Below are 115,343 nucleotides of genomic sequence, written 5' to 3'. Positions count from 1 at the left end.
GTGATCTATTGCCGTAACTACGAGACAGAAGAACCTTATTTTGGTACTGGCGGCAAAGCAACTTTCCTGACGGGGCATAGTTATGTATCTACCTTGCACATGGCGCGCAGTCGTGACGACTCGTTTTACCTGGCCGGGGAAGTAGACAACGATGGTTATATTCTGCGCATGACCCGTACAGGCGAACTCGATCAGGGCTTTGCCGAGGGTGGTGCGTACCGGGTCAGGATGGTGGATGCTCGTTACAACGCTTGCCGCAGAGTGATTGAGCTTCCTGATGGCAAAGTCCTTGCCTTGATCAACGGCTCCGGCTCCGATATTGGCACGGCCAGCCACATGATTCGCTTGACCGCCACCGGGCGAATCGACCCTACATTCAATCGCGGCGAACCCTTGCGCGTGCCTGGCGAAGTCGGCGAAGACATGACACTGCAAGCTGACGGCAGAATCCTGGTGGCTAATCGCGGCGTGATGACTGGCAACCAACTGACCCGCTACCTGCCTGATGGCTTGCTGGACACCGAGTTCGGCAACGAAGGGACGGGCACAATCACGTTTACCAACGACCAGATCGGTTTCGTCAAAGGCGTAATGGTTCAGCCTGACGGCAAGATCCTGATTGGCGGAACATCCGGGTCGACCACTACGCTGCTGAGGTTGCTGGCGTAAGACCTCACGGATAAATTTAATGGTTTGAAATGCATCTTCTGTAGGAGCTGCCGAAGGCTGCGAAGCATTTCTCCTGATACACCGCGATCGCAGCCTTCGGCAGCTCCTACAGGTCCAATGCTTGCTTCGCGACAGCGCTGTGTCAGGGCACAAAGCGATTTCCTACAGAATGCGAAAAACTCACAATAAACGATTCATAAAGTCCAGTACTGGACGAATCAGGTCTGCATATAGGTCAGCCCGGAGAGCAAAGTAATACCGGCGAGAGGATCCGTGATTGAGTATTGAAACTGCAATAACGACCCAGCGTTTGCATCAATTAGATTCTGCGGTACGGGTTCCGTCAGCGGAAAAACAGCATTCGTAATGGTTTTCGTAAACTCCGGACTCAGAAACCCTCGAATAAAGATTTTTACATCATCGCCCGAACGAGCGGAGTTAATAACCAGCGCTACGCCCCCAACAGTGGTCGGAAACTCCAGCCCCGGTGGATCAACGTCATAGATTCGCGCCTTTTTTATATCTCCAACACTTGTCATGATCAAACTCCTGTAAAGTTCACGCCGGACTATCCGAACGCATTCCGAGCATAACGTGGCGTGCATTAACGTGCAAAAAAAGCCACGCCCGACTTTCAGACATAAATCTCTTAAATAACAACCGGCTAGCCCTCACTTAGAAGAATTGGCTACTTTACCGATGCCAAACTAATCTATGATTCAGAAGCCCCCCGCTCACCTTTAATAAAAATGCTCTTTCTTATTTCAGGTTACTTGCGCCCTGTAGATGCTCTAAGGGTCGCGTTTCTTGCAGCTATCTCTATTTTTCTATACACCGGACGGGGAACTGGCTTTTAGGATGGAAGGCGGTTTCATGACAACCAGGCATCAGTGACTGCGCCGGACTCCCCCCGGCTGAAGCCGGCCCCACGACGACGCGGGGGTGGGATGCGGGAATATCCCACAGCAACCTGGTTACTTTCGCTAACGAAACGCCTTGGAAATTGGGCGTTTCCGACAGGCTTGTCCCTTTCTTCTGCGTGAAACTTCCTAGAGACTCCTGACCCCGTTGCGTGGGTGTTCTTGCCTCTCTAGGCTGCGTCGGTCACTGCTCATCAGTGATCGGGTTTAGCAGCCTGATGAACGCTTACCACGCAAGATACAACGCTATGGCGGCTTTGCGTGGGGCACTTTCGAGTGCGCCGGTTTTGGTAAGTGTTTCCCGGTCTGCTAACCCGCGACAAAGCCGCCACCCTCAATTGTTTAGCAGCGATTGCGAGTGGCTCAATCAAGGTACACTTACGATGACAAAAGTAACGCCAGACACATCGCAAACATCACTCGAAAAATCCTTGCTGCATATCTCCGAACTACTGCGTTGCGCAGCAGCGACCGCTTACGAATCCGGCGACAGCCTCAACGGCCCGAAACGCGACCTGGCCTTCTCCGTCGTTCACCTGATCGGCATGGCCCGGACAGAACTGGATCGCTCATTGGCGGGAGTCGAAGCTCGATAAATTCCAGCCAGACAGGCCATCTCGGCAACAAGTTGCCTCCTACCTGACACGGCGCTATCTCACAACAAACATTGGACCTGTAGGAGCTGCCGAAGGCTGCGATCGCGGTGTATCAGGAGAAATGCTTCGCAGCCTTCGGCAGCTCCTACAGAAAATGCATTTCAATCCATTAATTTGGTTTTTTTGATGAGAACGAACTTGTTCTCGATAAGTTTGCAGCACCGCCGATGAGCAGCGCACGCCCCAAACAGACTCGCGTGCTGCTTTCCCCCACCATCACCCAAATCAATCATCCTGTGCAGCCCAAAAACGCGCGCCTAGACTCAACCCATTCCAACAAAAAGGTACAGGGTCATGTCCGAGTCGCTGCTCAGTTCCCGCAATCTGGCGTTCGAACTTTACGAAGTACTCGACGCCGAAGCGCTGACCCAGCGTGAGCGGTTTGCTGAACACAACCGGGAGACGTTCGACGCAGCGATCGGCACTGCCCGTACCATCGCTGAAAAATACTTCGCGCCGCACAACCGCAAGGCTGATGAAAACGAGCCACGCTTTGAAAACGGCGAAGCGGTGCTGATTCCCGAGGTCAAGCCTGCCGTTGAGGCGTTTCTTAAGGCGGGGTTTCTGAACGCCGCACGCAGCTTTGAAGACGGCGGCATGCAGTTGCCGACGCTGTTATCTCAAGCCTGCTTTGCACATTTTCAGGCAGCGAATGCGGGCTCTACGGCTTACCCGTTCCTGACCATGGGTGCTGCCAACCTTATAGAAAGCTTTGGCAGTGACCAGCAGAAAAAGCGCTTTCTGCAACCGATGATCGAAGGTCGCTTCTTCGGCACTATGGCCTTGACCGAACCCCACGCGGGGTCATCCCTTTCAGATATTCGCACCCGCGCTGAACCCCACGAGGACGGCAGCTATCGTCTACGCGGCAACAAGATTTTTATCTCCGGCGGCGATCATCAGTTGTCAGAGAACATCGTTCACATGGTGCTGGCCAAACTGCCGGATGCACCTGTCGGGGTGAAAGGCATTTCACTGTTTATCGTGCCCAAGTTCCTCGTCAACGAAGACGGCAGCCTCGGCCCACGCAACGATGTAATTCTGGCCGGGCTGTTCCACAAGATGGGCTGGCGCGGTACGACCTCAACAGCCCTTAACTTTGGCGATAACGGGCAGTGCGTCGGCTATCTGGTGGGCAAACCTCACCAGGGTCTGAACTGCATGTTCCAGATGATGAACGAGGCGCGTATCGGTGTCGGCATGGGCGCCGTCATGCTCGGTTACGCGGGCTATCTTTATTCGCTGGACTACGCTCGCGAGCGGCCACAGGGTCGTCTGCCAGACAGCAAAAACCCGGACAGCGCGCCAGTGCCCATCATCCAGCACGCCGACGTGAAGCGCATGCTGCTGACCCAGAAAGCCTATGTAGAAGGCGCTTTCGATCTGGGGCTATACGCGGCAAGGTTATTTGACGACACCACCACCGGCGAAACCGAAGAGGCTCGCCAGCGGGCTCAACAATTGCTGGACTTGCTTACGCCCATCGTCAAAGCCTGGCCGTCGGAGTTCTGCCTGAAAGCCAACGAGCTGGCGATCCAGATTCTGGGAGGTCATGGCTACACCCGGGAGTATCCGGTGGAGCAGTATTACCGCGACAACCGCCTGAACCCGATCCACGAGGGCACCAACGGTATTCAGTCGCTGGATCTGCTGGGCCGCAAGCTTGCGCAAAATGGCGGCGCGGGCCTCAAGCAATTACTGCGGCTGATTGCCGATACCAGTCAACGCGCCCAGCCCCATGAAGCACTGACTGAACTGCGCCAGCCACTTGAGCAACTGGTGGCGCGCCTGCAAGCCGTGACCCTCGGTCTGCTGGGCGACCTGGCGCAGGGAAAAGTGAACACGACCCTGGCCAATTCGGCGCTGTACCTCAAGGTGTTTGGCCATACCGTGATCGGCTGGCGCTGGCTGGAGCAGGCGATACAGGCGCAACAGGGCCTGGCGACGGGCAACCCGGCAGACCAAGATTTCTATCAAGGCAAACTCCAGGCTGCCCGATACTTCCTGACCTGGGAAATCCCCGGTTGTCATCACGAACTGGCGATCCTCGAAGCTCGTGACGGGACTTGCCTGAGCATGCACGAAGACTGGTTTTAGGGGGACACCGCGTAAATCTGCGGGAGGCGGGTTCGCTCCCGGGGGCATACCGATGACGCCGTATGCCTCAAGTTAAATGCTTTTCTGTAGGAGCTGCCGAAGGCTGCGAAGCATTTATCCTGACGCACCGCAATCGCAGCCTTCGGCAGCTCCTACAGAAAATGCATTTCAATCCAGTAGGCGAAGCGGATTTCCTGACTGTGCAGGTCCGACGCCTCGCCAACAAGTTGGCTCCTACGCGTCACCGGTTGCTTCGCGACCGCACGGTATCAAGGCCACACGGCAGCCCTCCTACAGCTCAAGCCATCTATTGAACGCCCCGTTCAAGTAATCAACAGCAATGCTTTGACAGCCAACCAATTCAACAGGTTAGAATCCGTTGGCACGGTGACTGCATGGTCATTCGCCTGCCTCTTTCTTTTTTTGATCATTTTTCTGCCTGGAGTAATGCCCTTGGATGCCACGACCATCAACAGCCTGTTCTTGATCGGCGCGTTGCTGGTGGGTGCAAGCATTCTGGTCAGCTCGCTTTCTTCGCGTCTGGGCATCCCGATTCTGGTCATCATCCTTGCGGTCGGCATGGTCGCGGGCGTGGACGGCGGCGGGATTATTTTTGATAACTACGCCACCGCCTATCTGGTGGGCAACCTAGCCCTGGCAGTGATTCTGCTCGACGGCGGCCTGCGCACAAGGGTCTCCAGTTTCCGCGTCGCGTTGTGGCCAGCGCTGTCCCTGGCGACGGTCGGAGTCCTGATTACAACGGCTCTGACAGGCATGGTCGCGGCCTGGCTGTTTAATCTGAACATGATTCAAGGCTTGCTGATCGGCGCCATTGTCGGCTCCACGGACGCTGCCGCGGTGTTCTCGCTGCTGGGCGGCAAAGGCCTGAACGAGCGGGTCACCGCGAGCCTGGAAATCGAATCCGGCAGTAACGACCCGATGGCGGTGTTCCTCACGGTGACGCTGATCGGCATGCTTGCCAATGGCCAGACCAGCCTGGAATGGAGCCTGTTGACCCACCTGATTCGCGAATTCGGCATCGGCGGCGTGATCGGTCTGGGCGGCGGCTGGGTCATGTTGCAGCTGGTCAACCGCATAAATCTGGCTGCCGGCCTGTATCCAATTCTGGTGATCGCCGGTGGATTGGCGGTCTTTGCCCTGACCAACGCCGTCCACGGCAGCGGTTTTCTGGCGGTTTACCTGTGCGGACTGGTGATGGGCAACCGTCCGATCCGCAGCCGCCACGGTATTTTGCACATGCTTGATGGCATGGCATGGCTGGCGCAAATCGGCATGTTTCTGGTGTTGGGCCTGCTGGTCACGCCACACGACTTGCTGCCGATCGCGATCCCGGCATTGGGTCTGGCGCTGTGGATGATCCTCGTCGCACGACCTCTGTCGGTCCTGGTCGGCCTGTTGCCGTTCAAGGCATTCCACGGCCGAGAAAAAGCTTTTATTGCGTGGGTCGGTCTGCGTGGCGCTGTACCGATCATTCTCGCGGTGTTCCCGCTGATGGCTAACCTTCCAAATGCGCAGCTGTACTTCAACCTGGCGTTCTTTATCGTCCTGGTCTCGCTCCTCGTGCAGGGCACCAGCCTGCCGTGGATGGCCAAGCTGCTCAAAGTCACGGTTCCGCCAGAGCCGGCGCCGATTTCCCGGGCACCACTGGAAGTTCATGTCACCAGCGAATGGGAGCTGTTCGTCTACCGCCTCGGCGCTGAAAAGTGGTGTATAGGCGCCGCCTTGCGCGAGCTGAAAATGCCTGAAGGCACACGTATCGCAGCCTTGTTCCGTGGCCAGCAACTGCTCCACCCGTCGGGTAGTACAACGCTGGAAGTGGGCGATTTGCTGTGCGTCATCGGCCACGAACATGACCTTCCGGCCTTGGGCAAACTCTTCAGCCAGGCACCTCAGCGCGGCCTGGACCTACGTTTCTTCGGCGACTTTGTGCTGGAAGGCGACGCGCAGCTCAGCGCCGTTGCGGCTTTGTATGGTCTGAAGCTGGATGGGCAGGACGGGAACATGCCGCTGAGCCAGTTCATCGTGCAGAAGAATCGTGGCGAGCCGGTTGTCGGTGACCAGATCGAATGGAACGGAACTATTTGGACAGTTGCGGTGATGGAGGGGAACAAGATCCTCAAAGTCGGCGTCAGATTCCCGGAAGGAAGCAACCCGGGCCCTGGGTTGTTCCTCTAAACTGCCCTTCTATTCGATCAGCTCGACCGGTGTCTATGTTGCCCCTGCGTACTTTTTTTGCTGCCATTGTGCTCGGCCTTTGCCTGTCTTCTTCCCCGGTATTCGCCGCCGACCCGCCCACACGCGAGTCGGTTCAGCAGAGTCTGGACAAGATCGCCGACCGCAAACTGCCGGACGCCGACCAAAAAGCCCTGCAGCAAGTGCTGGAACAGACGCTGGGCTTTATCGACAGCAAGCGGGACTACGAACAGAGACTCACGGCGCTCAAGCAACAGTTGGCCAATGCGCCGAAGCAGATTACGGAAAATCAACGAGAACTGGCTCGGCTGAAGGGCAGCAGGATGATCCCTGTCGCCCAGCGTTACGGCAGCCTGGATGTTCCGCAACTGGAAAACATGCTCAGCGAGCGCAGCACTCAGCAAGGCGAGCTGCAAAAAGCCTTGAGCGATGCCAGCAGCATGGTGATCACCGCGCAGACCCGCCCCGAGCGGGCTCAGGCCGAGATCAGCAACAACCAGAACCGTATTCAGCAGATCAACTCCATCCTCAAGCTCGGCAAGGACAACGGCAAAACGATCAATGCCGACCAACGCATCCTGCTCAACGCTGAGCAGGCGTCGATCAACGCGTTGAACGTCTTGCGTCGTCAGGAACTGGCCGGCAACAGCCAGTTGCAGGATCTGGGTAACAGCCAGCATGACCTGCTGGTGGAAAAGGTCAGCCGCCAGGAGCAGGAAATCCAGGAGCTGCAAACCCTGATCAACGACAAGCGTCGCGCCCAGTCGCAACAGACGGTGACGCAGCTGTCTCTGGAAGCCCAAAAAGCCGGAAGCAGCAGCCTGCTTGCCACCGAAAGCGCTGCCAACCTGAAGCTGTCCGACTACCTGCTCCGTGGCACCGACCGTCTTAACGAGCTGACTCAGCAAAACCTCAAGACCAAACAACAGTTGGATAATCTGACCCAGACCGATCAGGCTCTGGACGAACAGATCAACGTGCTGAGCGGCAGCTTGTTGCTGTCCAAGATTCTCTATAAACAGAAGCAAGCGTTGCCGCACCTGCAACTGGACAAAGGCCTGGCCGACGAAATCGCCGACATTCGCCTGTATCAGTTCGAGGTCAATCAGCAACGTGAGCTGATGAGCAGCCCGGTCGCCTACGTTGAAAAACTGCTGGCCACCCAACCGCCGGAAGACATTACCCCGCAACTGCGTAAAACCCTGCTGGACCTGGCCGTCACGCGCAGCGACCTGCTGGAACGTCTGAACCGCGAGCTCAGCGCGCTGCTCAATGAATCCATTACATTGCAGCTCAACCAGAAGCAGTTGGTCAGTACGGCGATCAGCCTGCGCTCAACGCTGGATGAGCAGATGTTCTGGATCCCCAGCAACAAGCCGCTCGACATTGAGTGGTTTCAGGGCATCTGGCCGCGCCTGCAAAAACAGGTGGCTACCTTGCCGGTGGCCTCAAGTGTCAGCGAGTTGAGCGATGGCCTGACCCAGCGCCCGCTGCTGTTCCTGCCCTTGCTGCTGTTGATTGGCGTGCTGACCTGGAGACGCAAAGCGCTCTATAACAAGCTCAACAAACTGCATGCCGACATCGGCCATTTCAAGCGCGACAGCCAGTTGCAGACACCTCTGGCGATTCTGATCAACATCCTGTTGGCGATGCCAGTGGCATTGGCGCTGGCGCTGTGTGGTTACGCCTTGCAGATCGATGCGCGAGGGCAAAATGCCAACCTGGGCGAAGCCTTGCTGCAAATCGCACTGGCATGGCTGGTGTTCTATACCGCTTACCGGATTCTCGCGCCGGGTGGCGTAGCCCAACTGCATTTTCGCTGGGAAAAAGCTCAGGTGGAATTCCTGCAGCGCTGGATACGCAGACTTGGCCTGGTAGTGCTGGCACTGGTGGCGGTGGTCGCCGTGGCGGAGCATCAACCGGCAGCGCTGGCCGATGATGTATTAGGCATTGGCGTGGTGCTGACTTGCTACGCGTTGATGGCCTTGCTGCTCTGCCGCTTGCTGTTGATCAGCCCGAGCAATCACAACGCCTCGCTGTTCCGCAAAACCATGGGTCTGGCCTTCACCGCGCTGCCTATCGCGTTGTTTGTCGCGGTCTGCTTCGGCTACTACTACACCGCACTGAAGCTCAGTGACCGGCTGATCGACACCTTGTATCTCATGATGCTCTGGCTGGTGATCGAAGCGACTTTCGTACGCGGGCTAAGTGTTGCTGCACGCCGTCTGGCCTATCAGCGGGCGCTGGCTAAACGTCAGGCCGCCAAAGAAGCTGGCGATGGTGACGCCGTCGTGGAGGAACCCACACTCGACATCGAACAGGTCAACCAACAGTCGCTGCGTCTGATTCGTCTGGCGCTGCTGGCCGGCTTCGTTGCCGCGCTGTACTGGGTCTGGTCGGACCTGATCACCGTGTTCTCGTATCTGGACAACATCACCCTGTACGAATACACCAGCGGCACGGGTGCAACCATGAGCATGGTGCCGATCAGCCTCGGCGACATGATCGGCGCACTGGTGATCATCGGCATAACCTTCGTGCTGGCGGGTAACCTGCCCGGCTTGCTGGAAGTGCTGGTGCTGTCACGCTTGAGCCTTGCCCAAGGCAGTGCTTACGCGACCACCACGCTGCTGTCTTACGCCATTGCCGGTATCGGCTTCGTGTCTACACTGTCAGCGCTTGGCGTGAGCTGGGACAAGTTGCAATGGCTGGTGGCGGCACTGTCGGTGGGTCTGGGTTTCGGTATGCAGGAAATCTTCGCCAACTTCATCTCCGGCATCATGATCCTGTTTGAACGACCGGTGCGGATTGGCGACACGATCACCATCGGCAACCTGTCGGGTACAGTCAGCAAGATCCGTATCCGCGCCACGACCATTACCGACTTTGACCGCAAGGACATCATTGTCCCGAACAAGACGTTCATTACCGGGCAACTGATCAACTGGTCGCTGACCGATACCATTACTCGCGTCACGCTCAAGCTCGGCGTGGATTACGGCTCTGATCTGGACCTGGTTCGCACGCTGCTGATCAAGGCGGCACGTGATAACCCACGTGTTCTGAAAGATCCTGAGCCGATCGTGTACTTCCTGAACTTCGGCGAAAGTACGCTGGATCATGAGCTGCGCATGCACGTGCGTGATCTGGGCGACCGTAACCCGGTGCTCGACGAGATCAACCGCTTCATCAATAAAGAGTTCAAGAAGCAGCACATCAACATCTCGTTCCGGCAGATGGAGGTTTACCTCAAGAACCTGCACGGCCAGGAATACAAACTGGTGCCTACCGACGAAGAGCCAAAGCCGAGCGGGCCACTCAAGCTGGAATCTGCGGAGCCGGTCAAACCTGCACCGAAAGACCAGCCGGAGCCACCGGAGCTGCGGCTGGATTGATGACGTGAGCAGCTCGGCCATCTCCGTGGGAGCTGAGCTTGCTCGCGATGAACGATGACGCGGTATGGCTTCGATCCCGTGATGTCGTGGGACCGGCTTCTGCCGGGAAGAGGCCCTTACAGTCGCCAAAAATCGCGCGGCAGAAACACCGCTTTCCCGGCTAAAGCCGGTCCCACGTCATCAGCCCCCACAGGGATTGCGTACCTCCTGCCATAGTGTCTTTTGACCTACTGAAGGCAACCCAGCAGAATACTCGGACATTCTGCTGGAGAAGGCCTGTGAAAGCCCTCGACGAACTGACCTTCGACAATCGCTTTGCCCGCTTGGGCGATGCGTTCTCCACTTCGGTTCTGCCAGAGCCTATTGCCGAGCCGCGACTTGTAGTCGCCAGCGATGCAGCCCTGGCCCTGCTCGACCTCGATCCCGCGCAAGCCGAGCTGCCGCTGTTCGCCGAAATCTTCAGCGGCCACAAACTCTGGGCTGATGCCGAACCGCGGGCGATGGTTTATTCGGGTCACCAATTCGGCTCCTATAACCCACGTCTGGGCGACGGCCGCGGCCTGCTGCTCGGCGAGGTCTATAACAATGCGGGCGAGCACTGGGATCTGCATCTCAAAGGGGCCGGGCAGACGCCCTACTCGCGCATGGGCGATGGTCGCGCCGTGCTGCGCTCATCAATCCGTGAGTTTCTCGCCTCCGAAGCCCTGTTCGCACTGGGTATCCCGAGCAGCCGCGCAGGCTGCGTGATCGGCTCAAGCACACCGGTATGGCGCGAAAAGCAGGAACGCGCCGCAATGGTCTTGCGTCTGGCGCAGAGCCATGTGCGCTTTGGCAGCTTCGAGTACTTCTATTACACCAAACAGCCGGAGCAGTTGAAGGCGCTCGGCGAGCATGTTCTGACGATGCATTTCCCGCACTGCCTGGAACAGAACGAGCCCTACCTGGCAATGTTCAAGGAAATCGTCGAGCGCAATGCCGAACTGATCGCCAAGTGGCAGGCCTATGGCTTCTGCCACGGCGTGATGAACACCGACAATATGTCGATTCTGGGCATCACTTTCGATTTCGGGCCTTTCGCCTTTCTCGACGATTTCGACCAGAACTTCATCTGCAACCATTCTGATCACGAAGGCCGCTACGCCTTTAGTAATCAGGTGCCCATCGCCCAATGGAACCTGAGCGCATTGGCCCAGGCTCTGACCCCTTTCATCAGCGTCGAAGCCTTGCGTGAGACCATTGGCCTGTTTCTGCCGCTCTATGAGGTCCACTATCAAGATCTGATGCGCCGTCGCCTGGGCTTGATCAGCGCTGAAGACAACGATGGAGAACTGATCAGCGGATTGCTCAAACTGATGCAGAACGGCGGTGTGGATTACACCCTGTTCTTCCGTCGCCTTGGCGACGCCCCAGCCGCCGAAGCACTGCGTGTACTACGCGATGACTTCGTCGACATCAAAGGCTTCGACAACTGGGCCGAACACTATCTGGCGCGTATCAGCCGTGAAGACAGCGGCACCGATCAGCAACGCCAGACGCGCATGCACGCGGTCAACCCGCTTTACATCCTGCGCAATTACCTGGCGCAACAAGCCATCGACGCCGCCGAAAACGGCGATTACGAAGAAGTCCGCCGCCTGCATAAAGTCCTCAGCGATCCGTTCAACGAACAACCGGGCATGGCTAGCTACGCCCAGCGGCCGCCGGAGTGGGGGAAGCACCTGGAGATAAGCTGCTCGTCTTGAGGGTGGGGGCCGGTTTTGTGTTCCCGGCCATGGAGGCCTCGCCATTGAAGGCCTCGTCGAGAATGCCGGGCTTTTTCTTGTCCCCGGGAAATCCATAGCGGGCGAGAAACTCAAAAAGCGATAACAATTCAAAGTCGCTTTTTTTATCTGTGGAGTTTGGGTCGCTGGCTTCTTTGATTTGGCGCTCTAAACGGCTCTCGTAAATATCGGGGTACTGGGCTTCTTCTATAGGCTCAAGCGTCCGATAGTGCGCCAGCACCTCGGTATAGAACATTGGGGTTCTCCCGTTATTGGCCGCCGACTCCAGGCGCTCTGGGCCCCATAAAGCGTCATTCCATTTGCCTTCAATTTCACACACCGCACTACACGCTGCACTTCTCTCGTCCATCGTATACGGTCCCTCATCGTCATAAACAATCAGGTTCAACTGCGCTCTGGAAAGCCCGTCAAAAGGATTTTTAGCTCCCACGTGGTTGTGAGCATAACGAGCGACAAACTCAGCGGCTTGACGGGCCCTCTTCAACAATTCAGGGTCGTCAGTTTCGGGAAGTTCAATCTTGTAATCGGCTCTGTCCAATCGCCAGTCACTTTCAGCCATTTTGTTCAAGATACGACTGGCTTCAGCCCCTAACTGCCGGCGATCCATAGTTTTGTCTCTATGTTCAGCACGTATCGCACTGTCCGCAAGCTGCCGAGAAAGCGTCGACAATGTCGCATTGGCAGATGATGCATCACGGGTTATTGGTTCTTTTTTTTGAAGGGATGCTGATGCTATATCACTGGTCTGTCTAGCCGAGTTGATATGAGCGCTACTGGCACTGGAAACAGTATTAATCATGACCTAGCCTCTAAGCGATAAGATGTGACGATCAAGCCGTCTGGCCACCAGAACTAAATAACCGCCCTGCGACCAGACAGCACACTGACCTAGACTTTTATCTCATGGTGAATTCCACAGCCCAATTGTGATTGGATTGATTAACAGCGGTAATTCTCACTTCACAACGTGCACCCCCCATCTCCTCGACACTTTTATTCCACCTTGGCGTACCGTTACGGCCAGGGAGTTTTAAATAGCTGGTTTTAAACCTGCAGGACTTTCCCCCGATTTTGTATTGAAAAATGACTGGCGTCACATCAGGGGTAGGTCCTCTGACCTTAAAGACTTTTAAGGACCGCGGACCGACACGCGCCGGCGGCTTAGGGTCAGAATGTGCATAAGTATAGGCACTGATACTCACCGGATCATATATTGCAGTTTGGTCCGAATTATTCTTGAACGTCACGGTAGCCTCAGGCCCCGCAAGAGCAACACCTGAAACAGCGGCGATAGAAAGCGACGCGAACGCCAACGCATTAATTAATTTCATTAGTTATTTACCTTTATCTGTTATTAAAACCTGAGAAAAAGGTAATCATCAAACACAGAAAGTCACAACCATCCGAACGGATAGCCACGAGAGAAGGCCCGCTATTGCTGGGCATTAAAGGCAAGAAAATATCAATTTTCCGAATATTCTTTATTTACTGTAAGAGCTGTCCTACATAACGCAATGTATATCTACCGCATTTTTCATGCGACCTCTGTACCAGCGCAATAGCACTGCAAACTCCTACAAGAAATGCATTTGGCTGGATGTATTGCAATTTATCTGAAGAGACCAATCCTACAGCTCAAGCAACCACCGCAACCCCATCGCCACATGCTGCTCGGTACTGTCGATCAATGGCAACGGGCTTTTAACCCCGTCGAGCAGCAAGCCGATTTCGGTACAGCCCAGAATTGCCGCCTCCGCGCCCTGATCGCGCAACTGTTCAAGCACGCTCAGGTAGTAATCCCGAGCCGGTTGATTGAATTGCCCCAGGCATAACTCGGCAAAGATCACTCGATCAATCTCGGCCATAGCCTGAGCGTCAGGCAGCAGGCATTCAATGTCGAAGCGCTCGGCAAGGCGGTTGCGATAGAAGTCTTCCTGCATGGTGAAGCGCGTGCCCAGCAGTGCGGCGCGGGACACGCCGGAGGCTTGCAGGGTCTGGCCGACCGCATCGCCGATGTGTAGCAGAGGAATGTCCACCGCAGCCCCAATGGCTGGAGCGATTTTGTGCATGGTGTTCGTGGCCAGTAGCAGCGCGCCTGCGCCGGCACGCTGCAAGCCCTGCGCGACCTGAGCCAGTTGCTCACCTGCAACGTGCCAGTCACCCGATTTCTGCAAGGCAGCGATGCCCGCGAATTCGACTGAATGCAGAAGGATCGGCGCCGAATGGAGGCCGCCCAGCGCATCCCGAACGCCTTCATTGAGCCATTTGTAATAGGTGGCGGTGGATTCCCAGCTCATTCCGCCTATAACGCCAAGCGTTTTCATGTTTTGCTCCGTCACTGAATCATTAAAACCAGACTAGGGGCATTAATCCCCCCAAACCAGTTACAGCCAAGTGGGAACCGAGCAGTACAATCTGCGCATCACTAGATTTTGGAGGAATCATGTCCGACCCCATGCTGATCCCCTGCCCGCACTGCAACGGGCTTAATCGAATCCCGAACGAGCGCCTGGGCGACCATCCCAAATGTGGCCGCTGCAAACAGCAGGTCTTGCTGAGCACGCCGTTCAATCTGACCCAGGGCGATTACGCCAGCCAGATCAAAGGCGACTTGCCGCTGTTGGTGGATGTCTGGGCCGAATGGTGTGGCCCGTGCAAGTCCTTCGCGCCGGTTTTCGAGCAGGCGGCCAATGAACTGGCAGGGCGCTGCCGACTGGCCAAGCTGGACAGTGAAGCCAATCAGCAATTAGCCGGGCAATTGGGCATTCGCTCGATCCCAAGCCTGATTCTGTTCCGCAACGGTCAGGAAGTCGCTCGTCAGAGCGGCGCGTTCCCGTTGCAGCAACTGCTGGCGTGGCTGAAAAGCCAGGGTATCTGAGTCGATCTATGGCAAGGCAGCGACTACGCCTTGCTGATTTTTCCGTAGGGGATTTCCGAAACCGCGATTTGCCCCTCCCGGCTGCGTTATTCAGACCTAGGATTTGAGTCCGACTCGCTTAACGGAAGCAGATCCATGTCCTATGTAGTCAGGGAAGACGATCCAACCACCACCGGTGGTTTTGTATTGAGTGCATCGGCGACGCAACTCATGGACCAGCGCAGACTTGCGCGGATGGGCGACCCCGTCTGGTGCCCGGCCTGCGCAACGGTCGGCTATATCGCCCAGGGCAACCCGACTTTCATTGATGAATACATCGCCGTCGCAACCCATGGTCACCACGTCAAATGCGACTGCGCGCCCGGTAGCCATCAGTTGATCGCGACACAGCAAAGCCTGGCAGCAGACATGGATGCAGCAATTGATATCCCGAAGGGCCTGGCCAAACGGGCGAGGCTTGTGGCGGACAGGATGAATGCCGCCGTTAAAGAGGGAGTGAAACCTGGCGAGCTTCGCTCAAGAAGCAAAACCTGACGTATCAGGCGAAAACACTTTCTGTAGGAGCTGCCGAAGGCTGCGAAGCGTTCCATCCGGTATACCGCGATCGCAGCCTTCGGCAGCTCCTACAGGGCTTGATTACCTATGCATTGGTCTCCAGCAAATGATGAAGCTCCACGAACTGCTGGGTCAGTTTGTGGCGGGGTTCAAGGTAGATCAAAGGTTTGCTGGCTTGATGTGATTCACGCATCTTCACCGAAGCATTCAAATACACCGGCAATACCGGCAGCCCTTCTGCAATCAGTTCGTCGAGGATCTGCTGCGGCAGGCTGGCGCGAGGCTGGAACTGGTTAACGATGATGCCTTCAACTTGAAGGTCTTCGTTATGATCTTCACGAAGCTCCTCAACTTCTTTGATCAGGCCGTACAGCGCCTGACGAGAAAAGCTGTCGCAATCGAAAGGAATCAGTACTCGATCTGCGGCGATCAACGCTGAAACGGCGTAAAAATTAAGCGCAGGAGGCGTATCTAAATAAATCCGCTCGTAGTCCTCATCAAGTTCGTCCAGCAACTTCCGGAGCTTGTTGATCTTGTGCTTGGCCTCAAGCTTGGGCTGCAAGTCCGCCAATTCCGGGGTCGCCGTTACAACGTGGAGGTTATCGAACGGAGTTTCGTAGATATCCACCTGGTTTTTCTTGGCGAATGGACCTGACGAAAGGGTCTGCTTGAAAAAGTCCGCAATGCCCATGGGGATGTCATCACCCGTCAGACCGGTGAGGTACTGAGTCGAGTTTGCCTGAGCATCAAGATCGATCAAAAGCGTCCGATACCCTTCATTAGCACTGACGGCTGCCAGGTTACAGGCAATGCTGGACTTGCCAACGCCACCTTTCTGATTGAAAACCACCCGACGCATGAGTTGACCTCCTTGGTCCCTGAATTGACTACAGGGGAAATAGTGGATGGCTGGAGTCTATGCAATGCACGTGACAAGGGCGAGTGCTACAGCCAGCCGCTAGACAAAATCCGGCTGGAAAAGTGGCAAATTTCTGCATATTTGTTTTTTACAAATTGCTACTCCTCATCCTCATCGGGATAATGCCCGACGTTTGCCCGGAAATGCGCACGATCCCGGCAAATTGCCAGCAATATCGCAGTAAGCAGTAGCCCGCAGGGGCGGGAAGATAATCCATTGATCACCTTTAACATCGCACAATGGCGCGCCTGGGCACCGGGGTTGACTCAGGTCGACGATTGGCAGCAGTGGAGCCAGCATCCCATGCCGTTGCAGAGCAGCGATGAGGCTCCTGACGTGTCATTCCTGCCCGCCATGCAGCGGCGACGCCTCGGTCGCCTGGCACGCATGGCGTTTGCCGTAGGCTGGCCATTGGCTGAAGGCTACGAGCGGTTGCCCCTTGTGTTCGTCTCACGCCATGGTGAAACGCCGCGCACGTTCGAAATTCTGCGAGACGTGGCGGCCAGCCAACCGCTGTCCCCGACCCAGTTCAGCCTGTCCGTGCACAACGCGGTCATTGGCCTGTGGTCGATCATGCGGGGCGAAACCAGCGAAATGACTGCCCTGGCTGCGGCTGGCGACGGGCTTGAGCACGGCGCGTTCGAAGCGGCCGCACTGCTCGCCGAAGGTGCGCCTGCGGTATTGCTGATCGTGACTGAAGAACAACCGCCCCACGCCTATTCAGACTGGATAGATGACGTGCCCTTCCCTTATGCCGTTGGCTTGTTGCTGACATCGGGAACGGACTGGCAACTGACCTTGCAAGACAGCAGCGACAAAACGGTGCCCTGCAGCGAATGGCCCCATGCCTTGAATCTGCTGCGAGCGCTCAACACCCAACAGAACACCTGCCAACACCCTTGGAAAAACCGGTTATGGAACTGGCAACGCAACCACTGAAAAAGCGTCAGGACGCCTATTACTGGCGCCTGTTTGCTACTGCAATGTGTTTTGCCTTGTTCGGGCTGGGCGGCTTGTGCCTGCGTTTGCTGTATTTCCCCCTGCTGCGCTGTCTGCCAGGCGCTGCCGAGAAAAAACGCCAGCAGGCCAGAAGGACCATCAGCCGTTTGTTCTGGGTGTTTATTCAGCGAATGGCCCGCAGCGGCGTGCTGACTTATGAAGTAGAAGGCGCAGAACGGCTGGGACGCCCCGGGCAGATGATCATTGCCAACCACCCGTCACTGATTGATGTGGTGTTTCTGATCGGGCTGGTGCGCGATGCCAACTGCGTGGTCAAGCACAGCCTGTGGGAAAACCCCTTCACATGCGGCCCGGTGCGGTCTACCGGCTACATCAGCAACGACGGCAGCGCCGAGATGCTCGACACTGCGGCAGATGCCTTGCGCAGCGGTCAGACGCTGATTGTTTTTCCGGAAGGCACTCGCACTCAGCCAGGCTGTGCGCCGCAATTTCATCGCGGCGCAGCGGCAATTGCGCTACGAGGTGCCTCAGTGATCACTCCGGTCGTCATTCAGGTCAGCCCGACGACGCTGACCAAGGCCGAACCCTGGTATCGCATCCCTTTGCGTCGTGTGCACTTCAGTTTGCGCGTCGGTGCCGATATAGATCCACACGCCTTTGCTGCGCTTGGCCCGGCGCCGGTTGCGTCGCGCAAGCTCAACGATCACCTGCATCACTACTTCATCAGGGAGCTCGCCTCAGATGAGCGATCTACATCAAGACATTAAACAGCTGATCATCGACGCCCTGGGCCTCGAAGACATCAGCACTCATGACATCGGCAACGACCAGATCCTCTTCGGTGAAGGTCTGGGTCTTGATTCCGTAGACGCCCTGGAACTGGGTCTGGCCATCCAGAAGCGTTACGGCATCAAGATCGACGCGGACGCCAAAGACACCCGAGATCATTTCACTAGCGTGGACAGCCTTGCGGCGTTCGTCAGCGCACGACAAGCGGCTTGAGGATTTGACATGCAAACCCGTGAAGACATCTTCGAAATCCTGCGCGATGCGTTGGTAGAGCTGTTCGAACTTGAGCCTGAGCGAGTCACTCTGCAAGCCAATCTGTATCAGGATCTGGAAATTGACAGCATTGACGCCGTGGACCTGATCGACCACATCAAACGCAAGACCGGCACCAAAATCGCCGCTGAAGAGTTCAAGGCCGTACGCACCGTCAATGACGTCGTCGAGGCGGTTTACCGTCTGGCCAACACCGCCGAATGAAACGGCTGATCGGCCTGGGTCTGTTGCTGGCAGGCGTGCTGTACCCGTTCGCGGTTTACTACGGCACCGAACACTTCGCACCCTGGCAGTTTGCCCTGCTGCTGGGTGTCTTGTGGCTGGGACGTGCGCTTACCGCTGGCAAGCGCCCCGCCACATTGATCACAGCCCTGATCGCCATTGGCTTTTGTCTGTTGTTGGGGCTGCTGGGCAGCCCGCAGTTGCTGCGTTGGTACCCGGTGTTGATCAGTGCCTCGATGCTGAGTCTGTTTGGCATGAGCCTGATGTATGGCCCACCGATCGTTGAGCGTCTGGCGCGCCTGAGCGACCCGCATCTGCCCGAAAAGGCTATTCGCTACACACGTCAGGTAACGGTCGTGTGGTGCTGCTTTTTTCTGGCGAACGGGCTTATAGCCGCGGGGTTGACGTTGTGGGCTCCGTTGTCCTGGTGGGCGTTGTACACCGGGCTTGTTTCATATGGATTGATGGGTCTGCTGTTTGCAGGCGAATGGTTAGTCCGCCGCCGAGTAAGAGGCGCGGCATGAAATGGAATGCATGAACCGGATGGCTGTTGACTGGATAAAAACCGAACGCCTGTTGCTTGACCCGCAGTCAGCCCGCGAGCTGACGCAGGCCCCGACGCTGAACCATGCGCAATTCTGTGAGCAAGCGTTGAGCGTCGCTGCGGGCTTGCAAGCTAGAGGCATCAAGCGGCTGGCGGTGCATCTTGAAGATGCAGGCGAACTGGCGATTGCCTTGTTTGCGGCCTGGCGCGCCGGTGTCAGCGTACTGCTGCCCGCTGATTTGCAGGCTCAGACGCGTGAACGCTGGTCTGGGCATGTTGATGCCTGGCTGACCGATCACCCCGCTGACAGCAAACTGCATGAGCTGCATGCCGAGCCACTGCAGCCTGCGCTGCTGGACCTCGATGAGTGTCGCCTGAGTCTGTGCACATCCGGCTCAAGCGGTGAACCCAAGCTTATCGAAAAGCGCCTGCGCCAACTGGCCAACGAGATCGACGCACTGGAACAACTGTGGGGCGCCGACCTTGGCGCGGCATGCATCATCGGCAGCGTCGCGACTCAGCACATCTACGGTCTACTGTTCCGCGTGCTGTGGCCCTTGAGCGCGGGCCGTTGCTTCGTGCGCAAACAACTGCCTTTCCCCGAAGACCTGCAACGCGCCAGCCGCGAATTCCCGCATTTTGCCTGGGTTGCAAGCCCCGCGCTGCTCAAACGCATGGGCGACAACCTCGACTGGCCAAGTCTGGGCAAAGTACGCCGGGTGTTCTCCTCCGGTGGCGCACTGCCAACAGAGGCAGCCGTCAGCCTTCACCAGCGTCTGGGCCAGTGGCCAACTGAAATCCTCGGCAGCTCGGAAACAGGCGGGATTGCCTGGCGCCAGGGCGAGAGCCTGTGGCAAGCCTTCGCTGGTGTCGAGTTGGGACAGGACACAGAGGGAGCCCTGCGCATCAGTTCGACCTACATGCCTGCTGGTCACATCGAACAGACCGCAGACGCTGTTCGCATGACCGATGACGGCCGCTTTGAGTTGCTCGGACGCCTGGATCGTATCGTCAAACTCGAAGAAAAACGCATTTCCCTGCCGCTTCTGGAACAAGCGCTGATCAGTCATGAATGGGTCGCTGAGGCGCGCCTTGCCGTGGTGCAGGAAAATCGTGCCTCGCTTGGGGCTTTGTTGGTACTCAGCGCCAGCGGTTTGCACGCCTTCCGCAATCAAGGGCGACGCCATCTGACACAAACGCTGCGCCAGCATTTAAGCGGCCATTGCGAAGCCATCGCCCTGCCTCGCCGCTGGCGCATGCTGCGTCAGTTGCCCCTGAACGCGCAGGGCAAGCTACCTCAAGCCGACGTTCAGGCGCTGTTGATGGCGCCTCGCGGACAAGAACCGGAAGTGCTTGAGCAGCGCAACGTTGATGGCGAGTGGCATCTGCAATTGAGCGTACCGCCGGACCTGGCTTACTTCAGCGGGCACTTCCCGACGGTGCCGGTACTGCCAGGCGTGGTTCAAGTGAACTGGGCAATGGCGTTGGGTCAGCGCCTGCTGGATCTGCCGCCAAAATTTGCCGGCATGGAAGTACTCAAGTTCCAGCAACTGGTTCGCCCCGGCGACCAGGTCAGCCTGACCCTGCGCTTCGACGCCGAACGCGGCAAGCTCTACTTCGCCTTCCGCAACGGCGACGCAGCGTGCTCCAGCGGCCGGATATTGCTGGAGGCGGCGGATGTTTGATTTAAAAGCGACCACGGACGCTTTCCTGCCGCTGCACTGTCACGCGACAAACATCAACTCTGTAGGAGCTGAGGAGCACCGCGAGGCTGCGATAGCGGCTTGCCTGACACACCCTTATCGCAGCCTCGCGGTGCTCGTCAGCTCCTACAGGAAACTCATTCCCTGTCATAAGTTTGATTTAAACCCGAGCGCTCCCACAGAATCCCCAGCGCATTCGACAACCCGGGAACAGGTAACTACGCATGCATAACCCCTGCGCAATTATCCCGGTGTTCGACCATGAGCTGGCGGTGCCAGCAGTGGTTGATGCAGTGCTCGCCGCTGGTTTGCCGTGTGTTCTGGTGGACGACGCCAGCAGCCCGTCTTGTGCCGCGGTACTGCGCGAACTGGCGCAAACCGAAAATGTTTATCTCGTCACCCTGCCGGTCAATCAGGGCAAGGGCGGCGCGGTCATGGCGGGTTTCCGCGAAGCCCAGCGTCTGGGCTTCAGCCACGCGCTGCAAGTGGATGCTGATGGCCAACACGATCTGGCTGATCTGGCGCTTTTTCTTGAGGCATCCCGCCAGCAGCCCAACGCACTGATCTGCGGTTACCCGCAATACGATGCAAGCGTGCCTAAAGGCCGTTTGTATGCGCGCTACCTCACGCACTTCTGGGTGTGGGTCAACAGTCTGTCCCTGCAGATCAAGGATTCGATGTGTGGCTTCCGGGTCTACCCGCTGACGCCCGTCCTGCATCTGATCAATACCGTGCAGGTGGGCAAACGCATGGACTTCGATTCGGAAATCCTCGTCCGCTTGTCGTGGCTCAATCAGCCGATGGTGTGGCTGCCGACCAAGGTGCATTACCCGCAGGACGGCCTGTCGCACTTCCGGCTGTTCCACGACAACGCACTGATCTCGAAAATGCACACCAAGCTGTTCTTCGGCATGTTGGGGCGTTTTCCGTTGATCCTCTGGCGGCGGTGGTTGCCATGAGCGGTGTGTTTGCAAGAAATCCGGCAGGAGCTGCCCCGGCGTCCATGGCCCCGCTCTGTCTCGCGACAAACACTGGATCTGTAGGAGCTGCCGAAGGCTGCGATAGCGGTGTATCGGAATGAACGCTTCGCAGCCTTCTGCAGCTCCAACAGGGGGACGCAGCGATGAGCGATAAGCACTGGGCCAAACACGAAGAGCGCGGCAGTTTCCTGCTGATGAAACTCACCGCCTGGGGTGTACGTCATCTGGGGCGACGGGTGCTGAGCCCGGTGCTGCATGGCATCGTGCTGTATTTCTTCCTGTTCGGTCGCCAGGCGCGCAAAAGTGCATGGGAGTATCAGCAGCGGCTGGCCGAATGGAGCGCCAGACCAGAGCTGATGCCTACGCATAAAAGCGTGTTCGGCCAGTTCATGGCGTTTGCCGACTCGCTGCTGGACAAGCTCGACGTCTGGAATGGCAAGCTGCGCCTGGAGCAGATCGAAATCGTTGATCCCGCGCTGCTGCGCACTCAGCTACGTGGTGAGCGCGGTCAGATGCTGGTGGGTGCGCATCTGGGCAATCTGGAAGTGTGCCGTGCACTCGCCGAGCTGGGCGAAAAAGTCACCATGAACGTGCTCGTCCATACCAAGCACGCCGAGCGCTTTAACCGGCTGCTGGGCGAGGCAGGTGCGACCAATCTGCGCCTGATTCAAGTCAGCGAACTGGACCCTTCGGTGATGCTGCAACTGAGCCAGCGCCTGGATGACGGGGAATGGCTGGCCATCGCCGGTGACCGCGTGGCGCTGCACGGCGGACGCAATGCCCGAGTCGACTTTCTCGGTGCCAAGGCTGCTTTCCCACAGGGCCCGTGGCTGCTGGCCGGGCTGTTGAAATGCCCGATCAACCTGATTTTCTGTCTCAAGCGTCCCAGCGGTTATCAAGTGACGCTGGAGCCGTTTGCCGACGCCATCGAATGGCGGCGCAGTGACCGGCAGCAAGTGATTGCAGAACACGCGCAGCGTTATGCCGACCGCCTCGGCCATTACTGCCTGCAAGCTCCGCAACAGTGGTTCAATTTCTACCCTTTCTGGAAGTCCGATGACGAATCAAGTTCCTGAGCCGGTTACCTTCGGCGAGCGTGCATTGCAGATCGAAGACGTGCTGGCCCTGGCCAACCGCCAAGTGCCTACGGCCCTGCAAAACGACAGCGCCTACCGTCAACGCATCGCCAAAGGCGCGCAGTTCCTCGACTCGTTGCTGGACAAGGAAGGCGTGATCTACGGAGTGACCACCGGCTACGGTGATTCCTGCGTGGTGGCTGTGCCGTTGCAGCATGTGGAAGCCTTGCCACGTCACCTCTACACCTTCCACGGTTGCGGACTCGGCAAGCTGCTCGACGCCCAGGCCACGCGCGCCGTATTGGCTGCGCGCCTGCAGTCGCTATGCCACGGCGTTTCCGGGGTGCGTATTGAACTACTGGAGCGGCTGCAGGCGTTTCTTGATCAAGACGTATTGCCGCTGATTCCTGAAGAAGGCTCGGTGGGCGCCAGTGGCGATCTTACGCCGCTGTCCTACGTCGCAGCGACCTTGTCCGGCGAACGCGAAGTGATGTTCCGCGGCGAGCGACGCCTCGCCAGCGACGTGCATCGCGAACTGGGCTGGGAACCGCTGGTACTGCGTCCCAAGGAAGCCCTGGCGCTGATGAACGGCACCGCAGTGATGACCGGCCTGGCGTGCCTGGCCTTCGCTCGTGCAGATTACCTGCTGCAACTGGCAACCCGTATTACCGCGATGAACGTGGTCGCGCTGCAAGGCAACCCGGAGCATTTCGACGAACGTCTGTTCGCCGCCAAACCCCATCCGGGCCAGATGCAGGTTGCAGCGTGGTTGCGCAAAGACCTGGCCATCGACGCACCGACCGCTCCGCTGCACCGTCTGCAAGATCGCTACTCGCTGCGTTGCGCCCCTCACGTGCTGGGCGTGCTGGCTGACAGCCTGAACTGGCTGCGTTCGTTCATAGAAATCGAGCTGAACAGCGCCAACGACAACCCAATTATTGACGCCGAAGCCGAACGCGTACTGCACGGCGGCCACTTCTATGGCGGGCATATCGCCTTCGCCATGGACAGCCTGAAAAACCTCGTTGCCAACGTCGCCGACCTGCTGGATCGCCAGCTCGCGCTCCTCGTCGATGAACGTTACAACCACGGTTTGCCGAGCAATCTGTCTGGCGCGCCAGCGGACCGGGCGATGATCAACCATGGCTTCAAGGCTGTGCAGATCGGTACCAGTGCGTGGACCGCCGAAGCCCTGAAAAACACCATGCCGGCCAGCGTGTTTTCTCGCTCGACCGAGTGTCATAACCAGGACAAAGTCAGCATGGGCACCATCGCTGCCCGCGACGCCATTCGCGTCCTGGAGCTGACCGAGCAGGTTGCCGCTGCCACGCTGATCGCCGCCAATCAGGGTGTCTGGCTGCGCAGTAAAGCCGCCGATGCGCGCCCTCTGCCGCCGGCACTGGCCGCCATGCACGAGCAACTGGCTGTGGATTTCCCGCCCGTGATCGAAGACCGTGCGCTGGAAGGCGAACTGCGTCTGTGCCTGCAACGTATCGCGGATCGCCACTGGAGGTTGCATGCGCAGTAAAGGCGTAATCGACGTCGACACCGAAGTTCTGGTGCCCTTTTTCGACGTCGACTCGATGAACATCGTGTGGCACGGCCATTACATCAAGTACCTGGAAGTCGCCCGCTGCGCGTTGCTGGACCACATTGGCCATAACTACACGCAGATGCTCGAATCCGGTTACGGCTGGCCGGTAATCGACATCCAGTTGCGCTACGTGCGCGGCGCGGTATTCGGCCAACGGCTGATCGTGCGCGCCAGTCTTGTCGAGTGGGAAAACCGCCTGAAGATCAATTACCTGATCAGCGACGCCGAAACCGGCGAGCGCATGACCCGCGCCAGTTCGATCCAGGTAGCGGTAGACATCGAAACCCGCGAGATGCAGCTGGCGTCGCCGAAAGCTTTCACCGATGCGGTTGAGAGGGTGTTGCCATGAATCTCTGTTCCGAAGCAGGTCTCAACCCTGTGGGAGCGGTGCTTGCCCGCGATAAGGCTGGACGCGGTAGACCTGATATATGCGGCGCCCTTATCGCGGGCAAGCACCGCTCCCACATGAACCTCATTTCAACCATAGGTCGTGTGGTTTGCCTTCTGGCCCTGCTCTGCCTGTCGCCACTGGCCCAGGCCTTCGACCTGCAACAGCTCAGCGATCAACTGGCAAAACCGGTCGTGGTACGCGGCAACTTCATCCAGGAAAAACACCTGCGTGCCCTGCCCACACCGCTGATCAGCAAAGGCCGCTTCGTACTGGCCAAGGAATTCGGCCTGTTGTGGCTGCTGAATACGCCCCTCAAGCAGGACTACCGAATCAGCGCGGCAGGCATAGCCCGACGCGACGCCGCCAATGGCTGGCAATTACTGCCGAACAAAAGCGCGGGCGCTGAACAGAACCGATTGTTTCTGGCCGTCCTGCAGGGCGATAGCAGTGGCCTGCAGCGCGACTTCGAGTTGCAGCTCAAAGGCGACGCCAGCGCCTGGCAACTGACGTTGACCCCTCGTTCACTGTTGCTGCAGCAGGTGTTCAAGCAGATCAATATCGAAGGCGGCGAACTGGTGCAGCGCATCGAGCTGCTGGAAACCCAAGGTGACAGCACGCTACTGAAGATGGTCGATAGCCAGAGCGTGCCTGCTTTGAGTGATGCGGAGCGTGCTGATTTTGCGAATTGAACGCCTGTTGCCACGCCTGTTCCTGATCATCCTGCTGGCGGTGCTGGCCCTCGCTGGCTGGCAGTGGCGTGACGGAGCGCCGCTGTCCGCCAACCTCATGGAACTGGTCCCCGGCAGCAGCCCCGATGCGCTGGAGCAGCGCGCCGAACAGCGCATGCAAGAACCACTGAATCGCGAAATGCTGGTATTGGTCGGCCACACGGATCAACAACAAGCCATCAACCTGGCCAGGCAACTGGGCGAGCAATGGCAGGCCAGCGGCCTGTTCGACAAGGTCCAGTGGAGCCTGCAGGCCGACCTGCCCGCGCTGCGCACGCAACTGCTGCAAGGCCGGCTGGCGATGCTGCCGACAGCGGACCGTGCACAGTTGATCGAGCATCCTGAGACTTTTATTCAGCAACGTGTGCAAAGCCTGTTTGACCCGTTCAGCGGCTTCAGCCTGGTGCCCAGTCAGGACGATTGGCTTGGCTTGACCGGTCGCATACAGAACGGCATGCCACAGCATGGCTCGGTACACCCGGACATCGGCAGCGGGGCATTGATTGCTAGCGCTGACGGTAAGAGCTGGGTATTGCTGCGAGCACGCACTCAAGGCGATGCGTTCGATATGCAACTCCCGCTGCGGGTAGCAGACTTGCTCAGCGCCTCTCGCCAACAAGCGGCGCAGGCCAACGGGCAGCTATTGGCAGCCAGCGGCCTGCTGTATGCAGCCGACGGTCAACGTCAGGCCAGCCGGGAAATCACTTGGGTGGGTGGCGGTGCTACAGCGGGTATTTTGCTGTTGCTGCTGCTGGCTTTCCGACGCTGGCGCGTGCTGCTGGCGTTCGTGCCAGTGCTGGTCGGCATGCTATTCGGCGCCGTGGCCTGTGTCGCATTTTTTGGTCACATGCACGTGATGACTCTGGTGCTGGGGTCGAGCCTGATTGGCGTGGCGGTGGATTATCCGCTGCACTACCTGTCCAAAAGCTGGAGCCTGAAACCCTGGCGCAGCTGGCCCGCCTTGCGCCTTACCCTGCCAGGGCTGAGCCTGAGTCTTGCAACGAGTTGCATCGGCTATCTCGCGCTTGCCTGGACGCCCTTCCCGGCACTCACGCAAATCGCAGTGTTCTCTGCGGCAGGCCTGATTGGCGCGTATCTCACCGCCGTCTGCCTGTTGCCCGCGCTGCTCAACACTACCCAATTGCAGCCTGCTCAATGGCCACTGCATCTGGCCGAACGCCTGCTGAGCTGGCGCGAAGCTTTGCTGCGCCGCATCGGCACGCCCGCCCTGCTCGCGCTGTTGCTGATGTTCTGCGCGGCCGGGCTTTGGCAACTGAACACCAAAAATGACATCCGCCAATGGATATCGGCACCGCCACAGCTCACCGAGGAAGCACAGGCCATTGCGCGGATCACGGGTTATCAACCCACCAGCCAGTTCTTTCTGGTTGAAGGCAAGGATCAGCAAGAACTGCTGGAGCGCCAGAAAGCATTAACAAACCGCCTTGACCAACTGGTGAATCTGGACGAACTGAACGGTTACCTGGCGCTGAATCAATTGATCGCATCGCCTTCCGACCAAGACGCTGTGCGCAAAGCTTTGAACACCTTGCCCGAACACTGGCAAACGCTGATTGACCTCGGTGTTCCCGCCAGCGCTCTGCAATCTGAACTGGCTCAGTTGCAGGCATTACCGGTCACTGATATCGACGCAGCACTTGCTGGCCCGTTGGGTGAGCCATGGCGGGTGCTGTGGCTGGGCGCCAGCAAAAACGGTGTCGCAGGCATGGTCAGCCTGCAGGGTTTGAACAGCGCCGCCCTGCTACGTTTGCAGGCCCAGGACTTGCCGGGTGTGCGGCTGGTGGATCGTCTGGGGCAACTCAACGGTGTATTCGCGGCCACCCAGATCAGCGCCGCTGAATTGAAACTGGCGTCCTGCGTCCTGATCGTGTTGCTGCTGATCGCGCCATTCGGCTTTGGCGGCGCATTGCGTATCGTCGCTCTGCCGTTGCTCGCGGCGCTGTGCAGCTTGGCCAGCCTGGGTTGGCTCGGTCAGCCACTGACCCTGTTCAGCCTGTTCGGTCTGTTGCTGGTGACTGCGATCAGCGTCGATTACGCGATCCTGATGCGCGAGCAGATCGGCGGCGCAGCGGTCAGCCTGCTCGGCACTCTGCTGGCAGCCGTCACCACCTGGCTCTCGTTCGGTTTGCTGGCCGTGTCCAGTACGCCAGCGATCAGCAACTTTGGCCTGTCAGTGAGCCTCGGTCTGGCGTTCAGCTTCATGCTTGCACCGTGGGCCGCCAGTCGCCACAGCCAACCTGCCGCTGAAAGTGAGGCTCACTGATGATGACCGCGCTGTTCTGGCTGATGGCTCTATTGATGTTTGCCGTAGCGACTCGGCTTGGGCGCTATTTCGGCTTGATCCCGATCGTCAGTCAGTTGCTGTTGGCCACCTTCGCCCTGCCGCTGATCATGCTGTTCTGGATTGAACCCCACTGGCAATTGAGCGGCGCGCAACTGGTTGCGCCGGTGTCGCTGAAAACCCTGTACGGCCTGAGTTTCGCCATCGTTTTGGGGCATATCCTCAGCGACGTCATTGACGTGAAAATGGATCGCCAAAGCCTCAAGGTCGCCTTGCCGAGTTTTGCCGTGCCGTTCGTGGCCGGGCTGGTTTGCGCGATGTGGTTTTTGCCGGCTCAACCGTGGATCAGCTCGCTGGCTCTTGGCCTGGTGTTCGCGATTACCGCGATCCCGGTGTTGTACCTGTACCTGCGTCATATCGATTACCCGCCAGAAGCTACCCGACGTCTGGTGCAAACCGCGATCCTTATTGACCTGATGTGCTGGAGCCTGTTCGGCATCGCCCAAGGCAGCCTGAACATCAACAGCTTGCTGCTACCCCTGCTCGGCGCGTGCGTGCCTTTGCTGCTTCGCGCCCTGCGACTGCGCCAGCCGATGGTTTACAGCGTGACGTTTTTCGCCCTGCTGGTCGTGGCCGAGCATTACCGGCTCAATGCGCTGATTTTCGGTATTGGCTACCTGCTGTGCATGGCGCGACTCAAGCAACCGTGGGTATTGCCGATCAACCGCGCGTGGTTCATGCGCCTGCAAACCTGGCTGGCCATCCCGCTGATCCTGACCTTCGGCATCGTGCAGATCAATGTGCACAGCGCCATGGGCAGCCTCGGCTGGGTACAGCTCGGCGCACTGATTTTGCTGCCGATTGCCAGCAAGATGCTCGGCAACTGGCTGGGTTTGAGCTGGGCCACGCCCTCCTTCGCCGGTGCCAGCCGCTGGCGCGAAAGCGTGCTGTTGAATATTCGCGGCCTGAGCGAAATCGTCTTTCTCAATATGCTCCTGCAACAACAACTGATCAGCCCGACGCTGTACTTCGCGCTGATGCTCATGAGCCTGCTCGCGACGCTGATCCCTGCCCTGCTGGGCATGGGCCGCGCACCGGTTCTGCCACCCGTTAACGCTGTCGATCAAGTAAGGAAGTCGTATGCCAATAACTGATAGGGAAAGTCGTACAGTCATTGTGATTGGCGCAGGCCCTTCCGGTGCGATCGCCGCAGCGCTGCTCAAACGCAATGGCCATGACGTGCTGATCATTGAACGCCAGCAGTTCCCCCGTTTTTCCATCGGTGAAAGCCTGCTTTCGCACTGCCTGGACTTCGTCGAAGAAGCCGGCATGCTCGATGCGGTTAAAGCCGCGGGCTTCCAGAAGAAAAACGGCGCTGCATTTGCGTGGCGTGATCAGTACAGCGCATTCGACTTTGGCGACACCTTCAGCGAAGGCCAGCCATCGACCTTTCAGGTACAGCGTGGCGAGTTCGACAAGTTGCTGGCCGATCAGGCTGCCTTGCAGGGTGTGGAGATCCGCTATCAGGAAGAAATTATCGCGGGTGATTTCGACAGCCCTCGGCCGGTACTGAGTGTGCGCCGCGAAGACGGCAGCGAGTACCAGGTGCAGGCGCAATTCGTGCTGGATGCCAGCGGTTATGGTCGGGTGTTACCGCGTTTGCTGGACCTGGAAGCACCGTCGAATTTCCCGGTACGCCAAGCGGTCTTCACCCACGTCGAGGATCACTTCCCGGCGTCCTTTGATCGCGAGAAGATCCTCGTCAGCATCCATCCTGAAATGCGCGATGTATGGTTCTGGTCGATCCCGTTCAGCAATGGCCGGTGTTCCATGGGCGTCGTCGCGGCCTCGGAGCGCTTCAAGGACCGCCCTGCAGACCTGGATGCCTGCCTGCGCCAGTTCGTCGACGAAACTCCGCACCTGAAAACACTGCTCAAGGACGCCGTGTGGGATACCCCGGCACGGACCATCGGCGGTTACTCGGCCAACGTCAAAACCCTGCATGGCCCGGGCTTTGCCCTGCTGGGCAATGCCGCTGAGTTCCTTGACCCGGTGTTCTCCTCGGGAGTGACCATCGCCATGCGTTCGGCAAGCATGGCGGCAGGCGTTCTGCATCGCCAACTGCAAGGTGAAACGGTCGACTGGCAAACTGAATTCGCAACACCGCTCAAGCGTGGCGTAGATACCTTCCGCGCCTATGTGGAAGGCTGGTACGAGGGCACCTTCCAGGATGTCATTTTCTACCCGGAAAGCACGCGGGATATCCGCCGCATGATCTGTGCAATCCTCGCTGGCTACGCTTGGGACCAGCGCAATCCGTTTGTCGCGGAACCCAAGCGCCGCCTGCGCATGCTGTCTGAAATCTGCGCGAGCACACCTCAATGAGCGGGCCTTTCCTGAGCGACAAATACGTCGAAGAAACCCGTTTCGGCTTGTGGTTCCTGCGCAGCCACACCTGGCAACACCGCGTGCTGCGGGTGGCAATCGACGACCTGCGCAGCCTGTTCGACGGCGCACCGCCGAGCCAGCCGGTGCTGCTCGATGCGGGTTGTGGTCAGGGCAAGTCATTCAAGCGACTGTGCGACGTGTTTGCGCCATCACGCCTGCTGGGCGTAGACGCTGACCCGGAGAGCCTGACCATGAGCCGTGCAGAAGCCCGTGCTCACGGTATTGACGTCGAATTGATCGGCAGTGACTGCGCCGCGCTGAAACTGGCAGATGCCAGTGTCGATATCCTCTTCTGCCATCAGACCTTTCACCATCTGGTGGAGCAGGAGCAGGCCCTCGCCGAGTTCTACCGGGTACTCAAACCCGGTGGTTACCTGCTATTCGCCGAATCCACCGAAGCCTATATCGATACGTGGGTTATCCGCTGGCTGTTCCGCCATCCAATGCACGTGCAGAAGAGCGCCGAACAGTACCTGCAAATGCTCCGCGACCAAGGCTTTCAGTTTGGTGCACAAAATGTTTCTTACCCGTATCTTTGGTGGAGCCGCTCCAGCGATTTCGGTTTGCTGGAACGTCTGAAACTGCGTAAGCCAGCACCCGTCGGCCAGCGTGAAGAAACGCTGGTCAACGTGGTGGCGCGCAAGCCTCTGGAGGGTGATAACACATGATTCGCGCATTGCTGATCGCCTCAATCCTGCTGCTGACCGCCTGCGCCAGTAGAGCACCGCTGCCTGTGTCGGTCCCCGATCTGCAGTTGCCGATGCAACTGCACGTGCAGCGTCAGCAGGCCGATCAGCGTCAAGACTGGTTGCTGGTGATTCAGCAGGAAGCCAACGGCTTGCGCTGGTCACTCATGGACCCGCTGGGTATTCCGTTAGCGCGTCAGCAATTGATCGAGGGTCAATGGCAGGCCGACGGTCTGTTGCCGCCCAACGCCGAAGCCCGAGAGTTGTTTGCTGCATTGTTGTTTGCCCTGACACCGGACAGCGAGCTGAATCGCAACTACCCCACGGCGCAGCGCCGGGGGACGCAGCGCATTTTTCATGAGCGATGGGGCGTGGAATACAACAGCGCGGACACCTTCCGATTGATCGTTCTGACCGGCAAAAACGACAGAATCAACTATGGCATCAGCCCGTTGAACAGCGAGGCCGTGCAGTGAGCGCTTACCTGAACGCCCTGGGCCTGATCTGCTCGTTAGGCAGTGGTCGTGAAGAAGTCGCGCGACGGCTGTTCGCCGCGGACACGTCCGGCATGGTCGAAGAAGGTGGCTGGGTGCCGGAACGAGTCTTGCCGGTGGGCGCCGTCAAAACAGCGTTGCCGCCCATCCCTGAGTCCCTGGCAGCCCACAACAGCCGCAATAACCGGCTTCTACTGGCGGCGGCACTGCAAATCGAACCGGAAATCCGTCAAGCCATCCAGCGCTATGGCAGCCATCGCATCGGCGTGATTCTCGGCACCAGCACCTCGGGCATAGATGAAGCCGGGCGCGGTATTGCGGCCTGGTTGAGCGACCAGCAATTTCCCGTCGATTACCACTACCAGCAGCAAGAGCTCGGCGCGGCGGCAACGTTCCTCTCGGAGTGGTTGCAGCTAAGCGGCCCGTCCTACGTGATTTCCACGGCCTGCACTTCCAGCGCACGCGCGCTGCTCAGTGCCCGGCGTGCATTGGATATCGGCCTGTGCGACGCAGTGCTTTGCGGCGGGGTCGATACGCTGTGCAAGCTCACGCTTAACGGCTTTTCTTCGCTAGAAGCGGTTTCGCAGCAGCGCTGCAATCCGTTTTCGCGCAATCGTGACGGGATCAATATCGGTGAAGCCGCCGTCCTGTTTCTGATGACCCGCGAGGCCAGCGGCGAGCACTCGATTGCCTTGCTGGGTGCAGGCGCAACCTGCGACGCGCACCATATTTCGGCGCCGGAACCCAGCGGACGCGGTGCCCGTGAAGCCATGCAACAAGCATTGGACAATGCCGGACTGGCAGCCGCGCAGATCGGTTACCTGAACCTGCACGGCACGGCGACGCCACACAACGACGCGATGGAAAGCCTGGCGGTCAACGCCGTTTTCCCTGACGGTGTGCCCTGCTCCTCGACCAAACCCATGACCGGCCACACGCTGGGCGCAGCCGGCGCGCTGGAAGTCGCGTTCTGCTGGCTGAGCCTGGCCACGGAAAACATAGACCACGCGCTGCCCCCTCATGCCTGGGATGGCCAGCCCGACCCAACGCTACCGCCCTTGCAGTGGACGAATACACACACCCGTCTGGCGCAGACACCAAAGCGCTACATGATGAGCAACTCGTTTGCCTTCGGTGGCAACAACATCAGCCTGATTATCGGAGACGCCTCATGATTGCCTGGCCGCTCGCCGAACTGCTGCCGCATGCGGGTGACATGATCCTAATCGATGAGGTCCTGTCGTTCGACGAAGAACAGATTCACACTCGCCTGACCGTCACGCCCGGTGGCCTGCTCAATGACGCCAACGGTAATATGCCCGCCTGGGTCGGCATTGAATTGATGGCCCAGAGCGTCGCCGCTTACGCTGGTTGTCAGGCACGCCTTCAGGAGCAGCCGGTGGTACTCGGCTTCCTGCTCGGCAGCCGTAAGTTCGAATGCAACGTCGACCACTTTCCCGCTGGCAGCGAATTGACCATTCACGCGCTGCGTTCTCTGCAGGACGACAGCGGCATGGGGGTTTTTGAATGCCGTCTGACCGGCCCGGCCATTGAAGCTTTCGCCCGCCTCAGTGTGTATTGCCCGCCCAACCCCGATCAATACCTGAACGAAGGAGCCCGCACATGACTGACTCGATACTGGTCACCGGCTCCAGCCGTGGCATTGGCCGCGCTATTGCGCTGCGTCTGGCGAAGGCGGGTTTCGACCTGATTCTGCATTGCCGTAACGGGCGCAGCGAAGCCGAAGCGGTCCAGGCTGAAATCGTTGCGTTGGGCCGTCAGGCGCGCATCCTGCAATTCGATGTGGCCGACCGCGAAGCGTGCAAAGTCATTCTGGAAGCCGATGTGGAAACACACGGTGCGTATTACGGCGTCGTACTCAACGCAGGCCTGACTCGGGACGGCGCATTTCCGGCCCTCAGCGACGATGATTGGGACGTGGTGCTCAGAACCAACCTCAATGGCTTCTATAACGTGCTGCACCCGGTGATGATGCCGATGATACGTCGCCGTGCGGCAGGCCGAATTGTATGCATCACTTCGGTTTCCGGTTTGATCGGCAATCGCGGGCAGGTCAACTACAGCGCGTCGAAGGCCGGTGTGATCGGTGCCGCCAAGGCGCTGGCCATTGAGCTGGGCAAGCGCAAGATCACCGTTAACTGCGTCGCGCCCGGGCTGATCGATACCGCCATGCTCGACGAAAATGTTCCTGTGGATGAATTGATGAAGATGATCCCCGCGCAGCGCATGGGCACCCCTGAAGAGGTCGCGGGCGCGGTGAATTTCCTGATGTCCGCCGAAGCCGCGTATATCACTCGCCAGGTGCTGGCAGTCAACGGAGGCCTGTGCTGATGAAGCGCGTCGTCGTGACCGGCATGGCCGGGATTACTTCATTGGGCAGCGACTGGGCGAGCATCGAAGCCAACTTCAATGCCAACCGCAGCGGCATTCGGCGCATGGACGAGTGGGATCGCTTCACGGAGCTGAATACGCGACTGGCTGGCCCTATCGATGATTTCGCCGTGCCGTCCCACTGGACTCGCAAGCAACTGCGCAGCATGGGCCGCGTCTCCCGTTTCGCGGTGGGCGCATCCGAACAGGCGTTGATCGGTGCGGGCTTGCTCAACGACCCGATCATCCGTGACGGACGCATGGGCACTGCGTGCGGCTCATCCACGGGCAGCACCGAAGATGTAAAAGCCTTCGGCAACATGCTGCTCAACTCCGTGGCCGTGGGGCTTAACGCCAACTCGTACGTGCGGATGATGCCGCACACCACGGCAGCGAATATCAGTATCTTCTTTGGCCTGACCGGCCGGTTGATTCCGACTTCCAGCGCCTGCACCAGCGGCAGCCAGGGCATCGGTTATGCCTATGAAGCGATCAAGTTCGGGCGTTTGCCATTGATGCTGGCCGGCGGGGCCGAAGAGCTCTGCCCTACCGAAGCAATGGTCTTCGACGCGCTGTATGCCACCAGCCTGAAGAACGATGCACCCCACACCAGCCCGCGCCCTTACGACACCGGACGAGACGGTCTGGTGATTGGCGAGGGCGGCGGCATGCTGGTGCTTGAGGAGCTGGAACACGCTTTGGCCCGTGGCGCGCACATTCACGCGGAACTGGTAGGCTTCGGCAGCAACGCTGATGGGGCACACAGTACCCGGCCTGAGCAGGCAACCATGCGCCGAGCGATGGAGCTGGCGCTGGAAGATGCCAACTTGCCCCCCGAAGCCATTGGCTACGTCAACGGCCACGGCACTGCAACCGAGCAAGGCGACATCGCTGAAACCCTCGCCACCAGCAGCCTCTTCGGCTCGCGCATGCCGATCAGTTCGCAGAAAAGCTTTTTCGGCCACACCCTGGGAGCCTGCGGCGCACTGGAATCATGGTTCTGCATCGAAATGCTCAATCGCGATCGCTACATCCATACGTTGAACCTCGATGAGGTGGATCCGCAGTGCGGCGATCTGGATTACCTGCGTGGCGAACCCCGGCAAATGAGCCACGAATACGTCATGAACAACAACTTTGCTTTTGGCGGGGTCAACACGTCGTTGATTTTCCGTCGCTGGTCCTGATTCATTCATTCACTCTCAAGGAAAGACCGTTATGCAATTGAAAACCTGGATCGCCGCTGCTGCCATCGCCCTGTCCGTATTGCCAGGCGTCAGCCAGGCTCGCGACACGGCGCTGTTTCTGCCGTTTCAGAAAGTCATCAATGACATGACCGCCGCTGGCAAAATCGACGGCAGCGTTAAGTTCTATCTGGCGGGCGTGCCACCAAAAGGTAAGGTCACCGTCGTCAGCCCGGGCGCCGTGACCAACAAGAAAACCAACGCCTTCAACAAGAGCGACACAGAAGCCTGTGAGTGGGTACTGCAATCGGCCATCCTGCAAATGTACGGCGCCGCGAAAAACGCCAACGCCAACGCCGTGACCAACATCACCAGCTACTACAAAAGCATCGAACGCAAAGACCCGGTGAACTATGAGTGCCACGCGGGCGCGTTCATTGCTGGCGTTGCGTTGAAGGGTGATTTGAGCAAGGTGGATTAAACCCAAACTGCTGATATTTGTAGGAGCTGCCGAAGGCTGCGAAGCACGCACCCTGACACACCGCGATGGCAGCCTTCGGCAGCTCTCATCAAAAAAATACAACCATCTGATTTCAAATGCTTTTCTGTAGGAGCGAGCTTGCTCGCGATAGCGTCAGGTCAGACAGTAATTTCTCAACAGGTCTACCGTTATCGCGAGCAAGCTCACTCCTACAGGGTCCACGCTTGCCGCACGACAGCGCTGTGTCAGGGACGCTAGGCAGTCCTCTGCGGGAGAGTCTGGACTACAACTGAAAGCGCCCGACCATGGTTTTCAGGTCGTGGGACAGCCCCGACAGAGACTGGCTGGCCGAGTCGATCTGCCCGGCACCCTCCGAGGTCTGGATCGACAGGTCGCGGATGTTGACCAGATTGCGGTCGATCTCTCGCGCCACCTGAGCCTGCTCTTCTGAGGCACTGGCGATCACCAGATTCCTTTCGTGAATCAGCGAGATAGCCTGGGCAATCTCATCCAGCGCACCACCGGCGGTTCTGGCCATGTCCAAAGTCGTGAGCGCCTGCTCATTGGTGGCCTGCATGGTATCAACGACCTTCGCTGTACCGGCCCGAATCGCCGCGACCATTTGCTCGATTTCCTGAGTGGAGGTCTGAGTACGCCCCGCCAATGCGCGCACTTCATCGGCAACGACAGCGAAACCTCGTCCGGCTTCTCCCGCACGCGCAGCCTCGATTGCGGCGTTAAGCGCCAGCAGATTGGTCTGCTCGGCCACGCCCCGAATCACATCCAGAATTTTGCCGATGTCTTGGGAATGCTCGGCCAGCTCACGGACCTGCGAGGAAGCATCCTCGACACGCTGCCCCATACGTTCGATGGCCTGAATAGTCCCGTCGACGCGCTGGCGACCCATTTGCGCGGTCGTTGTCGAAGCACTGGAAGCATCCGCCGTGGAGACAGCGTTGCGGGCTACTTCCTCAACAGCCACGGTCATTTCGTTAACCGCTGTAGCAGCCTGCTGAATTTCGTCGTTCTGGTTATGCAGATCACCGGAAGTCTGAGTGGTGATCGCTGTCATTTCTTCGGCAGCAGTAGCAAGTTGGTCGGAAGAGTTACCGATAAGACGCAGGGTATCCATCAAGGCTTGCTGCATGTCACCCAAAGACTTTTGCAGATCGGCGGCCTCATCCTTGCCATCGACCTCGATAGTCCCGGTCAGGTCTCCGCGGGCAATACGCCGGGCGGCACCGATGGCCCCATTGAGTGGTTGCACAATGCTGCGCGTCAGCAACCAGGCCAGCCCGACGGTCAGCGCAAATACCAGCACCAGCACGCTCACGGTGGTCTGCATCGCGGTGTCATAGCGTTGCTCGGCCTGCTGGGTGTAGAGGCTGCCTTGCTCGAGGTTGATCTTGACCAGCTCGTTGAACAGATCACCGGTCTGGTTGGACAGATCCTGGATGGTGCCGTTGAGCAGCGCGGTCATCCCTGGAATATCGCCCTGCTCGGAAAGCTTCTGATAGCTATCCAGCGCCTGTTGATATTGGGCCACGACGCTTTGCATCTTCGAAAAGGAAGTACGAGCGACTTCGGGTACGATCGGGGTATATCCGTCCAGCGCCTTGCTCAATTCGCCGCGCAGAAAGACCAGGCGTTGGGTGGATGGACCCAGGACGGCGGGATCACGGTTGATCATCAACCGGAACGTGAGCACCCGAATGCCCAGCGAGTTGTCACGAATACTGCCCAGCCATCGGGTCCCCGCGTGCGACACCTGCTCGGTGTGCACAACGGCCTCGCGCATCTGCGTGATCTGGTGCATGGAGAAGATGCCGAAGCCAAGCATCAACACACTGATTACGCCAAAACTCAGAAAGGCACGTGTCGAAATACGTATCTGCCGAAGAGCCATAAATCACCGAAAACTGGAAAGGTCTTTAACCTGTCTCGACTACGGGCAGCAGAACTTGACCCTCCAGCTCACAATCGGTGGCTATTTGTCCTCCGCCCGGCGCGTCACCAACTCAACGAACGCCATGGCCATGGGTGATTGCTGATCCTTGCGCTGCACCAGCCAAACCGCACTGGTGGCGTCCGGGTCAAGCAAGGTTCGGTAGACCACGCCGTCGATGCGCATGCGTCGGTATGAGGCTGGCAACACGGTCACGCCAAGGCCCGCCGCGACCAGGCCGATGATGGTCATGACCTCGCCCGCCTCTTGGGTAATCAGTGGGCTGAAGCCCGCAGCTCTGGCCAGATCGACAAGCTGTGCATACAAACCGCTGCCATAGGTGCGTGGGAAGAACACAAAGGGCTCATTGGCCAGCTCTGATAAATGGATGCCTTGGTCACTGCCCTGCGCCAAGGGGTGGTCGGCGTTGATGATTGCCACAAGCGATTCGCGTAGCAGTTCATGTACGACCAGTGAATCCGGTAAAGCCAAGGGGCGCATGATGCCCACCTGAATCGACTCATCCTCCAGTCCGGCAGCCACTTCCTTGCTGTTCATTTCCTGCAACGACAGGTGCACGGCTGGAAAAGTCTGGCGAAACGCGAGGATCGCCTGCGGGATACTCGACGTGAACGGCGCCGAGGTCGTAAAGCCGATCTTCAGCTCACCCAACTCCCCCAATTGCGCTCGCCGGGCGACATCCGCAGCTTTATCGACCTGCGCCAGCACCAGCCGGGCTTCATCCAGAAACAACCGCCCCGCCTCACTCAACTCCACGCGCCGGTTGGTACGTTCAAAAAGACGCGCGCCCAGTTCCTGTTCCAGCGCCTGGATCTGCTGGCTCAACGGGGGTTGGGATATCCCCAGAACCAACGCGGCGCGACCGAAGTGCAACTCCTCGGCAACCGCAATGAAGTAGCGCAGATGACGTAATTCCATGGCCTTCCCAATGAGTCGTTTTACCTATCAAACAGGTCGAACAATATATTGGAAAGAATGATTAGCGAGCTATATTCTTTTTTCTCATTGCCCGCCAGACGCTCTTTGAGGCCCACCGTGAACACTGTCGTCAGCCCTTCTACTCCGCACACCCAATCGACAACGATTGAAGCGGCCATCCCCCTGGGTGACGTTTACATCGAGAAAGACACACCGTTGTTCATGCGCACGGTGCTCGCGCTGTTCGCCGGCGGTTTCGCGACGTTTGCACTGTTGTACTGCGTGCAGCCGATGATGCCGGTGCTGTCCCGGGAGTTTTCGATCAATGCGGCACAGAGCAGTCTGATTCTTTCGGTATCAACGGGCATGCTGGCAATCGGCTTGTTGATCACCGGGCCAATTTCCGACCGGCTCGGGCGTAAGCCTGTGATGGTGCTGGCGCTGTTCTGCGCCGCGATCTTCACCCTCGCCAGCGCGTTGATGCCCAGCTGGGAAGGCGTACTGATTACACGAGCCTTGGTCGGCCTTTCCCTCAGCGGGCTGGCGGCGGTGGCGATGACTTACCTCAGCGAAGAAATCCACCCTAACCACATTGGCCTGGCCATGGGGCTGTATATCGGTGGCAACGCGATTGGCGGTATGAGCGGCCGGGTTATCACTGGCGTATTGATCGACTATGTCAGCTGGCACGTGGCGTTGATGGTGGTAGGCGTTTTGGCACTGATCGCCGCGGCGGTGTTCTGGAAAATCCTTCCGGAATCGCGCAACTTCCGCGCACGCTCGTTGCAACCGCGTAGCCTGATTGACGGCTTCGTCATGCAGTTTCGTGATGCGGGCCTTCCGCTACTGTTCCTCGAAGCGTTCCTGCTGATGGGCAGCTTCGTGACCCTGTTCAATTACATTGGCTATCGCTTGCTGGCCGAGCCCTATCATTTGAGTCAGGCGGTAGTCGGGCTGTTTTCTGTGGTGTATCTGTCCGGTATCTACAGCTCGGCGAAGATCGGCTCGCTGGCTGACAAACTGGGCCGCCGCCAGGTGCTGTGGGCGGTGATCGTGTTGATGCTGGCTGGCATGGCGTTGACCATGTTCGAGCCATTGGCCCTGGTGATCATTGGCGTGTTGATGTTCACCTTCGGCTTCTTTGGTGCGCATTCGGTGGCCAGCAGCTGGATCGGCCGACGGGCAATCAAAGCCAAAGGGCAGGCCTCGTCGCTCTATCTGTTCAGCTATTACGCGGGTTCAAGCGTGGCCGGGACGGCTGGCGGGGTGTGCTGGCATTACGGCGGGTGGTACGGCATCGGGTTGTTTATTGGTGTGCTGCTGTTGATTGCGCTGGGTGTGGCACTGAAGTTGGCGAAGTTGCCGCCGTTGCAGGTAAAGACACAAATATAAGCGCTCTCTGTAGGAGCGGCCGAAGGCTGCGAACGCGGTGTGTCAGGCATCCACTTTCGCAGCCTTCGGCAGCTCGTACAGGGTCAGGGCATCAACCGTGATATTGCGCCGACAACTCGCGCACAGCGTCGATGAAAGCACCCGCATGAGCCGGATCGACTTCAGGGGTGATGCCGTGGCCGAGGTTGAAGACGTGGCCGTTGCCACTGCCGTAGCTGGCGAGGATTCGCGAGACTTCGGCGCGTATGGCTTGCGGGCTCGCGTACAGCACGGATGGGTCCATGTTGCCTTGCAAGGCGACTTTGTCACCGACACGACGGCGGGCGTCACCGATGTTGGTGGTCCAGTCCAGGCCCAGTGCGTCAGCGCCGGTTTCAGCCATGCTTTCCAGCCACAGACCGCCGCCTTTGGTGAACAGGATCACCGGAACCTTGCGACCGTCGTGCTCGCGGATCAGGCCGTTGACGATCTTGCGCATGTAGGCCAGCGAGAACTCCTGATACGCCGCATCGGAAAGGCTACCGCCCCAGCTGTCGAATACCTGCACCGCTTGTGCGCCCGCAAGAATCTGGCCGTTGAGATAAGCGATAACCGAGTCAGCCAGCTTGTCGAGCAGCAAGTGCATCGCCTGCGGGTTTTCGTAGAGCATCGCTTTGGACTTGCGATGGTCTTTGGACGAACCGCCTTCCACCATATAAGTGGCGAGGGTCCAAGGGCTACCGGAGAAACCGATCAGCGGCACACGACCGTTCAACTCGCGGCGGATGGTGCTGACAGCGTCCATCACATAACCGAGGTCCTTTTGCGGATCAGGGATCGGCAGGGCCTCGATGTCGGCCAGGGTGTTGACGGTTTTCTTGAAGCGCGGACCTTCGCCCGTTTCAAAGTACAAGCCCAGCCCCATGGCATCGGGAATGGTCAGGATGTCGGAGAACAGGATCGCCGCGTCCAGATGCGGATAACGATCAAGCGGCTGCAGGGTGACTTCGCAGGCGAACTCCGGGTTCATGCACAGGCTCATGAAGTCCCCGGCTTTGGCGCGACTGGCACGGTACTCCGGCAGGTAGCGACCGGCCTGACGCATCATCCAGACGGGGGTGACGTCCACGGGTTGCTTGAGCAGGGCACGAAGGAAACGGTCGTTCTTCAAGGCAGTCATGTCGGCATCCGCAAAAAAAGTGCGGGCATTTTCTCAGACGTGGACGCAAAAGGCACGGCCAGAGCCGTGCCTTTTATCTATCGGGTCGATTTGTCGCAGCAGTAATGCTTATCAAACATGCATAACGGTCTGACTCAAGCGCACTCTCTGCATAAGCGCGCGGAGATTACGATGAGCCGCCAGATATACCACTGTCGCTGCAGCGCACCGCTGGTGCGCTATTTAAGGGCTGCCGTTCTGCCGCGGGCCAGTCCTGCGTAACCTAACCAAATTTGAATTTGTGCCATTCCATGATTTCTTCAAGGACCAGCACACCCTTGTTATTGGCAGGATGCCTGACTTTCAAACGCCACGCGCCTGCCCCTTTACTCCCAGGTATCCCGGTAAGTCTGAACGTGAATAGCAACTCCTTTGCCGCATTCTTCCCTACCGTTTCAAACCCGTGACACTGATTGTTCGTCGCGAAATCTACCTTGATCTTTTCGATGCACTCCAGGACTGCGTCCCGAATGTGCGCATCTTTTTTCTTGAGAACCTTCAGCTTCGCAAGAACCTCACCAGTGGGTAAATCCAGCCTGAAGGCAACTTCACCTCCCGCGCCTCCTGGCGGATGGTAGCGCCACACATTTTTCTCATCAGGGAACATCGGCGTTTTGCCGGGAGCATCCGGGTTACGAAGATCAACCATCCTCCATACCATGTTCTTATGGTCGGCTACGACGGGATACGCTCTGCCGTCGCGCACCAGATAAAAACTGCTTGCGCCACCACTGACCTGCTCATGGACACCCTTGAAAAAACCATCGGTGCGCAACATCAATCTTTCCGGCAATTGCGGCAGAGCGGTCCTGGCATCGAAGTTCAAGACACCCGTTTGCCTGTCTATAAAAGGTTTGATTTTCCCGGGTTTTACCTTTGAAGCTGCCGAAAGCAAAAGCGTATCGATAAGCAACAATGCGGCTTCTATGAAATAACCTGCTGCTTCGCCGCTCTTTCCGCCGACGGCCTTGTGTATGCCTTGAGATATGACATACAGACTGCGCAGTGCGGCAATAGGCAGTGCAATTTTAACGGGTAGAAAATTCAGCGCTACTTCAGCAGCAATGCTGATGACATCCCAAGCGCTCTGCCAGTTCTTTTCGCTGGTAGTTGTGGTTTGTACATCGACGCTCTCAAGAACCCTTGCAACTTTCTCTTCATACGCGCCTTCAAGAAAATTACGGCTGTAGACCTCAGTCTCAATGTCGATAAAGCGCCAGCTACTGCCAAGCAGACTTTCGATCTGGGCACGAGACTGGGGCGCAATCAGACTCATCAGATAATCCTGGTAGTCAGGGCGATGCAGCAGTGCGCGCAACGCTGCGAAGTTGCTGAGTTTATGAAAGCACAGACCATCTGGTGCCGAGGGGGTGTAGACCACCAGCGGAGAGCTATTGAAGGTGAATGAAGGCCTGATAATCAACAGCCCGTCCAGAGGCACGCCGCTGAGAGTGATTTTTTCAACCTGAATCTGATGACCTTCCACCCATGCGCGCTTATCACCATCAACCGGGTTGTCCAGAATGGCCTCTACCCACTGGTAACCCAAGGCTGTCTGATCTACAGATGACTGACCGGCAGTGAGAAAATCCCCGGCTATCTTTGCTTCAAAGGCATCCATGCGCATCTGCGCCTGCATCACCTGCGCGAAGTGCTCTTTACGCCATGCCCCTTCGGCAGAGGTCAACAAACGCGCTTTCAAGACGGCTGTATAGTCTGCGCCTACATTGAGATCACGAATCAGATCATAGATGTACTCAGCAGTCAGGGCGCTGATAGGTTCACCTTCAACATTCTGAACAGTAGCTGTCGTCCGAAAGCTGAAATTCGTGGCCGAGATATTATTCAGGCTCAAGTCCGTGAGGCTATGCTTTTGAAACTTAGGCGTAACCTCAGCGCCCCCAAAATAGAACCCCGGTGTAACAACCGTTCCAATTATCTCGGTGTGCCGTGTAACCACAATCACCTCATCGGGCTCAAGCATCAGCCCATGATCGATGCGTAGCCGCTCACTCAGTTTCTCACGGGCATAGTCACGTATCTGCCTGGGTTCGCCATACCCCTTGACTTCGGATGAACCGGACGCTCGGGCTTCGAGTAGCGCCAACATGGCATCCCGCCAGGCAAGTTTGTCAGCGGCTGAAGCGCGCTTAAGCCAGTCAGGTAGAAAATCCCCTTTCACACCAACGGCAAACCAGCCGCCATTGTCATCAATGGCTAGCCTGGCTACGGCTCTGCGCAAACCGCTGACGTCATCGGCGGACTCCAGTCCCAGTAAGGTGCGCTCGTGGGCCTGTAACTGAGAAATGATTGCCAGGTAAAAACTATCGGTATCCGACCCGGCAGGTCTGACCTTCACAACGTCCTCGTCACCTCTCCCATAAAGACCTTTTTCGCCGTACACCAATACCACGGGGTCGCCTTGGCCTGGAGGTCGATATTTGTGTTCCGAGTAGTGAGTCACCACCAGACCTCGGCCCAGCCGGGCGGTCAACAGGCGCCCTGCATAGAAACGGGCCATCGTATCGCTCTCGTCACCGTAGACCCGTGTATGCAGCAGTCCGTCAATAGCTCGATAGTGACTCCACTCCAGAAATGACCCGCTCAGAGCCTCGGCAAAGACATCCGGCATTACTTGGTCACGCAGCAGTTCGTTTTCCTCGACCTGAGTCAGCGGCAGGGTATGCAGCAGCGTCACCAATCGCTCGACCGGCAACTGCGGATTGAGTACGTGCAGGATCGATAACGATAGCGACCACTCTTCTGGCGATGGCACCCAAAAAGGCAGGTAGTGGTTCAACTCAGCGCCTGGTGATTCAGATTTCGAGACATGTGCATCCGCCATCAATGCCTCGAACAGTAGCGCACGCTCCATTCGTGCCGCTCTTGAGATTTGCCCACGTAACGTCGCGATTCGGCTCTCGACACTAATATCATCGCCATAGCGACCGATCTCGGATGTTGAAGGAATCTGGCTGAATAACACCCAAAACAACGACTCAGTGAGGTAAGTGAAGCTACTGCCCGGTGCAGAGTAGGTGCCATCATCGCGCTGCACGAAGGTGATCGTTTGCTCAACAATCATCCAATCGTTGCCTTTGAGGTAGGAGGCCAACGTCTCACCTTCGTTATCGACAACAACGATGCCCATGTTCACCGGCCACTGAGGCAGCCAGGTCAGCATGGCGAACAGCAAACCGTCGCCACCTTCAGGGAAATAGTTATCTTCGGTAAATCGCTCGGCGAACTGGTCAAGGATTCGATCAGCACGCCGGCGTGCGATGTGTTCACGAATTGAGCTGATGCTCGGTTTGAATGTCCTCTGCGCTTCGGAACCTGAAGGCGTGGCAGAGGCAGGTTGGGCTGTATCTCGAAACATGGCTATTTCCTTATAGCGACATGTATGAAAAGGAAATCTGTACGACAGCGTTTCCCGTTAAGTCAGGCACAGATCCTAGCCCGCCCGTGGAGCAGAAATACCTCGGGGAAATAAACGGCAAAGCAGTCGGCGAGCCAGCCTCTGATGGCGCGGATCAACAAAAATTGGCGTGCAAAGCTGGAGAGCCTGGCCCGCCGTCGTCAGCGGACAAACAGGTAAGAATTTTCATGTCCCGCGACGAACAGGTCGACTTGTTGCAAAGATTGAAACCATAAGGGGAGCAAATTGCTTGCTCCCCTCATGCGGCGGCCGAACTTACGGGCCTGGCTTTGACGATCAGGCCTTGAGCGCTACACAGTTGTGATCAGCGAACCTGCATGGCCCTTCAGCAGGGATCGTTCACGGCGTGTTTCAACATTCCGCTCCAGGCCCGTAGTGTCTTAAAGCTGCAGATCAATGAGAACTCAAGACCCTATCAAACACGAGAACGCCTTTCTCCCTTTCCTTTAGTTGCAAGCGCCACGGCCCTCTGCCTTTGCTGCTTGGCATTCCCGTTAAATCAAGCGTGAAAATTTTCTCCTTCGTAACTGGATCCTTGTAACCGTGAAACTTGCCACCGCCTCTCTCCGCGTACTTTTCGGTGACCTTTCTTATGCTTTCCCGGAGCTTTTTCTGGATATGCTCATCAGCCTTTCTGAAGACCTTCGCGCCTTCAAAACCTGTCAGGTCAAGCGTGTAGCGCTCGGTACCTCCCAGCAACCCCAACCTGGCATGTACCCATTTTCCTTCCTTGAAAATGACCGGCATTTGGTAATAGGCGTCCGGTCGACGAGGGTCAACCAGCCTCCAGGTGGAAAAGTCCCGGTCATAACGAACGGGATAAGTCTTTGCGCCGTGTACCACGTAGTAGCTTGAGGCATGGCCTTCCCGGCTCAGCTCATGGATGCCGTTGTATCGACCGTCGGTGCGCGACGTCAAACCCTTCGGATTTTTCGACAAGGCCTTTTTCGGGTCGAATATGGATGGCGTGGAGGGTATTCCCGTCGATCCGGGCTTAAGCCCTCTGGATCCTCGTAAGCCATAGGCCAGAAATCCAATGGCCTCGATGAAACGCGTTCCGGCACCCGACAAATCACCTTTCAGGACATGCTGAATACTTTGCAAGGCGGCGTATATGCTGCGAAATGACGCAATAGGTAGCGCTACTTTGAACGGAAGAAACGTCAGCACAATTTCGGTCACGATTCCGGCAATCTGCCAGACACTCTCCCAATCCCCCTCGGACGTGCTGTTCGTTTGTTCATCGACCGCCGCAAGGACACGCTCCACTTGCGCGACATAGGCTGACTCAAGGAAATTTCCGGTACATGGCTTGATGCTTATTTTGGCCAGCTCACGTATACCGCTTGCTGGAGACACGCGTTCAACCAATGCATACCTGACACCCGCCTGGTCGTCAGGAGCAGCCATATTTATCACGTAACTCCGCCAATCGGTGGAGCCAAGCAAGAGCTCTCGCAATGCAATAAGACTGTTAAACACACGAAAGCATTTTCCATCCGGTGCCAGCGGGGTAAACACCACAAACTCAGAAGTGCGCCAGTCAGACGGTCCGATAATCAACAGGCCATCTAGCTTGTAACCATTGATGAACACCTGCTCAGCCTGTATCTGGCCACCCTCCACCTGTGCCCGACGATCATCATTGACAGGTTGATCCAGCACGGCCGCCACCCAGGTGTAGGCAAGATCATCCTGCCCCGGAGTTGCCCCTCCCTGCTGAAGATAATCCCCGGCTATTCGGGCCTCCAGGGCGTCCAGGCGCATTTGCGCCTGTAGAACCTGCACATAGTGCTCTTGGTGCCACTTGCCCTGAGATGACGACAGCAAATAGTTTTTCAGGAAACTCGAATAGTCGTTGCCCACATCCAGATCACGCACCAGACCATAGAGGTAATCAGCACTCAAGGCGTTGATCGGGTTCCTGTTTGCGTCAAATGCACGCCCCGTGAAGCGCAATTCCAAGTCCGTAAAAGACACATTCTGCAAGCTCAGATCAGTCAGGCTGCGAGTCCGCGTTTCGATGACTTCCTCTCTTCCCCGCAAGGGTGGTACGGGGAAGAGAGGCGGGACATAAGTCGATTTAGTACCGGTCGTCTCGATCCAGATATCATCCGGATTCAGATCCAGACCGATATCGACTTTCAAACGCTCCTCAAGCTTTTTACGGGCGTATTCACGCAACTGCCGAGGTTCTCCATACGTAGCGACATCAGGAAAACCAGGCGTTTGCGCCTCGGTCAATGCCTGCCAGTACACCTGCACCGCCGTTCGCCAACTGAGCTTGTCGGCCCGTGAAGCTTGCTTGAACCAGCGCGGCATAAACTCGCTGCTGACCCCGTCTGGATCTTGCGGGGCAAACCAGCCTCGGCTGTCTTCAACAGCAAGTGTCGCGATAGCCCTGCGAAAGCCCACTACATCGTCTTCAGAGTGTATGCCCAGCGTCGCGCGCTCAGTAGGTTGCAACAAGGAACTGATCGCCAGGTAGAAACTGTCAGTACCTTTCAAATACCTGCCCACCTTACCCGTGCTCACCTGCAGAGCGCGATAATCGCCGTTAGCGAAACACTGCAGCACCACAGGATTAACATCCGGCCCGGCAGCCTGATATTGCTCGTCATCCGGACCAATGATTATCAGCTCGCGACCAAGCCGGTTCATCAACAACTTCCTGGCCAGATCGCGAGCCAAAACGTCGGTATCCGGATTAAAGCTTCGAGCATGGAACAGTCCGTCAATGGCCTGGTCGCGGGTCCATTCTGCGATTGAGGTCGCTAACGCCGCCATGAAGTCTTCGGGTAATTCACCGCCCTCAAGAAAGTCAGCCTTCTGAGTTTCAGTCAACGGTGTGCCAAGCAGCAGATCGGTCAGGCGTGCTACAGGCACCTGCGGGTTTTGCATTAGCAGAGCGACCAGCACCGGAGACAGGTCGAGTGAGGCGACGGAGCGTATCGGCAGATAGGGATTAGGGCGGTTGAACGGCTGGTCGCTTTTAACGACATAGGCTCCGGCCAGCAACGCGTCAAAAAGCAACGCACGCTCTGACCGAGCCAATTTTGCAACTTGGTCGCGGATCAACACCACAGGATCGACGATCAGGTTGGTGATAAGGGATTCATCGTCGTCATAGCCAAGCTCCGAGGAGTCGGGCAACTGATCAAAGATCAAGCGCAGTAGCGGCTCTTCGGCAGGAACGGGCTCATTATCCACCCCGGCGTACGTGCCATCGTCGCGCTGCACCAGCATGACGCTGTGGTTGACGATACTTTCATCATCACCCTTCAGGTAGCAGGCAACCTCGTTTCCTTCGCCATCGAGAATCTTGATCTGCGTGTCTCCGGGCCATTTCGGCAAGCAGGTCAGCATGGCGAACAACAAACCATCGCCATCATCAGGGAGGAAGTTTTTTTCATTAAAGCGCTCGACGATTTGATCCATGATTTCATCCGCCTGTTGACGCGCGCGATGCTCGAGGATTGCGACAGTGCTCGGTGTGAAGCGCTTCGGTTCTTCGGTGTTTGAGGATGTTGATGGAGCTGCGGGCTTACCTTGGGGCATGGCTATTTCCTTATAGCGACATGTATGAAAAGGGAATCTGTACGCGAGCGTTTCCCGTTAGTCAGGCACAGATCCTAGCTCGCCCGCAGAGCAGAAATACCTCGGGGAAACAACCAGCAAAGCAGTAGGCGAGCCAGCATCTGATGGCGCGGATGAGGTAAAAGAGGCGGATGAAGCTGGAGGGGGTATTAGCGCCGGGGTCTGGTTGGAAGCGACTTCCGCCGGTGGGCACGGTGCCGATTTGTTGCGGGGTTTGAAGCGGGGGCGAGAATTATGTGAGAGCGGAGCTTGCCCGCGATCTGGACGCCGAAGCCCTTCAGACCCAAAGCGTTATCGTTCATCGCGAGCAAGCTCGGCTCCTACAGGTTCGTGGGAGCCGAGCTGCTACATCAAACGCCCAGGTAGTCCAGAATCCCTTCTGCCGCGTTGCGGCCTTCGAAGATTGCGGTCACTACCAGGTCAGAACCGCGCACCATGTCGCCACCGGCGAAGATTTTCGGGTTGCTGGTCTGGTGTTTGTACTGCGCCTGTTCCGGGGCGATAACACGGCCCTGGCTGTCGGTCTGAATAGTGAACTGCTCGAACCACGGTGCCGGGCTTGGACGGAAGCCGAACGCGATGACCACGGCATCAGCCGGGATGATCTCTTCCGAGCCGGGAATCGGCTCAGGGCTGCGACGGCCACGGGCATCCGGTTCGCCAAGACGAGTCTCGACCACCTTCACACCTTCAACCTTGTCTTCGCCAACAATGGCGATCGGCTGACGGTTGTAGAGGAACTTCACGCCTTCTTCCTTGGCGTTCTTCACTTCCTTGCGAGAACCCGGCATGTTTTCTTCGTCGCGACGATAAGCGCAGGTCACCGACTTGGCACCCTGACGGATCGAAGTACGGTTGCAGTCCATGGCCGTGTCACCACCGCCGAGGACGACAATCCTCTTGCCCTTCATGTCGACGAAATCTTCCGGCGACTTTTCAAAGCCCAGATTGCGATTAACGTTGGCGATCAGGAAATCCAGTGCATCGTGCACGCCAGGCAGGTCTTCACCGGCAAAGCCACCTTTCATGTAGGTGTAGGTGCCCATGCCCATGAACACGGCATCGTATTCTTCGAGCAACTGCTCCATGGTCACGTCCGTGCCGATTTCGGTATTGAGACGGAACTCGATACCCATGCCGGTGAAGACTTCGCGACGATGGCTCAGTACGGTTTTTTCCAGCTTGAACTCGGGGATGCCGAACGTCAGCAAGCCGCCGATTTCCGGGTTCTTGTCGAACACCACCGGAGTCACGCCGCCACGCACCAGCACGTCGGCACAGCCCAGCCCGGCAGGACCGGCACCGATGACCGCGACGCGTTTACCGGTCGGCACCACCTTTGACATATCTGGACGCCAGCCCATGGCAAACGCTGTGTCGGTGATGTATTTCTCCACCGAACCAATGGTCACCGCACCGAAGCCGTCGTTCAGGGTGCAGGCACCTTCACACAAGCGGTCTTGCGGACACACACGACCGCAGACTTCCGGCAGGGTGTTGGTCTGGTGCGACAGCTCGGCGGCGGCCAAAATGTTGCCTTCGGCGACCAGCTTCAGCCAGTTGGGGATGAAGTTGTGTACCGGGCATTTCCATTCGCAGTACGGGTTACCGCAACCCAGGCAACGGTGAGCCTGATCGGCTGACTGTTGTGGTTTGAAGGGTTCGTAGATTTCCACGAACTCTTTCTTGCGCTGACGCAGCAGCTTCTTCTTCGGATCTTTACGCCCGACATCGAGGAATTGAAAGTCGTTACTGAGACGTTCGGCCATTTGGTGCCTCTTCGGGCAGCTTCAAGCGACAAGCTTCAAGCTGCAAGAAATCAAATTCTGTTCAACCCACTTCAGCTGCAAGCTTGTAGCTTCAAGCTTGCAGCTTGTGGCTGCAGTTACTGCGGATTCGCGCGGGTGCTGGAGAGCAAGGACTTCAACGAAGCTGCCTTCGGCTTGACCATCCAGAAGCGGCGCAGGTAGTCGTCCAGGTTTTCCCAGACGTTACGGCCCCACTCGCTGTCGGTTTCCTCGACATACTCAGCCAGTACACGCTCCAGATGGCTGCGATAAGCTTCCATCGCTTCGCCGCTGATCCGCTGGATTTCAACCAGTTCGTGGTTAACCCGGTCAACGAAAGTGTTGTCCAGATCCAGCACGTAGGCGAAACCACCGGTCATCCCGGAGCCGAAGTTATAGCCGGTCTTGCCCAGTACGCAGACGAAACCACCGGTCATGTATTCGCAGCAATGGTCGCCCGTGCCTTCCACGATGGTGTGAGCACCGGAGTTACGCACCGCGAAACGCTCGCCTGCAGTACCGGCTGCGAACAGCTTGCCGCCGGTGGCGCCGTACAGGCAGGTGTTGCCGATGATGGCGCTTTCCTGGGTTTTGAACGGGCTACCTTTTGGCGGAACGATCACCAGCTTGCCAGCGGTCATGCCTTTGCCGACGTAGTCGTTGGCGTCGCCTTCCAGATACATGTTCAAACCACCGGCGTTCCACACACCGAAGCTTTGACCAGCCGTCCCTTTGAAGCGGAAGGTGATCGGTGCCTTGTTCATGCCCTGGTTGCCGTGCAGCTTGGCGATCTCGCCGGAAATCCGTGCGCCGATGGAGCGGTCGCAGTTGCAGATGTCCAGCTCGAACTCACCACCGCTCAGGCTTTCGATGGCCGGTTTGGCCATTTCAACCATGCGCTCGGCCAGCAAGCCTTTGTCGAACGGCGGGTTACGATCTACCAGGCTGAACTGAGGTTTGTCAGCAGGGATGTGGTCGCTGCCCAACAATGGCGTCAGGTCCAGATGCTGCTGCTTGGCGGTTTCGCCCGGCAGGATGTCGAGCAGATCAGTACGACCGATCAGCTCCTCCAGAGAACGAACGCCCAGTTTGGCCAGCCACTCGCGGGTTTCTTCAGCCACGTAGGTGAAGAAGTTGATCACCATGTCGACGGTGCCGATGTAGTGATCCTTGCGCAGCTTGTCATTCTGAGTCGCAACGCCGGTGGCGCAGTTGTTCAGGTGGCAGATACGCAGGTATTTGCAGCCCAGCGCGATCATCGGTGCGGTACCGAAACCGAAGCTTTCGGCGCCGAGAATTGCAGCCTTGATCACGTCCAGACCGGTTTTCAGACCACCATCGGTCTGCACCCGAACCTTGCCGCGCAGGTCGTTGCCGCGCAGGGTCTGGTGGGTCTCCGCCAGGCCGAGTTCCCATGGAGCGCCCGCGTATTTGATCGAAGACAGCGGCGATGCACCGGTGCCGCCGTCATAACCGGAAATGGTGATCAGGTCAGCGTAAGCCTTGGCCACACCGGCAGCAATCGTACCCACGCCCGCCTCGGCAACCAGTTTCACCGAAACCAGCGCCTCCGGATTGACCTGTTTAAGGTCGAAAATCAGCTGCGACAAGTCTTCGATGGAATAGATGTCGTGGTGCGGCGGCGGCGAAATCAGGGTCACGCCCGGCACTGCATAACGCAGCTTGGCGATCAGACCGTTCACTTTACCGCCCGGCAGTTGCCCGCCTTCACCCGGCTTGGCGCCTTGAGCGACCTTGATCTGCAACACGTCGGCATTGACCAGATACTCAGGGGTTACGCCGAAACGGCCAGTAGCGATCTGTTTGATTTTCGAGCTGCGGATAGTGCCGTAGCGCGCAGGGTCTTCACCACCCTCACCGGAGTTGGAGCGTGCGCCCAGACGGTTCATGGCCTCGGCCAGCGCTTCGTGAGCTTCCGGCGACAGTGCGCCCAACGAGATACCCGCCGAGTCAAAGCGCTTGAGGATTTCCGCCAGCGGCTCGACTTCGTCGATGGACATCGGGGTGTCGAGGGTCTTGACCTGGAACAGGTCGCGAATCATCGATACCGGACGCTTGTCCACGAGCGAGGTGTATTCCTTGAACTTGCTGTAGTCGCCCTGCTGTACAGCGGCTTGCAGCATGCTGACCACGTCCGGGTTGTAGGCGTGGTATTCGCCACCGAACACGAACTTGAGCAGGCCACCTTGCTGGATCGGCTTGCGCGGGCTCCAGGCTTCGTTGGAGAGCAACTTCTGCTCGGCTTCGATATCGACGAAGCGCGCACCTTTGATGCGGCTTGGGACACCACGGAAGCTCAGGTCGCAGACCGCTTCGGACAAACCGATGGCCTCGAACAACTGCGCGCCACGGTACGAAGCGATGGTCGAGATACCCATCTTCGAGAGGATCTTGAGCAAACCTTTGGTGATGCCTTTGCGGTAGTTCTTGAACACCTCGTAGAGGTCGCCCAGTACTTCACCGGTGCGGATCAGGTCGCCCAGCACTTCATAAGCGAGGAATGGATACACCGCCGACGCACCGAAGCCGATCAATACCGCGAAGTGATGCGGATCACGAGCGGTGGCGGTTTCAACCAGAATGTTACTGTCGCAACGCAGGCCTTTTTCGGTCAGGCGGTGGTGCACAGCGCCTACAGCCAAAGAGGCGTGAGCAGGCAGCTTGCCCGGAGCGATATGACGGTCAGTCAGCACGATCTGGGTACGACCGGCACGCACGGCTTCTTCAGCCTGATCAGCGATGTTACGCACAGCCGCTTCAAGGCCGATGCTTTCTTCGTAGTTCAGGTCGATGATCTGCCGCTCGAAGCCTGGACGTTCCAGGGTCATCAGCGAGCGCCACTTGGCCGGGGAAATGACCGGCGAGCTGAGGATCACGCGGGAAGCGTGCTCAGGCGACTCCTGGAAAATGTTGCGCTCGGCACCGAGGCAGATTTCCAGCGACATGACGATGGCTTCACGCAGCGGATCGATCGGCGGGTTGGTGACCTGCGCGAACTGCTGACGGAAATAGTCGTAAGGCGAACGCACGCGTTGCGACAGGATCGCCATCGGCGTGTCGTCACCCATGGAGCCAACCGCTTCCTGGCCTTGCTCACCGAGCGGACGCAATACCTGATCGCGCTCTTCGAAGGTGACCTGATACATCTTCATGTATTGCTTGAGCTGGTCGGCATTGTAGAAAGCCGAACCATGGTCGTTGTCTTCGATGGTCGCCTGGATACGCAGGGCGTTCTTGCGCAGCCATTGCTTATACGGGTGACGCGACTTCAGGCGGTTGTCGATGGCGTCGGTGTCGAGGATCTGGCCGGTTTCAGTGTCCACGGCAAAGATCTGGCCCGGGCCTACACGGCCCTTGGCGATCACGTCTTCTGGCTTGTAATCCCACACGCCGATTTCCGACGCCAGGGTGATGTAGCCATTCTTGGTGGTGACCCAGCGCGCCGGACGCAGACCGTTACGGTCAAGCAGGCAGACCGCGTGGCGACCTTCAGTCATCACGACACCAGCCGGACCATCCCACGGCTCCATGTGCATGGAGTTGTACTCATAGAACGCCCGCAGATCGGGATCCATGGTTTCAACGTTCTGCCACGCAGGCGGAATGATCATGCGCACGCCGCGGAACAGGTCGATGCCGCCGGTGACCATCAGTTCCAGCATGTTGTCCATGCTTGAGGAGTCGGAACCCACGCGGTTGACCAGCGGGCCCAGCTCGTCCAGATCCGGAATCAGTTCGTTGGCGAACTTGGTGCGACGGGCCTGCGCCCAGTTGCGGTTACCGGTAATGGTGTTGATCTCGCCGTTATGGGCGAGGAAGCGGAATGGCTGTGCAAGCGGCCATTTCGGCAAGGTATTGGTCGAGAAGCGCTGGTGGAACACGCAAATCGCGGTTTGCAGACGCTCGTCGCTCAGGTCCGGGAAAAATGCCGTCAGGTCGCGCGGCATCATCAGACCTTTGTAGATGATGGTCTTGTGAGAAAAGCTGCAGATGTAGTGATCAGTGTCTTCAGCGTTGGCGACCGACGAACGGCGGCGCGCGCTGAACAGCTTGATTGCGAATTCCTGATCACTCAGGCCTTCACCGCCAATGAACACCTGCTCGATTTTCGGCAGACGCTCCAGCGCCAGACGACCCAGCACGCTGGTGTCGATAGGCACCTGGCGCCAGCCGACGAGTGTCAGGCCAGCGGCAAGGATTTCGCGATTCATGTTCTCGCGGGCGACATCGGCTTTAGCGTCGTCCTGATTGAGGAACACCATGCCCACGGCGTATTGACGCGGCAGCTCGTTACCAAAGTGCTCTTTGGCAACCGCGCGCAGGAACGCGTCCGGTTTTTGAATCAACAGCCCGCAACCGTCACCGGTCTTGCCGTCGGCGTTGATCCCACCACGGTGGGTCATGCAGGTCAGGGCTTGGATAGCCGTCTGCAACAGGTGATGACTGGGCTCGCCCTGCATGTGGGCAATCAGGCCGAAACCACAGTTATCCTTGAATTCATCTGGATGGTACAGACCTGCTTTCATAGACACTTTCTCACCAGGCTGCCTCCATGAGAGGCAAATTTCTTTTCAATTCAACCAGTTACCTCTCGCGCTGAACGTACGCCAGCTTAGCGGGAGCAAAAGGGAGGTCATTGTACACAGCGACACAAAGCCTCACAAATTTAACGACGAACAGTCGTAAATTCGTGTCGCATTTATGAACGTTTATAGCTGGATGCTGTGCTAGCCGAAAGACTTTTTTATCATTCTGACCAGAAGCGTTCTGAATACCGAAGGTGCCTGTGATGCAGACACCACAAGACGCGCTGCCAGTGGCAGCACGCTCAGGAGGTCAATCAGGTTGCTGGGTGAGCGGCCGGGGTAAGGCCGCTGCGACTTCAGCGAGCTGCGCCGAGTTCCTGTTGGATACTGGCGACAGTACGAGGCCAAGGTTTACCAGCCTGAACCTTCGCTGGCAATCCCTTGATAGCTGCAAGGGCAGCTGCGCGATCAGAGAAGTTGCCGTAAGTGATCACATACAGCGGCTTGCCCTGAAGCGTTTTCTTGAAATAACGGTACTCGCCACCTTGCTCTGCGACGAACGCCTGGGCAGTGGTTTCGGAGCTGGTGCCCAGAATCTGCACGACATAACGACCCGGTTGCTGACTGCCGTACCAACTGCTACCGGCTGCAGGTTTGGCAGCGGCGGCGGGTGCTGGCTTGGCGGTTGCGACCTGCGCCGGAGCCTGAGCTGGCGCTGCTGGCTTCGGAGCGGTCGCAGCGGGTGCGGCTGGCTTCGGAGCAGTAGCGGCCGCTGGCGGCGCAATAGAAGAGCGAGGCGTGGAAGGTGCAGCACCGGCCGGCACACCGGCAGGCGGCGCGGTGGTGGTCACGGTTGGCGGCTGATCAACCGAACCAACCGGCACACCATCATCGTCGCCATCACTTGCGCCAGCCGCTTCAGCCAGCGGGCCACGCATAACAGGTTGAGAGTTGCCCACCAGTGGCAACGGCATCGGCTGCGAGTTACCCGCGAACTCGATAGCCGGGCCACCGTTGTTGGACTGCTGGGCGCTTGGCGTGCCCTGCCCCAGAGGCAATTGCGCCTGAGAGTTGGCAGGCTGCGTCGCTGGGGCACCGGAATTGCCGCCGCGGCCAGGAATCAGCACTGCTGCCAACACCCCGACTGCAACCACAGCACCCAGTGCCATTACATATTTCTTCGGCATTTTGAATCCCACACTTGGGCGTTTGACCGCCGAACGGCTGGCGATCATCGCCTCGATCATTGAGTCCCGGGCAACCTGATTGATAGCGCCAGGCCATCCACCGGAATGCTCGTGAATATCGGTTATCTGCTCGGCCGTGAACAATTCGATGCCTTGTCCGGCACCTTCCAGTCGTTGCTCCAGATATTCCCGTGTTTCGTCTTCCGTGTAAGGTGCCAGCTCGATGACGTGATAGCGCTCGCCCTCGGTTTCAGCCTCTGCACACAGCTGATCGAGTCGATCGATCAGCGAGGCTTCACCGAACAGAAACACATGCGGACGGCCTTCAGGACTTCCATCGGCCAGACCAAGCAGTGCTTCGAGTGCAGATTCGCCAAGTTGTTCGGCATCATCGACCAACAAATAGACTTCTTGCCCGGTCAGCGCCAACTGCACGATCTGAGCAAGAATGGCATGCATCTCTGGCTGGGCGACATTCAGCGCCTGGGCAACCTGACGCAGCAGGCCGGACGCATCGCTGGCGCCGCGCGCCGAAATCACTACGCTCTGAACCGATTGCTTGTTGGTGCTGGCAACCAGCGCCTGACGCAACAATGTCTTGCCGCTGCCGTTTGGCCCGGTCACAACCAGCAACAGCTGGCTGTAACGCGCCAGATGATGCAGTTGCCCCAGTACCGGCTTGCGCTGGGCAGGGAAAAATTTGAAGCCAGGTACCCGCGCCGCGAAGGGGTCATGACTCAACTGGTAATGGCCGAGGAAGGCCTCGTCGGCGTGCAAGCTACTCGTCATGGATTTTCATTAACCTCTGAGCTGATCCACGAGGGCGCGGTAATCCGCCGCCAGCGTGGCCTGTAATACTTCTTTTGGATATTCGTCGGTGATCACGGCTTCGCCCATACGGCTAAGCAGGACCAGACGCATACGACCATCCAGGACTTTTTTGTCGACCGCCATGTGCTCAAGGAAATGCTCCGGGGTCATTTCCTGCGGCGGCACCACCGGCAAACCGGCACGCTGCAGCAGGCGGATACCGCGATCGCGTTCCTGTTCGCTGATCCAGCCCAGACGGGAAGACATTTCCAGCGCCATGGCAGTGCCTGCACCCACCGCCTCACCATGCAGCCAGACGCCGTAACCCATATGAGTTTCGATGGCATGCCCGAAGGTGTGGCCGAGGTTCAGCGTGGCACGCACGCCGGTTTCTCGCTCATCAGCACCGACGATCAAGGCCTTGGCAGCACATGAGCGCTCAATGGCGACAGTCAATGCGGCCTGATCCAGCCCGCGCAACCGGTCAACGTTTTCTTCCAGCCAGGTCAGAAACGGTTCATCGCTGATCAGGCCGTACTTGATGACCTCGGCAAGACCTGCCGACAGCTCGCGCTCAGGCAAGGTGTTGAGGCTAGTGGTATCGATCAGCACGACACTCGGCTGATAGAAAGCGCCGACCATGTTCTTGCCCAGCGGATGGTTGATACCGGTCTTGCCGCCCACCGACGAATCGACCTGTGACAGCAAGGTCGTCGGGATCTGAATGAAATTCACCCCACGCTGATAGCACGCAGCAGCAAAGCCGGCCATGTCACCAATGACACCGCCACCGAGGGCAATCACCGTGGTACGACGATCATGACGGGCACCGAGCAGGCCATCAAAAATGGTTTGCAGGGTTTCCCAGTTCTTGAAGGCTTCACCGTCGGGAAGAATGACGGGCAAGACGTTATAGTCGGCCAGCGTGCGGGTCAGTCGCTCAAGGTAAAGCGGTGCGACGGTGGTATTGGAAACAATCGCCACTTGCCGCCCGACGATATGCGGAGCGAGTAAATCCAAACGATCCAGCAAGCCTTCGCCGATGTGAATCGGGTAGCTGCGCTCGCCAAGCTCGACCTTAAGTGTCTGCATGTGTCCCCACGTTGATTACCGTATACGTCGCCGTGAGCGCTTTTGGCACTCACGCAAAATGTGGCTCAAGGCAGTGCCTCGTCCTGTTTTTTTATTGGTCGCCGAGGATAGCGCATTTCTGCCTGGGCTTTAACGGGGAGGAAGCTCCGCCAAACGCGCAAGGATATCAAGAACCACCATTCGTGGCGGCCGCTCATCGGTTTCAACCACCAGATCGGCGATCTCCCGATAAAGCGGGTCGCGCATCTCCAGCAGATCACGCAAAACCCTGGCTGGATCAGCAGTGCGCAACAACGGTCGGTTACGATCACGGGCAGTACGCCCGACTTGCTGCTCTACCGAGGCATGTAGATACACGACACGCCCGCCCTGGTGCAGGGCCTGCCGGTTTTCGCTGCGCATGACCGCACCGCCGCCGGTCGCGAGGACAATGCCGTCCACGCTACACAGCTCAGCGATCATCGCCTGCTCACGGTCTCGGAAGCCCGGCTCGCCTTCCTTGTCGAAAATCCACGGGATATTGGCACCCGTGCGCAGTTCAATTTCCTTGTCGGAATCCTTGAACGGCAGGCGCAGCTCTTTGGCCAGCAAACGGCCGATGGTGCTTTTTCCAGCCCCCATCGGCCCTACAAGTATTAAATTTCGCACAGAATCAACGACTCACAGCAATCGCCTGGTTGTTCATGATACGCGGAGTGAGGAACACCAGCAGCTCGGATTTTGCCTCCGAGACCACATCGCGCCGGAAAAGGCGGCCAACATACGGCACATCGCCAAGAAATGGCACCTTATCGACAACTTTACTTTGCGTATTGGAGAACACACCACCAATTACGATGGTTTCGCCGTCGGCAACCAGCACCTTGGCGTTGACTTCGTTTTTGCGAATAGGCGGCACACCCAGCACGGTATTGAGGTAATCCGGCTCATCCTTGGTGACTTTGACTTCCATGATGATGCGGTTGTCCGGGGTGATCTGCGGAGTCACTTCCAGCGACAGCGAGGCCTCTTTGAAAGACACGGTGGTAGCGCCACTGGAGCTGGATTCCTGATAAGGAATCTCGGTGCCTTTCAGAATCTTCGCGGTTTCCTTGTCCGAGGTCACGACCTTGGGCTGCGAGACGATTTCGCCGTTACCGGTCCTCTCCATGGCGCTGAGTTCAAGGTCAAGCAAAACGTTATCGGTCATGAACGCGATACCGATGCCGGAGGTTGCGTTGGCTGCGCCCAGATCGACGAATGGCACATTGGAAGTCAGCGCATCTCCCGTGTTACCGGCTTCGTCACCATTGTCATCCAGGCCATAACCACTCCACTTGTGGTTGTTGTTGCGGTTGGTGTCGCCCGCCCAGCGCACCCCGAGCGCCTTGTCGTAACCGACGTTGGCCTCAACAATTCGCGCTTCGATCATCACCTGACGCACCGGAATGTCCAGCTGGGAGACGATACGGCGCAGTTCGTCCAGACGGTCCTGAGTCTGGTAGGCAATGATGTTGTTGGTGCGGTCATCCACGGTAATCGAGCCGCGCTCATCGATTTTCGACTCGGCACTGGTCACCGACTGGAACAGCTTGGCGATATCCGCAGCCTTGGCGTAGTTGACCTGTAACAGTTCACGGCGCAGCGGTGCCAACTCGGCAATCTGCTTGAGCGACTCAAGTTCCTGACGCTCGCGAGCCGCGATTTCGTCGGCCGGTGCCACCAGCAGCACGTTACCGATCTTGCGTTTGTCCAGGCCTTTGGTTTTCAGCACCAGGTCCAGCGCCTGATCCCAGGGCACGTTCTGCAGACGCAGCGTGATGCCGCCTTGCACCGTGTCACTGGCCACCAGGTTGAGGCTGGTGAAGTCGGCGATCAGCTGCAGCACCGAACGCACGTCGATGTCCTGAAAGTTCAGCGAGAGCTTTTCACCGGTGTAGACCAGTTTTTCAGCATTGCGACGGTCCAGATCCTCGTTGGTCAACGGACGCACACTGATGGTCAGTTTGCCCTCGGTCTGGTAGGCCGAATAATCATACGGCCCTGAAGGCTCAATGGTGATACTGGCCTTATCGCCGGTAGCACTGGCATTGACGAACTGCACCGGGGTGGCGAAGTCCTTGACGTCCAGGCGCACGCGCAGCTTTTCAGGCAATTGGGTTTTGGCGAAATCAACACGAATTCTGCCGCCCTGCTCCTGAATATCAGGGGCGACGCTGGAGTCGGTCAGATCAATGATCACATTACCTTCACCCAACTCGCCACGCTGGAAATCGACATTCCTGATTGCCTTGCCGACGGGCGCATAGGCCTTGGGCTTCGCCGGGGTTGGTGGTGGCACGGCAACCCGTGCGGCGCCCTGTGCAGTGGTCGGCTGCGAGGCCTGTGCCGCTGCGGCACCCTGGCCAATCACGACAAACAGATTATTACCGTCAACCCGCGAGCTGTAGGGCGCGAGCGCCGTCATGTTGATGATGACCCGCGTGCGATCCTGAGCCTGAACCACCACCACGCTACGGGCGTTACCACTGCCCAACTCACGGCTCTTGGTCGCCAACTGACTGGTAACTCCCGGCAGATCCAGTGCGATCCGGGCTGGCTGCTCGGTGGTGTAGCCTTTGGGCGCTGGCACTGGGGAGTCGAAACTCAGCTTGAGTTCGATCCTGTCTCCGGGCAATGCAGCCACATCCAGCGTTTTAAGAGTGGCGGCCTGGAGCACCGGCGAAATCATCGCAATCCATAGCGATACACCGATAGCCGAAAGAATCCTGGTCATGATCATTTTCCGTCCTGCAAACCCGAGGGTGTTTTGCGTGCTTGGCTGTGCTCGTTTCATGAGCGTTCTTTCAGGGAAATACTGCGCGGCCTTTCCAACCATGCCCCCTCTCCGTCAGGAACAATTTCGACGACATCAACCCGAGACTCATCGACTGAGACAATCCGGCCATTGTTACGCCCCAGATAGTCGCCCACCTTCACCCGATATACGCCTCCAGCGCCTTTAAGCAAGGCAAAGGTCCCGGTGTCATTAGCCATCGTACCGACCATCTCAAAGGTTTCGATATTGAAACCTTCCAGAAACTGCCTCGGCCGGGTCTCATCAGGTGCAACCAATCGCGAGCCTTTCAAGCGATTGACCAGATCAGCCTTTATCGGTGGCTGAAACGGGCTGCGCATATTAGCCGCGTTATAGGTGAACGCTTCATACGGACGAAACTTGGGCAGCGGCTCGATAGTGCCCGTAGGGCGGGCACGCGCCTCATCCATGAAGCTTGTCAGGTCGGCGAACGACGAGTCACCGTTGCAACCGGCCAGGCTGATCAACGCCACACTGGCGCACAACAATCGCGCCCGCTTCATTTCTTGAGCCCCTCATCGTTGTAGCGATAGGTCTTGGCAAGAATGTTCATGCGCAACCTGGAGGGATTGGAAGCGTCCACAGGTTTGATCTCAAAGTCGTGCAGGGTCACGATCCGCGGCAAGCTCGCGACACCACTGACAAAAGTTGCCAGGTCGTGATAAGCGCCTACCACGGTGATCTGAATCGGCAACTCGATGTAAAACTGCTGAGCAGCCTCGGGCAGCAATTTGATTTCTTCGAACTCCAGTCCGCTGCCCAACCCCGTCCGGGTGATGTCCTCAAGCAGGCCAGGCACCTCGGTGTCGCTGGGCAATTGCCTCAGCAAAGCGCCGAAAGTGTTTTCCATCTCCGTCATCTGCACTTTGTAAGGTTGCAGGTTCGCGGCCTGGAAGGCCTTGTTGGTGAACTGCTCCTTGAGCGTGCCCTCATTGGCGCGTGCAGCATCGAGCTGACTCTCAAGATCCTGAATGTAGAAGAAGTAGCCCAGAGCGAGCACCAGCACCATCAACAACATGCCAGCCACGACCTTGACCGCAGCAGGCCATGAGCCAAGGTTGTTGACGTCAAGGTCGCCAAGGTCGATCCGGCGCAGCCCTTCCAGCGACTCAGAAAGATTCATGGCTTGGCTCCATCAATGCCCGGCTGGGTCTGGCGCACTGTCAACTGGAACACGTTGGCCTGGTCCAGCGCGCCAGCGGTGGTTGCCTTGACTTCAGTCAGGCTCGGCGCTTCAAGCCAGTCGGAGGCGTCCAGATTACGCATCAGGTCCGAGACGCGATTATTCGATTCGGCCGCGCCAGTGATACTGATGAGGTTGTCAGCCATCTTCACGTTCGAGAAGTACACCCCGTCCGGCAGAGTACGCGCCATCTGGTCAAACACCCGACCGATGATCGGACGGTTGCCCTGCAGGTCCTGGATAATTTTCATACGCTCCAGCAACTGTTTGCGCCTAGCTCGCAAATCACTGATCTCTCTGATGCGCTCATCGAGCTGGACGACTTCGTTCTGAATGAATGCATTACGCGCCGCCTGATGGGTAATCGCGCTACTCAAATACTGATCGACCATGAACAACGCACCGACCGAAGCGACAAATACGCCAGCCAGAGCAATGAGGAAACGCTTCTTGCGTTCCTCGCGGAGCTGTTCACGCCAGGGGAGAAGGTTAATCCGGGCCATCAGTCGAAGCTCCTCAGGGCCAGACCGCATGCGATCATCAAAGCAGGTGCGTCACTGGCAAGGGCGCCAGCATTGACCTTGGCCCCCAACGCCATGTCCGCAAACGGGTTGGCAACCAGGGTCGGCGTGCCGATGCGCTGCTGAACCAAGTGATCCAGGCCGGAAACCGAGGCGGTGCCACCGGCCAACATGATGTAGTCGACCGAGTTGTATTGCCCTGCGGCGAAGAAAAACTGCAGCGACCGGGCCACTTGTTGCACCACGGCGTCCTTGAACGGCTGCAAGACTTCGGAGATGTAATCATCCGGCAGACCGCCCTGCTTCTTCGCCAGCCCGGCCTCTTCCACTGACAGGCCATAACGGCGCTGAATCTCTTCAGTGAGCTGACGCCCACCGAACAACTGCTCGCGGGTATAAATGATGCGGCCTTTGTGCAACACGCTCAGCGTGGTCATGGTTGCGCCGATGTCGACGATCGCCACGGTCAGTTGATCATGACCATTGCCCAACTGCGCCGCCAACAAACCAAAAGCGCGCTCCAGCGCGTAAGCCTCAACATCGACGACTCGCGCGGTGAGGCCCGCGAGTGCCAGGGCAGCTTCGCGCACCTCGACATTTTCTTTGCGGCAGGCAGCCAGCAGGACTTCGACCCGTTCAGGATTGCGTACCGAATAGCCTTGAACCTCGAAATCGATTGCGACTTCTTCCAGCGGATAAGGAATGTACTGATCGGCCTCGATTTTCAGCTGGTTTTCCATGTCGTCGTCGGACAGGCCAGCATCCATTTCAATCGTCTTGGTGATCACTGCCGAACCCGCCACGGCAACCGCCACAGATTTGACGCCTGTGCGGGCCTTGATCAGTACGCGCGACAGCGCATTGCCGACACCTTCAAGCTCGGCAATATTCTTTTCGACCACGGCATTCGCCGGAAGCGGTTCGACCGCGTAAGACTCGACCTTGTAGCGTGTGCCGGAACGACTCAATTCAAGGAGCTTCACCGATGTAGAGCTAATATCGATCCCTAGAAGGGTGTTGGCCTTCTTACCGAAGAGTTCGAACACAACCTGTTTCCTATGAGTTTCCGTCACTTACGGATTATTTGTTGTCCAACGCCACCGTCGGCATTCTTGACAGTAGCGCAAATAACGCTCGGGGACGAAAAATGCTTATAATGCCCAGCGTTTTTTTCGTTTAACCAAGCTTCAAGGCGTGTCTGTTTGTGTGTGTCCGCGCTTAACTCATTCTTTTTTCTGTTCTTTATTCTGGAAACCTAAAAGCCTTGATACGCCTGCTGAAGTTTTTGTGGTGGTCTCTCGTTGCCGTGTTCTGTGCGCTGTTACTCGGCCTCAGCGGTGCCTTCCTTTACCTGAGTCCGAACCTTCCGTCTGTTGAAGCGTTGCGCAGCATCCAGCTGCAAATTCCTCTGCGCGTTTACAGCAGCGATGGCAAGTTGATCGCGGAGTTTGGCGAAATGCGCCGTACCCCGATCCGCTTTGCCGAGATCCCGCCGAACTTCATCAACGCCTTGCTCTCGGCCGAAGACGACAACTTCGCCAATCACTACGGCGTCGACCCCGGCAGTTTGATGCGTGCAGCTTCGCAACTCGTGAAAAGTGGCCATATCCAGTCGGGTGGCAGCACCATCACCATGCAGGTCGCAAAGAACTATTTTCTGACGAGTGAGCGCAGTTTTTCGCGCAAAACCACCGAGATTCTTCTTGCTCTGCAAATTGAGCGCCAACTGACCAAAGACGAAATTCTTGAGCTGTACGTCAACAAGATCTACCTGGGCAATCGGGCTTACGGGATCGAAGCGGCGGCGCAAGTGTATTACGGCAAATCGATCCGCGACGTAAGTCTTGCGCAAATGGCGATGATTGCCGGCCTGCCCAAAGCACCTTCGCGCTTCAATCCGCTGGCCAATCCAACTCGCGCCAAAGAGCGTCGGGACTGGATTCTGGGCCGCATGTACAAGCTGGGCAAGATTGACCAGAACGCTTATCAGACCGCCCTCACTGAACCGCTTAATGCCAGTTATCACGTACCAACGCCGGAAGTTAACGCGCCTTACATTGCCGAAATGGCCCGCGCGGAAATGGTCGGTCGCTATGGCAGCGACGCCTATACAGAAGGCTTCCGCGTCACTACAACCGTACCGAGCGACCTGCAGGAACACGCCAACACTGCTGTCCAGGAAGGCTTGATCGAATATGACCAGCGCCACGGCTATCGCGGCCCTGAAAGCCGCTTCCCGGGCATGACCCGCGAAGGCTGGGTGCAAGAGCTGACTAAACAACGTCCTATCAGTGGCCTGGAGCCAGCCATCGTCACCCAGGTCGACAAGACCGGTCTGCGCGTCCTCACGCGTACGGGTGAAAAAGAAGAGACTGTTGATTGGGCAAGCATGAAATGGGCACGTCCGTATCTGAATACCAACAGTCTGGGCGCTAACCCAAAACAGCCTGCTGACGTAGCGCATGTCGGCGATCTGGTTCGCCTGCAACGTCAGGAAAATGGCTCTCTCAAGTTCAGTCAGATTCCTGCCGCACAAAGCGCACTGGTTTCCCTTGATCCGCAGAATGGTGCGATTCGCGCGCTGGTCGGTGGCTTCGCCTTCGAGCAGAGCAACTACAACCGCGCCCTGCAAGCCAAGCGTCAGCCAGGTTCGAGCTTCAAGCCGTTCCTGTACAGCGCCGCACTGGACAACGGCTACACCGCGTCGAGCCTGGTGAACGACGCGCCAATCGTGTTCGTTGACGAATACCTCGATAAGGTGTGGCGTCCGAAGAACGACACAAACACCTTCCTCGGCCCGATCCGCCTGCGTGAAGCGCTGTACAAGTCGCGTAACCTGGTGTCTATCCGCCTGCTGCAACAACTGGGCATCGATACGTCAATCGACTACATCACGCGCTTTGGCTTCAACAAGAGCGATCTGCCGCGCAACCTGTCGCTTGCACTGGGCACAGCAACCCTGACGCCGATGGAAATCGTCACAGGCTGGTCGGCGTTCGCCAACGGCGGCTACAAGGTTAATTCTTACCTGATCCAGAACATTGAAAGCCGCGATGGTGTGACCTTGTTCGAGGCCAACCCGCCAAGCGTGCCAGCGGTCGACAACCAGCCTGCTCCACACGCCAACACGGTAGCGGTACCCAATGGCCCGGCGTTGATTACTTCGTCTACAGAGGGCCCGGCGCAACCCGCCGCACCCGTTGACCCTCAAGCGCCAGCCATTGCACCGCGCATTGTGGATGGGCGCACCACGTTCATCCTCAACAGCATGCTGCAGGACGTCATCAAGCGCGGCACCGGTCGCCGCGCCCTGGCAATGAACCGTCCGGACATCGCAGGCAAGACCGGCACAACCAACGAATCCAAAGATGCCTGGTTCACCGGTTACAACGCCGATTACGTGACCACCGTCTGGACAGGCTTCGACCAACCCGAAAGCCTGGGCCGTCATGAATTTGGCGGTACCGTTGCCTTGCCGATCTGGATGAACTACATGAGCGCCGCGCTCAAGGACAAGCCACCGCATCAGCAGGCTGAGCCGGATGGCATCCTGAGCTTGCGTGTTGACCCGATCAGCGGCCGCGCAGCAACGCCGAGTACGCCTAACGCGTTCTTCGAGCTGTTCAAAAGCGAAGACACGCCACCGAGCGTCAACGAACTGGGCGGCCAGGCACCGGGCAGCCCGCTGCCAGCGGATGAGTCAGCGCCGATCGATTTGTTCTAGCCCTGGTGGGAGCGAATTCATTCATAGGCGTCGGCTGTACCGCCGCCTTCGCGGATGAATCCGCTCCCACAAGTCATGTGTCTGGCTAAACTGAGGGTACGACACCTTCCCCCGGTGGGAGCGAATTCATTCGCGAAGAGGCCTTACATTCAATGCATATGCGTTGCCTGTACCGCCGCTTTCGCGGATGAATCCGCTCCCACAGGGAATAGATCGCCAATCCCGACCACAAAAAAACCCTGCATCGCTGCAGGGTTTTTTTGTGTTTCTGAATCAGCGATTAGCCGTTAAAAACGTCATCAACGCTGGTCAGCGGGTAGTGCTTTGGATACGGCAGGGTTGCAACACCGCTCTCGATGGCTGCCTTGGCAACAGCATCAGCGATCAAGCCCAGCAGACGGGAGTCCATTGGTTTCGGGATGATGTACTCACGACCGAATTCCAGCTTGATACCGCCGTAGGCGTCGCACACTTCCTGAGGCACTGGCAGTTTGGCCAGTTCACGCAGGGCATTGGCCGCGGCGATCTTCATTTCTTCGTTGATGCGCTTGGCGCGAACGTCCAGAGCACCACGGAAGATGAACGGGAAGCCCAACACGTTGTTGACCTGGTTCGGGTAGTCGGAACGACCTGTCGCCATGATCACATCGCTACGGGTAGCGTGAGCCAGCTCTGGAGCGATTTCTGGATCAGGGTTCGAGCAAGCGAACACGATCGGATCCTTGGCCATCGACTTCAGACCTTCAGCGCTCAGCAGGTTCGGGCCGGACAAGCCAACGAACACGTCTGCGCCGTCAAGGGCGTCAGCCAGGGTGCGCTTTTCAGTCGCGTGAGCGAACACAGCCTTGTACTGGTTCAGATCGGTACGGCCGGAGTGAATCACGCCGGAACGGTCGATCATGAAGATGTTTTCGATGCGAGCGCCCATGCTCACCAGCAACTTCATGCAGGAGATGGCCGCAGCGCCAGCGCCCAGGCAGACGATCTTGGCGTCAGCGAGGTTTTTGCCGACGATTTCCAAGGCGTTGATCATGCCGGCAGCGGTAACAATCGCAGTGCCGTGCTGGTCATCGTGGAAAACCGGGATGTCGCATTGTTCGATCAGCGCTTTCTCGATCTCAAAGCACTCAGGCGCCTTGATATCTTCGAGGTTGATACCGCCGAAAGTGATAGAGATGCGTTTTACGGTGTCGATGAAAGCCTGTGGGCTTTCCGAATCAACTTCGATATCGAATACGTCGATACCGGCGAAACGCTTGAACAGAACGCCCTTGCCTTCCATCACTGGCTTGGAAGCCAATGGACCCAGATCACCCAGGCCAAGGATTGCGGTGCCATCGGAAATAACTGCTACCAGGTTACCTTTGCCGGTGTACTTGTAGGCCAGCTCAGGGTCACGGGCGATTTCACGCACAGGCTCCGCGACACCAGGGCTGTAAGCCAGGGCCAGGTCGCGAGCGGTTGCGGTGGGCTTGGTGAGTTCTACGCTCAGTTTCCCTGGACGAGGATTGGCGTGATATTCAAGCGCGGCAGTTTTCAAATCAGACATGTGGGCATTCCGCTTTTTTTACTGTGGGACAGACGGACCGCCGAGGATACGCAAGATGCAAAGTCCTAACAAGACTGGCCAGTCACAACTGTCAATAGGCGAGGACTAAGACTTTACGCTTAGAGGCGAGGAGCTTGAAGCGCTAGCACACCGCCTTGCCAACAATCTGGCGGGCATCCAACAACATGTAACTGACTGATCGGGAATGTTTTTTCTGTAGGAGCGCGCTTGCCCGCGATAGCAGTGGTTCAGTCGAAAAATTATCGCCTGACCGAATGCTATCGCGAGCAAGCTCGCTCCTACAGTGGGTTCAGCAACTAATCAGAGGGCTGACAGATCAAGCATTGCAGGATGGGTAATCGGCATCATCCAGCGTGCCTGGCCCTCTTTGAGACCACCGCGACGAGATCGGTCAACGACCCAGCCACGCGCCTCAATACGCTGGCCTTTCATACGATTCAGTTTTTTGGGGTCGAACTGGCTGACCAGATCAGGGGCGATACGCAGCACCAGCGAGCCTTGCAATTCAATCCACATGCCGCCGCCATTACGCTGTACATCGACGATTTGCCCGGAGACCAGCGCAAAACCGCCTTTATCGATCTGGCTTGCCGGTTGCACCGGCGAGTTACGCCAAAGACCAAGACCTGCCTGACGGGCGGCCCGCTCAGCAGCCTGCTGGCAATCCACCAGCGCTACGTTAGGCGATACGGCGACCAGATAACCCAGCCCCTCGCTCAACAGCTGCGCTTCGAGATTCGCGCCTTTGCGATCATAGACATTGGCAAGCACACGACCATAGTGATCCTTGCCCTGCTGACCCACACGCAAACTCACCGCGCCGTCGCTTTCGTCCACAAGGGTTTGCAGACGGCGCTTGGCAGCTTCGGCAAAAGGCTCGGCAGAGCGGCCTTTCTTGCCAGTCTCGGGCGTATTAAGGCCAACCATGCGAACGTTACGACCATCGACCAGGCGCAAGGTATCGCCATCAACCACCCGCTCGACCTGCGCAACAGGGAGCGAAGATGGCGCCGGGCACAAAGCCTGAGCGACGGGCAGCCAAATCGCGGCCACAAAAAAGGCGCCCGCAAGGGACGCCTTTTTAAGCAGCCTGGAAAAATCCATTGGACCTTCCAGAACGACCGACCTTACTTGGCAGCAGGCTTGGTCGCGCCGAACGCACCGAAGCGCGACTTGAACTTGTCAACACGGCCGCCAACGTCAAGAGTCTTCTGCTTGCCGGTGTAGAACGGGTGGCATTCGTTGCAAACGTCCAGGCTCAGAGGCTTGGCGAGAGTCGAACGGGTTTTGATGACATTGCCGCAGCTGCAAGTAGCGTCAATGGCTTCGTAAACTGGATGGATATCAGCTTTCATCGGTACTTCCTCGGGCTAGCGTGCCGCCATCCAACACTATTGTCGAATACCGCACGTAAATAGGCCGCGAATCTTACCAGACAATGCAAATCGCGCAAGCAAACCTTTAAGCCGGTCGTCCGCTTGCGTCTGCTAAGATCGCGCATCCGTCACATACCGTAACAGGGAAACCCCGCGTGCCCGACGCTATTCTGCGCCTTGCCTTGCCTTCGCCACTGCGGCGTCTGTTCGACTACCGAGCCCCCGCCGGAGTGCTGCGCAGCGCCTTGCAGCCGGGCATGCGCCTGCGAGTGCCCTTCGGCCGTCGGGAAATGATCGGCATTCTGATCGAGATCGCCGATCACAGCGAAGTGCCCGCAGACAAACTCAAGCCCGCCATCGCCCTGCTCGATGAGCAAGCACCTCTGCCGCCCTCACTGTTCAAACTGTGCCTGTGGACCTCTCAGTATTATCAGCACAGCCTCGGCGACACCTTGAGCTGGGCGCTGCCGGTACTGCTGCGCCAGGGTGAACCGGCGGAATCGCGCCAGGATCGATTCTGGCAGGTCGCGCCAAATGCCGGCGTGGACGACCCGCGGATCGCCCGGGCACCCAAGCAGCGTGAAGCCCTGATGACGCTAGCCCAGCATCCTCACGGCGTTGCCCATCAGGTGCTCAGCAAACTGATGCTTAATAAAGAAAGCCTGAACCTGTTGCTGGCCAAAGAGCTGGTGCAGGTCGAAGTGCGCAGCCATGCACCGTCGGCGCGGCACGAGCATTGGCTGGCGCAGCCGGAACTGCCGCTTAACACCGAACAACGCGCCGCCTGCGAGGCGATTCGTGCAGGGTTCGACAGTTTTCACGCATTCCTGCTAGCAGGCGTTACAGGCAGCGGCAAGACCGAAGTCTATTTGCAGTTGATCCGTGAAACCCTGGAAGCCGGTAAACAGGCGCTGGTGCTGATCCCGGAAATCAACCTCGGGCCCCAAACCCTGGCTCGCTTCGAGCAGCGTTTCAACGCACGCATCGCCTTGCTGCACTCTGCAGTCAATGACCGTGACCGGCTGGATGCCTGGCTGGCGGCACGGGACGGCGAGGCCGACATTATCATCGGCACCCGCTCGGCGCTGTTCACACCGATGAAGAACCCCGGTCTGATCATCATCGACGAAGAGCACGACGGCTCCTATAAACAGCAGGAAGGCCTGCGCTATCACGCCCGTGATCTGGCACTGGTGCGCGCCCGCCAGGAAAACATTCCCATCGTGCTCGGCTCGGCCACGCCCTCGCTGGAAAGCCTGCACAACGCTTACACCGGTCGTTATGGCCTGTTGCGCCTCAACCAGCGGGCGGGTGGCGCGCAGCAACCGAAATTCATGCGCCTGGACGTGAAAAGCCGGCCGCTGGACAGTGGTATTTCCGGACCGATGCAACAAGCTATCGGCCAGACCCTGGAGGCTGGGCAACAAGTACTGGTCTTCCTCAATCGTCGAGGTTTTGCACCGACACTGCTGTGTCACGACTGCGGCTGGCTGTCGGGCTGCCCACGCTGCGATGCGCGAATGACCGTGCATCAGCGCTCCGGCGAGTTGCGCTGCCACCATTGCGGTCATGTCGAACGCGTGCCGCGCCAGTGCCCGTCATGCGGCAAAGTGGATTTACGTCCGGTTGGCGCAGGCACCGAACGTGCCGAAGAGCGTCTGGCCATTCTGTTTCCGGATTACCCGGTACTGCGGGTCGACCGCGACAGCACTTCGCGCAAGGACGCTATGAATCAACTGTTCGCAACCATCCAGCGTGGGCAGCCGTGCATTCTGGTCGGTACGCAGATGCTCGCCAAAGGGCACCATTTCCCGCGTGTAACCTTAGTGTCGATTCTGGATGCAGATGGTGGCCTGTTTTCCGGGGATTTCCGCGCCAGCGAGCGCATGGCGCAGTTGATAGTCCAGGTCGCAGGCCGTGCCGGACGCGCTGAAGAGCCTGGCCGGGTCATCATCCAGACGCATCTGGCGGACCATCCGCTTCTGATTCAGCTCACCGAACAGGGTTACTTTGCCTTCGCCGAGCAAGCCTTGAGCGAACGTCGCGCTGCGGGCCTGCCGCCTTTTGCGCACCTGGCTCTGTTACGGGCAGAAGCGCACAAACCCGGTCAGGCCGAAGGTTTTCTTGATGAGGCCTGCGCCGAAGCCGAGCAATTGCTGGTCGACATGAGTCTGGGCGGTATTGAACTGCTGGGCCCGGTCCCGGCGCCGATGGAACGTCGCGCCGGTCGCTATCGAGCCCAGTTGCTGCTGCAGTCCAATGCTCGCGCGCCTTTGCACAAACTGCTCAGCGCCTGGCTGCTGGCCCTTGAGCAAATGCCGAGTGGCAGGCAGGTCAGATGGTCACTGGACGTGGATCCGGTGGATTTGTATTAGCCCTGACACCGGCGTTAAGAAATTTAACCCGATGGGTTGAAATGCTTTTCTGTTGGAGCGAGGCTTGCCCGCGAAGGGGTCGGCACATTCAATAAATCTTCGCCAGCTTGATATCGCCTTCGCGGGCAAGCCTCGCTCCAACAGACCGTAATTTACAACCGCACATCCAACGCGGTTGGCAAGGTGGCTCCGGCAACGGATAATGCCCAGTTTTTCCACCCGCGCATCCAGGCGCTGCCGCGCTTGCGGTCGAAAGAGAGCATCATGAAAGACACCATTCGCCAGCTGATCCAACAAGCCCTGAGCCAACTCGTCACCGAAGGCGTCTTGCCAGAAGGCCTGTCGCCAGTGATTCAGGTGGAGAATGCCAAGGACAAGACCCACGGCGACTTCGCCAGCAACATCGCCATGATGCTGGCCAAACCAGCCGGCATGAAGCCCCGTGATCTGGCCGAAAAGCTGATCGCCGCGCTGCCTGCCGATGAGCAGATCAGCAAGGTTGAAATCGCCGGTCCCGGCTTCCTGAACTTCTTCCAGAACACTCAGGCTCTGGCCGCACGCCTTGACGCTGCGTTGGCCGACGCCCAGCTCTCGGTGCGTAAAACCGGCCCTGCGCAGCGTACCGTGGTCGACTTGTCGGCTCCGAACCTCGCCAAGGAAATGCACGTAGGTCACCTGCGCTCGACGATCATCGGCGACGGCGTTGCCAGCGTTCTGGAGTTTCTCGGCGACACCGTTATCCGCCAGAACCATGTGGGCGACTGGGGTACGCAGTTCGGCATGCTGCTGGCTTATCTGCAAGAGCAGCCAGCCACCAGTGACGAGTTGTCAGACCTGGAAGACTTCTATCGTGCAGCGAAAAAACGCTTCGACGAATCAGAAGAGTTCGCCGACCGCGCCCGTGGGCTGGTGGTAAAACTGCAGGCCGGTGACGCTGAATGCCTGAGCCTGTGGACCAAGTTCAAAGACATCTCGCTGTCGCACTGCCAGAAAGTCTATGACCTGCTGAACGTCAAACTGACCCCGGCAGACGTGATGGGCGAGAGTGCTTACAACGATGATCTGGCCAACGTAGTTGCCGATCTGAAAGCAACCGGCCTGCTGGTTGAGAGCAACGGCGCGCAGTGCGTGTTCCTCGAAGAATTCAGAACAGCCGACGACACCCCGCTGCCAGTGATTGTGCAAAAGGCCGGTGGCGGTTATCTGTACGCGACCACCGACCTGGCTGCGATCCGTTATCGCAGTAACGTGCTCAAAGCCGATCGCGCCTTGTATTTCGTTGATCAGCGTCAGGCGCTGCACTTCCAGCAAGTCTTCGAAGTTGCACGCCGTGCAGGCTTCGTCCACGAAGGCATGCAACTCGAGCACATGGGCTTCGGCACCATGAACGGCGCCGATGGCCGTCCGTTCAAGACCCGCGATGGCGGCACGGTCAAACTGATCGACCTGCTTGAAGAAGCCAAGGAACGTGCCTACACCCTGGTGAAGGAAAAGAATCCGGAGCTGCCTGAAGAAGAACTGCGCACCATCGCCAAGGCCGTAGGCATCAGCGCGGTGAAGTACGCCGACCTGTCCAAGCATCGGGCCAGCGACTACAGCTTCAACTTCGATCAGATGCTCAGCTTCGAAGGCAACACCGCGCCATACCTGCTGTATGCATACACCCGCGTTGCAGGCGTGTTCCGCAAGCTGGGTACGCCGTTCGATGCCACCAAGGGCCAGATCGTCCTTGAAGCACCACAAGAGCAGGAGCTGGCTGCACGCCTGGCGCAGTTTGGGGAAATCCTCAACAACGTCGCTGAAAAAGGCACGCCTCACGTCCTGTGCGCTTACATTTATGACCTCGCCGGCCTGTTCTCCAGCTTCTACGAGAACTGCCCGATCCTGGGTGCCGAGAATGCCGAACAACAGCAGAGCCGTTTGCGCCTTGCTGCATTGACCGGCCGCACCCTCAAGCAAGGCCTGCAACTGCTGGGTCTGGAAACTCTGGAGCGCATGTAAGTTGGCTGCTGCGAAAAAGAAACCTGCTCCCAAGCGCGGCGCCAGCCGTTATCAGGCACCCGCGAAGAAGCCGATTCCTGGATGGCTGTGGCTGGCAATCGGTCTCAGCGTCGGTGCCTTCGTCGTTTTCCTGATGAAGCTCGAACCGGGCGGCGATGACATCAAGCGGGTCCGGGCCGATGCCAAGGCAGCAAAAATCGCCGAGGCGAACAAGACGCCTCCAAGCCCGACCGCGCCAGTGAAGCCCAAGTACGACTTCTACACGCTATTGCCGGAGTCGGAAGTCATCGTGCCTAACGAAGCCGTGCCGGAGAAAACCCCGCCACCGGTGGTTGCGCCGGTGACACCTGAGCAAGCCGCGAAGATCGACACTGCACGCGCTCAGGCAGCGCTCAGCGGCCTGACTCCGCCACCGGCACCGCCTGTGGCGAAACCGGCAGCGGTCACGCAGTTCTTCCTGCAGGCGGGCTCGTTCCGCAAGAAAGAAGACGCCGACAAGGTGCGCGCGCAGATCATCCTGCTCGGCCAGAGCGCAGCCGTTGAGTCAGGTACGGTCAAAGATGAAACCTGGTACCGCGTGCTGGTTGGCCCGTTCAGCAATCGTGAGCAACTGACCGTGGCCCAGAAGCAGTTGGCAAGCGGTGGTTTTAGTAACTTGTTGTTGCAGCAGCGTAGTAAATAATCTGCGAGAGAACACAACCTGTAGGAGTGAGCTTGCTCGCGATAAGGTCGGCACGACCTTCAAACAATGGTGGATTCACCATTTCACGACTGCTTTGCAGTCGATCGCGAGCAAGCTCACGCCTACAGTGGACGGCGCCACTCATCCCTCACGGTTGAAATCCCCTCCCACACCCCCATATGAGTTTTCACCAGGGCATTTTCGCCCCGCTGTGTGGAGACTCTCCCTTGACCACCATCGTTTCAGTGCGCCGCCACGGCAAAGTCGTCATGGCTGGCGACGGCCAGGTTTCTCTAGGCAACACCGTCATGAAAGGCAACGCCAAGAAAGTGCGTCGTCTGTACCACGGTGAAGTGATTGCCGGCTTCGCTGGCGCCACGGCCGATGCGTTCACTCTTTTCGAACGCTTCGAAGGGCAACTCGAAAAGCACCAAGGTCATCTGGTGCGTGCCGCCGTTGAACTCGCCAAAGACTGGCGGACCGACCGCTCCCTGAGCCGTCTGGAGGCCATGCTGGCGGTTGCCAACAAAGACGCGTCGTTGATCATCACCGGCAACGGCGACGTTGTTGAACCCGAAGACGGCCTGATTGCCATGGGCTCGGGCGGTGCTTTCGCCCAGGCTGCGGCTCGCGCCCTGCTGCAAAAAACTGACCTGTCGGCGCGTGAAATTGCCGAAACCGCACTACATATCGCTGGCGATATCTGCGTGTTCACCAACCACAACATCACCATTGAGGAGCAGGACCTCGCTGAATAAGCCTCGCCCTGGCCGCTGCAACCAGCGGCCATGCCGAACCTGAATCAGCTGGAGGACCGCCAAATACCATGTCAATGACTCCCCGTGAAATTGTCCACGAACTGAACCGCCATATCATCGGCCAGGACGATGCCAAGCGCGCCGTCGCCATCGCCTTGCGTAATCGCTGGCGCCGGATGCAACTGCCTGAAGAGCTGCGTGTTGAGGTTACCCCCAAGAACATCCTGATGATCGGCCCGACCGGTGTCGGTAAAACCGAGATCGCCCGTCGTCTGGCCAAGCTGGCCAACGCGCCGTTCATCAAGGTCGAAGCGACCAAATTCACCGAAGTCGGTTATGTCGGCCGCGACGTTGAGTCAATCATTCGTGATCTGGCCGACGCGGCGATCAAGCTGCTGCGCGAACAGGAAATCATCAAGGTTCGCCACCGCGCCGAAGACGCGGCTGAAGACCGCATCCTCGACGCCCTGCTGCCGCCTGCTCGCACTGGCTTTCAGGAAGAAGCCGCGCCGAGCAACGATTCCAACACCCGTCAGTTGTTCCGCAAGCGCCTGCGTGAAGGTCAGTTGGACGACAAGGAAATCGAGATCGAAGTCAGCGAAGCCGTTGGTGTTGATATCTCTGCCCCGCCAGGCATGGAAGAGATGACCAACCAGCTGCAAAGCCTGTTTGCCAACATGGGCAAGGGCAAGAAGAAGAGCCGCAAGCTCAAGGTCAAGGAAGCGCTCAAGCTGGTACGTGAAGAGGAAGCAGGTCGCCTCGTCAACGAAGAGGAGCTCAAAGCCAAGGCGCTGGAAGCCGTCGAGCAACACGGTATCGTGTTCATCGACGAAATCGACAAGGTTGCCAAACGCGGCAATGTTGGCGGTGCCGATGTATCCCGCGAAGGTGTACAGCGGGACTTGCTGCCGCTGATCGAAGGCTGCACGGTCAACACCAAGCTGGGCATGGTCAAAACCGATCACATCCTGTTCATCGCTTCCGGTGCGTTCCACTTGAGCAAGCCGAGTGATCTGGTGCCAGAGCTGCAAGGCCGTCTGCCGATCCGCGTGGAACTCAAGGCGCTGTCGCCGCAGGACTTCGAACGAATCCTCAGCGAGCCGCACGCGTCCCTGACCGAGCAATACTGCGCGCTGCTGAAAACCGAAGGCTTGAACATCGCGTTCGAAGCCGACGGCATCAAGCGTCTCGCCGAGATTGCCTGGCAGGTCAACGAGAAGACCGAGAACATCGGTGCGCGTCGCTTGCACACCTTGCTTGAGCGTCTGCTTGAGGAAGTGTCGTTCAGCGCCGGTGATCTGGCGACTGATCCGGATGCAGCGCCGATCCGCATCGATGCAGAATACGTGAACAGTCATCTTGGCGAACTGGCCAAGGATGAGGATCTGTCGCGGTATATTCTTTAACGCCGGACGCTCCCCCCCGTGGGAGCGAATTCATTCGCGAAAGGGCCATCACATCTTGCATCATCAGTGCCTGACACGACGCCTTCGCGAATGAATTCGCTCCCACGGTAATACGTTCGAACGTAACGGCCTTTACATGACCCGAATCCCCACCGCAATCCAGCTCCATAAAGCCTCGAAAACCCTGACTCTCAAGTACGGGCCGAACGAGGAATATCACCTGCCTGCAGAATTCCTGCGGGTGCATTCGCCGTCTGCCGAGGTTCAGGGCCATGGCAAGCCGATTCTGCAATTCGGCAAGCTGGGGGTTGGCCTGACCAAAGTCGAACCCGCCGGACAATACGCACTGAAATTGACCTTCGACGACGGTCATGACAGCGGATTGTTCACTTGGGAATACCTCTACGAACTGGCGCAACGCCAGGAAGACCTGTGGAGCGACTATTTGCTTGAGCTGAAAAACGCAGGCAAATCCCGCGACCCTTCCGAGCAAGTCATTCGGCTGATGCTCTAACCCTCGGCCCAGAGCCGCCCGGCGTTTTAGGACGCACTTTCTAATTCCTTTTGCTTGAATGTGCCGCGCAGCGGCCAATGACGGGTGCTGCTTGCGATTTTTCGCAATCTCGCGTAACCAATGGTTTTGGCAAGTTCCCTGCACCCTCGAATGCAGTTGAAAGGTTTGCAAGAAGTCGTCGCAAGGAGCGCAACTCTTCACGCGTCCACCGCGACGGCCACCTCTTAAGGGATAAGCGGTTTAGCCATCATCGGTCACCCGAGCAGTAGTACCGGCATCTGCCTGTGTCCACTGATTCACAGGGAAGCGGTACTCACCTCAGGACAATGGAGCGTCGTGAATGAGTAGCAGAAACAACGATGAGCTGCAGCAACAAGCCTCGGAACACACACTGGGTTTGAATCCGGTGGTTGGCCTGCGGCGCAAGGATTTGCTGACCACCGCCCGCATGGTTCTGCGCCAGGCGTTGAAACAACCCTTTCATAGCGCCAAACACATCGCGCACTTGAGCGTCGAACTCAAGAACGTGCTTCTGGGTAAATCAGCCCTGCAGCCTGCTCCGGAAGACAGACGCTTCAACGATCCGGCCTGGAGTCAGAACCCGGTTTACCGCCGTTACTTGCAGACCTATCTGGCCTGGCGCAAAGAACTGCATGACTGGATCGGCGACAGCAATCTTTCCCCTCAGGAAATCAGTCGCGGGCACTTCGTGATCAATCTGATGACCGAAGCCATGTCGCCCACCAATACCGCGGCCAATCCGGCAGCAATCAAACGCTTCTTCGAAACCGGCGGCAAAAGCGTTCTCGACGGTCTTTCTCACCTGGCCAAGGATCTGGTACACAACGGCGGCATGCCCAGCCAGGTCAACATGGACGCCTTCGAAGTCGGCAAGAGCCTGGGCACCAGCGAAGGCTCGGTAGTATTTCGCAACGACGTGCTGGAGCTGATTCAGTACAAGCCCATCACCGAGCAAGTGCATGAACGCCCCCTGCTGGTAGTGCCGCCGCAAATCAATAAATTCTATGTGTTCGACTTGAGCCCGGAAAAAAGCCTGGCGCGTTTTTGTCTGCGCAGTAACGTGCAGACGTTCATTATCAGCTGGCGTAACCCGACCAAGGCTCAGCGTGAATGGGGCTTGTCGACGTACATCGATGCGCTGAAGGAGGCCGTCGATGTGGTCACGGCCATCACCGGCAGCAAAGACGTCAACATGCTCGGCGCTTGCTCAGGCGGCATTACCTGCACTGCGCTGCTCGGTCATTACGCCGCATTGGGCGATCAGAAGGTCAATGCGCTGACGTTGCTGGTCAGCGTGCTCGATACCACGCTGGACACCGACGTCGCGTTGTTCGTCGATGAGCAAACGCTGGAATCGGCCAAGCGCCACTCGTATCAGGCGGGTGTACTCGAAGGCAGCGACATGGCCAAGGTATTTGCCTGGATGCGCCCCAACGACCTGATCTGGAACTACTGGGTCAACAACTACCTACTCGGCAACGAGCCACCGGTGTTCGACATCCTGTTCTGGAACAACGACACCACGCGCCTGCCCGCCGCCTTCCACGGTGACTTGATCGAGATGTTCAAGAACAATCCGCTGATCCGCCCCAATGCGCTTGAAGTGTGCGGTACGCCTATCGACCTTAAACAGGTCACCAGCGATGTTTTTTGTCTGGCGGGCACCAACGATCACATCACGCCGTGGGGCTCCTGCTACAAATCAGCACGACTGTTCGGCGGAAAGACTGAATTTGTGCTGTCCAGCAGTGGCCATATCCAGAGCATTCTCAACCCGCCCGGCAACCCCAAGGCCCGCTACATGACCAACAGCGAGTTGCCGGTCGATCCGAAGGTCTGGCAGGAAAACGGCACCAAGCACACCGATTCCTGGTGGCTGCACTGGCAGAACTGGCTGAGCGAACGCTCCGGCAAACTCAGAAAATCCCCGGCGATTCTGGGCAGCAAGGCTTTCCCGGCCGGGGAAGCTTCACCGGGGACCTATGTGCATGAGCGCTAAGGGCTGATGCGACGGGTGGGAGTCAGGAATGGCTGCCGATGGCCGTTACAAAGGAAGGAGCTATCTCGCGGCAGACAGAAAACCTGTAGGAGCTGCCGAAGGCTGCGAAGCATTTTCAGTCCCTTTCGCAGCCTTCGGCAGCTCCTACAGTAATCACTGACATTCCACATCGGCGCCCGGCCTCGGGCGATCTGGTCAAAGCGCAGGACAGCTTTCCCAGCGGTTTAACCCACAGGGCTTCGCGCATGCCGCAACCGTTTATTTTTCGCACCATTGATCTGGATGGCCACAGCATCCGGACTGCTGTACGCCCCGGCAAGAGTCACCTGACTCCACTGCTGATCTTCAACGGTATAGGCGCCAACCTGGAGTTGGTGTTCCCTTTCGTTGACGCGCTGGACCCGGACCTGGAAATCATCGCCTTTGATGTGCCCGGTGTCGGCGGCTCTTCGACGCCCAGCCGTCCTTACCGGTTTCCCGGTCTGGCGAAACTTGCTGCACGCATGCTCGACTACCTGGACTACGGTCAGGTCAACGCTATTGGCGTTTCATGGGGCGGCGCTCTGGCTCAACAGTTCGCTTACGACTACCCGGAGCGTTGCAAAAAGCTGGTGCTGGCGGCGACGGCTGCGGGTGCAGTGATGGTCCCGGGCAAACCGCGAGTGCTCTGGTTGATGGCCAGTCCCCGGCGTTACATCCAGCCGTCTCACGTCATTCGTATTGCGCCGGAAATCTACGGCGGTGCTTTCCGGCGTGATCCCCACCTGGCCGCCAACCATGCCGCGAAGGTCCGTTCGTCCGGCAAGCTGGGCTATTACTGGCAACTGTTTGCAGGCATGGGCTGGACCAGTATCCACTGGCTGCACAAGATTCATCAGCCAACACTGGTGCTGGCGGGCGACGACGATCCGCTGATCCCGCTGATAAATATGCGCCTCCTGGCTTGGCGGATCCCCAACGCCCAGCTACACATAATCGATGACGGTCATTTGTTCCTGATCACCCGCGCCGAAGCAGTCGCACCCATCATCATGAAATTTCTCCAGCAGGAACGTCAGCGCGCCGTGATGCATCCGCATCCGACACCCAGCGCACACTGATCATCACAGACACACGAGGATTCCCGGAACTGCACCAACGCTTCACCGACTGCGCCGTTTGAATGGAAGTTGTACGGCGCAGAACGACGCATGCCCTCAAGGGACGCGTCTGCACAGATGTATCGGTCGATGGCACAACGAAGGAGTGTTGCCCCCATGCGAGAACGATCAACAAAAGGCGCCGAGACCACACCGGCGACTTACATCAATGCACAAAGCGCGATTACTGGCCTGCGTGGCCAGGATTTGTTTTCGACGTTGCGCAAGGTCGCCGCCCAAGGCTTGCAGCATCCATTACGCAGCGCCCGGCACGCGCTAGCCCTCGGCAAGCAAGTCGGCCGAGTCATGCTGCTGGGCGAAACGCCCTATCAGTTACCTGCGCGCGACACCCGCTTCACAGACCCGACCTGGAGCCTGAACCCGCTGTATCGTCGCGGGCTACAGACTTATCTGGCATGGCAGCATCAGGTCAGACACTGGATTGATGAGACCGACCTGTCCAAGGATGATCGCGAACGAGCGCACTTCATCTTCTCGCTACTCAACGATGCTCTCTCCCCCTCCAACACCTTGCTCAACCCGATGGCGGTCAAAGAGCTGTTCAATAGCGGCGGCAATAGCGTGGTCAAAGGCCTTGGTCACATGTTCGATGACCTGCTCCACAACAACGGCTTGCCCCGACAAACCACCAAAGACGCTTTCGAAGTGGGTCGCACAGTGGCGGCAACCCAAGGTTCGGTGGTATTTCGCAACGAACTGCTGGAGCTGATCCAGTACAAGCCGATGAGCGAAAAACAGTACGCCAGGCCGCTGTTGATCGTGCCGCCGCAAATCAACAAGTTCTATATCTTTGATCTGAGCCCGGCCAACAGCTTCGTTCAGTATTGCCTCAAAAATGGTTTGCAAACGTTCATGATCAGCTGGCGTAACCCGGATGTGCGGCATCGAGAGTGGGGGCTTTCCACCTACGTTCAGGCCACAGAGGAAGCAATGGCCGTGTGCCGGGCCATCACCGGCGCAAAAGAAGTGAATCTGGTCGGTGCCTGTGCTGGCGGGCTCACGATTGCTGCGCTGCAAGGACATTTGCAAGCCAAACGCCAGTTGCGCAAGGTCGCCAGCGCCACCTACATGGTCAGCCTGCTGGACAGTCAGATCGAAAGTGCCGCGACGTTATTCATCGATGAAACGACCCTGGAGGCGGCCAAGCGGCGCTCCTATCAACAAGGTGTGCTGGACGGCCGGGACATGGCGAAAATCTTCGCCTGGATGCGCCCGAACGATCTGATCTGGAGTTACTGGATCAACAACTATCTGCTGGGCAAGGCACCGCCCGCTTTCGACATTCTGTACTGGAACAACGACAGCACTCGCTTGCCTGCTGCGTTGCACGGCGACCTGCTGGACTTCTTCAAGCACAACCCGCTGACTCACCCTGGCGGGCTGGAAGTTTGTGGCACGCCTATTGATCTGCAGAAGGTAACCGTGGACAGCTTCAACGTCGCGGGCATCAACGACCACATCACCCCTTGGGATGCGGTCTATCGCTCGACCCTGCTGCTGGGCGGCGACCGACGCTTTCTGCTCTCCAACAGTGGTCACGTGCAGAGCATTCTCAACCCGCCGGGCAACCCCAAAGCCAACTACGTCGAGAACGGCAAACTCAGCAGTGATCCACGGGCATGGTATTACGACGCGAAAAACCATGAGGGTAGCTGGTGGCCAACCTGGCTGGAATGGATACAGGCCCGCTCAGGCACCCAGCGCGAGACCCAGATGGCGTTGGGCAACGCTACTTACACGCCCATGGAGGCTGCACCGGGGACTTATGTGCATGTTCGGTAAAGTGCCCGACACTAATCCCTTGTAGGAGCTGCCGAAGGCTGCGAAAGCGGTGTGTCATGAATGCCCGATTCGCAGCCTTCGGCAGCTCCTACAGGTGTATACATTTCCCTTCGAAATCATCTGCCAACAAGAAGACCGGATGAAAACCCGCGACCGAATCCTTGAATGTGCCCTGACGTTGTTCAATCAGCAGGGTGAGCCTAATGTTTCCACGCTGGAAATTGCCAACGAACTAGGGATCAGCCCCGGCAATCTTTACTACCACTTTCACGGCAAGGAGCCGTTGGTGCTCGGCCTGTTCGAGCGTTTCCAGGCAGAGCTTTCGCCACTGTTGAACCCACCCGAAGATGCACAACTGGCCGCCGAGGATTACTGGTTGTTCCTGCACCTGATCGTTGAGCGGTTGGCGGCTTACCGCTTCCTGTTTCAGGACTTGTCCAACCTGGCGGGGCGATTACCCAAACTGGCTCGCGGTATTCGCAACCTGCTCAATAGCCTCAAGCGCACACTGGCGTCGTTGCTGGCTCGCCTGAAGGCTGAGGGCCAGGTCGTCAGCGATACCCAGGCCCTGGGGCAACTGGTGGAGCAAATCACCATGACCCTTCTGTTCTCGCTGGACTACCAACGGATTCTGGGTCGCGAAGCTGAAGTGCGGGTGGTGGTCTACCAGATCATGATGCTTGTCGCGCCACACCTGACGCAGGGTTCACGGCATGCGGCGCAGCAATTGGCGATGCATTATCTGGAGAATTGAAATGCATTTTCTGTAGGAGCGAGCTTGCTCGCGATAGCGCCAACACAGTCGATATATTCATCGACTGACAGACCGCCATCGCGAGCAAGCTCGCTCCTACAGAATCTGTGTTCGCCTCGGACCGGGGGCATAAAAAAGCCCGACCTGCTTTTCGCAGGTCGGGCTTTTGCATTACAGCCCTTGAATCAGGACTGGCCGGCCGGTGTCGACGGTGCGGTCGATGCCGGTGCTGCGGCGGTATTGGTCGCAGCGGGTGCAGGTGTTGCTGCTGGTGTGGCAGCGGGTTTCGGAGCCGGTTTGGCGGCTGCCTTCGGTGCCGCTTTCGGTGCCGCAGGTTTCCTGGCAGCGGCCGGTTTCTTCGCCGCAGCCGGTTTGCTGGCTGCTACAGATTTGGCTTTGGTCGCTGTTTTAGTAGCGGCCTTGTTCGCCGCAGCAACGGGTTTGGCTGCCGCGGCCTTGACTGCCGGTTTGGCTGCTGCGGTTTTCGCGGCAACTTTATCGGCGGCCTTGGCGACTGGTTTCGCAGCTGCTTTTACCAGCGGTTTGGCGGTGGTTTTAGGGGCAGGCTTCGAAGCCGCTGCCTTGGTGGTCGATGCTCTGGAAACAGGCGCTTTTGAAACAGGAGTTACCGACGCACCTGTCAGCTTCTCGATCTGCTTGGTCAGCAGATCAACCTTGCTGTGCAACGCTTTGACTTCGTTGCGGCTCGGTACGCCGAGGCGCGAAATGGCGCTGTTCAGACGCTTGTCGAAAGCCCCTTCCAGCTCACTCCATTTGCCCAAGGCGAGGTCTTTGACATCACCCACGCGGGACTTCGCAGCCTTGGCAGAGTCCTTGGCCGAATCGACTTGTTTCTCGACTTCGACCTTGGTCTGTTTTTCAGCTTTTTCGCCATCTTTAACCAGCGTTTCAAAAAGCTTACTGCCGTCATTACTGATCTTGGAGTAAGCGCCTAAACCAGCCAGCCAGATTTGGCGGGAGTACTTCTCGACCTCGCCAATCCAGGAGCTGCCTTCTTTCTCGATTTTTTTCTTGCCAGCCATCCTGCTCTCCTTATTGTTTACGCGCGACACGTTCAAGCAATGCCGTCAGCTCATCGAGCTTAGCAGAGAGTGTGTCCACATCATGTTTAGACGGTATGCCTATGCGATTCAAGGCGCTGGCGACCCGCCGATCGAATGCGCTTTCGATTTTATCGAGCTGCAACTCGACTCGCCCCTTGACCGATGTCAGCTCGCTTTTAGCGGAATCGATCTCGCTGTTGGCAGCATCAACCTTGTCGTCGATCACCTGCTTGGCTTTCTTCTCGGTTTGCTCGCCAACTTTGACCAGCTCCTTGAAGTACTCAGCGCCTTCCTGACCCGCCCAGGAGTAGGCGCCCAGCCCCGCAAGCCAGACCTTGCGGGCATAAAGGCGGACGTCGGAGACCGACTTGGTTTCTACGTCTTTGACTTTTTTCTTCAACGTAACTTTGGCCATGATGAACCTCACGCTCGAATGTTTGAGGATCGCCCCCAGGGACAACGGGGCATGGACACGAAATTAGCCGGAAAAATTAGAATGCTCACCCTAGGTTTGGGTGATGTTGAAGGGGTGTAGGAACGGGGAGTAGGAATTGGCTGAGTTTGCCCCTGTGGGAGCGAATTCATTCGCGAAGAGGCCAGTACATCCAATGCATCTTCATCGACTGAAATACTGCTTTCGCGAATGAATTCGCTCCCACGAGATCTGCGTCTTTTGTTTAATCGGTGGTATGACTCAAGCAACCAGCGCTTTATCCAGTTGCCGCTCGACCTCTGCCTGAATCTGCCCGCTCATGGCTGACAGGAAAAAATTCAGCTCCAGGTTAACGCGCACCAGCGCGTCCTCGACATCAACAGTACCTTTGGCGCCCTTGCCCTCCAGCTTGACGACGTCGCCGTTCCATTCGTGTTCGATACCGTATTTGTCGGCCAGCTTCTGGACCAGCAACTCGGCCTTCTCGCGAGCCTTTTCCTTACCCAGCGAATGCGGGCGTTCAACAGTAATTTTGGCCATCCAGGGGCTCCTCCAGCGCAAGGTCAATCGTGGGGCAACTATACCAGCCACCCCGGATGAAGAAACTGTTGGCGGTGAGCCTTGTCAAGACAAAGCCAGCCACGACGATTAGAATGGCAACACTTTATTCCGGTGAACGCGATATGAATGATCCGCGCAAAGGCAGCGATGCCGAACCTACTACTCACTTCGGCTACAAAAACGTGCCGGAAAGCCAGAAGGCCGAGAAAGTTGCGGAGGTGTTCCACTCCGTCGCAGCCAAGTACGACCTGATGAACGACCTGCTGTCCGGCGGCATGCATCGCCTCTGGAAGCGCTTCGCAATCGAACTCTCCGGCGTTCGTACCGGCAATCGCGTGCTGGATATCGCGGGCGGTACAGGCGACCTGACCAGGAAGTTTTCTCACTTGGTCGGCCCAACCGGCGAAGTGGTGCTGGCTGACATCAACGCGTCCATGCTCAAGGTCGGTCGCGACCGTCTACTGGACCTGGGCGTGGCAGGCAACGTCAAATTCGTTCAGGCCGACGCTGAAAAACTGCCGTTCCCTGACAACCATTTTGACTGCGTGACCATCGCTTTCGGCCTGCGTAACGTGACCCACAAGGAAGATGCGCTGCGCTCGATGCTGCGTGTACTCAAGCCAGGCGGTCGCCTGCTGGTGCTCGAATTCTCCAAGCCGACCAACAAGCTGATGTCCAAGGCTTATGACGCCTACTCCTTCGCGTTCATGCCGTTGATGGGCAAGCTGGTCACCAATGACTCGGAAAGCTATCGCTATCTGGCTGAATCGATCCGCATGCACCCGAATCAGGAAACCCTGAAGTCGATGATGGTCGAAGCCGGTTTTGACCGTGTGACCTATCACAACATGACCGCAGGCGTCGTGGCACTGCATCGCGGCATCAAACCCTGATGTTGCTCAGCGGCTTGCTCGCCAGCGTCGAGCACGGCATCAACCGCGTGTTGCGTCTGGACAGCACCGCATTGCCACGCCTTGAGCGTCTGTCGGGCAAAGTGATTGCGGTGGATTGCCGTAACCCGTCGCTGACGCTGTTCATCATGCCCAGCGATGAAGGCCTGCTGCTGGCCTCTCACTGGGAGGTCGAGGCCGATTGCACACTGCGCGCGCCTGCGGCCAGCCTGCTGAGGCTGGCTGTGAGCCAGGACAAGAGCGCGGTGCTGCATGGTCCCGATGTCGAACTGGACGGCGACAGTGGTGTGCTGCTGGAACTGGTCGGAATCCTTCAGGATCTCGAACTGGACTGGGAATACGAGCTGTCCCGCTGGCTCGGCCCGGTAGCCACTACGTTGCTGGGTGATCACCTGCGCAGCCGCGCACGCTGGAGCAAAGACAGCTTCACCAACCTCAGCCAGAGCCTTGCGGACTATTTGAACGAAGAGTCGCGCACCCTGGTGGGGAAACACGAAGCCGAAGCACGTTTTGCCGAACTAGACCGGATCAAACTTGATCTGGAACGCCTTGAGGCGCGCTTTGAGCGTCTCGCCCAATCCTCTGACTCCAGCGATAACGCATGAAGCTGCTTGCCGTCCGCCGTTTGTTTCGTATCCAGCGTGTCGTGATCCGCTACCGTCTCGATGACTTGCTGTTCGCTCTGCCGCTGCCTTGGTGGATGAAAGCCACGCGTTTTGTCATGCCGTGGCGCTTGCTGCCGCGCAATAACGCCGAGTTGCCTAGAGGGGCGCGCCTGCGTCTGGCGCTGCAGGATCTTGGTCCCATCTTCATCAAGTTCGGGCAAATACTGTCTACCCGTCGCGATCTTCTGCCCGAGGACATCGCCGACGAACTGATGCTGCTGCAGGATCGCGTTCCGCCGTTCGACCCACAAGTGGCGATCAAACTGATCGAGGAACAACTGGGTGCGAAAATCAGTGAGGTGTTCAGTCGTTTTGACGTAACACCGCTGGCCTCAGCTTCGGTGGCGCAGGTCCACGCGGCGCAACTGAAAAGTGGCGAGGAAGTGGTAGTAAAAGTTGTGCGTCCGGGCCTCAAGCCGGTCATCGGCCAGGACCTCGCCTGGCTGTTCATTCTGGCCCGTACCGCTGAGCGCATGTCCGCTGACGCCCGTCTGCTGCACCCGGTCGACGTGGTTGCCGACTACGAGAAGACCATTTACGACGAGCTGGATTTGCTCCGCGAGGCGGCCAACTCAAGCCAGTTGCGTCGTAACTTCGAAGGCTCGGAACTGCTTTACGTGCCTCAGGTGTACTGGGACTGGTGCCGCCCGAAAGTGCTGGTCATGGAGCGCATCTACGGGATTCAGGTCAACGATTTGGCCACCCTGGCTGACCAGCGCACCGACATGAAATTACTGGCCGAGCGTGGCGTGGAGATTTTTTTCACCCAGGTATTCCGCGATAGTTTCTTCCATGCCGACATGCACCCCGGCAATATTTTCGTCAGCACGGTCAACCCGTGGAGCCCGCAGTACATTGCCATCGACTGCGGGATCGTCGGCAGCCTGACGCCGGAAGATCAGGATTATCTGGCTCGTAACCTGTTTGCCTTTTTTAAACGTGATTATCGTCGCGTTGCGCAGTTGCACATTGATTCGGGCTGGGTGCCTGCGGAAACCAAACTCAATGAGTTTGAAGCTGCGATTCGCACCGTATGCGAGCCGATTTTCGAGAAGCCGCTCAAGGATATTTCCTTCGGCCAGGTACTGATGCGCCTGTTCCAGACTGCCCGGCGCTTTAACATGGAAGTCCAGCCGCAGCTCGTTCTGCTGCAGAAGACCCTGTTGAACATCGAGGGGCTTGGCCGTCAGTTGTATCCCGATCTGGATCTGTGGAGCACCGCACAGCCGTTTCTGGAGCGCTGGATGCGTGAACGCGTCAGCCCGAAAACGTTGTTCGGCAATCTGCAGTCTCAGGTCGAGCAAATACCTCACCTGGCCAACATGACACGTGACCTGCTGGAGCGCATGTCGCAACCGCACAAGGCCGATCCGCCGCCGCCCTGGCGCGAGCGCGGTGATGGCTGGGCGTTGCGCTTGCTGGGTTCAGTGTTGCTGGGCGGCGGTGCGGTAATGGCCTCGACGCTGTTCGCTGAAGGCACTGCACTGGTGGCGCCGATCGCCTGGCCCGCCTGGATCATGCTGGTGGCTGGCCTGTATCTGGTCATCCGCCGATAGCCAGCAGCGCTGACCGCTGGCACACTGTTGAATCCGCCGAGGCCTGAAGCCCGGCTGCCGGAGTAGATATGAAAGACTGGCTGGACGAAATCAAGTGGGACAGCGACGGTCTGGTGCCTGCCATTGCTCAGGATCACAAGACCGGACGCGTTCTGATGATGGCGTGGATGAACCGCGAGGCCCTCAGCCTGACTGCCGCAGAGAATCGTGCAATCTATTGGTCGCGTTCGCGTGGCAAACTCTGGCGCAAAGGCGAAGAATCGGGCCATGTGCAGAAGCTGCATGAGCTGCGTCTGGACTGCGACGCCGATGTGATCATCCTGATGGTCGAGCAGATCGGCGGCATCGCTTGCCATACCGGGCGCGAAAGCTGCTTCTACCGCGTCTATGAAGACGCCACCTGGAAGACCGTTGAACCGGTTCTGAAAGATCCTGAAGCTATTTATCACGCAGGACACTGAAACATGACTGATACCTTGACCCGCCTGGCCGAAGTGCTGGAGTCGCGCAAAGGTGCCGCTGCCGACAGTTCTTATGTCGCCAGCCTGTATCACAAGGGATTGAACAAGATTCTGGAGAAGGTCGGCGAAGAGTCGGTCGAAACCATCATTGCAGCCAAGGATGCCGCTGTCAGCGGCGATTGCAGCGATGTCATCTACGAAACCGCTGACCTCTGGTTCCACAGCATGGTGATGCTTGCATCACTCGGTCAGCATCCACAGGCAGTGCTCGATGAACTGGACCGTCGTTTCGGCTTGTCCGGGCATGCGGAAAAAGCCGCACGCACCGCTGACTGACTTTCACTTTTCGAGCTTGAAATTTCTACGAGGATTGCTTCATGGGTATTTTTGACTGGAAACACTGGATCGTCATCCTGGTTGTCGTGGTACTGGTATTCGGCACCAAAAAGCTCAAGGGTCTGGGCAGCGATGTCGGTGAGTCGATCAAGGGCTTTCGCAAAGCCATGAACGACGATGAAAAGCCTGCCGAGCAACCACCTGTTCAGCCGCAGCAACCGCCGCAAGCTGCGCCACAGGGTTCGCCCCTGAACCAGCCGCACACCATCGACGCGCAAGCGCATAAAGTCGAAGAGCCAATCCGCAAAGACTAGGTCGTATTGAATGTTTGGTATCAGCTTCTCTGAACTGCTGCTGGTCGGTCTCGTCGCCCTGTTGGTGCTTGGCCCCGAGCGTCTGCCGGGTGCTGCGCGTACTGCCGGCCTCTGGATCGGTCGGCTCAAGCGCAGTTTCAATGCGATCAAACAGGAAGTTGAACGCGAAATAGGCGCCGATGAAATCCGTCGGCAACTGCATAACGAGCACATCCTGTCGCTGGAAGAAGAAGCGCGCAAGATCATGTCGCCGCAGCAGCCCCCGGCCAATCCGGCTCCTGCAACTGAGCAGGCGCCCGCTGAACCGGTGGTTTCGACCATCCCGAACACGCCGTCCGTGACACCTGCCACTGATCTGGGGCCGGCCGCTCCGGCGGACACTACGCCCGCTGCTGAACCGACGCCCCATGTCGAGACTGAACCTGCGCACGTGTCGCCAGCAGCGCCATTACCCAACGCATCTTCCGCCAACGATTCGTCACTGCCACCGCGAGCCCCATGAGCGATATTCCGGAAAACGACCAGCAAATGCCGCTGGTCTCGCACCTCACAGAACTCCGTTCGCGCCTGCTGAAATGCGTCCTGGCGATCTTCGTGATCTTTGGCTGCCTGTTTTACTTCACCCAGAAGATCTACACCTTCGTTTCGGCACCGCTTCGGGTGTTCCTGCCCGAAGGCGCGACGATGATTGCCACCGACGTGGCGTCACCGTTCATCACGCCGTTCAAGCTGACCATGATGGTGGCGCTGTTCCTGGCCATGCCGGTGATCCTGCACCAGATCTGGGGCTTCATCGCACCGGGCCTGTACAAGCATGAGAAGCGCGTCGCGGTGCCGTTGCTGGTGTCGAGCATCATCCTGTTCTATTCGGGCATGGCGTTCGCTTACTACCTGGTTTTCCCGCTGATTTTCCACTTCTTCGCCAGCGTGACGCCTGAAGGCGTTTCGATGATGACGGACATCGCCAGCTATCTGGACTTCGTCATGACCCTGTTCTTCGCCTTTGGCGTGGCGTTCGAGATCCCGGTAGCCGTCGTGCTGCTGGTCTGGATCGGCATCGTCGATGTGAAGTATCTGAAGAAGATTCGCCCTTACGTCATCATTGGCTGCTTCGTGGTCGGCATGATCCTGACCCCGCCGGACATCTTCTCCCAGACACTGCTGGCTGTGCCGATGTGGTTGTTGTTCGAGATCGGGGTATTGTGCAGTTCGCTGATCACCAAGCGCGGTGATCATGCCGATGACCAGCCCGAAGAAGACAAACAAGACCAGCCGCCCGCGACTCAGCCGTGAATCTGCTGCTTCTCGAAGACGCCGATTTCGTAGCGGCTGACCGGGTCGTACTGCGCGACCGGCGCCTCAAGCACATGCAAGAGGTGCATCGCGCAGAAGTCGGCGACACCTTGCGCGTAGGCCGTATCGACGGCCTGCTGGGCAGCGCTGAACTGCTGCGACTCGAAGCACATGAAGCCGAGTTGCGCGTTAACCTCGACAGCGCCCCGCCCGCCAAACTCCCCTTGACCCTGTTACTGGCCCTGCCCCGCCCGAAAATGCTGCGTCGGGTGTTTCAGACGGTTGCGACCATGGGTGTGCCCAAGGTCATTCTGCTCAACAGTTATCGTGTGGAAAAAAGCTTCTGGCAGACGCCATTCCTTGAGCCCCAAGCCATTCGCGAGCAACTGATTCTCGGCCTTGAACAAGCACGCGACAGTGTGTTGCCAGAGATCATTATCGAAAAACGCTTCAAGCCGTTTGTCGAGGATCGCCTGCCGCAATTGGCCCAGGGGACTCTGGGTCTGGTCGGACATCCCGGCAACTTCGCCGCGTGCCCACGCGCCGTTACCGGGCAAGTCACCCTGGCCATCGGCCCCGAGGGCGGATGGATCCCCTATGAAGTCGACCTGCTCAGCAAAGCAGGCCTGCAACCGGTGCAACTTGGTGAGCGCATCCTGCGGGTTGAGACAGCGGTGACCGCGCTGTTGGCCCGATTGTTCTGACCGACAGCAACGTGGAGCCTGTAAGAGCTGCCGAAGGCTGCGAAAGCAATCGACCTGATACACCGTGATCGCAGCCTTTCGACAGCTCCTACAGATTCAGCGTTTACTGAGACACGACGCCCCCTTCAGTTCGACTTCTCCCTGCCGATGCATGTTGTAGGAAAATACCTATAACAAGTTCATCCCAAGGAGTTCCGCATGGGTTTGCTCGGCAAAAGTCTCGGCAATATGAGCGTCCGTCTAAAACTCGGGCTTGGTTTCGGCCTGGTTTTACTGTTGACCGCATTGATCACAGTGACCGGCTGGCTCAGCGTCGGAGCACTGATCGAACGTGGCGACAAGCTAGGAGCGATCGCGGATGTCGCCAACCAAACCATGGAGCTGCGTATCCGCCGCCTGGTCTATGAGCGTCAGTACGACGCTGAAGCTGCTGCAGCCATGAATGTCACCCTCGATAAAGTCGACGCCAGCATCAAGAAAGCGCGCAGCATGGTCGTCAGCCTCGATAGCCAGCAGTGGCTGGAAGAGCAGCAACAATCGGCCAATGACTATCGCAAAACGTTCAACGAAATGAGCAAGGCCATCACCGCCCGTGAAGCCAGCCGGAGTTTGATGGGGGATGCCGCCGACAGAGCTGTTGCCGAAATCGACAAAATCGAAGCAGCTTTGCTGCAGGGCGACAGCATTGTGCAGTTCAACGATGCCGTCGGCGTCAGCAAACTGATCCAGCAAGCCCGCTTTCAGGTCCGGGGCTACACCTACAGCGGTAAACCGGAGTTCGAAAAGAACGCCAGAGCCGCCATCGATGAAGCGCTGGTCGGTATCAATACGCTGGCAGGCAGCATCCCGTCGACCTACTTGTCGGGCCTGCAGGGCGCCACAGCCGGTTTGAAAGCCTATCAGTCAGCGGTGGATCAATACCGCGACGCACAGGCCGCCAGTAAAGAAGCGCTGGCAACCATGACCAAAGAAGGTACGGACCTGCTCGACCTGAGCGCAAAACTTAACGGTGACCAGTACCTGAAGCGCGAAGCGGAGAGTTCAAAAGCCAAATCGACCCTGACGCTGGTCACCGTCCTGGCCCTGCTGTTCGGCGCGATCGCGGCCTGGATCATCACCCGTCAGATCGTCGTTCCATTGCTGCAAACCCTGAACATTGTCGAGCGCGTTGCCAACGGCGACCTGAGCCATGATCTGATCGTCGATCGCCGTGACGAGATGGGTCAGTTGCAGAACAGCATTCAACGCATGACCGTCAATCTGCGCCAGTTGATCAGCGGCATTCGTGACGGAGTGACACAAATCGCCAGCGCGGCAGAAGAGTTGTCTGCGGTGACAGAGCAAACCAGCGCCGGGGTCAACAGCCAGAAGGTCGAAACCGATCAAGTGGCCACCGCAATGCACGAAATGACCGCCACTGTGCAGGAAGTCGCACGTAACGCCGAGGAGGCGTCTGAAGCGGCCGTCGCAGCCGATCAGCAGGCTCGCGAAGGTGATCGAGTGGTTAACGAAGCGATTACTCAGATCGAGCGTCTTGCCTCGGAAGTGGGCAACTCCACCGAAGCGATGAACGAACTCAAGCGCGAAAGCGACAAGATTGGCAGCGTGCTGGACGTGATCAAGTCGGTTGCACAACAAACCAACCTGCTTGCCCTCAACGCCGCGATCGAAGCCGCACGTGCGGGCGAAGCCGGACGTGGTTTCGCGGTGGTCGCTGACGAAGTGCGCAGCCTTGCCCAGCGCACTCAAAAGTCCACTGAAGAGATCGAACAACTGATTGCAGGTCTGCAGAGCGGCACTCAACAAGTGGCCACGATCATGGATAACAGCCGCGAACTGACCGTCAGTAGCGTGGAGCTGACTCGCCGTGCCGGTAGCTCACTGGAAAACATCACCAAAACCGTTTCGGCGATCCAGGCGATGAACCAGCAAATTGCCGCCGCGGCAGAAGAACAGAGCGCCACCGCCGAAGAGATCAACCGCAGCATCCTTAACGTGCGCGACGTCTCTGAGCAGACCTCGGCAGCCAGCGAAGAGACCGCAGCGTCCAGTGTTGAACTGGCGCGACTGGGGAATCACCTGCAAGTGATGGTGAGCAAGTTCAAGGTTTAATGCCTATAGGCTTTTATGTGGGAGCGGTGCTTGCCCGCGATAAGTTTTAGGTGATTGACCTGCAGAATCGAGTTGATCTTATCGCGGGCAAGCACCGCTCCCACAAACAGACCGCGCCGTGTCCGGAAATGGCGCGTAACTCCATTCACACACTTCACTCAGAATCCCCCTACGACCTGTTCAGGTCGCGCTCTTCTTCCTCCAGCCGATGCGCTGACAACGTAGGCCCTGGCTCGCCAGGCCCTACCTGTTTCGCACATTTGCAGGAGCTTTCCGATGTTTCGATGGATCAATCACACACTTGGCAATGCCAGCGTAAAACTCAAGTTATCACTGGGTTTCGGCCTGGTACTGATGCTCACGATGGCGATTACCCTGACGGGCTGGCATGGCCTGGACACCATGATTGAGCGCTCGGAGTCCCTGACGTCCATCGGGCTGCTGAGCAACATGACCAAGGATTTGCGGACTGACCGCATCATCTATCGCCAGAAAAACAGCTCTGAAAACGCGAACAAAGTGGTCAATCAGCTCAATGGGCTAGAGAGCCATCTGACCACCTTGCGTAAAGAGACCGACGACAGCACCAGCGTTAACCTACTGGCCGGGCAAAGCAAAATCGTCGCCGACATGGAACACACCTTCACGACGCTCAGTGAAGAGAACCAACGGCGAGACCTGTCCCGAACCCAGCTTGAGCAACAATCGGAACAAGCGGTGCAGGCCGTTGCGCTGGTCGAGAGTGAAGTACTCAAAGCGGTTAGCCAGGAACAGGACAATGGCGAACGGCTGGAAGAGTTCACTAACATCTCGCAACTCAAGCAGCAGATTCAGAATGCTCGCTTTCAGGTGCAGGCCTACACCTTCACTGCGCACGAGGCCTACGAAACAGCGGCTATCGCGGCTATCGACGAATCATTGAAAGAGGTGCAGCAGATTGGCCAGGATCAGGCCGACACCAGCCTGAAAGGCCTGCAATCAGCCAAAGAGGCCCTGGAGCGCTATCGTGCCCAGCTCACGCAGTTCAAGGACATTCAGGTCAAAGTGGAAGCCGCTCAGGAGACGCTCGAAGACCTGGGTGACAAGATGCTGAGCAGTGTCGCCGAACTGCTTGCCCTGCAAAGTCAGCAACGCGACACAGAGGCTGGCGCTTCACGTACCACACTGAGCAGCGTGGCCACACTGGCCATGCTGCTTGGTTTGCTCGCCGCGTGGGTCATGACGCAACAGATCATCGCCCCGCTGCGCGAAACCCTGGCAGCCGCAGAACGCATCGCCAAGGGCGACTTGAGCAAGGACTTGCAGGTTCAGCGCAAGGACGAAATGGGACAACTGCAAGACAGCATGCAGGCCATGACGCTCAGCTTGCGGCAGTTAATCAGCGGGATCAGCCAGGGCGTCGCGCAGATTACCGATGCGGCGCAGCAACTGTCTGCCGTGACCGAACAGACCAGCATCGGGGTCAACAGCCAGAAGGATGAGACCGATCAAGTCGCTGCGGCCATGAACGAAATGACTGCAACTGTGCATGAAGTAGCGCGCAGTGCTCAAGATGCCTCCCAGGCAGCCGCTCAAGCCGACCAGCAGGCCCGGGAAGGTGATCAGGTCGTCGGTCAGGCCATCGGGCAAATTGAGCAGTTGGCAGAGGAGGTCAAGAAATCCACTCAGGCCATGAATCTGCTGAAGCTGGAAAGCGACAAAATTGGCGGTGTGCTGGATGTCATTAAATCAGTCTCGCAGCAAACCAATCTGCTAGCGCTTAACGCCGCCATTGAGGCAGCGCGTGCCGGGGAAGCGGGACGAGGCTTTGCAGTGGTTGCCGATGAAGTCCGCGGTCTGGCGCAACGCACCCAACAGTCCACCGAGGAAATCGAAGAGTTGATCGCAGCGCTGCAGAGCGGCACTCAACAAGTGGCCACGACACTGGATAACAGCCGCAGCCTGACCGACAACAGCGTGCAACTGAGCCGCCGCGCAGGCAGTGCGCTGGAGCAGATTACCCGCACTGTATCGACCATTCAGGACATGAACCTACAGATCGCCACCGCCAGCGAAGAACAAAGCGCCGTGGCCGAGCAGATCAACCGCAATATTATCAGCGTCAGGGATGTTTCAGAGCAGACGGCTGCGGCAAGCGATCAAACGGCTGCGTCCAGCCTCGAACTGGCGCGCCTGGGCACGCATTTGCAGGGACTGGTGGCGAAGTTTCGGGTGGGCTAGCGCGTTTATCTGTTGGAGCGAGGCTTGCCCGCGAAGAACGATAACGCGGCGTTTCAGGCACACCGAGGCGATAGATTCGCGGGCAAGCTTCGCTCCAACATGTTCAGCGAATCACTTGCGGCTGGCGATGATGTACACAGCGTGGATGATGCCTGGGAAGTAGCCGAGGATCGTCAGCAGGATGTTCAACCAGAACGCGCCGGCGAAACCAACTTGCATGAAGACGCCCACGGGCGGCAGCAGAATTGCGAAAATGATGCGAATAATGTCCATGGGTTAACTCCAGATTAAATGGCTCTCGTAAGCCACACAGCGAATGGACCCATGGGCGATGAAAGAGGTTCCATTTTGATCTGGCAACAAGCCATTACCTAACGTAACTGGGTGCCCAACGCTATCGATCAAGCCCGCAGCTTGCCTGCAGTTAAATTCCCCCCAATAAGAAAACCCCGCCTAGGCGGGGTTTTGCAGACTGTTTCCCTGACATCCATTTCTCCCCACCATCCTGGCAGGCATCCTTACGTGTCCGTGTTATTTGTTGCGCTTCCTGCGCTACGTCCATAGAACAAAGATTAACTTTGGATCCATTACAGCGATAGAGGCGAAACAGCACCACGTACTGTAAGCAAATGCTTACAAAGCTTTTGTCGTCAAAATTGCGCCGCATCCAGCAGGAACAGCGACTCACTTCCCGCCTTGACCGACGCGCTCAACGAGTGGATACGCGGCAACAAGCGAGCAAAGTAGAAACGCGCAGTACCCAGCTTGCTGGCGTAGAAATCTTCCTGCGCCTCCTTACCCAGCGCGGCTTTGGCCATCATCGCCCACAGGTAAGCGTAAGTGGTGTAGCCAAACACATGCAGGTACTCGACTGAAGCTGCACCGATCTCCTGAGGATTATTGCGGGCGCGATCGAGAATCCAGTGAGTCAACTCGTCCAGCGTGTCGAGCGCCGCACCCAATGGCTTGGTGAACTCACTCAACGACGCATCAGAGCCAGCGATGAATCCACGGACCTCATCAGCAAACAGCGTGTAATACGCCCCACCACTGCCCACGATCTTGCGACCGACCAGATCCAGAGCCTGAATGCCGTTAGTGCCTTCGTAAATCTGGGTGATGCGCACATCACGCACCAATTGCTCCTGGCCCCACTCACGAATATAACCATGGCCACCAAACACCTGTTGACCGTGAATGGTCGTTTCCAGCCCCATGTCGGTCAGAAATGCCTTGGCCACCGGCGTCAACAACGCCACCAGCTCATCAGCCCGCTGCCGCGCGACATCGTCTTCGCTGAATTTGGCGATATCCAGCTGCATGGCCACGTAAGTGGAGAACGCACGGCCGCCTTCGTTGAGTGCCTTCATGGTCAGCAACATGCGCCGGACATCGGGGTGCACGATAATCGGGTCAGCCATTTTTTCGGGCTGTTTAGCACCCGTCGGTGAACGGCTTTGCAGACGATCACGGGCATATTCGATAGCGTTCTGATAGGAGCGCTCGCCCGAGGCCAGGCCCTGGATACCGACACCAAGGCGCTCGTAGTTCATCATGGTGAACATCGCCGCCAGGCCTTTGTTCGGCTCACCGATCAGATAACCCGTCGCTTCGTCGAAGTTCATCACGCAGGTGGCTGAGGCCTGAATACCCATCTTGTGTTCGATAGAGCCGCAGCTCACGGTATTGCGCGCACCCAGGCTGCCATCGGCATTGACCATGAACTTGGGCACCAGGAACAGCGAGATGCCTTTAGGCCCAGCAGGAGCATCCGGCAGTTTGGCCAGGACCAGGTGGATGATGTTTTCGGTCAGGTCGTGCTCGCCACCGGTGATGAAAATCTTCGTACCGCTAACTTTGTACGAACCATCGGCCTGAGGCTCGGCCTTCGTACGAATAATGCCCAGATCAGTACCGGCATGCGCTTCAGTCAGGCACATCGAGCCAGACCAGGCGCCGGAGTACATATTGGGCAGGTAAGCCGCCTTGAGTTCTTCGGTGGCGTGGGTATTGATCGAAACACATGCTCCCGACGTCAGCATCGGATACAGACCAAAGGCCAGGCTTGCCGAGTTGAGCATTTCCTCTACTTGAGCCGAAACGGCTTTAGGCATGCCCATGCCGCCGAAATCAGGATTACCGCCAACGCCTACCCAGCCGCCTTCGGCATAGGTTTGATAGGCCTGTGGAAATCCAGTGGGGGTGGTGACGGCAGTATCGTTCCAGCTGCAGCCTTGTTCATCACCATTGCGGCTCAGCGGCGCGATGCTCTTGCTGGTGACTTTGCCCGCTTCCTCCAGGATCGCTTCGACTGTCTCGGCATCAACGGTTTCGGCCAGCGCTGGCAACTGCGCCCAAAGCTTCGAGACCTCGAAGACTTCATTAAGTACGAAACGCATATCGCGCAGGGGCGCTTTGTAGTCAGCCATGGCAAACCTCACTGGGACAGGAGCAGTACGTCTGAATGAAGGAATCGCGCGATGAATGCGCGAAGTCAGTGTCGATGGGACGAGTGTACTCCAACGCCGTTAGAGACACATAGGGTCGATATATGACCAAATTACATGCTTAAGTCACACCAATATACAGCAACCGTCAGAGACCCACGACTGTCTGTGCTCATGCCATTTTCTGAAGGAGCCGCCCTGCTGTCCCTGACACCGCGCTGTCTCGCAGCAAGCATGGGATCTGTAGGAGCTGCCGAAGGCTGCGATAGCGGTGTATCAGGAGAAATGCTTCGCAGCCTTCGGCAGCTCCTACAGAAAATGCATTTCAATCAATTTGCATTTTGTTTGATGAGCGCGTGCGGAAAAAATTAAGCAGCTGCAGTCCGCACAGCACCGCGCTTGGTGCTCTGCCCATGGGACATGACGCAGTTGCGGCCTGCGCCTTTGGCGGCATAGAGCGCCTGGTCGGCCGCCTTCAGGACTTCTTCGGGGGTACGGTGCTCCGGCAGACGCTCGGCTACACCAATACTGACAGTTACCGACACACTGGTCGCAGGCCCCGCACCTCGCCGCTGACGACCTTGCTGATCGTCTTTAGGGCGATTATCCGGATTGCGCAGCTGGATTTCATAGTTGGCGATCAATTCGCGAATGGCTTCCAGATGCGGAATACATTCCTCGATGGACTTGGCGGCGAAGACGATGGCGAACTCCTCCCCACCATACCGATAAGCCTTGCCGCCGCCGTTGGTAATCCTCGACAGCTTGCTGGCCACCAGACGTAGCACCTGATCACCCACGTCATGGCCATGGGTATCGTTGAATTTCTTGAAGTGATCGACATCGCTCATCGCCAGAACATAGTTACGCCCCAGGCGCTGCATGCGTTCATTGAGAGCCCGACGCCCAGGCAAGCCGGTCAGCTCGTCGCGGAATGCCATTTGATAAGCCTCATGGGCGACACCCGCTGCAATCATCAACATCACCTGGCTGCACATGATGTTCAGCGTGAACGGCAAAATGAAGGTTTTCGGCAACGCCCAGAACAATCCCAGCAACCCGATCAACTGCGCGGCATGCAGCGGCCGGGGCTTGCGTACGTATTGCGCAATCAACAGACCGAAGGCAATCAGGAAGGACAAATAAGACAGCTGAATCAGGCTCATCCACGAGCCATGCAGCGCTGGCCAGCGGATTTCCGCCAGTGAAGCCAGCAACGCCGCGGGGTAGCTCTGCTCAAGCCCCAGCGCAACCGCGCCAACGGCGACCAACACCGCAAGCCGCGCTATCAGGTCCTGTACCAGATGAGTTCGCTCCTCCCAGGCGGCGTAAACGCCATAAAGTAGCGGCAGTAACAGGCACACCAGATGGAACACGACCGCTGCGTCTTCACGGACAACACCGTTGTCGCGGAAATAATCGGTCTGGGTATCGAGCAGAAAGTAAGCGATATACACGGTGATCATCAGGAACAGCTCGCGCTGACGCCGATAGACACAGCAATACGCGCCGCCCAGCAGAAGAACCAGCGTAGGCAGAACGTTGAACAGGGACGTGAAGAAGACGTTCAAGTCTTTGACATAGGCGGCCGCCAGCCCCGCAAGCAATAAAAATAGCGACGGCAAAAAATGACTCAAACGTGCAGCAGAAGAACGCAACAAAAGGGATGTCTCCTACCCATCGCAGGGTAAAGAACTCAGTAGCTGGCATTGTGCCTTCATCCGCTCGGATATGCATTCAGAAGAACTAAATAGCAGGCTACTTTCTTTAACGGCAGCAATCCGGAAATGTTTATTGGCAGGAGATGAAGATCGCGTGACGGCTCAGATAACCTGAATGTGCACTGATCCTGTGGGACCGGATTCATCGGGGAAAGCGGCGGCATAAACGACGATGATGCACTGGATGTACCGGCGTCTTCGCGAATGAATTCGCTGCCACAGGAGATATATCCCCCACTCTCCCAACCAACAAAAAAGCCGCTTCCCCCGAAGGAGAAGCGGCTTTGAGTGAAACCGACGAAGCTTAGTAAGCCAGGCCGAAATCCTCTTCTTTCATGTCCATCAGGTTATTGGCACCGGACAGCATGGCGGCTACGTGTGAACGGGTGCGTGGCAGGATGCGCTGGAAATAGAAACGCGCAGTCTGCAGTTTGGCGGTGTAGAACGCCTCTTCGCTGGTGCCGGCCGCAAGTTTCTCGGCCGCCACACGGGCCATGTCAGCCCAGAAGTAAGCCAGGCAGGCGTAACCGGAATACATCAGGTAATCCACCGAGGCAGCACCGACTTCTTCACGATCTTTCATGGCGGCCATGCCCACTTTCATGGTCAGTTCGCCCCACTCCTTATTCAAAGCCGCGAGCGGAGTGATGAACTCCTGAACGGCTTCGGCACCCTCGTTGTTCTGGCAGAACTTGTGGACGATCTTGGTGAAGCCCTTGAGCGCTTCGCCTTGAGTCATCAGCACTTTACGGCCCAACAGGTCCAGCGCCTGAATACCGGTGGTGCCTTCGTACAGCATCGAAATACGGCTGTCGCGAACGTTCTGCTCCATGCCCCACTCGGCAATGAAACCGTGTCCACCGTAGATTTGCACACCGTGGTTAGCGGACTCAAAGCCCACTTCAGTCATGAACGCCTTGGCAATCGGCGTCATGAATGCCAACAGCGCGTCAGCCTGCTTCTTGTGCTCGGCATCCTGACTGTACTTGGCGATATCCACCTGTTTGGCGGTGAAGTACACCATGGCACGGGTGCCTTCAGAGAACGCTTTCATGGTCAGCAGCATGCGACGCACATCGGGGTGAACGATGATCGGGTCGGCAGCCTTGTCCGGCGCTTTCGGGCCAGTCAGCGAGCGCATTTGCAGACGATCACGCGCGTATTTCAGGCCGCCCTGGAAACCGATTTCGGCGTGGGCCAGACCTTGCAGTGCAGTCCCCAGACGCGCAGTGTTCATGAAGGTGAACATGCAATTCAGGCCCTTGTTCGCAGGACCGATCAGGAAGCCGGTGGCCGCGTCGAAGTTCATCACGCACGTCGCGTTGCCGTGAATGCCCATCTTGTGTTCAAGAGAACCACAGGTCACAGCGTTGCGCTCGCCAACACTGCCATCAGCATTCGGCAGGAATTTCGGCACGATGAACAGCGAGATGCCTTTAGTACCCGCTGGAGCATCCGGCAGGCGCGCCAATACGATGTGGACGATGTTGTCGGCCATGTCGTGCTCGCCAGCCGAAATAAAGATTTTGGTGCCGGTGACACGATAAGAGCCATCAGCCTGAGGTTCAGCCTTGGTGCGCAGCATGCCCAGGTCGGTACCGCAGTGGGATTCGGTCAGGCACATGGTGCCGGTCCATTCGCCCGACACCAGCTTGGTCAGGTACAGATGCTGCTGTTCTTCGGTGCCGTGTTCGGAAATGGTGTTCATCGCGCCATGGGACAGGCCTGGGTACATGCCCCAGGACCAGTTGGCTTCGCCGACCATCTCACTAACCGCCAGCCCCAGGGACTCAGGCAAGCCCTGACCACCGTGCTCAACGTCGTGCGCCAGGCTTGGCCAGCCGCCTTCGACGAATTGTTTGTAAGCCTCTTTGAAGCCGCTCGGCGTTTTCACGCCCGACTCGCTCCAGGTACAACCTTCCAGATCACCCACACGATTCAGCGGTGCCAGCACCTGCTCACAAAACTTGGCGCCTTCTTCAAGAATGGCGTCGACCATATCTGGAGTAGCGTCCTGGCAAGCCGGCAGACTTTGATAATGCGCTTCGTAGCCGAGCAGTTCGTCACGAACGAAGCGAATATCACGCAAGGGGGCCTTGTAATCAGGCATAGCGATAAACCTCTGCTGATGAAACCTGGAAATGTATGACCGATCGGTCGCTGCGGGAACGTTCCCCAACCACCGGACAATCTCGGATGCCTAGCGGTCAAACAGGTGTTTGAAACATACGTTTACGCCCAAACCTTGTCAAGCATGCGTCCGCAACCTTTCATCTAGAGATGTTTTGCAGGGCGCACAGACAGAGGCGTACAGCACAGCACTCGCCGTTCGTCGATGCCATGAGTCTAGTTGAGAGAGGCTGACTTGCAGAGGGTGAACAGAGGAAATAGAAGCGGGTGATAGCGGGGAATTCAGCGCATGCCGTGCGCAGATCGCACGGCAATGAAGAGTTACAAAACGAGGGGTAAATCAGGCGTATGTATCAATCAAGCGTAAGTATCAATCAAAGTGCCGAGCATTTCGTCGCTGGCCTTTTGCACGGCTACACCGGCTTCAACCTGGTTTTTGCCAGAAGCCATTTCAACCAGATTAGCGGACAGGTCTGAACGCTGAGAGCGATCAACCGAACGCAGGTTTTCCAGCTGGAAGTCCGAAGACTGGCTTCTGCCGGAGACTTCAATGTTGCTGCTAGCGATTTGGGTAGCCGCCTGATCGACACGCGACTGCCCAACTTCCATAGCGCTAAGGCCTGGATACAGCGTGTTGTTCATGGTGATTTGCATAAATCGATCCTCTGTTCGTAAAGCGAACACGGGCTTATTTAAGCAGTAAACCCGGTGAAACACCCGACAAAAAGACTAATGGCACAAAGCCTCTTCATAGGCTTAGCCTTTCTGGCTTGGCCAGTTTACTGTTTCGGCCCGCACAACTTTGATCAATTTTTGTGCAGTAGCGCACATTCTAGCCACACCGACTCCCTGTAGGAGCCATCGGAGGTTACGACGGTCGCGAAGCGGTGGGTCAGACAGACCGCAATCGCAGCCTTCGGCAGCTCCTGCATAAACCACGCAGCGATCAATCCAGCAACTCCAGATGCAGATACTCCGCCACCGCATCAGCGCCTGCTTTCTTCAATTTAGGCACGCGCCCCAGACACGGCGCAGGCAATCGCTCCGCAAGAGTCGCCAGATTTTCTTCAAGCCGTGAGGTTTTCGGATCGATGATATTGGCCACCCAACCGGCCAATTGCAGCCCATCTGCAGCGATGGCCTCGGCAGTCAGCAACGCATGGCTGATACACCCGAGGCGCACGCCGACGACAAGAATCACGGGCAATTGCAGACCGATGGCCAAATCCGACAGATTGGCCTGATCCGCCAAGGGCACGCGCCAGCCGCCCGCCCCTTCGATCAGGGTGAAATCGGCATTGCGGGCCAGTAGTAAACGCATCGGGCCAAGCAGCGCCTGCACCGTCAAGGCGATACCCGCCTCACGGGCAGCCAGATGAGGCGCGATGGCGGGTTCGAAGGCAAACGGGTTGACCTCGTCATAACCCAGCTTCACAGAACTCTCGGCCATCAATGCAAGGGCGTCCGGGTTACGCAGCCCGTCCGGGCCAACCGCACAGCCCGAAGCCACCGGTTTACCTGCCAGGGTACTCAGCCCACTAGACCTTGCGGCATGAAGCAGGCCCGCAGCAATGGTGGTTTTACCGACATCGGTGTCGGTGCCTGCGATGAAGTACGCACGGCTCATCTCGGCAATCCCTTTTTACATGGTGAACTCAGGCGGTTTTTTCCAGCACCGCGTAGACGACCTGGTAGGTCGCCGGTAAACCTTGCGGCTGACGATAACCTTCGTACGCCTCAATCAAGGCTAGTAGCCGTGCGCGTCCGGTCAAACCGCCTGGGCGTCCCGGGTTCAGATTGTGTGCACCCAACGCTTTCAGTTCGTGAGTCAGGCTCCGCAGATCCGGGTAGTGCAGGACATGAGGCCTGACCTCAATAGAGCGTACGCGCATACCACTCGCTGCGCACAGCCGCTGATAATCATCGAGTTGCCGGAAGCGGTTGACGTGAACCATACCGTCGACCGCCTGCCAGCTGTCGCGCAGTTCATAAAGGGTGCCTACACACAGACTGGCAAAAGCGAACACCCCACCGGGTTGCAGCACGCGACGGGCCTCACCCAGCACAGCAGCAAAATCGGCACACCACTGCACCGCGAGACTGGAGAAAATCAGCCCGAAATGCTCATCCCGCAGCGGCATGCGCTCTGCATCGCCAACCACAAAATGTTCAGCGCCACCGAGCGGTCGTGCATGGCGCAACATGCCTTCGGCAATGTCCAGCGCAACCCCTTCGGTACCGTCATACGCCTCGGCCAGTGCCCGGCTGAAATAGCCGGTGCCGCTGCCAAGATCCAGCCAGCGACCGGGACTCAGCTCGGCAGGGAGACGTGAAAACAGTTCGCCGCCCACTGCGCGCTGCAACTCGGCAACGCTGTCATAACTGCCCGCCGCACGGGAAAAAGATGCAGCCACCTGGCGTTTGTCTGGCAAACCGCCTGGCAGCTTTGGATTGGAAAGATCAGTCATCACCGGACTCATGAAGAAACGCGTGGATCGCCGCTGCGACACCGTGAGGGTTTTCCAGCAGGAAGGCGTGGCTGGCCTGTTCGATCACCCCCACCTCCACGTCGGGTAAAAGCGCCAGCAGATCGCTCGCAGCTTCGGCCGGAACAAAGGCATCCAGTCCTGCGAACAGGTGCAACTGCGGCCCTCGAAAAGTCTGCAACGCGCTTCGGGTATCGAGTTGCTCAAGCAACTGCAGGCCATGCACCAACGAATTGACCGAGCCGTGCGGTGCACCAGCCTTGAGCAGGCGCGAAATCGCACGAGGATCTTCAGCACCTTGCGCGCAAAGCAGGCTGAAGCGCTTCAAGGTCGCGTCAGGATGATCGATGCACCCGGTCAGGAATGCATCAAAATCTCCGGCAGGCATTGCATTGGGCCAGGCTCCGCGAGGCACAAAGCTGGCGTTGCTGGCCAGCGTCACCAAGCCACAGCAACGCTCACCTCGACGCGCCGCCAGCTCAGCCGCGAGCATGCCGCCCAGCGACCAGCCACCCAACCAAGCGTCATCAGGCAACGTCGAATCCAGTTCATCGAGCCATTCGCGAGGGTCGCTGCTGTCCAGGTCTGGCAACGGCTCGATTTCCACCCGCAAATGATCATCCAGGCCACGTAAAGCAGCAGCCAACGGTTCCAGAGGCGATATGCCCAAGCCCCAGCCCGGCAACAGAATCAACCGATCACGCATGTTTTGGCTCCACCGATTCGCTCGAACCCAGCAGCGGGTAACACTGCGCCAATGCATTCAACAATAGCTGCACTTGTGCGGAGCTGTGCGCGGCAGACAACGTCACACGCAAACGCGCACTGCCTGCGGGTACGGTGGGAGGACGAATCGCGGTCACCAGAAGACCGTGCTCACGCAGCATCTCCGAAAGCCGCATCGCCTGCCCGGCATCGCCAATCAGGATCGGCTGGATCGGCGTGAAGCTGTCCATCAACGTCAGGCCAATCTGTTCGGCCCCGGCGCGAAACTGCGCGATGAGTTGCGCCAGATGCTCACGACGCCAATGCTCGGTGCGCAGCAGCTCAAGGCTTTTCAGGGTTGCGCAAGCCAGCGCGGGCGGCTGACTGGTGGTGTAGATGTAGGGGCGGGCAAACTGAATCATGGTTTCGATCAACTCGTCGCTTCCCGCCACAAAAGCCCCGGATGTGCCGAACGCTTTGCCCAGCGTGCCGATCAATACCGGCACCTCATTGATGCCTAGACCGAAGTGTTCGACGATGCCCCCGCCATTGGCGCCCAATGGGCCGAAACCATGAGCATCATCGACCATCAACCAGGCACCCTTGGCTTTCGCGGTTTGAGCCAGCGTCGGCAGGTCGGCGATGTCACCGTCCATGCTGAACACGCCGTCGGTCACCACCAGCGTATCGCCAACGGCTTTCTCCAGACGTGAACTCAAACTCTGTGCATCGTTGTGCAGATAACGGGAAAAGCGGGCTCCGCTGAGCAAACCGGCATCCAGCAACGAAGCGTGATTGAGCCGGTCTTCGAGCACGGTATCGCCCTGCCCCACCAGCGCGGTAACTGCGCCGAGGTTGGCCATGTAGCCATTGGAAAATAACAACGCACGGGGTCGGCCGGTAAGCTCGGCCAACGCTTCTTCGAGCGCGTGATGCGGGCTGCTGTGGCCGATCACCAGATGCGAAGAGCCACCGCCGACCCCCCATTTATCTGCGCCAGCCTGCCATGCAGCAATCACCTCAGGATGATTGGCGAGCCCCAGATAGTCGTTATTACAGAACGCCAGCAACGGCTTGCCGTCGACCACCACTTCAGGGCCTTGCGGGCTTTGCAGCAAAGGGCGCTGGCGATAGAGATTGTCAGCACGCCGGGAAGCCAGACGTGCGCTCAGATCGAAAGACATGGGGGCCTCGAGGATGCCGTGTGGAGAACCATGTGGGAGCGGTGCTTGCCCGCGATAGGGTCAACCAAAATCGCGGGCAAGCACCGCTCCCACAGGACCGCGCACCAAAAGAAATCTGTGCGTCAAACCACAGCGTTATAAAACTGCTCGCTGCTCTTCTGTTCGACCAGCGCCTGCTCAATCGCGGCTTGATGCACTTCATCGGCGTGCTCTTCGCGAGCTTCCGGCTTGATGCCCAACCGCGAGAACAACAGCATGTCCTTGTCCGCCTGCGGGTTGGCGGTGGTCAGCAGCTTGTCGCCATAGAAAATCGAGTTGGCACCGGCAAAAAACGCCAGCGCCTGCATTTGCTCGTTCATGGCTTCACGCCCTGCCGACAGGCGCACGTGAGACTGCGGCATCAGAATGCGCGCCACGGCAAGCATACGAATGAAATCAAACGGGTCGATGTCCTCGGCATTTTCCAACGGCGTACCGGCGACCTTGACCAACATGTTGATTGGCACCGACTCAGGATGCTCTGGCAGATTGGCCAACTGGATCAGCAAATTAGCGCGGTCATCCAGGGACTCACCCATACCCAGAATGCCACCCGAACAGATCTTCATCCCCGAATCGCGCACGTAAGCCAGGGTCTGCAGACGCTCGCTGTAGGTGCGGGTGGTGATGATGCTGGTGTAGAAATCCGGCGAGGTATCAAGGTTGTGGTTGTAGTAATCCAGACCGGCTGAAGCGAGCGCTTCGGTCTGTTCCTGATCCAGACGCCCCAGGGTCATACAGGTCTCAAGGCCCATGGCCTTCACGCCTTTGACCATTTCCAGCACGTAAGGCATGTCTTTGGCCGATGGATGTTTCCAGGCAGCGCCCATGCAGAAGCGAGTCGAACCAATGGCCTTGGCGCGAGCGGCTTCTTCGAGAACCTTCTGTACTTCCAGCAGCTTTTCTTTTTCCAGACCGGTGTTGTAGTGACCCGATTGCGGACAGTACTTGCAGTCCTCCGGGCAGGCGCCCGTCTTGATCGACAGCAGCGTCGAAACCTGAACGCGATTGGCGTCGAAATGAGCGCGGTGCACCGTCTGCGCCTGAAACAGCAGGTCATTGAAAGGCTGTACGAACAGCGCTCTGACCTCAGCTAAAGTCCAGTCATGACGCAAAGTGGCGGTAGTGCTGGCGCTCATCGGGCGGTCCTCGGTTTTTCTGCTCTGTATCTTTTGGTTAACAACCTGCGACTCGACCCTGCTTGCGCAGGCCAAAAGTCCACAGGCGCGACATGGATGTTTCATTATGTTTAAGGAAGAGCCATGCCCTGTCAACCAAATCCTACCTTTCAGGTTTACATCTGGTTAAAAAACAACCAGACCTGTTTGTTATGCGACGAATCGACAGACACGGTTTATGCAATCTGCACTGCCTGCGAAACCGAACTGCCCTGGCTCGGCGACCAATGCCAGCAATGCGCGCTGCCACTGGCGATGTCAGGCCTGAGTTGCGCGCAATGCGACCGGCACTCCCCCGCCTTCGATGAAGTCGCAGCGCCCTGGCTGTATGAATTCCCCATCGACAGCCTGATCACGCGCTTCAAGCACCAGGGCAATTGGCCAATGGGACGCCTGATGGCGCAATTGCTCGAGCAGTTTCTGCAGCATCGTTTTGAGGAAAACCTGTCCCGCCCGGACTTCCTGTTACCCGTGCCCATGGCCGTAAAACGCCTGCGCCAACGCGGTTACAACCAGGCTGCGATGCTGGCGGACTGGCTGGGCGAGCAACTGCAAATCCCCGTCCCCGACCGCCTCGTGCTGCGTACGCTTGAAACTCCCGCCCAACAGGGCCTCGACGCAAAGGCCCGCAAGCGCAACCTGCGAGATGCGTTTGTCGTGGTCGATGAAGAAAAGATTAAAGGCAAGCATGTGGCGTTGGTGGACGACGTGCTGACAACTGGTTCAACGGCGGATGTGATTGCAAAGCTGCTGATCAAAGCCGGGGCGTGTCGGGTGGATGTTTATTGCCTGGCGCGGACGCCCAAACCGGGGGATTGATTACCGTCAATAGAGAACGACATTTGTAGGAGCTGCCGAAGGCTGCGAAGCATTCATCCTGACCCACCGCCATCGCAGCCTTCGGCAACTCCTACAGGTCCGATGTTTACCGGGAGGTAACATGCGTAGCGTGCACATCCGCCAGCACCTACAAAAACACCAATGCCTTACACTGCCCGCCATCATCACGACCCAAAAGCAGCCCTCATGCCCCTACCCACTCTGCTCACTCAACACATGGTCCGTCGCCCGCAACGCATTGCGCTGTTGCAGCACATTGCCGAGCAAGGCTCGATTACCCGTGCTGCCAAGAGTGCGGGGTTGAGCTACAAGGCTGCGTGGGATGCCATTGATGAGCTGAACAATCTGGCGCAAAAACCGCTGGTGGAGCGCAGCGTGGGTGGCCGGGGCGGTGGGGGTGCGAAGCTTTCGGTGGAAGGTGAACGTGTGCTGCGGCTGTACCAACGCTTGCAGGCACTTCAGGCTCAAGTGCTGGAAGCCACCGAGGAAAGTGGCGACCTGGATTTACTCAGTCGCCTCACCTTACGCACCAGTGCTCGCAATCAGTTGTTGGGGCGTATCGAGAGCATTACCGCTCACGGTCACAACGATCTGGTTCGCCTGCGTCTGGCGGGAGATGTGTTCATTGATGCGCAGATTACCCACGACAGCACGCTAAGGCTGGATTTAACGATCGACACCGACGTCGTCGCGCTGATCAAGGCCGGCTGGCTGGAGCTTAGAGCTGAGGGTAGCTCAGTAACAAATGGACACAATTGCCTGAGCGGCACGATAGAAGACATTACCGACGCAACCAATGGCCCAAGCGAGGTGCGCATTACCCTGCCCAGCGGGCAGATTCTGTGTGCGCTCGCAGAGCCTGCGCAGCTTGCGGCCCTTAAGTTGAAGTGCGGCAGCCCTGTACAGGTTCAATTCGCCCCATCCCTCGTGCTGCTGGGCACACCGCTGTAAGCGCCGCTGCGTCATCGAGGCGACACAATTTCGTCATATGCGCTCACTAAGGTGTCTGCCACACCTGCTGGGAGCCGTGTTGATGAAACTACTAGAAGAAAACCAAGCTACAGACCTCGAACAAATGGTCGGCCTGACCCGCCGTGGCTTCATCACCGCAGGCGCCCTGTGCGGCGCAGCGATGTTTCTCGGCGGCGGCCTGTTGAGCCGCACTGCGTTGGCCAAGAGTGTCAGCGCCGCATCAGGCAAGCTGCTCGGCTTCGACAGCATCCCCGCCGCCACGGCTGACAGCATCAGCCTGCCACCGGGCTATACCTCTTCGGTTCTGATCAGTTGGGGTCAGCCGCTGCAGGCTGGCGGTCCGGCATTCGACCCTAGCGGTAAAGGCACTGCTGAAGCGCAGGAAGTGCAGTTCGGTGACAACAACGATGGCATGAGCCTGTTCCCGATGCCGGGTCATAAAGACCGCGCGCTGATGGCAATCAACAACGAATACACCAACTACCGCTACCTGTTCGATCACGGCAAAGAACCGCAATCTGCTGAAGAAGTGCGCAAAGCGCTGGCCAGTGAAGGCGTGTCGGTAATCGAAGTGCAGCAAAAGAATGGCAAATGGCAGTTCGTGCAGAACTCCAAATACAACCGCCGCATTCACGGCAACGCCCCGATCAATCTGAGCGGCCCGGCCGCCGGGCACGACTGGCTCAAGACCGCCGCCGACAGCACCGGCACCAAAGTCCTCGGGACATTCCAGAACTGCGCCAACGGCAAAACACCGTGGGGCACTTACCTGACATGCGAAGAGAACTTCACTGACTGCTTCGGCAGCAGCGACGCCGAGCAGAAGTTCGACGCGGGCATCAAGCGCTACGGCGCGGTCGCCGCCAGCAAAGACATCAACTGGCATCAACATGACCCGCGCTTCGATCTGGCCAAGAACCCCAACGAGATCAATCGCCACGGCTGGGTTGTGGAAATCGATCCGTTCGACCCGAAATCCACCCCGGTCAAACGTACTGCACTGGGCCGCTTCAAACACGAAAACGCTGCTTTGGCCGAGACCAAAGGCGGTCGCGCTGTGGTGTATATGGGCGACGACGAGCGTGGCGAGTTCATCTACAAATTCATCAGCCGCGACAAGATCAATCACAAGGACCCGAAAGCCAACCGCAACCTGCTGGACCACGGCACGCTGTATGTCGCGCGTTTCGACAATGGTGACGGCAACCCGGATCGCCCGAAAGGTACCGGCGAATGGATCGAACTGACCCACGGCAAAAACGGCCTGGACGCAGCTGCCGGATTTAATAACCAGGCTGAAGTGCTGATCCACGCACGTCTTGCAGCAAGCGTCGTGAAAGCCACGCGCATGGACCGGCCGGAATGGATTGTCGTCAGCCCTAAAGACGGTCAGGTTTATTGCACGCTGACCAACAACGTCAAACGCGGCGATGACGGGCAACCGGTCGGTGGGCCTAACCCTCGGGCGAAGAACCAGTACGGGCAGATTCTGCGCTGGCGCGAAAATGAGGATAACGCTTCGGCGATGGCCTTCGACTGGGACCTGTTTGTGGTGGCGGGCAACCCGACTGTCCACAGCGGCACACCACAAGGCGGGTCGAGCAACATCAACCCGCAGAACATGTTCAACAGCCCGGACGGCCTGAGCTTTGATAGCGCCGGTCGTCTGTGGATCCAGACTGACGGCGACTCCAGCAACAAGGGCGACTTCGCGGGCATGGGCAACAACCAGATGCTTTGTGCTGACCCGCACAGCGGCGAAATCCGTCGTTTCATGGTCGGACCGATCGGTTGCGAAGTCACCGGTATCAGCTTCGCGCCGGACTACAAAACCATGTTTGTCGGCATCCAGCATCCCGGTGAGAACGGCGGCTCGACCTTCCCTGAGCATCTGCCCAACGGCAAACCGCGTTCATCGGTAATGGTGATCACGCGGGATGATGGTGGGGTGATCGGCGCTTGATGTTGTTCTGGATTCTGCGGTGTCACGAACACCGCAGAATCCAGAAACGAATACAAACCCTGTGGGACCGAATTCATTCGGGAAGACTGATTGCCAGACGCTAAATATGTATTGTCTGGGCCGGCCCTTTCGCGAATGAATTCGCTCCCACGGGAATTGGGTTTGCAGGCCAAGATAGAATTTCCCACAGGTCGTATACCAGGTCGTTAAAGCTGTCGCCGACTAATCTATCAACCCATTCACGTCATAAAACGGATACGGCCCCGGGTACTCGCCGAACACGGCATTGTGAGTCACCAGCCCTTGTTCTGGATGCCAGCGATGCAGCAGATAACCCGCCGGTTCCAGATTGAAATGCGCCGGAGCCTCTTCCTGTAGATCAAGCACGATCTGGTGGGAAGTACCGGGACAAATAGCAGCCAGGCTGCCGCCAAAACGCCGCTGCATCGGACGATGCAAATGCCCGCACAGCAAGCGCTCGACCTGCGGGTGGCGCGCAATCACTGTTTCAAACTGCACAATGTTTCTGAATGGCTCGCGGTCCATATGGCCGATACCGGTGATGAACGGCGGGTGATGCAAAACCAATACGGTCGGCACATCCGGGCGGCGCGCCAGCAACTCATCGAGCCAGAGCAACTGACACTCCGTCAGTTGTCCGCCGTGGGAGCCGGGAATGCTTGTATCAAGCCCGATCAACCGCACGGGATGCTCCTCCACGACCCAATCCAGTGGCGCATCGGATGAAAGGGGCAGGTACGTCTGGTTGGCAAACTCGGCCAACAAGTGCTGACGATCATCATGATTCCCCGGCACCAGATAGAACGGCATGTGCAGCCGTTTGAGCTCTGGATGCAACACGGCGTATTCATCCGCACGACCGAAGTCCACCAGATCGCCACTGATCACCACGATATCGGGACGCGGCACGCTGGCGTTCAGATGATCCACAGCACGGCGCAATGCACCCAGGGTATCGACGACGCCATAGGTCAGTTTCTGACCAGCTTTAAGGTGCAGATCGCTGATCTGCGCAATGAGGAATGGGTGGTTCAAAATTAGATCTCAACAAAAAACTGAATCAACAGAAGTGGAACGCAGTCCTGTGGGAGCGAATTCATTCGCGAATGGGCCGGATCTGCGAAATATCATTGCCTGACACACCGCTTTCGCGAATGAATTCGCTCCCACAAGATCTCCACTTGCCTCACAAAATCAGGAGTTCAGGGTAAACAACACCTGCGGCGCAACGGCCAGGCTGATCAGCGCACCGGGGTTGTGGATAACATTGTCAGCGCTGTCCACAAGCAGAGGTTGAGGCGCGCCAACATCCACCAGCAAACGGCTTTGGGCACCTTGAAAGAACTGCCCCACCAAGCGACCACGCAGATGACTCTCACCGTCCATCACCCGCAAATGCTCGGGGCGGCAGTACACCGTCGAAGGCAGATTTGCAGCCGTCCACGGCAACTCGCCGCCACTGACTTTCAGCCCCTGCGCCGTACGTTCAACCACTGAAAACGCATTGAGATTGCCGACAAAACTGGCGACGAAGGCATTAGCGGGCTGTTGATAAATCTCGCGAGGCGTTGCCAGTTGCGCGACACGCCCCTTCTCCATCACCAGAATCCGGTCGCCCAGCGCCATGGCCTCGCCCTGATCATGCGTTACGAACACCGAAGTTATCCCCAACCCGCGCAGCAGGTCATTCAGCTCGTTGCGCAAACGCTCACGCAATTGCGCATCCAGTGCCGCCAGCGGTTCATCGAGCAGCAAAACCCGGGGACGTGGGGCCAGCGCGCGGGCCAATGCGACCCGCTGACGCTGGCCGCCGGACAGTTCGTGAATGCTGCGCTTGCCGTGCTCCTGCAAACCGACCAGTTCCAGCAACTCGTCGCAGCGCTTGTTGCGCTCAGCGGGCGACATGCCGCGAATCTTCAGGCCGTAAACGATGTTTCCGGCCACATCCAGATTGGGAAACAACGCGTAGTTCTGGAACACCATGCCCACGTCACGCTTCTCGATAGGCAGACGGGTGACGTCGTTATCGCCGAAAAAGATCTGCCCGACGTCGGTGCTTTCCAGCCCGGCGATCAGGCGCAACGTCGTGGTTTTACCGCACCCCGACGGGCCGAGAATTGCGAGGGTTTCGCCGGGCTCGATTGTCAGGTTCAGATCATGCACAGCGACGGTGCCGTCAGCGAACGCCTTGCGGCAGCCCTGCAAACGAATAGTGGTTCCGGTCATCGACTCTCTCCACGGGAAAGACGGGCGCTGATGGCCTGCAACGCAATCAACAGCGGCACGATCATCAACAGAAAAATAAGGGTGTTGGCACTGGCAACTTCCAGCCGCGCAGACGCGTAGCTGTCGGCGAGACCTACCGGCAGGGTTTTGGTCATCGGCGTGTGGAGCATCCAGGTCAGGTTGAACTCACCCAACGACAAGGTGACGACCATCAACACCCCGGCCAGAATCCCGGCTCGGCAGTTAGGCACCACGACGCTGAAGAATCGCTTGAACGGTCCTGCGCCCAGACTGGCCGCAGCCTCTTCCAGCACCGGCAGTTGCTGACGCTGCATGACAGCCATCACCGGACGAACCAGAAACGGCAACGTGAACAGCACATGGCCCACCAGAATGAACAACCAGCTGCTGCGAAACCCGCCGAACTGGCCGTAGGTCAGCAGCAACGCCAGCGCGCTGGCCAGACCGGGCATGGCCACCGGCAAGACCATCAATTCCTCAAAGGCACGGCTGAAGCGGTTGTTCATCCGCACCAAGGCATACGCAGCCGGTACGCCAATCACGCAGACGCACACCGCACAGGCCACTGCCAGTTGAATCGACAACCAGACCGTCGGCGAATAGGCCTGCCAAACCTGAATCAACCAGTCGAAGGTCAACCCACTCGACACGCCTTGGAAATAATTGCGCGTCAGGCCGGCGAGTAATGACAACAGCACCGGCACCAACATGAACGCGCAGACCAACAGGGTAAACAGCAGTTGCATGACAAACAGCGATGAGCGCTTCACAGGACAGTCCCCGAGTTTTTCACCAGGCGCCGAGCCAGCAGCAACACGGCCCAGGTCAACGCGCCCAGCACCACGGACAGCGCAGCTGCAACGGCGAAGTTGGCGTAGTTGGTGAACACGTTGTAGATCGCGACGGGCGTGACATTCAGACGTGTGCCCAACGTGAACGCCGTACCGAACGCGCCCATTGAAGTCGCAAAACAAATCGCTCCGCAGGACACCAACGCTGGCGCGAGGCCCGGCACGATCACGTCGCACACCACTCGCCAATGACCCGCGCCAAGAGAATGCGCAGCTTCTTCAAGGCTGCGATCCAGACTTTCACACGCAGCCATCACGGTGAGAATCACACGCGGAATCGAGAAGTACAGGTAGCCCAGAAAAAGCCCGGTCAGCGAGTACGCAAAGATCCAGCGCTCACCGGCCAACTCCATGCCCAGCATCGCAAACAAGCCTTGGCGACCGGCCAGCAGAATCACCAGAAACCCTACGACCACGCCAGGAAACGCCAGCGGAAAAGTCAGCAAAGCCACCAGCGCCGAACGACCAAAAAAACGCTGCCGGGCGAGGAATACACCACTGATACCGCCGACCAGCAAAGCCGCCAGCGTGACGACAATTGCCAACACGCAGGTCTGGGCAAGACTGCCCAGATACTGCGCACTGCTCAGCACCTGCCAGTAACCCGCGCTGCCGTCGCGGCTTTCGCCGCCCAGCAAAATCAGGTGCGCCAAGGGCAGCAGCCAGAACGCAAACAGCATGGCGGCGGCCGGAGCCAGCGCCCAGGCCGCGGTCGGGCGCAGGCGCAAAATTGCGCGCCTGCCCGGCTTCACGCCCTGAGCTTTCAGAACCGAAGCGGTCACTTACTTGACCTCACTCAGATAGCGCACTGCGAATGCTTCCTGCACGGCGGCCATGTGTTCGTAATCGACAACGCCAGCCCGGGCGTAATCGCTGTCCGGCAGGAACTGCGCGGCAACATCGGCAGGCATTTTCACGTCACGCACCGGACGCAAATAAGCCTTGGCCCACAGCGACTGGCCTTGATCGGACAGGGTGAAATCCAGCACCTTTTCAGCGTTGGCGCGATGCGGCGCGTTATCCACAATGCTCATCACGTACGGCACGCTGATGCTGCCTTCCTTGGGGATCACGAACGCAACGTTGGCTTTGTCTTTGTAGCGAGCGCGATAGGCGTTGAAGTCGTAGTCGACGAGGATCGGCAACTCACCCGACAGCACACGGGCATAAGCGGTTTGCTTCGGCACGATCGGCGAGTTTTTCGCCAGCTTCTGGAAGTAGTCGATGGCCGGTTTGAAATCATCCAGCGTGCCGCCCATGGCCTGGTTGATCGCCACCGCAGACACATAACCGACAAAGGCACTGGACGGATCCAGATAACCAACCATGCCTTTGTACTCAGGCTTGAGCAGATCGGCCCAGCTTTGCGGCACCGGCAAACCGCCCAGTGCATCGACGTTGACCATGATGCCCAAGGTGCCGGAATGGATTGCGAACCAGTGGCCCTCAGGGTCTTTCAAACCAACAGGAATCTGATCCCAGCCTTTTGGTTTGTAGCTGCCCACCACGCCCGCTTTCTGCGCCTGCAGGCCGAAAGTCACGCCGTAATACACCACGTCGGCAACCGGAGCGGCTTTCTCGGCGACCAATTGTGCCAGCGACTGGCCGGAGTTCTTGTTGTCCAGCGGCACTTGCACACCAGTGGTCTCGGCAATTGCCTTGAGTTGCGTGCCCCAATCCGCCCACTCTGGCGGGCAGTTGTAACAGATGGCGGTTTCAGCGGCCTGAGCCAGGCTGGCCGCACCGCACAGCAGCAGCGCTGCCAGGGTTTTACTGAAGCGGATCATGAAGCATCTCCTCGTAGGGCTGAGTACTTTCACCCGGCCGGATATGGCAAGGCAGGCAATGGGAAATCGGAGCGGCACCGGCGATTTGCGCCAGCAGTTGATCGATCACGGTGCTGGCCAGCTCCGCGATGGGTTGCACGACGCTGCACAGCGTCGGATGCATCTGGGCGCCGAGGGCGATGCCATCGAAGCCAATCACTGAAAGCTGGCCGGGCAC

General features: G+C 58.0%; 97 protein-coding genes and 2 pseudogenes (2 of these 99 running past the window's edge). 56 read left to right on the top strand and 43 right to left on the bottom strand.

The features are described 5' to 3' along the window. Nucleotides 1–669 carry the 3' portion of a delta-60 repeat domain-containing protein gene (locus EE949_RS10390; RefSeq protein ID WP_122664198.1) on the top strand. It extends 483 nt beyond the left edge of the window, so the window shows 669 of its 1,152 coding nt (coding positions 484–1,152); its start codon lies off the left edge, out of view; its stop codon occupies nt 667–669. 218 nt (nt 670–887) lie between these two features. Here the strand turns inward: EE949_RS10390 and EE949_RS10385 are convergent, their stop codons facing one another. Then, nucleotides 888–1,208 (bottom strand): hypothetical protein, encoded by a 321-nt coding sequence (locus EE949_RS10385; protein ID WP_122664197.1) that lies wholly within the window; start codon nt 1,206–1,208, stop codon nt 888–890. A gap of 764 nt (nt 1,209–1,972) precedes the next feature. Between EE949_RS10385 and EE949_RS10380 the strand changes: the two genes are divergently transcribed. The 5 genes from EE949_RS10380 to selO all read left to right on the top strand — a co-directional run bounded on the left by EE949_RS10380 (nt 1,973) and on the right by selO (nt 11,693). Then, a complete protein-coding gene (locus tag EE949_RS10380) occupies nt 1,973–2,185 on the top strand; it encodes a DUF6124 family protein (protein WP_122664196.1) in 213 nt (70 codons plus the stop codon). A gap of 354 nt (nt 2,186–2,539) precedes the next feature. Continuing rightward, on the top strand, nt 2,540–4,342 hold the full coding sequence (locus EE949_RS10375; RefSeq protein WP_122664195.1) for an acyl-CoA dehydrogenase: 1,803 nt from the start codon (nt 2,540–2,542) through the stop codon (nt 4,340–4,342). A 453-nt stretch (nt 4,343–4,795) separates the two neighbouring features. Further along, on the top strand, nt 4,796–6,538 hold the full coding sequence (locus tag EE949_RS10370) for a potassium/proton antiporter (RefSeq protein ID WP_122664225.1): 1,743 nt from the start codon (nt 4,796–4,798) through the stop codon (nt 6,536–6,538). Nucleotides 6,539–6,573: 35 nt separating this feature from the next. Continuing rightward, a complete protein-coding gene (gene mscK, locus EE949_RS10365) occupies nt 6,574–9,951 on the top strand; it encodes a mechanosensitive channel MscK (RefSeq protein WP_122664194.1) in 3,378 nt (1,125 codons plus the stop codon). Nucleotides 9,952–10,229: 278 nt separating this feature from the next. Continuing rightward, nucleotides 10,230–11,693, top strand: coding sequence for a protein adenylyltransferase SelO (gene selO / locus EE949_RS10360; protein WP_122664193.1), 1,464 nt, complete (start codon nt 10,230–10,232; stop codon nt 11,691–11,693). On the opposite strand, the gene EE949_RS10355 is transcribed toward selO, so the two are convergent. The 3 genes from EE949_RS10355 to EE949_RS10345 form a co-directional block, all read right to left on the bottom strand. After that, a complete protein-coding gene (locus tag EE949_RS10355; RefSeq protein WP_162874641.1) occupies nt 11,632–12,531 on the bottom strand; it encodes a hypothetical protein in 900 nt (299 codons plus the stop codon). The genes selO and EE949_RS10355 overlap by 62 nt on opposite strands. 97 nt (nt 12,532–12,628) lie before the next feature. Further along, on the bottom strand, nt 12,629–13,063 hold the full coding sequence (locus EE949_RS10350; RefSeq protein WP_122664191.1) for a hypothetical protein: 435 nt from the start codon (nt 13,061–13,063) through the stop codon (nt 12,629–12,631). A gap of 297 nt (nt 13,064–13,360) precedes the next feature. Continuing rightward, the gene (locus EE949_RS10345; protein WP_122664190.1) at nt 13,361–14,056 is read right to left on the bottom strand and encodes an aspartate/glutamate racemase family protein; all 696 of its coding nucleotides are present in this window, start codon (nt 14,054–14,056) and stop codon (nt 13,361–13,363) included. Nucleotides 14,057–14,175: 119 nt separating this feature from the next. Here EE949_RS10345 and trxC point away from each other — a divergent pair, with 119 nt between their 5' ends. Beyond that, a complete protein-coding gene (trxC, locus tag EE949_RS10340; RefSeq protein WP_122664189.1) occupies nt 14,176–14,610 on the top strand; it encodes a thioredoxin TrxC in 435 nt (144 codons plus the stop codon). Nucleotides 14,611–14,745: 135 nt separating this feature from the next. Beyond that, complete coding sequence (locus tag EE949_RS10335) at nt 14,746–15,144, top strand: PAAR domain-containing protein (RefSeq protein ID WP_122664188.1); 399 nt, start codon at nt 14,746–14,748, stop codon at nt 15,142–15,144. 106 nt (nt 15,145–15,250) lie between these two features. On the opposite strand, the gene EE949_RS10330 is transcribed toward EE949_RS10335, so the two are convergent. Next, entirely contained in the window at nt 15,251–16,024 is a 774-nt protein-coding gene (locus tag EE949_RS10330) for a ParA family protein (protein WP_122664187.1), read from the bottom strand. Between the two features lie 276 nt (nt 16,025–16,300). On the opposite strand from EE949_RS10330, the gene EE949_RS10325 reads away from it, so the two are divergent. The 21 genes from EE949_RS10325 to EE949_RS10220 all read left to right on the top strand — a co-directional run bounded on the left by EE949_RS10325 (nt 16,301) and on the right by EE949_RS10220 (nt 35,330). Then, the gene (locus tag EE949_RS10325; RefSeq protein ID WP_122664186.1) at nt 16,301–17,023 is read left to right on the top strand and encodes a beta-ketoacyl synthase chain length factor; all 723 of its coding nucleotides are present in this window, start codon (nt 16,301–16,303) and stop codon (nt 17,021–17,023) included. Then, nucleotides 16,999–17,811 carry a lysophospholipid acyltransferase family protein gene (locus EE949_RS10320; RefSeq protein WP_122664185.1) on the top strand — a complete coding sequence of 271 codons (813 nt, stop codon included), beginning with the start codon at nt 16,999–17,001 and terminating at the stop codon, nt 17,809–17,811. Before EE949_RS10325 ends, EE949_RS10320 begins: the two co-directional genes overlap by 25 nt. Further along, nucleotides 17,786–18,046 carry a phosphopantetheine-binding protein gene (locus EE949_RS10315; RefSeq protein ID WP_087271221.1) on the top strand — a complete coding sequence of 87 codons (261 nt, stop codon included), beginning with the start codon at nt 17,786–17,788 and terminating at the stop codon, nt 18,044–18,046. Before EE949_RS10320 ends, EE949_RS10315 begins: the two co-directional genes overlap by 26 nt. 9 nt (nt 18,047–18,055) lie before the next feature. Beyond that, nucleotides 18,056–18,310, top strand: coding sequence for an acyl carrier protein (locus EE949_RS10310; protein ID WP_122664184.1), 255 nt, complete (start codon nt 18,056–18,058; stop codon nt 18,308–18,310). Next, nucleotides 18,307–18,852: a hypothetical protein gene (locus EE949_RS10305; RefSeq protein WP_122664183.1), complete on the top strand. Its 546-nt coding sequence runs from the start codon at nt 18,307–18,309 to the stop codon at nt 18,850–18,852. Before EE949_RS10310 ends, EE949_RS10305 begins: the two co-directional genes overlap by 4 nt. A gap of 10 nt (nt 18,853–18,862) precedes the next feature. Continuing rightward, on the top strand, nt 18,863–20,557 hold the full coding sequence (locus tag EE949_RS10300) for an acyl-CoA synthetase family protein (RefSeq protein WP_122664224.1): 1,695 nt from the start codon (nt 18,863–18,865) through the stop codon (nt 20,555–20,557). A 242-nt stretch (nt 20,558–20,799) separates the two neighbouring features. Beyond that, nucleotides 20,800–21,534 (top strand): glycosyltransferase family 2 protein, encoded by a 735-nt coding sequence (locus EE949_RS10290; RefSeq protein WP_122664181.1) that lies wholly within the window; start codon nt 20,800–20,802, stop codon nt 21,532–21,534. Nucleotides 21,535–21,698: 164 nt separating this feature from the next. Then, a complete protein-coding gene (locus EE949_RS10285; protein WP_122664180.1) occupies nt 21,699–22,631 on the top strand; it encodes a glycosyl transferase in 933 nt (310 codons plus the stop codon). After that, entirely contained in the window at nt 22,612–24,159 is a 1,548-nt protein-coding gene (locus tag EE949_RS10280; protein WP_122664179.1) for an HAL/PAL/TAL family ammonia-lyase, read from the top strand. Before EE949_RS10285 ends, EE949_RS10280 begins: the two co-directional genes overlap by 20 nt. Then, on the top strand, nt 24,149–24,574 hold the full coding sequence (locus EE949_RS10275; protein WP_122664178.1) for an acyl-CoA thioesterase: 426 nt from the start codon (nt 24,149–24,151) through the stop codon (nt 24,572–24,574). The genes EE949_RS10280 and EE949_RS10275 overlap by 11 nt, the downstream gene beginning before the upstream one ends. 116 nt (nt 24,575–24,690) lie before the next feature. Beyond that, nucleotides 24,691–25,305 carry an outer membrane lipoprotein carrier protein LolA gene (locus EE949_RS10270; protein ID WP_122664177.1) on the top strand — a complete coding sequence of 205 codons (615 nt, stop codon included), beginning with the start codon at nt 24,691–24,693 and terminating at the stop codon, nt 25,303–25,305. Continuing rightward, complete coding sequence (locus tag EE949_RS10265; RefSeq protein ID WP_162874645.1) at nt 25,295–27,628, top strand: MMPL family transporter; 2,334 nt, start codon at nt 25,295–25,297, stop codon at nt 27,626–27,628. The genes EE949_RS10270 and EE949_RS10265 overlap by 11 nt, the downstream gene beginning before the upstream one ends. After that, complete coding sequence (locus EE949_RS10260) at nt 27,628–28,800, top strand: sodium:proton antiporter (RefSeq protein ID WP_122664175.1); 1,173 nt, start codon at nt 27,628–27,630, stop codon at nt 28,798–28,800. The genes EE949_RS10265 and EE949_RS10260 overlap by 1 nt, the downstream gene beginning before the upstream one ends. Next, a complete protein-coding gene (locus EE949_RS10255; protein ID WP_122664174.1) occupies nt 28,787–30,031 on the top strand; it encodes an NAD(P)/FAD-dependent oxidoreductase in 1,245 nt (414 codons plus the stop codon). Before EE949_RS10260 ends, EE949_RS10255 begins: the two co-directional genes overlap by 14 nt. Then, a complete protein-coding gene (locus tag EE949_RS10250) occupies nt 30,028–30,762 on the top strand; it encodes a class I SAM-dependent methyltransferase (protein WP_122664173.1) in 735 nt (244 codons plus the stop codon). The genes EE949_RS10255 and EE949_RS10250 overlap by 4 nt, the downstream gene beginning before the upstream one ends. Further along, nucleotides 30,759–31,256, top strand: a complete 498-nt coding sequence (locus EE949_RS10245) for a DUF3261 domain-containing protein (protein WP_122664172.1) — start codon at nt 30,759–30,761, stop codon at nt 31,254–31,256. The genes EE949_RS10250 and EE949_RS10245 overlap by 4 nt, the downstream gene beginning before the upstream one ends. Then, nucleotides 31,253–32,449, top strand: a complete 1,197-nt coding sequence (locus EE949_RS10240) for a beta-ketoacyl-[acyl-carrier-protein] synthase family protein (protein WP_122664171.1) — start codon at nt 31,253–31,255, stop codon at nt 32,447–32,449. The genes EE949_RS10245 and EE949_RS10240 overlap by 4 nt, the downstream gene beginning before the upstream one ends. Continuing rightward, nucleotides 32,446–32,901 (top strand): hotdog family protein, encoded by a 456-nt coding sequence (locus tag EE949_RS10235; protein ID WP_122664170.1) that lies wholly within the window; start codon nt 32,446–32,448, stop codon nt 32,899–32,901. The genes EE949_RS10240 and EE949_RS10235 overlap by 4 nt, the downstream gene beginning before the upstream one ends. Continuing rightward, nucleotides 32,898–33,626: a 3-oxoacyl-ACP reductase FabG gene (fabG, locus tag EE949_RS10230; RefSeq protein ID WP_122664169.1), complete on the top strand. Its 729-nt coding sequence runs from the start codon at nt 32,898–32,900 to the stop codon at nt 33,624–33,626. Before EE949_RS10235 ends, fabG begins: the two co-directional genes overlap by 4 nt. Then, the gene (locus EE949_RS10225) at nt 33,626–34,852 is read left to right on the top strand and encodes a beta-ketoacyl-ACP synthase (RefSeq protein WP_122664168.1); all 1,227 of its coding nucleotides are present in this window, start codon (nt 33,626–33,628) and stop codon (nt 34,850–34,852) included. Before fabG ends, EE949_RS10225 begins: the two co-directional genes overlap by 1 nt. Before the next feature lie 31 nt (nt 34,853–34,883). Further along, on the top strand, nt 34,884–35,330 hold the full coding sequence (locus tag EE949_RS10220; RefSeq protein WP_122664167.1) for an excinuclease: 447 nt from the start codon (nt 34,884–34,886) through the stop codon (nt 35,328–35,330). 283 nt (nt 35,331–35,613) lie between these two features. Here the strand turns inward: EE949_RS10220 and EE949_RS30240 are convergent, their stop codons facing one another. The 3 genes and pseudogenes from EE949_RS30240 to EE949_RS10210 all read right to left on the bottom strand — a co-directional run bounded on the left by EE949_RS30240 (nt 35,614) and on the right by EE949_RS10210 (nt 38,214). Next, on the bottom strand, nt 35,614–36,402 hold the full coding sequence (locus EE949_RS30240) for a methyl-accepting chemotaxis protein (RefSeq protein ID WP_431194220.1): 789 nt from the start codon (nt 36,400–36,402) through the stop codon (nt 35,614–35,616). 72 nt (nt 36,403–36,474) lie between these two features. Next, nucleotides 36,475–37,236: pseudogene (locus tag EE949_RS30235) on the bottom strand (MCP four helix bundle domain-containing protein); the annotation flags it as partial. An 81-nt stretch (nt 37,237–37,317) separates the two neighbouring features. After that, a complete protein-coding gene (locus tag EE949_RS10210) occupies nt 37,318–38,214 on the bottom strand; it encodes a LysR family transcriptional regulator (protein ID WP_122664165.1) in 897 nt (298 codons plus the stop codon). A gap of 165 nt (nt 38,215–38,379) precedes the next feature. Between EE949_RS10210 and EE949_RS10205 the strand changes: the two genes are divergently transcribed. Beyond that, complete coding sequence (locus tag EE949_RS10205) at nt 38,380–39,606, top strand: MFS transporter (protein ID WP_430735975.1); 1,227 nt, start codon at nt 38,380–38,382, stop codon at nt 39,604–39,606. A gap of 91 nt (nt 39,607–39,697) precedes the next feature. On the opposite strand, the gene hemE is transcribed toward EE949_RS10205, so the two are convergent. The 13 genes from hemE to EE949_RS10130 all read right to left on the bottom strand — a co-directional run bounded on the left by hemE (nt 39,698) and on the right by EE949_RS10130 (nt 62,849). Continuing rightward, nucleotides 39,698–40,765 carry a uroporphyrinogen decarboxylase gene (hemE, locus tag EE949_RS10200; RefSeq protein ID WP_122664163.1) on the bottom strand — a complete coding sequence of 356 codons (1,068 nt, stop codon included), beginning with the start codon at nt 40,763–40,765 and terminating at the stop codon, nt 39,698–39,700. Between the two features lie 262 nt (nt 40,766–41,027). After that, nucleotides 41,028–44,183, bottom strand: coding sequence for a dermonecrotic toxin domain-containing protein (locus tag EE949_RS10195; RefSeq protein WP_122664162.1), 3,156 nt, complete (start codon nt 44,181–44,183; stop codon nt 41,028–41,030). 453 nt (nt 44,184–44,636) lie between these two features. Further along, nucleotides 44,637–47,801, bottom strand: coding sequence for a dermonecrotic toxin domain-containing protein (locus EE949_RS10185; protein WP_122664160.1), 3,165 nt, complete (start codon nt 47,799–47,801; stop codon nt 44,637–44,639). Nucleotides 47,802–48,190: 389 nt separating this feature from the next. Next, a complete protein-coding gene (locus EE949_RS10180; RefSeq protein WP_122664159.1) occupies nt 48,191–49,609 on the bottom strand; it encodes an FAD-dependent oxidoreductase in 1,419 nt (472 codons plus the stop codon). A 116-nt stretch (nt 49,610–49,725) separates the two neighbouring features. After that, entirely contained in the window at nt 49,726–54,174 is a 4,449-nt protein-coding gene (gene gltB, locus EE949_RS10175) for a glutamate synthase large subunit (RefSeq protein WP_122664158.1), read from the bottom strand. Nucleotides 54,175–54,530: 356 nt separating this feature from the next. Beyond that, entirely contained in the window at nt 54,531–56,150 is a 1,620-nt protein-coding gene (locus EE949_RS10165) for an AAA family ATPase (protein WP_122664157.1), read from the bottom strand. 9 nt (nt 56,151–56,159) lie between these two features. After that, the gene (gene aroB / locus EE949_RS10160) at nt 56,160–57,263 is read right to left on the bottom strand and encodes a 3-dehydroquinate synthase (protein WP_122664156.1); all 1,104 of its coding nucleotides are present in this window, start codon (nt 57,261–57,263) and stop codon (nt 56,160–56,162) included. A gap of 129 nt (nt 57,264–57,392) precedes the next feature. Further along, the gene (aroK, locus tag EE949_RS10155) at nt 57,393–57,911 is read right to left on the bottom strand and encodes a shikimate kinase AroK (protein WP_122664155.1); all 519 of its coding nucleotides are present in this window, start codon (nt 57,909–57,911) and stop codon (nt 57,393–57,395) included. A 4-nt stretch (nt 57,912–57,915) separates the two neighbouring features. Then, the gene (gene pilQ, locus EE949_RS10150) at nt 57,916–60,018 is read right to left on the bottom strand and encodes a type IV pilus secretin PilQ (RefSeq protein ID WP_162874640.1); all 2,103 of its coding nucleotides are present in this window, start codon (nt 60,016–60,018) and stop codon (nt 57,916–57,918) included. A 56-nt stretch (nt 60,019–60,074) separates the two neighbouring features. Continuing rightward, nucleotides 60,075–60,602, bottom strand: coding sequence for a type 4a pilus biogenesis lipoprotein PilP (gene pilP / locus EE949_RS10145; protein WP_122664153.1), 528 nt, complete (start codon nt 60,600–60,602; stop codon nt 60,075–60,077). Beyond that, nucleotides 60,599–61,222: a type 4a pilus biogenesis protein PilO gene (gene pilO / locus EE949_RS10140; protein ID WP_122664152.1), complete on the bottom strand. Its 624-nt coding sequence runs from the start codon at nt 61,220–61,222 to the stop codon at nt 60,599–60,601. The genes pilP and pilO overlap by 4 nt, the downstream gene beginning before the upstream one ends. After that, nucleotides 61,219–61,785 carry a PilN domain-containing protein gene (locus EE949_RS10135; RefSeq protein WP_122664151.1) on the bottom strand — a complete coding sequence of 189 codons (567 nt, stop codon included), beginning with the start codon at nt 61,783–61,785 and terminating at the stop codon, nt 61,219–61,221. The genes pilO and EE949_RS10135 overlap by 4 nt, the downstream gene beginning before the upstream one ends. Next, complete coding sequence (locus tag EE949_RS10130; RefSeq protein ID WP_122664150.1) at nt 61,785–62,849, bottom strand: pilus assembly protein PilM; 1,065 nt, start codon at nt 62,847–62,849, stop codon at nt 61,785–61,787. Before EE949_RS10130 ends, EE949_RS10135 begins: the two co-directional genes overlap by 1 nt. Nucleotides 62,850–63,067: 218 nt before the next feature. Between EE949_RS10130 and EE949_RS10125 the strand changes: the two genes are divergently transcribed. Next, complete coding sequence (locus EE949_RS10125; protein ID WP_122664149.1) at nt 63,068–65,527, top strand: penicillin-binding protein 1A; 2,460 nt, start codon at nt 63,068–63,070, stop codon at nt 65,525–65,527. A 280-nt stretch (nt 65,528–65,807) separates the two neighbouring features. Here the strand turns inward: EE949_RS10125 and EE949_RS10120 are convergent, their stop codons facing one another. From EE949_RS10120 to rpmE, 3 genes are all read right to left on the bottom strand, one after another. Beyond that, entirely contained in the window at nt 65,808–67,076 is a 1,269-nt protein-coding gene (locus tag EE949_RS10120) for a malic enzyme-like NAD(P)-binding protein (protein WP_122664148.1), read from the bottom strand. Nucleotides 67,077–67,397: 321 nt separating this feature from the next. After that, entirely contained in the window at nt 67,398–68,201 is an 804-nt protein-coding gene (locus tag EE949_RS10115; protein WP_122664147.1) for a thermonuclease family protein, read from the bottom strand. A gap of 23 nt (nt 68,202–68,224) precedes the next feature. After that, entirely contained in the window at nt 68,225–68,452 is a 228-nt protein-coding gene (rpmE, locus tag EE949_RS10110; protein WP_122664146.1) for a 50S ribosomal protein L31, read from the bottom strand. 176 nt (nt 68,453–68,628) lie between these two features. Here rpmE and EE949_RS10105 point away from each other — a divergent pair, with 176 nt between their 5' ends. The 10 genes from EE949_RS10105 (at nt 68,629) to EE949_RS10055 (ending at nt 81,925) form a co-directional block, all read left to right on the top strand. Beyond that, nucleotides 68,629–70,848 carry a primosomal protein N' gene (locus EE949_RS10105; RefSeq protein WP_122664145.1) on the top strand — a complete coding sequence of 740 codons (2,220 nt, stop codon included), beginning with the start codon at nt 68,629–68,631 and terminating at the stop codon, nt 70,846–70,848. A 264-nt stretch (nt 70,849–71,112) separates the two neighbouring features. Further along, on the top strand, nt 71,113–72,849 hold the full coding sequence (argS, locus tag EE949_RS10095; protein WP_122664143.1) for an arginine--tRNA ligase: 1,737 nt from the start codon (nt 71,113–71,115) through the stop codon (nt 72,847–72,849). A 1-nt stretch (nt 72,850) separates the two neighbouring features. Next, nucleotides 72,851–73,531, top strand: coding sequence for an SPOR domain-containing protein (locus tag EE949_RS10090; protein ID WP_122664142.1), 681 nt, complete (start codon nt 72,851–72,853; stop codon nt 73,529–73,531). 227 nt (nt 73,532–73,758) lie between these two features. After that, complete coding sequence (hslV, locus tag EE949_RS10085; RefSeq protein ID WP_027901992.1) at nt 73,759–74,289, top strand: ATP-dependent protease subunit HslV; 531 nt, start codon at nt 73,759–73,761, stop codon at nt 74,287–74,289. A gap of 68 nt (nt 74,290–74,357) precedes the next feature. Continuing rightward, entirely contained in the window at nt 74,358–75,695 is a 1,338-nt protein-coding gene (gene hslU, locus EE949_RS10080; protein WP_122664141.1) for an HslU--HslV peptidase ATPase subunit, read from the top strand. Nucleotides 75,696–75,831: 136 nt separating this feature from the next. Beyond that, nucleotides 75,832–76,209: a gamma-butyrobetaine hydroxylase-like domain-containing protein gene (locus EE949_RS10075; RefSeq protein ID WP_122664140.1), complete on the top strand. Its 378-nt coding sequence runs from the start codon at nt 75,832–75,834 to the stop codon at nt 76,207–76,209. 340 nt (nt 76,210–76,549) lie between these two features. Then, nucleotides 76,550–78,229, top strand: coding sequence for a class II poly(R)-hydroxyalkanoic acid synthase (gene phaC / locus EE949_RS10070; protein WP_122664139.1), 1,680 nt, complete (start codon nt 76,550–76,552; stop codon nt 78,227–78,229). Between the two features lie 245 nt (nt 78,230–78,474). Beyond that, nucleotides 78,475–79,329 (top strand): poly(3-hydroxyalkanoate) depolymerase, encoded by an 855-nt coding sequence (phaZ, locus tag EE949_RS10065; RefSeq protein WP_122664138.1) that lies wholly within the window; start codon nt 78,475–78,477, stop codon nt 79,327–79,329. 156 nt (nt 79,330–79,485) lie between these two features. Next, nucleotides 79,486–81,171 carry a class II poly(R)-hydroxyalkanoic acid synthase gene (phaC, locus tag EE949_RS10060; RefSeq protein ID WP_122664137.1) on the top strand — a complete coding sequence of 562 codons (1,686 nt, stop codon included), beginning with the start codon at nt 79,486–79,488 and terminating at the stop codon, nt 81,169–81,171. Nucleotides 81,172–81,310: 139 nt separating this feature from the next. Further along, nucleotides 81,311–81,925, top strand: a complete 615-nt coding sequence (locus EE949_RS10055; protein ID WP_122664136.1) for a TetR/AcrR family transcriptional regulator — start codon at nt 81,311–81,313, stop codon at nt 81,923–81,925. A gap of 185 nt (nt 81,926–82,110) precedes the next feature. Here EE949_RS10055 and EE949_RS10050 read toward each other — a convergent pair whose 3' ends face one another. From EE949_RS10050 to EE949_RS10040, 3 genes are all read right to left on the bottom strand, one after another. Further along, nucleotides 82,111–82,968: a phasin family protein gene (locus EE949_RS10050; protein WP_122664135.1), complete on the bottom strand. Its 858-nt coding sequence runs from the start codon at nt 82,966–82,968 to the stop codon at nt 82,111–82,113. Between the two features lie 10 nt (nt 82,969–82,978). Beyond that, nucleotides 82,979–83,404: a phasin family protein gene (locus tag EE949_RS10045; RefSeq protein WP_122664134.1), complete on the bottom strand. Its 426-nt coding sequence runs from the start codon at nt 83,402–83,404 to the stop codon at nt 82,979–82,981. A gap of 279 nt (nt 83,405–83,683) precedes the next feature. Then, entirely contained in the window at nt 83,684–83,962 is a 279-nt protein-coding gene (locus tag EE949_RS10040; protein ID WP_122664133.1) for a polyhydroxyalkanoic acid system family protein, read from the bottom strand. Nucleotides 83,963–84,105: 143 nt separating this feature from the next. Between EE949_RS10040 and ubiE the strand changes: the two genes are divergently transcribed. The 12 genes and pseudogenes from ubiE (at nt 84,106) to EE949_RS30225 (ending at nt 94,555) form a co-directional block, all read left to right on the top strand. Continuing rightward, nucleotides 84,106–84,876, top strand: coding sequence for a bifunctional demethylmenaquinone methyltransferase/2-methoxy-6-polyprenyl-1,4-benzoquinol methylase UbiE (gene ubiE / locus EE949_RS10035; RefSeq protein WP_122664132.1), 771 nt, complete (start codon nt 84,106–84,108; stop codon nt 84,874–84,876). After that, nucleotides 84,876–85,499, top strand: a complete 624-nt coding sequence (locus EE949_RS10030) for a ubiquinone biosynthesis accessory factor UbiJ (protein WP_122664131.1) — start codon at nt 84,876–84,878, stop codon at nt 85,497–85,499. Before ubiE ends, EE949_RS10030 begins: the two co-directional genes overlap by 1 nt. Continuing rightward, on the top strand, nt 85,496–87,115 hold the full coding sequence (ubiB, locus tag EE949_RS10025) for a ubiquinone biosynthesis regulatory protein kinase UbiB (RefSeq protein ID WP_122664130.1): 1,620 nt from the start codon (nt 85,496–85,498) through the stop codon (nt 87,113–87,115). The genes EE949_RS10030 and ubiB overlap by 4 nt, the downstream gene beginning before the upstream one ends. Nucleotides 87,116–87,183: 68 nt before the next feature. Next, nucleotides 87,184–87,576 carry a phosphoribosyl-AMP cyclohydrolase gene (gene hisI, locus EE949_RS10020; RefSeq protein WP_122664129.1) on the top strand — a complete coding sequence of 131 codons (393 nt, stop codon included), beginning with the start codon at nt 87,184–87,186 and terminating at the stop codon, nt 87,574–87,576. A 3-nt stretch (nt 87,577–87,579) separates the two neighbouring features. Then, on the top strand, nt 87,580–87,912 hold the full coding sequence (locus EE949_RS10015) for a phosphoribosyl-ATP diphosphatase (RefSeq protein WP_122664128.1): 333 nt from the start codon (nt 87,580–87,582) through the stop codon (nt 87,910–87,912). Nucleotides 87,913–87,953: 41 nt separating this feature from the next. Further along, nucleotides 87,954–88,226: a twin-arginine translocase TatA/TatE family subunit gene (locus tag EE949_RS10010; protein WP_027901648.1), complete on the top strand. Its 273-nt coding sequence runs from the start codon at nt 87,954–87,956 to the stop codon at nt 88,224–88,226. 10 nt (nt 88,227–88,236) lie between these two features. Further along, nucleotides 88,237–88,728, top strand: a complete 492-nt coding sequence (tatB, locus tag EE949_RS10005) for a Sec-independent protein translocase protein TatB (protein ID WP_122664127.1) — start codon at nt 88,237–88,239, stop codon at nt 88,726–88,728. Then, entirely contained in the window at nt 88,725–89,519 is a 795-nt protein-coding gene (tatC, locus tag EE949_RS10000; protein ID WP_122664126.1) for a twin-arginine translocase subunit TatC, read from the top strand. Before tatB ends, tatC begins: the two co-directional genes overlap by 4 nt. Then, nucleotides 89,516–90,223, top strand: a complete 708-nt coding sequence (locus tag EE949_RS09995; RefSeq protein ID WP_122664125.1) for a 16S rRNA (uracil(1498)-N(3))-methyltransferase — start codon at nt 89,516–89,518, stop codon at nt 90,221–90,223. Before tatC ends, EE949_RS09995 begins: the two co-directional genes overlap by 4 nt. Nucleotides 90,224–90,421: 198 nt before the next feature. Then, nucleotides 90,422–92,335, top strand: coding sequence for a methyl-accepting chemotaxis protein (locus EE949_RS09990; RefSeq protein WP_122664124.1), 1,914 nt, complete (start codon nt 90,422–90,424; stop codon nt 92,333–92,335). A 276-nt stretch (nt 92,336–92,611) separates the two neighbouring features. Further along, nucleotides 92,612–93,853, top strand: a pseudogene (locus EE949_RS30230) (methyl-accepting chemotaxis protein); the annotation flags it as partial. Beyond that, on the top strand, nt 93,839–94,555 hold the full coding sequence (locus tag EE949_RS30225; RefSeq protein WP_430735974.1) for a methyl-accepting chemotaxis protein: 717 nt from the start codon (nt 93,839–93,841) through the stop codon (nt 94,553–94,555). The pseudogene EE949_RS30230 and the gene EE949_RS30225, both read left to right, overlap by 15 nt. A 111-nt stretch (nt 94,556–94,666) precedes the next feature. Here EE949_RS30225 and EE949_RS09980 read toward each other — a convergent pair whose 3' ends face one another. From EE949_RS09980 to bioB, 10 genes are all read right to left on the bottom strand, one after another. Further along, a complete protein-coding gene (locus EE949_RS09980; RefSeq protein WP_049826708.1) occupies nt 94,667–94,828 on the bottom strand; it encodes a YqaE/Pmp3 family membrane protein in 162 nt (53 codons plus the stop codon). Nucleotides 94,829–95,205: 377 nt separating this feature from the next. Further along, complete coding sequence (locus EE949_RS09975; protein ID WP_122664122.1) at nt 95,206–96,984, bottom strand: acyl-CoA dehydrogenase C-terminal domain-containing protein; 1,779 nt, start codon at nt 96,982–96,984, stop codon at nt 95,206–95,208. 386 nt (nt 96,985–97,370) lie between these two features. Then, nucleotides 97,371–98,663 (bottom strand): GGDEF domain-containing protein, encoded by a 1,293-nt coding sequence (locus EE949_RS09970; protein ID WP_122664121.1) that lies wholly within the window; start codon nt 98,661–98,663, stop codon nt 97,371–97,373. Nucleotides 98,664–99,027: 364 nt separating this feature from the next. Then, complete coding sequence (locus EE949_RS09965) at nt 99,028–100,833, bottom strand: phenylacyl-CoA dehydrogenase (protein ID WP_122664120.1); 1,806 nt, start codon at nt 100,831–100,833, stop codon at nt 99,028–99,030. Between the two features lie 377 nt (nt 100,834–101,210). Further along, nucleotides 101,211–101,507, bottom strand: coding sequence for a pyrroloquinoline quinone biosynthesis protein PqqE (locus tag EE949_RS09960; RefSeq protein ID WP_122664119.1), 297 nt, complete (start codon nt 101,505–101,507; stop codon nt 101,211–101,213). Between the two features lie 292 nt (nt 101,508–101,799). Next, nucleotides 101,800–102,480, bottom strand: a complete 681-nt coding sequence (bioD, locus tag EE949_RS09955; RefSeq protein ID WP_122664118.1) for a dethiobiotin synthase — start codon at nt 102,478–102,480, stop codon at nt 101,800–101,802. 28 nt (nt 102,481–102,508) lie between these two features. Beyond that, a complete protein-coding gene (gene bioC, locus EE949_RS09950; RefSeq protein WP_122664117.1) occupies nt 102,509–103,321 on the bottom strand; it encodes a malonyl-ACP O-methyltransferase BioC in 813 nt (270 codons plus the stop codon). Beyond that, nucleotides 103,314–104,045: an alpha/beta fold hydrolase gene (locus EE949_RS09945; RefSeq protein ID WP_122664116.1), complete on the bottom strand. Its 732-nt coding sequence runs from the start codon at nt 104,043–104,045 to the stop codon at nt 103,314–103,316. Before EE949_RS09945 ends, bioC begins: the two co-directional genes overlap by 8 nt. Continuing rightward, the gene (gene bioF, locus EE949_RS09940) at nt 104,038–105,228 is read right to left on the bottom strand and encodes an 8-amino-7-oxononanoate synthase (protein ID WP_122664115.1); all 1,191 of its coding nucleotides are present in this window, start codon (nt 105,226–105,228) and stop codon (nt 104,038–104,040) included. The genes EE949_RS09945 and bioF overlap by 8 nt, the downstream gene beginning before the upstream one ends. A 122-nt stretch (nt 105,229–105,350) precedes the next feature. Then, the gene (gene bioB / locus EE949_RS09935) at nt 105,351–106,406 is read right to left on the bottom strand and encodes a biotin synthase BioB (protein WP_027901924.1); all 1,056 of its coding nucleotides are present in this window, start codon (nt 106,404–106,406) and stop codon (nt 105,351–105,353) included. 123 nt (nt 106,407–106,529) lie between these two features. Here bioB and EE949_RS09930 point away from each other — a divergent pair, with 123 nt between their 5' ends. From EE949_RS09930 to EE949_RS09920, 3 genes are all read left to right on the top strand, one after another. Beyond that, nucleotides 106,530–107,264, top strand: coding sequence for a ComF family protein (locus EE949_RS09930; RefSeq protein ID WP_122664114.1), 735 nt, complete (start codon nt 106,530–106,532; stop codon nt 107,262–107,264). A gap of 207 nt (nt 107,265–107,471) precedes the next feature. Beyond that, nucleotides 107,472–108,236 carry a TOBE domain-containing protein gene (locus tag EE949_RS09925; protein ID WP_122664113.1) on the top strand — a complete coding sequence of 255 codons (765 nt, stop codon included), beginning with the start codon at nt 107,472–107,474 and terminating at the stop codon, nt 108,234–108,236. 82 nt (nt 108,237–108,318) lie between these two features. Continuing rightward, entirely contained in the window at nt 108,319–110,220 is a 1,902-nt protein-coding gene (locus tag EE949_RS09920) for a PhoX family protein (protein WP_122664112.1), read from the top strand. A 222-nt stretch (nt 110,221–110,442) separates the two neighbouring features. Here the strand turns inward: EE949_RS09920 and EE949_RS09915 are convergent, their stop codons facing one another. The 6 genes from EE949_RS09915 to EE949_RS09890 form a co-directional block, all read right to left on the bottom strand. Next, complete coding sequence (locus EE949_RS09915) at nt 110,443–111,276, bottom strand: phosphodiesterase (protein ID WP_122664111.1); 834 nt, start codon at nt 111,274–111,276, stop codon at nt 110,443–110,445. A 159-nt stretch (nt 111,277–111,435) separates the two neighbouring features. Next, on the bottom strand, nt 111,436–112,467 hold the full coding sequence (locus EE949_RS09910; RefSeq protein ID WP_122664110.1) for an ABC transporter ATP-binding protein: 1,032 nt from the start codon (nt 112,465–112,467) through the stop codon (nt 111,436–111,438). After that, nucleotides 112,464–113,258, bottom strand: a complete 795-nt coding sequence (locus EE949_RS09905; RefSeq protein WP_122664109.1) for an ABC transporter permease — start codon at nt 113,256–113,258, stop codon at nt 112,464–112,466. Before EE949_RS09905 ends, EE949_RS09910 begins: the two co-directional genes overlap by 4 nt. Next, nucleotides 113,255–114,019, bottom strand: a complete 765-nt coding sequence (locus tag EE949_RS09900; protein WP_264760713.1) for an ABC transporter permease — start codon at nt 114,017–114,019, stop codon at nt 113,255–113,257. Before EE949_RS09900 ends, EE949_RS09905 begins: the two co-directional genes overlap by 4 nt. A gap of 102 nt (nt 114,020–114,121) precedes the next feature. Next, complete coding sequence (locus tag EE949_RS09895) at nt 114,122–115,126, bottom strand: ABC transporter substrate-binding protein (protein ID WP_122664107.1); 1,005 nt, start codon at nt 115,124–115,126, stop codon at nt 114,122–114,124. Next, a protein-coding gene (locus tag EE949_RS09890) for a LacI family DNA-binding transcriptional regulator (protein ID WP_122664106.1) crosses the window boundary here: on the bottom strand, nt 115,110–115,343 show its final stretch. Its footprint extends 786 nt past the window's final position; only the last 234 of its 1,020 coding nucleotides appear in the window; its start codon lies off the right edge, out of view; it ends in the stop codon at nt 115,110–115,112. The genes EE949_RS09895 and EE949_RS09890 overlap by 17 nt, the downstream gene beginning before the upstream one ends.

Source organism: Pseudomonas viridiflava (genome assembly GCF_900602065.1).
Lineage (GTDB): Bacteria > Pseudomonadota > Gammaproteobacteria > Pseudomonadales > Pseudomonadaceae > Aquipseudomonas.
This window is presented reverse-complemented; position numbering and strand designations above follow the sequence as displayed.

What these genes read in the sequence shown, in the direction of transcription:
- phaC (WP_122664139.1), top strand. Translation starts at nt 76,550, where the DNA reads ATGAGTAGCAGAAACAACGATGAGCTGCAGCAACAAGCCTCGGAACAC.
- tatC (WP_122664126.1), top strand. Translation starts at nt 88,725, where the DNA reads ATGAGCGATATTCCGGAAAACGACCAGCAAATGCCGCTGGTCTCGCAC.
- EE949_RS10115 (WP_122664147.1), bottom strand. Translation starts at nt 68,201, where the DNA reads ATGGATTTTTCCAGGCTGCTTAAAAAGGCGTCCCTTGCGGGCGCCTTT.
- bioF (WP_122664115.1), bottom strand. Translation starts at nt 105,228, where the DNA reads ATGTCTTTCGATCTGAGCGCACGTCTGGCTTCCCGGCGTGCTGACAAT.
- EE949_RS10225 (WP_122664168.1), top strand. Translation starts at nt 33,626, where the DNA reads ATGAAGCGCGTCGTCGTGACCGGCATGGCCGGGATTACTTCATTGGGC.
- EE949_RS10260 (WP_122664175.1), top strand. Translation starts at nt 27,628, where the DNA reads ATGATGACCGCGCTGTTCTGGCTGATGGCTCTATTGATGTTTGCCGTA.
- mscK (WP_122664194.1), top strand. Translation starts at nt 6,574, where the DNA reads ATGTTGCCCCTGCGTACTTTTTTTGCTGCCATTGTGCTCGGCCTTTGC.
- EE949_RS30240 (WP_431194220.1), bottom strand. Translation starts at nt 36,402, where the DNA reads ATGACAGCGATCACCACTCAGACTTCCGGTGATCTGCATAACCAGAAC.
- EE949_RS10250 (WP_122664173.1), top strand. Translation starts at nt 30,028, where the DNA reads ATGAGCGGGCCTTTCCTGAGCGACAAATACGTCGAAGAAACCCGTTTC.
- EE949_RS10290 (WP_122664181.1), top strand. Translation starts at nt 20,800, where the DNA reads ATGCATAACCCCTGCGCAATTATCCCGGTGTTCGACCATGAGCTGGCG.
- EE949_RS10055 (WP_122664136.1), top strand. Translation starts at nt 81,311, where the DNA reads ATGAAAACCCGCGACCGAATCCTTGAATGTGCCCTGACGTTGTTCAAT.
- trxC (WP_122664189.1), top strand. Translation starts at nt 14,176, where the DNA reads ATGTCCGACCCCATGCTGATCCCCTGCCCGCACTGCAACGGGCTTAAT.
- EE949_RS10305 (WP_122664183.1), top strand. Translation starts at nt 18,307, where the DNA reads ATGAAACGGCTGATCGGCCTGGGTCTGTTGCTGGCAGGCGTGCTGTAC.
- rpmE (WP_122664146.1), bottom strand. Translation starts at nt 68,452, where the DNA reads ATGAAAGCTGATATCCATCCAGTTTACGAAGCCATTGACGCTACTTGC.
- EE949_RS10165 (WP_122664157.1), bottom strand. Translation starts at nt 56,150, where the DNA reads ATGACGAGTAGCTTGCACGCCGACGAGGCCTTCCTCGGCCATTACCAG.
- bioB (WP_027901924.1), bottom strand. Translation starts at nt 106,406, where the DNA reads ATGAGCGCCAGCACTACCGCCACTTTGCGTCATGACTGGACTTTAGCT.
- EE949_RS10135 (WP_122664151.1), bottom strand. Translation starts at nt 61,785, where the DNA reads ATGGCCCGGATTAACCTTCTCCCCTGGCGTGAACAGCTCCGCGAGGAA.
- EE949_RS09945 (WP_122664116.1), bottom strand. Translation starts at nt 104,045, where the DNA reads ATGCGTGATCGGTTGATTCTGTTGCCGGGCTGGGGCTTGGGCATATCG.
- gltB (WP_122664158.1), bottom strand. Translation starts at nt 54,174, where the DNA reads ATGAAAGCAGGTCTGTACCATCCAGATGAATTCAAGGATAACTGTGGT.
- EE949_RS30225 (WP_430735974.1), top strand. Translation starts at nt 93,839, where the DNA reads ATGAACGAAATGACTGCAACTGTGCATGAAGTAGCGCGCAGTGCTCAA.
- phaC (WP_122664137.1), top strand. Translation starts at nt 79,486, where the DNA reads ATGCGAGAACGATCAACAAAAGGCGCCGAGACCACACCGGCGACTTAC.
- EE949_RS10320 (WP_122664185.1), top strand. Translation starts at nt 16,999, where the DNA reads ATGGAACTGGCAACGCAACCACTGAAAAAGCGTCAGGACGCCTATTAC.
- pilO (WP_122664152.1), bottom strand. Translation starts at nt 61,222, where the DNA reads ATGAATCTTTCTGAGTCGCTGGAAGGGCTGCGCCGGATCGACCTTGGC.
- EE949_RS10235 (WP_122664170.1), top strand. Translation starts at nt 32,446, where the DNA reads ATGATTGCCTGGCCGCTCGCCGAACTGCTGCCGCATGCGGGTGACATG.
- fabG (WP_122664169.1), top strand. Translation starts at nt 32,898, where the DNA reads ATGACTGACTCGATACTGGTCACCGGCTCCAGCCGTGGCATTGGCCGC.
- EE949_RS09925 (WP_122664113.1), top strand. Translation starts at nt 107,472, where the DNA reads ATGCCCCTACCCACTCTGCTCACTCAACACATGGTCCGTCGCCCGCAA.
- EE949_RS09930 (WP_122664114.1), top strand. Translation starts at nt 106,530, where the DNA reads ATGCCCTGTCAACCAAATCCTACCTTTCAGGTTTACATCTGGTTAAAA.
- EE949_RS09920 (WP_122664112.1), top strand. Translation starts at nt 108,319, where the DNA reads ATGAAACTACTAGAAGAAAACCAAGCTACAGACCTCGAACAAATGGTC.
- EE949_RS09975 (WP_122664122.1), bottom strand. Translation starts at nt 96,984, where the DNA reads ATGGCTGACTACAAAGCGCCCCTGCGCGATATGCGTTTCGTACTTAAT.
- bioC (WP_122664117.1), bottom strand. Translation starts at nt 103,321, where the DNA reads ATGACTGATCTTTCCAATCCAAAGCTGCCAGGCGGTTTGCCAGACAAA.
- EE949_RS10220 (WP_122664167.1), top strand. Translation starts at nt 34,884, where the DNA reads ATGCAATTGAAAACCTGGATCGCCGCTGCTGCCATCGCCCTGTCCGTA.
- hslU (WP_122664141.1), top strand. Translation starts at nt 74,358, where the DNA reads ATGTCAATGACTCCCCGTGAAATTGTCCACGAACTGAACCGCCATATC.
- EE949_RS10015 (WP_122664128.1), top strand. Translation starts at nt 87,580, where the DNA reads ATGACTGATACCTTGACCCGCCTGGCCGAAGTGCTGGAGTCGCGCAAA.
- EE949_RS10040 (WP_122664133.1), bottom strand. Translation starts at nt 83,962, where the DNA reads ATGGCCAAAATTACTGTTGAACGCCCGCATTCGCTGGGTAAGGAAAAG.
- ubiB (WP_122664130.1), top strand. Translation starts at nt 85,496, where the DNA reads ATGAAGCTGCTTGCCGTCCGCCGTTTGTTTCGTATCCAGCGTGTCGTG.
- pilP (WP_122664153.1), bottom strand. Translation starts at nt 60,602, where the DNA reads ATGAAGCGGGCGCGATTGTTGTGCGCCAGTGTGGCGTTGATCAGCCTG.
- EE949_RS09910 (WP_122664110.1), bottom strand. Translation starts at nt 112,467, where the DNA reads ATGACCGGAACCACTATTCGTTTGCAGGGCTGCCGCAAGGCGTTCGCT.
- EE949_RS10385 (WP_122664197.1), bottom strand. Translation starts at nt 1,208, where the DNA reads ATGACAAGTGTTGGAGATATAAAAAAGGCGCGAATCTATGACGTTGAT.
- EE949_RS10285 (WP_122664180.1), top strand. Translation starts at nt 21,699, where the DNA reads ATGAGCGATAAGCACTGGGCCAAACACGAAGAGCGCGGCAGTTTCCTG.
- EE949_RS10050 (WP_122664135.1), bottom strand. Translation starts at nt 82,968, where the DNA reads ATGGCTGGCAAGAAAAAAATCGAGAAAGAAGGCAGCTCCTGGATTGGC.
- EE949_RS10375 (WP_122664195.1), top strand. Translation starts at nt 2,540, where the DNA reads ATGTCCGAGTCGCTGCTCAGTTCCCGCAATCTGGCGTTCGAACTTTAC.
- aroB (WP_122664156.1), bottom strand. Translation starts at nt 57,263, where the DNA reads ATGCAGACACTTAAGGTCGAGCTTGGCGAGCGCAGCTACCCGATTCAC.
- EE949_RS09960 (WP_122664119.1), bottom strand. Translation starts at nt 101,507, where the DNA reads ATGCAAATCACCATGAACAACACGCTGTATCCAGGCCTTAGCGCTATG.
- EE949_RS10345 (WP_122664190.1), bottom strand. Translation starts at nt 14,056, where the DNA reads ATGAAAACGCTTGGCGTTATAGGCGGAATGAGCTGGGAATCCACCGCC.
- bioD (WP_122664118.1), bottom strand. Translation starts at nt 102,480, where the DNA reads ATGAGCCGTGCGTACTTCATCGCAGGCACCGACACCGATGTCGGTAAA.
- EE949_RS09990 (WP_122664124.1), top strand. Translation starts at nt 90,422, where the DNA reads ATGGGTTTGCTCGGCAAAAGTCTCGGCAATATGAGCGTCCGTCTAAAA.
- EE949_RS10030 (WP_122664131.1), top strand. Translation starts at nt 84,876, where the DNA reads ATGTTGCTCAGCGGCTTGCTCGCCAGCGTCGAGCACGGCATCAACCGC.
- EE949_RS10010 (WP_027901648.1), top strand. Translation starts at nt 87,954, where the DNA reads ATGGGTATTTTTGACTGGAAACACTGGATCGTCATCCTGGTTGTCGTG.
- EE949_RS10075 (WP_122664140.1), top strand. Translation starts at nt 75,832, where the DNA reads ATGACCCGAATCCCCACCGCAATCCAGCTCCATAAAGCCTCGAAAACC.
- EE949_RS10330 (WP_122664187.1), bottom strand. Translation starts at nt 16,024, where the DNA reads ATGCGTCGGGTGGTTTTCAATCAGAAAGGTGGCGTTGGCAAGTCCAGC.
- EE949_RS10180 (WP_122664159.1), bottom strand. Translation starts at nt 49,609, where the DNA reads ATGGCCGAACGTCTCAGTAACGACTTTCAATTCCTCGATGTCGGGCGT.
- EE949_RS10300 (WP_122664224.1), top strand. Translation starts at nt 18,863, where the DNA reads ATGAACCGGATGGCTGTTGACTGGATAAAAACCGAACGCCTGTTGCTT.
- EE949_RS10380 (WP_122664196.1), top strand. Translation starts at nt 1,973, where the DNA reads ATGACAAAAGTAACGCCAGACACATCGCAAACATCACTCGAAAAATCC.
- hisI (WP_122664129.1), top strand. Translation starts at nt 87,184, where the DNA reads ATGAAAGACTGGCTGGACGAAATCAAGTGGGACAGCGACGGTCTGGTG.
- tatB (WP_122664127.1), top strand. Translation starts at nt 88,237, where the DNA reads ATGTTTGGTATCAGCTTCTCTGAACTGCTGCTGGTCGGTCTCGTCGCC.
- EE949_RS10245 (WP_122664172.1), top strand. Translation starts at nt 30,759, where the DNA reads ATGATTCGCGCATTGCTGATCGCCTCAATCCTGCTGCTGACCGCCTGC.
- EE949_RS09900 (WP_264760713.1), bottom strand. Translation starts at nt 114,019, where the DNA reads ATGCTGTTTGCGTTCTGGCTGCTGCCCTTGGCGCACCTGATTTTGCTG.
- ubiE (WP_122664132.1), top strand. Translation starts at nt 84,106, where the DNA reads ATGAATGATCCGCGCAAAGGCAGCGATGCCGAACCTACTACTCACTTC.
- argS (WP_122664143.1), top strand. Translation starts at nt 71,113, where the DNA reads ATGAAAGACACCATTCGCCAGCTGATCCAACAAGCCCTGAGCCAACTC.
- EE949_RS10315 (WP_087271221.1), top strand. Translation starts at nt 17,786, where the DNA reads ATGAGCGATCTACATCAAGACATTAAACAGCTGATCATCGACGCCCTG.
- EE949_RS10350 (WP_122664191.1), bottom strand. Translation starts at nt 13,063, where the DNA reads ATGAAATTAATTAATGCGTTGGCGTTCGCGTCGCTTTCTATCGCCGCT.
- EE949_RS09980 (WP_049826708.1), bottom strand. Translation starts at nt 94,828, where the DNA reads ATGGACATTATTCGCATCATTTTCGCAATTCTGCTGCCGCCCGTGGGC.
- EE949_RS10120 (WP_122664148.1), bottom strand. Translation starts at nt 67,076, where the DNA reads ATGTCTGATTTGAAAACTGCCGCGCTTGAATATCACGCCAATCCTCGT.
- EE949_RS10270 (WP_122664177.1), top strand. Translation starts at nt 24,691, where the DNA reads ATGAACCTCATTTCAACCATAGGTCGTGTGGTTTGCCTTCTGGCCCTG.
- EE949_RS10195 (WP_122664162.1), bottom strand. Translation starts at nt 44,183, where the DNA reads ATGTTTCGAGATACAGCCCAACCTGCCTCTGCCACGCCTTCAGGTTCC.
- EE949_RS09895 (WP_122664107.1), bottom strand. Translation starts at nt 115,126, where the DNA reads ATGATCCGCTTCAGTAAAACCCTGGCAGCGCTGCTGCTGTGCGGTGCG.
- EE949_RS10310 (WP_122664184.1), top strand. Translation starts at nt 18,056, where the DNA reads ATGCAAACCCGTGAAGACATCTTCGAAATCCTGCGCGATGCGTTGGTA.
- hemE (WP_122664163.1), bottom strand. Translation starts at nt 40,765, where the DNA reads ATGACTGCCTTGAAGAACGACCGTTTCCTTCGTGCCCTGCTCAAGCAA.
- EE949_RS10280 (WP_122664179.1), top strand. Translation starts at nt 22,612, where the DNA reads ATGACGAATCAAGTTCCTGAGCCGGTTACCTTCGGCGAGCGTGCATTG.
- EE949_RS10335 (WP_122664188.1), top strand. Translation starts at nt 14,746, where the DNA reads ATGTCCTATGTAGTCAGGGAAGACGATCCAACCACCACCGGTGGTTTT.
- EE949_RS10045 (WP_122664134.1), bottom strand. Translation starts at nt 83,404, where the DNA reads ATGGCCAAAGTTACGTTGAAGAAAAAAGTCAAAGACGTAGAAACCAAG.
- EE949_RS10275 (WP_122664178.1), top strand. Translation starts at nt 24,149, where the DNA reads ATGCGCAGTAAAGGCGTAATCGACGTCGACACCGAAGTTCTGGTGCCC.
- pilQ (WP_162874640.1), bottom strand. Translation starts at nt 60,018, where the DNA reads ATGACCAGGATTCTTTCGGCTATCGGTGTATCGCTATGGATTGCGATG.
- EE949_RS10210 (WP_122664165.1), bottom strand. Translation starts at nt 38,214, where the DNA reads ATGGAATTACGTCATCTGCGCTACTTCATTGCGGTTGCCGAGGAGTTG.
- EE949_RS09965 (WP_122664120.1), bottom strand. Translation starts at nt 100,833, where the DNA reads ATGCCTGATTACAAGGCCCCCTTGCGTGATATTCGCTTCGTTCGTGAC.
- phaZ (WP_122664138.1), top strand. Translation starts at nt 78,475, where the DNA reads ATGCCGCAACCGTTTATTTTTCGCACCATTGATCTGGATGGCCACAGC.
- EE949_RS10355 (WP_162874641.1), bottom strand. Translation starts at nt 12,531, where the DNA reads ATGATTAATACTGTTTCCAGTGCCAGTAGCGCTCATATCAACTCGGCT.
- EE949_RS10255 (WP_122664174.1), top strand. Translation starts at nt 28,787, where the DNA reads ATGCCAATAACTGATAGGGAAAGTCGTACAGTCATTGTGATTGGCGCA.
- EE949_RS10185 (WP_122664160.1), bottom strand. Translation starts at nt 47,801, where the DNA reads ATGCCCCAAGGTAAGCCCGCAGCTCCATCAACATCCTCAAACACCGAA.